The organism is Streptomyces sp. Tek67B01, assembly GCF_055231995.1.
The window spans coordinates 169,991-284,609 of sequence record NZ_JBUYUY010000001.1; the positions used below are offsets into that span (position 1 = coordinate 169,991).

93 protein-coding genes, 1 tRNA gene and 17 pseudogenes (2 of these 111 cut by a window edge) are annotated in these 114,619 nt (G+C 69.3%); 64 read left to right on the top strand and 47 right to left on the bottom strand.

What is annotated here, in order from left to right; translation table 11 throughout:
- The 3 genes from ACV7NM_RS00895 to ACV7NM_RS00905 form a co-directional block, all read left to right on the top strand.
- Window positions 1-881: the 3' portion of a sigma-70 family RNA polymerase sigma factor gene (locus ACV7NM_RS00895; RefSeq protein ID WP_463408379.1), read on the top strand. Its footprint begins 664 nt before the window's first position; the window shows 881 of its 1,545 coding nt (coding positions 665-1,545); its start codon lies off the left edge, out of view; the stop codon is at window positions 879-881.
- Window positions 882-1,490: 609 nt separating this feature from the next.
- Window positions 1,491-3,866, top strand: a complete 2,376-nt coding sequence (locus ACV7NM_RS00900; RefSeq protein WP_463408380.1) for a non-reducing end alpha-L-arabinofuranosidase family hydrolase — start codon at window positions 1,491-1,493, stop codon at window positions 3,864-3,866.
- 40 nt (window positions 3,867-3,906) lie between these two features.
- Window positions 3,907-6,531, top strand: a complete 2,625-nt coding sequence (locus ACV7NM_RS00905; protein ID WP_463408381.1) for an RICIN domain-containing protein — start codon at window positions 3,907-3,909, stop codon at window positions 6,529-6,531.
- 746 nt (window positions 6,532-7,277) lie between these two features.
- Here ACV7NM_RS00905 and ACV7NM_RS00910 read toward each other — a convergent pair.
- From ACV7NM_RS00910 to ACV7NM_RS00920, 3 genes and pseudogenes are all read right to left on the bottom strand, one after another.
- Window positions 7,278-8,483, bottom strand: coding sequence for a cytochrome P450 (locus ACV7NM_RS00910; protein WP_463408382.1), 1,206 nt, complete (start codon window positions 8,481-8,483; stop codon window positions 7,278-7,280).
- Window positions 8,483-9,004, bottom strand: a complete 522-nt coding sequence (locus ACV7NM_RS00915) for a cupin domain-containing protein (protein WP_463413799.1) — start codon at window positions 9,002-9,004, stop codon at window positions 8,483-8,485. Before ACV7NM_RS00915 ends, ACV7NM_RS00910 begins: the two co-directional genes overlap by 1 nt.
- Before the next feature lie 164 nt (window positions 9,005-9,168).
- Window positions 9,169-9,399 (bottom strand): annotated as a pseudogene (locus tag ACV7NM_RS00920) (type III polyketide synthase); the annotation flags it as partial.
- A 460-nt stretch (window positions 9,400-9,859) separates the two neighbouring features.
- On the opposite strand from ACV7NM_RS00920, the gene ACV7NM_RS00925 reads away from it, so the two are divergent.
- The 9 genes and pseudogenes from ACV7NM_RS00925 (at window position 9,860) to ACV7NM_RS00965 (ending at window position 16,689) form a co-directional block, all read left to right on the top strand.
- Complete coding sequence (locus ACV7NM_RS00925) at window positions 9,860-10,228, top strand: hypothetical protein (RefSeq protein ID WP_463408383.1); 369 nt, start codon at window positions 9,860-9,862, stop codon at window positions 10,226-10,228.
- 231 nt (window positions 10,229-10,459) lie between these two features.
- Window positions 10,460-10,762: a chaplin gene (locus tag ACV7NM_RS00930; RefSeq protein ID WP_463408384.1), complete on the top strand. Its 303-nt coding sequence runs from the start codon at window positions 10,460-10,462 to the stop codon at window positions 10,760-10,762.
- A gap of 156 nt (window positions 10,763-10,918) precedes the next feature.
- Window positions 10,919-11,083: a hypothetical protein gene (locus ACV7NM_RS00935; protein WP_463408385.1), complete on the top strand. Its 165-nt coding sequence runs from the start codon at window positions 10,919-10,921 to the stop codon at window positions 11,081-11,083.
- Between the two features lie 80 nt (window positions 11,084-11,163).
- A pseudogene (locus ACV7NM_RS00940) lies at window positions 11,164-12,221 on the top strand (IS110 family RNA-guided transposase); the annotation flags it as partial.
- A gap of 113 nt (window positions 12,222-12,334) precedes the next feature.
- Window positions 12,335-12,564: pseudogene (locus tag ACV7NM_RS00945) on the top strand (transposase); the annotation flags it as partial.
- Between the two features lie 321 nt (window positions 12,565-12,885).
- Window positions 12,886-13,425, top strand: a complete 540-nt coding sequence (locus ACV7NM_RS00950; protein ID WP_463408386.1) for a WXG100 family type VII secretion target — start codon at window positions 12,886-12,888, stop codon at window positions 13,423-13,425.
- Complete coding sequence (locus tag ACV7NM_RS00955; protein WP_463408387.1) at window positions 13,425-14,564, top strand: hypothetical protein; 1,140 nt, start codon at window positions 13,425-13,427, stop codon at window positions 14,562-14,564. The genes ACV7NM_RS00950 and ACV7NM_RS00955 overlap by 1 nt, the downstream gene beginning before the upstream one ends.
- A 31-nt stretch (window positions 14,565-14,595) precedes the next feature.
- Window positions 14,596-15,060 (top strand): hypothetical protein, encoded by a 465-nt coding sequence (locus ACV7NM_RS00960; protein ID WP_463408388.1) that lies wholly within the window; start codon window positions 14,596-14,598, stop codon window positions 15,058-15,060.
- A gap of 1,476 nt (window positions 15,061-16,536) precedes the next feature.
- Entirely contained in the window at window positions 16,537-16,689 is a 153-nt protein-coding gene (locus ACV7NM_RS00965; RefSeq protein WP_463408389.1) for a hypothetical protein, read from the top strand.
- A 570-nt stretch (window positions 16,690-17,259) separates the two neighbouring features.
- On the opposite strand, the gene ACV7NM_RS00970 is transcribed toward ACV7NM_RS00965, so the two are convergent.
- On the bottom strand, window positions 17,260-18,768 hold the full coding sequence (locus ACV7NM_RS00970) for a DUF4246 domain-containing protein (RefSeq protein WP_463408390.1): 1,509 nt from the start codon (window positions 18,766-18,768) through the stop codon (window positions 17,260-17,262).
- 607 nt (window positions 18,769-19,375) lie between these two features.
- Between ACV7NM_RS00970 and ACV7NM_RS00975 the strand changes: the two genes are divergently transcribed.
- The 8 genes from ACV7NM_RS00975 to ACV7NM_RS01010 all read left to right on the top strand — a co-directional run bounded on the left by ACV7NM_RS00975 (window position 19,376) and on the right by ACV7NM_RS01010 (window position 30,148).
- Complete coding sequence (locus ACV7NM_RS00975) at window positions 19,376-20,287, top strand: ADP-ribosylglycohydrolase family protein (RefSeq protein WP_463408391.1); 912 nt, start codon at window positions 19,376-19,378, stop codon at window positions 20,285-20,287.
- A gap of 368 nt (window positions 20,288-20,655) precedes the next feature.
- The gene (locus tag ACV7NM_RS00980; RefSeq protein ID WP_463408392.1) at window positions 20,656-21,318 is read left to right on the top strand and encodes a deoxynucleoside kinase; all 663 of its coding nucleotides are present in this window, start codon (window positions 20,656-20,658) and stop codon (window positions 21,316-21,318) included.
- Between the two features lie 2,103 nt (window positions 21,319-23,421).
- On the top strand, window positions 23,422-24,108 hold the full coding sequence (locus tag ACV7NM_RS00985; RefSeq protein WP_463408393.1) for a 2OG-Fe dioxygenase family protein: 687 nt from the start codon (window positions 23,422-23,424) through the stop codon (window positions 24,106-24,108).
- A gap of 5 nt (window positions 24,109-24,113) precedes the next feature.
- A complete protein-coding gene (locus ACV7NM_RS00990) occupies window positions 24,114-24,947 on the top strand; it encodes a class I SAM-dependent methyltransferase (protein WP_463408394.1) in 834 nt (277 codons plus the stop codon).
- Window positions 24,944-26,356, top strand: a complete 1,413-nt coding sequence (locus ACV7NM_RS00995) for a diaminopimelate decarboxylase family protein (protein WP_463408395.1) — start codon at window positions 24,944-24,946, stop codon at window positions 26,354-26,356. The genes ACV7NM_RS00990 and ACV7NM_RS00995 overlap by 4 nt, the downstream gene beginning before the upstream one ends.
- Entirely contained in the window at window positions 26,353-27,681 is a 1,329-nt protein-coding gene (locus ACV7NM_RS01000) for an MFS transporter (protein ID WP_463408396.1), read from the top strand. Before ACV7NM_RS00995 ends, ACV7NM_RS01000 begins: the two co-directional genes overlap by 4 nt.
- Complete coding sequence (locus ACV7NM_RS01005) at window positions 27,678-28,976, top strand: ATP-grasp domain-containing protein (RefSeq protein WP_463408397.1); 1,299 nt, start codon at window positions 27,678-27,680, stop codon at window positions 28,974-28,976. Before ACV7NM_RS01000 ends, ACV7NM_RS01005 begins: the two co-directional genes overlap by 4 nt.
- Entirely contained in the window at window positions 28,976-30,148 is a 1,173-nt protein-coding gene (locus ACV7NM_RS01010) for a GNAT family N-acetyltransferase (protein WP_463408398.1), read from the top strand. The genes ACV7NM_RS01005 and ACV7NM_RS01010 overlap by 1 nt, the downstream gene beginning before the upstream one ends.
- A 609-nt stretch (window positions 30,149-30,757) precedes the next feature.
- On the opposite strand, the pseudogene ACV7NM_RS01015 reads toward ACV7NM_RS01010, so the two are convergent.
- A pseudogene (locus ACV7NM_RS01015) lies at window positions 30,758-31,042 on the bottom strand (DUF6891 domain-containing protein); the annotation flags it as partial.
- A 1,207-nt stretch (window positions 31,043-32,249) separates the two neighbouring features.
- Between ACV7NM_RS01015 and ACV7NM_RS01020 the strand changes: the two are divergent.
- From ACV7NM_RS01020 to ACV7NM_RS01035, 4 genes are all read left to right on the top strand, one after another.
- Entirely contained in the window at window positions 32,250-33,479 is a 1,230-nt protein-coding gene (locus tag ACV7NM_RS01020) for a serine hydrolase domain-containing protein (protein WP_463413800.1), read from the top strand.
- 250 nt (window positions 33,480-33,729) lie between these two features.
- Window positions 33,730-33,933: a hypothetical protein gene (locus ACV7NM_RS01025; protein ID WP_463408399.1), complete on the top strand. Its 204-nt coding sequence runs from the start codon at window positions 33,730-33,732 to the stop codon at window positions 33,931-33,933.
- A gap of 204 nt (window positions 33,934-34,137) precedes the next feature.
- Window positions 34,138-34,398: a hypothetical protein gene (locus tag ACV7NM_RS01030; protein WP_463408400.1), complete on the top strand. Its 261-nt coding sequence runs from the start codon at window positions 34,138-34,140 to the stop codon at window positions 34,396-34,398.
- Between the two features lie 249 nt (window positions 34,399-34,647).
- Window positions 34,648-35,148 (top strand): GNAT family N-acetyltransferase, encoded by a 501-nt coding sequence (locus tag ACV7NM_RS01035; protein WP_463408401.1) that lies wholly within the window; start codon window positions 34,648-34,650, stop codon window positions 35,146-35,148.
- Between the two features lie 625 nt (window positions 35,149-35,773).
- Here ACV7NM_RS01035 and ACV7NM_RS01040 read toward each other — a convergent pair.
- Window positions 35,774-36,112 carry a MerR family transcriptional regulator gene (locus ACV7NM_RS01040; RefSeq protein WP_463408402.1) on the bottom strand — a complete coding sequence of 113 codons (339 nt, stop codon included), beginning with the start codon at window positions 36,110-36,112 and terminating at the stop codon, window positions 35,774-35,776.
- Window positions 36,113-38,297: 2,185 nt separating this feature from the next.
- Here ACV7NM_RS01040 and ACV7NM_RS01045 point away from each other — a divergent pair.
- Together ACV7NM_RS01045 and ACV7NM_RS01050 are read left to right on the top strand one after the other, a co-directional pair.
- A tRNA-Met gene (locus ACV7NM_RS01045) sits at window positions 38,298-38,371 on the top strand.
- Window positions 38,372-39,078: 707 nt separating this feature from the next.
- Window positions 39,079-39,210: a hypothetical protein gene (locus ACV7NM_RS01050; RefSeq protein ID WP_463408403.1), complete on the top strand. Its 132-nt coding sequence runs from the start codon at window positions 39,079-39,081 to the stop codon at window positions 39,208-39,210.
- A 423-nt stretch (window positions 39,211-39,633) separates the two neighbouring features.
- Here ACV7NM_RS01050 and ACV7NM_RS01055 read toward each other — a convergent pair whose 3' ends face one another.
- Together ACV7NM_RS01055 and ACV7NM_RS01060 are read right to left on the bottom strand one after the other, a co-directional pair.
- Window positions 39,634-39,816 carry a hypothetical protein gene (locus ACV7NM_RS01055; RefSeq protein WP_463408404.1) on the bottom strand — a complete coding sequence of 61 codons (183 nt, stop codon included), beginning with the start codon at window positions 39,814-39,816 and terminating at the stop codon, window positions 39,634-39,636.
- A 268-nt stretch (window positions 39,817-40,084) separates the two neighbouring features.
- A pseudogene (locus ACV7NM_RS01060) lies at window positions 40,085-40,683 on the bottom strand (sensor histidine kinase); the annotation flags it as partial.
- A 250-nt stretch (window positions 40,684-40,933) separates the two neighbouring features.
- Here ACV7NM_RS01060 and ACV7NM_RS01065 point away from each other — a divergent pair.
- Window positions 40,934-41,350: a 3'-5' exonuclease gene (locus ACV7NM_RS01065; protein ID WP_463408405.1), complete on the top strand. Its 417-nt coding sequence runs from the start codon at window positions 40,934-40,936 to the stop codon at window positions 41,348-41,350.
- A 205-nt stretch (window positions 41,351-41,555) separates the two neighbouring features.
- The gene (locus tag ACV7NM_RS01070) at window positions 41,556-42,074 is read left to right on the top strand and encodes a hypothetical protein (RefSeq protein ID WP_463408406.1); all 519 of its coding nucleotides are present in this window, start codon (window positions 41,556-41,558) and stop codon (window positions 42,072-42,074) included.
- A gap of 493 nt (window positions 42,075-42,567) precedes the next feature.
- On the opposite strand, the gene ACV7NM_RS01075 is transcribed toward ACV7NM_RS01070, so the two are convergent.
- From ACV7NM_RS01075 to ACV7NM_RS01090, 4 genes are all read right to left on the bottom strand, one after another.
- Window positions 42,568-43,608: a vWA domain-containing protein gene (locus ACV7NM_RS01075; protein ID WP_463408407.1), complete on the bottom strand. Its 1,041-nt coding sequence runs from the start codon at window positions 43,606-43,608 to the stop codon at window positions 42,568-42,570.
- Window positions 43,609-43,992: 384 nt separating this feature from the next.
- Window positions 43,993-44,811, bottom strand: coding sequence for a LysR substrate-binding domain-containing protein (locus ACV7NM_RS01080; protein WP_463408408.1), 819 nt, complete (start codon window positions 44,809-44,811; stop codon window positions 43,993-43,995).
- Window positions 44,812-44,961: 150 nt separating this feature from the next.
- Window positions 44,962-45,804 carry a hypothetical protein gene (locus tag ACV7NM_RS01085; RefSeq protein ID WP_463408409.1) on the bottom strand — a complete coding sequence of 281 codons (843 nt, stop codon included), beginning with the start codon at window positions 45,802-45,804 and terminating at the stop codon, window positions 44,962-44,964.
- 702 nt (window positions 45,805-46,506) lie between these two features.
- Window positions 46,507-47,448, bottom strand: a complete 942-nt coding sequence (locus tag ACV7NM_RS01090) for a helix-turn-helix domain-containing protein (RefSeq protein ID WP_463408410.1) — start codon at window positions 47,446-47,448, stop codon at window positions 46,507-46,509.
- A 416-nt stretch (window positions 47,449-47,864) separates the two neighbouring features.
- Here ACV7NM_RS01090 and ACV7NM_RS01095 point away from each other — a divergent pair, with 416 nt between their 5' ends.
- A complete protein-coding gene (locus tag ACV7NM_RS01095; RefSeq protein ID WP_463408411.1) occupies window positions 47,865-49,184 on the top strand; it encodes an MFS transporter in 1,320 nt (439 codons plus the stop codon).
- Window positions 49,185-49,653: 469 nt separating this feature from the next.
- On the opposite strand, the gene ACV7NM_RS01100 is transcribed toward ACV7NM_RS01095, so the two are convergent.
- Both ACV7NM_RS01100 and ACV7NM_RS01105 read right to left on the bottom strand, forming a co-directional pair.
- The gene (locus ACV7NM_RS01100; protein WP_463408412.1) at window positions 49,654-50,646 is read right to left on the bottom strand and encodes an NADP-dependent oxidoreductase; all 993 of its coding nucleotides are present in this window, start codon (window positions 50,644-50,646) and stop codon (window positions 49,654-49,656) included.
- A gap of 38 nt (window positions 50,647-50,684) precedes the next feature.
- Window positions 50,685-51,194: an Asp23/Gls24 family envelope stress response protein gene (locus tag ACV7NM_RS01105; RefSeq protein WP_463408413.1), complete on the bottom strand. Its 510-nt coding sequence runs from the start codon at window positions 51,192-51,194 to the stop codon at window positions 50,685-50,687.
- A gap of 457 nt (window positions 51,195-51,651) precedes the next feature.
- On the opposite strand from ACV7NM_RS01105, the gene ACV7NM_RS01110 reads away from it, so the two are divergent.
- From ACV7NM_RS01110 to ACV7NM_RS01130, 5 genes are all read left to right on the top strand, one after another.
- Entirely contained in the window at window positions 51,652-52,134 is a 483-nt protein-coding gene (locus ACV7NM_RS01110) for an Asp23/Gls24 family envelope stress response protein (protein WP_463408414.1), read from the top strand.
- A gap of 30 nt (window positions 52,135-52,164) precedes the next feature.
- Window positions 52,165-52,344: a hypothetical protein gene (locus ACV7NM_RS01115; protein WP_463408415.1), complete on the top strand. Its 180-nt coding sequence runs from the start codon at window positions 52,165-52,167 to the stop codon at window positions 52,342-52,344.
- Window positions 52,341-52,745: an Asp23/Gls24 family envelope stress response protein gene (locus tag ACV7NM_RS01120; RefSeq protein ID WP_463408416.1), complete on the top strand. Its 405-nt coding sequence runs from the start codon at window positions 52,341-52,343 to the stop codon at window positions 52,743-52,745. The genes ACV7NM_RS01115 and ACV7NM_RS01120 overlap by 4 nt, the downstream gene beginning before the upstream one ends.
- A 272-nt stretch (window positions 52,746-53,017) precedes the next feature.
- Window positions 53,018-53,428 carry a DUF6286 domain-containing protein gene (locus tag ACV7NM_RS01125; protein ID WP_463408417.1) on the top strand — a complete coding sequence of 137 codons (411 nt, stop codon included), beginning with the start codon at window positions 53,018-53,020 and terminating at the stop codon, window positions 53,426-53,428.
- A gap of 50 nt (window positions 53,429-53,478) precedes the next feature.
- A complete protein-coding gene (locus tag ACV7NM_RS01130) occupies window positions 53,479-54,081 on the top strand; it encodes an Asp23/Gls24 family envelope stress response protein (RefSeq protein WP_463408418.1) in 603 nt (200 codons plus the stop codon).
- Between the two features lie 318 nt (window positions 54,082-54,399).
- On the opposite strand, the gene ACV7NM_RS01135 is transcribed toward ACV7NM_RS01130, so the two are convergent.
- Entirely contained in the window at window positions 54,400-55,158 is a 759-nt protein-coding gene (locus ACV7NM_RS01135) for an alpha/beta fold hydrolase (RefSeq protein ID WP_463408419.1), read from the bottom strand.
- A gap of 101 nt (window positions 55,159-55,259) precedes the next feature.
- Between ACV7NM_RS01135 and ACV7NM_RS01140 the strand changes: the two genes are divergently transcribed.
- A complete protein-coding gene (locus ACV7NM_RS01140) occupies window positions 55,260-55,679 on the top strand; it encodes a MarR family winged helix-turn-helix transcriptional regulator (protein WP_463408420.1) in 420 nt (139 codons plus the stop codon).
- Window positions 55,680-55,852: 173 nt separating this feature from the next.
- On the top strand, window positions 55,853-56,563 hold the full coding sequence (locus ACV7NM_RS01145; RefSeq protein WP_463408421.1) for a hypothetical protein: 711 nt from the start codon (window positions 55,853-55,855) through the stop codon (window positions 56,561-56,563).
- A gap of 70 nt (window positions 56,564-56,633) precedes the next feature.
- On the opposite strand, the pseudogene ACV7NM_RS01150 reads toward ACV7NM_RS01145, so the two are convergent.
- The 4 genes and pseudogenes from ACV7NM_RS01150 to ACV7NM_RS01165 form a co-directional block, all read right to left on the bottom strand.
- Window positions 56,634-57,164 (bottom strand): annotated as a pseudogene (locus ACV7NM_RS01150) (hypothetical protein); the annotation flags it as partial.
- A gap of 1,299 nt (window positions 57,165-58,463) precedes the next feature.
- Window positions 58,464-58,787, bottom strand: a pseudogene (locus ACV7NM_RS01155) (RNA polymerase subunit sigma-70); the annotation flags it as partial.
- A 42-nt stretch (window positions 58,788-58,829) separates the two neighbouring features.
- Complete coding sequence (locus tag ACV7NM_RS01160; RefSeq protein ID WP_463408422.1) at window positions 58,830-59,465, bottom strand: VOC family protein; 636 nt, start codon at window positions 59,463-59,465, stop codon at window positions 58,830-58,832.
- A gap of 215 nt (window positions 59,466-59,680) precedes the next feature.
- Window positions 59,681-60,256: a TetR/AcrR family transcriptional regulator gene (locus ACV7NM_RS01165; RefSeq protein WP_463408423.1), complete on the bottom strand. Its 576-nt coding sequence runs from the start codon at window positions 60,254-60,256 to the stop codon at window positions 59,681-59,683.
- 70 nt (window positions 60,257-60,326) lie between these two features.
- On the opposite strand from ACV7NM_RS01165, the gene ACV7NM_RS01170 reads away from it, so the two are divergent.
- Complete coding sequence (locus tag ACV7NM_RS01170; RefSeq protein WP_463408424.1) at window positions 60,327-61,220, top strand: NADP-dependent oxidoreductase; 894 nt, start codon at window positions 60,327-60,329, stop codon at window positions 61,218-61,220.
- Between the two features lie 27 nt (window positions 61,221-61,247).
- Here the strand turns inward: ACV7NM_RS01170 and ACV7NM_RS01175 are convergent.
- A pseudogene (locus tag ACV7NM_RS01175) lies at window positions 61,248-61,370 on the bottom strand (winged helix-turn-helix transcriptional regulator); the annotation flags it as partial.
- A gap of 45 nt (window positions 61,371-61,415) precedes the next feature.
- Between ACV7NM_RS01175 and ACV7NM_RS01180 the strand changes: the two are divergent.
- Window positions 61,416-61,584, top strand: a pseudogene (locus tag ACV7NM_RS01180) (alpha/beta hydrolase); the annotation flags it as partial.
- A 216-nt stretch (window positions 61,585-61,800) separates the two neighbouring features.
- Here ACV7NM_RS01180 and ACV7NM_RS01185 read toward each other — a convergent pair.
- Window positions 61,801-62,844 carry a saccharopine dehydrogenase family protein gene (locus ACV7NM_RS01185; RefSeq protein WP_463408425.1) on the bottom strand — a complete coding sequence of 348 codons (1,044 nt, stop codon included), beginning with the start codon at window positions 62,842-62,844 and terminating at the stop codon, window positions 61,801-61,803.
- Between the two features lie 127 nt (window positions 62,845-62,971).
- Between ACV7NM_RS01185 and ACV7NM_RS01190 the strand changes: the two genes are divergently transcribed.
- Window positions 62,972-63,907 carry a helix-turn-helix domain-containing protein gene (locus tag ACV7NM_RS01190; protein WP_463408426.1) on the top strand — a complete coding sequence of 312 codons (936 nt, stop codon included), beginning with the start codon at window positions 62,972-62,974 and terminating at the stop codon, window positions 63,905-63,907.
- Between the two features lie 6 nt (window positions 63,908-63,913).
- Here ACV7NM_RS01190 and ACV7NM_RS01195 read toward each other — a convergent pair.
- Together ACV7NM_RS01195 and ACV7NM_RS01200 are read right to left on the bottom strand one after the other, a co-directional pair.
- Window positions 63,914-64,129: pseudogene (locus tag ACV7NM_RS01195) on the bottom strand (transposase); the annotation flags it as partial.
- Window positions 64,130-64,184: 55 nt separating this feature from the next.
- Window positions 64,185-65,165 (bottom strand): ArsR/SmtB family transcription factor, encoded by a 981-nt coding sequence (locus ACV7NM_RS01200; RefSeq protein ID WP_463408427.1) that lies wholly within the window; start codon window positions 65,163-65,165, stop codon window positions 64,185-64,187.
- Between the two features lie 115 nt (window positions 65,166-65,280).
- Here ACV7NM_RS01200 and ACV7NM_RS01205 point away from each other — a divergent pair, with 115 nt between their 5' ends.
- Window positions 65,281-65,871, top strand: a complete 591-nt coding sequence (locus ACV7NM_RS01205; RefSeq protein WP_463408428.1) for a ricin-type beta-trefoil lectin domain protein — start codon at window positions 65,281-65,283, stop codon at window positions 65,869-65,871.
- A gap of 77 nt (window positions 65,872-65,948) precedes the next feature.
- On the top strand, window positions 65,949-66,515 hold the full coding sequence (locus ACV7NM_RS01210) for an RICIN domain-containing protein (protein ID WP_463408429.1): 567 nt from the start codon (window positions 65,949-65,951) through the stop codon (window positions 66,513-66,515).
- Window positions 66,516-66,628: 113 nt separating this feature from the next.
- On the opposite strand, the pseudogene ACV7NM_RS01215 reads toward ACV7NM_RS01210, so the two are convergent.
- The 3 genes and pseudogenes from ACV7NM_RS01215 to ACV7NM_RS01225 form a co-directional block, all read right to left on the bottom strand.
- A pseudogene (locus ACV7NM_RS01215) lies at window positions 66,629-66,766 on the bottom strand (transposase); the annotation flags it as partial.
- 110 nt (window positions 66,767-66,876) lie between these two features.
- Entirely contained in the window at window positions 66,877-67,086 is a 210-nt protein-coding gene (locus tag ACV7NM_RS01220; RefSeq protein WP_463414153.1) for a hypothetical protein, read from the bottom strand.
- A gap of 27 nt (window positions 67,087-67,113) precedes the next feature.
- Window positions 67,114-67,295: pseudogene (locus ACV7NM_RS01225) on the bottom strand (hypothetical protein); the annotation flags it as partial.
- Here ACV7NM_RS01225 and ACV7NM_RS01230 point away from each other — a divergent pair.
- Window positions 67,237-67,569: an ArsR/SmtB family transcription factor gene (locus ACV7NM_RS01230; protein ID WP_463408430.1), complete on the top strand. Its 333-nt coding sequence runs from the start codon at window positions 67,237-67,239 to the stop codon at window positions 67,567-67,569. The pseudogene ACV7NM_RS01225 and the gene ACV7NM_RS01230 overlap by 59 nt on opposite strands.
- Before the next feature lie 355 nt (window positions 67,570-67,924).
- On the opposite strand, the gene ACV7NM_RS01235 is transcribed toward ACV7NM_RS01230, so the two are convergent.
- A complete protein-coding gene (locus tag ACV7NM_RS01235) occupies window positions 67,925-68,758 on the bottom strand; it encodes a ZIP family metal transporter (RefSeq protein ID WP_463408431.1) in 834 nt (277 codons plus the stop codon).
- A gap of 1,003 nt (window positions 68,759-69,761) precedes the next feature.
- On the opposite strand from ACV7NM_RS01235, the pseudogene ACV7NM_RS01240 reads away from it, so the two are divergent.
- Window positions 69,762-70,037, top strand: a pseudogene (locus tag ACV7NM_RS01240) (transposase); the annotation flags it as partial.
- Window positions 70,038-70,430: 393 nt separating this feature from the next.
- Here ACV7NM_RS01240 and ACV7NM_RS01245 read toward each other — a convergent pair.
- Together ACV7NM_RS01245 and ACV7NM_RS01250 are read right to left on the bottom strand one after the other, a co-directional pair.
- A complete protein-coding gene (locus ACV7NM_RS01245; protein WP_463408432.1) occupies window positions 70,431-70,706 on the bottom strand; it encodes an early set domain-containing protein in 276 nt (91 codons plus the stop codon).
- 729 nt (window positions 70,707-71,435) lie between these two features.
- Complete coding sequence (locus tag ACV7NM_RS01250) at window positions 71,436-72,107, bottom strand: nitroreductase family protein (RefSeq protein ID WP_463408433.1); 672 nt, start codon at window positions 72,105-72,107, stop codon at window positions 71,436-71,438.
- Window positions 72,108-72,175: 68 nt separating this feature from the next.
- Between ACV7NM_RS01250 and ACV7NM_RS01255 the strand changes: the two genes are divergently transcribed.
- The 3 genes from ACV7NM_RS01255 (at window position 72,176) to ACV7NM_RS01265 (ending at window position 74,231) form a co-directional block, all read left to right on the top strand.
- Window positions 72,176-72,577, top strand: coding sequence for a winged helix-turn-helix transcriptional regulator (locus ACV7NM_RS01255; RefSeq protein ID WP_463408434.1), 402 nt, complete (start codon window positions 72,176-72,178; stop codon window positions 72,575-72,577).
- The gene (locus ACV7NM_RS01260) at window positions 72,574-72,711 is read left to right on the top strand and encodes a hypothetical protein (RefSeq protein ID WP_463408435.1); all 138 of its coding nucleotides are present in this window, start codon (window positions 72,574-72,576) and stop codon (window positions 72,709-72,711) included. Before ACV7NM_RS01255 ends, ACV7NM_RS01260 begins: the two co-directional genes overlap by 4 nt.
- Window positions 72,712-73,178: 467 nt before the next feature.
- On the top strand, window positions 73,179-74,231 hold the full coding sequence (locus ACV7NM_RS01265) for a hypothetical protein (RefSeq protein WP_463408436.1): 1,053 nt from the start codon (window positions 73,179-73,181) through the stop codon (window positions 74,229-74,231).
- Between the two features lie 1,268 nt (window positions 74,232-75,499).
- Here ACV7NM_RS01265 and ACV7NM_RS01270 read toward each other — a convergent pair.
- Together ACV7NM_RS01270 and ACV7NM_RS01275 are read right to left on the bottom strand one after the other, a co-directional pair.
- Complete coding sequence (locus ACV7NM_RS01270) at window positions 75,500-78,082, bottom strand: D-alanyl-D-alanine carboxypeptidase family protein (protein ID WP_463408437.1); 2,583 nt, start codon at window positions 78,080-78,082, stop codon at window positions 75,500-75,502.
- 527 nt (window positions 78,083-78,609) lie between these two features.
- Window positions 78,610-78,849 carry a hypothetical protein gene (locus ACV7NM_RS01275; RefSeq protein ID WP_463408438.1) on the bottom strand — a complete coding sequence of 80 codons (240 nt, stop codon included), beginning with the start codon at window positions 78,847-78,849 and terminating at the stop codon, window positions 78,610-78,612.
- A 553-nt stretch (window positions 78,850-79,402) separates the two neighbouring features.
- Here ACV7NM_RS01275 and ACV7NM_RS01280 point away from each other — a divergent pair.
- Window positions 79,403-79,753: a hypothetical protein gene (locus ACV7NM_RS01280; RefSeq protein ID WP_463408439.1), complete on the top strand. Its 351-nt coding sequence runs from the start codon at window positions 79,403-79,405 to the stop codon at window positions 79,751-79,753.
- A gap of 137 nt (window positions 79,754-79,890) precedes the next feature.
- Here the strand turns inward: ACV7NM_RS01280 and ACV7NM_RS01285 are convergent.
- Window positions 79,891-80,282: pseudogene (locus tag ACV7NM_RS01285) on the bottom strand (transposase); the annotation flags it as partial.
- Window positions 80,283-80,329: 47 nt separating this feature from the next.
- On the opposite strand from ACV7NM_RS01285, the pseudogene ACV7NM_RS01290 reads away from it, so the two are divergent.
- Both ACV7NM_RS01290 and ACV7NM_RS01295 read left to right on the top strand, forming a co-directional pair.
- Window positions 80,330-80,446, top strand: a pseudogene (locus ACV7NM_RS01290) (transposase); the annotation flags it as partial.
- Window positions 80,447-80,969: 523 nt separating this feature from the next.
- The gene (locus ACV7NM_RS01295) at window positions 80,970-82,412 is read left to right on the top strand and encodes a hypothetical protein (RefSeq protein ID WP_463408440.1); all 1,443 of its coding nucleotides are present in this window, start codon (window positions 80,970-80,972) and stop codon (window positions 82,410-82,412) included.
- Window positions 82,413-82,924: 512 nt separating this feature from the next.
- Here ACV7NM_RS01295 and ACV7NM_RS01300 read toward each other — a convergent pair.
- Window positions 82,925-84,178: a tetratricopeptide repeat protein gene (locus ACV7NM_RS01300; RefSeq protein WP_463408441.1), complete on the bottom strand. Its 1,254-nt coding sequence runs from the start codon at window positions 84,176-84,178 to the stop codon at window positions 82,925-82,927.
- 865 nt (window positions 84,179-85,043) lie between these two features.
- Here ACV7NM_RS01300 and ACV7NM_RS01305 point away from each other — a divergent pair.
- Window positions 85,044-85,343 (top strand): annotated as a pseudogene (locus tag ACV7NM_RS01305) (PAS domain-containing protein); the annotation flags it as partial.
- Window positions 85,344-85,465: 122 nt separating this feature from the next.
- On the top strand, window positions 85,466-85,636 hold the full coding sequence (locus tag ACV7NM_RS01310) for a hypothetical protein (RefSeq protein WP_463408442.1): 171 nt from the start codon (window positions 85,466-85,468) through the stop codon (window positions 85,634-85,636).
- Window positions 85,637-85,758: 122 nt separating this feature from the next.
- Here ACV7NM_RS01310 and ACV7NM_RS01315 read toward each other — a convergent pair whose 3' ends face one another.
- From ACV7NM_RS01315 to ACV7NM_RS01325, 3 genes are all read right to left on the bottom strand, one after another.
- Window positions 85,759-85,911, bottom strand: a complete 153-nt coding sequence (locus tag ACV7NM_RS01315) for a hypothetical protein (RefSeq protein ID WP_463408443.1) — start codon at window positions 85,909-85,911, stop codon at window positions 85,759-85,761.
- Window positions 85,912-86,257: 346 nt separating this feature from the next.
- Window positions 86,258-86,560, bottom strand: a complete 303-nt coding sequence (locus tag ACV7NM_RS01320; protein ID WP_463408444.1) for a chaplin — start codon at window positions 86,558-86,560, stop codon at window positions 86,258-86,260.
- A 62-nt stretch (window positions 86,561-86,622) separates the two neighbouring features.
- On the bottom strand, window positions 86,623-87,159 hold the full coding sequence (locus ACV7NM_RS01325; protein ID WP_463408445.1) for a hypothetical protein: 537 nt from the start codon (window positions 87,157-87,159) through the stop codon (window positions 86,623-86,625).
- A gap of 1,001 nt (window positions 87,160-88,160) precedes the next feature.
- Here ACV7NM_RS01325 and ACV7NM_RS01330 point away from each other — a divergent pair.
- The 3 genes from ACV7NM_RS01330 (at window position 88,161) to ACV7NM_RS01340 (ending at window position 91,775) form a co-directional block, all read left to right on the top strand.
- A complete protein-coding gene (locus ACV7NM_RS01330) occupies window positions 88,161-88,772 on the top strand; it encodes a hypothetical protein (protein WP_463408446.1) in 612 nt (203 codons plus the stop codon).
- Window positions 88,773-89,139: 367 nt separating this feature from the next.
- On the top strand, window positions 89,140-90,240 hold the full coding sequence (locus ACV7NM_RS01335) for an alpha/beta hydrolase (RefSeq protein ID WP_463408447.1): 1,101 nt from the start codon (window positions 89,140-89,142) through the stop codon (window positions 90,238-90,240).
- A gap of 458 nt (window positions 90,241-90,698) precedes the next feature.
- Window positions 90,699-91,775: an AI-2E family transporter gene (locus ACV7NM_RS01340; RefSeq protein ID WP_463408448.1), complete on the top strand. Its 1,077-nt coding sequence runs from the start codon at window positions 90,699-90,701 to the stop codon at window positions 91,773-91,775.
- 263 nt (window positions 91,776-92,038) lie between these two features.
- Here ACV7NM_RS01340 and ACV7NM_RS01345 read toward each other — a convergent pair whose 3' ends face one another.
- The 4 genes from ACV7NM_RS01345 to ACV7NM_RS01360 form a co-directional block, all read right to left on the bottom strand.
- Window positions 92,039-92,197, bottom strand: a complete 159-nt coding sequence (locus ACV7NM_RS01345; RefSeq protein WP_463408449.1) for a hypothetical protein — start codon at window positions 92,195-92,197, stop codon at window positions 92,039-92,041.
- Window positions 92,198-93,366: 1,169 nt separating this feature from the next.
- Window positions 93,367-94,566: an SMI1/KNR4 family protein gene (locus tag ACV7NM_RS01350; protein ID WP_463408450.1), complete on the bottom strand. Its 1,200-nt coding sequence runs from the start codon at window positions 94,564-94,566 to the stop codon at window positions 93,367-93,369.
- Between the two features lie 854 nt (window positions 94,567-95,420).
- On the bottom strand, window positions 95,421-95,702 hold the full coding sequence (locus ACV7NM_RS01355) for a hypothetical protein (RefSeq protein ID WP_463408451.1): 282 nt from the start codon (window positions 95,700-95,702) through the stop codon (window positions 95,421-95,423).
- 106 nt (window positions 95,703-95,808) lie between these two features.
- Entirely contained in the window at window positions 95,809-96,609 is an 801-nt protein-coding gene (locus ACV7NM_RS01360; protein WP_463408452.1) for a contact-dependent growth inhibition system immunity protein, read from the bottom strand.
- A 188-nt stretch (window positions 96,610-96,797) separates the two neighbouring features.
- Here ACV7NM_RS01360 and ACV7NM_RS01365 point away from each other — a divergent pair, with 188 nt between their 5' ends.
- Together ACV7NM_RS01365 and ACV7NM_RS01370 are read left to right on the top strand one after the other, a co-directional pair.
- On the top strand, window positions 96,798-97,076 hold the full coding sequence (locus tag ACV7NM_RS01365) for a hypothetical protein (RefSeq protein ID WP_463408453.1): 279 nt from the start codon (window positions 96,798-96,800) through the stop codon (window positions 97,074-97,076).
- A 254-nt stretch (window positions 97,077-97,330) separates the two neighbouring features.
- Window positions 97,331-98,029, top strand: coding sequence for a class I SAM-dependent methyltransferase (locus ACV7NM_RS01370; protein ID WP_463408454.1), 699 nt, complete (start codon window positions 97,331-97,333; stop codon window positions 98,027-98,029).
- Window positions 98,030-98,454: 425 nt separating this feature from the next.
- Here the strand turns inward: ACV7NM_RS01370 and ACV7NM_RS01375 are convergent, their stop codons facing one another.
- Both ACV7NM_RS01375 and ACV7NM_RS01380 read right to left on the bottom strand, forming a co-directional pair.
- Window positions 98,455-98,952 carry a helix-turn-helix domain-containing protein gene (locus ACV7NM_RS01375; protein ID WP_463408455.1) on the bottom strand — a complete coding sequence of 166 codons (498 nt, stop codon included), beginning with the start codon at window positions 98,950-98,952 and terminating at the stop codon, window positions 98,455-98,457.
- A gap of 606 nt (window positions 98,953-99,558) precedes the next feature.
- Entirely contained in the window at window positions 99,559-99,840 is a 282-nt protein-coding gene (locus ACV7NM_RS01380; protein ID WP_463408456.1) for a hypothetical protein, read from the bottom strand.
- Window positions 99,841-100,011: 171 nt separating this feature from the next.
- Here ACV7NM_RS01380 and ACV7NM_RS01385 point away from each other — a divergent pair, with 171 nt between their 5' ends.
- Window positions 100,012-100,341, top strand: a complete 330-nt coding sequence (locus ACV7NM_RS01385; RefSeq protein ID WP_463408457.1) for a hypothetical protein — start codon at window positions 100,012-100,014, stop codon at window positions 100,339-100,341.
- 1,006 nt (window positions 100,342-101,347) lie between these two features.
- Here the strand turns inward: ACV7NM_RS01385 and ACV7NM_RS01390 are convergent.
- The 4 genes from ACV7NM_RS01390 to ACV7NM_RS01405 form a co-directional block, all read right to left on the bottom strand.
- Complete coding sequence (locus ACV7NM_RS01390; RefSeq protein WP_463408458.1) at window positions 101,348-101,566, bottom strand: dienelactone hydrolase family protein; 219 nt, start codon at window positions 101,564-101,566, stop codon at window positions 101,348-101,350.
- A 110-nt stretch (window positions 101,567-101,676) separates the two neighbouring features.
- Complete coding sequence (locus ACV7NM_RS01395; protein WP_463408459.1) at window positions 101,677-102,855, bottom strand: MBL fold metallo-hydrolase; 1,179 nt, start codon at window positions 102,853-102,855, stop codon at window positions 101,677-101,679.
- A gap of 206 nt (window positions 102,856-103,061) precedes the next feature.
- The gene (locus ACV7NM_RS01400) at window positions 103,062-104,048 is read right to left on the bottom strand and encodes a hypothetical protein (RefSeq protein ID WP_463408460.1); all 987 of its coding nucleotides are present in this window, start codon (window positions 104,046-104,048) and stop codon (window positions 103,062-103,064) included.
- 456 nt (window positions 104,049-104,504) lie between these two features.
- A complete protein-coding gene (locus tag ACV7NM_RS01405) occupies window positions 104,505-105,998 on the bottom strand; it encodes a hypothetical protein (protein WP_463408461.1) in 1,494 nt (497 codons plus the stop codon).
- Window positions 105,999-106,698: 700 nt separating this feature from the next.
- Here ACV7NM_RS01405 and ACV7NM_RS01410 point away from each other — a divergent pair.
- From ACV7NM_RS01410 to ACV7NM_RS01430, 5 genes are all read left to right on the top strand, one after another.
- Window positions 106,699-107,055: a transglycosylase family protein gene (locus ACV7NM_RS01410; protein ID WP_463408462.1), complete on the top strand. Its 357-nt coding sequence runs from the start codon at window positions 106,699-106,701 to the stop codon at window positions 107,053-107,055.
- A gap of 1,287 nt (window positions 107,056-108,342) precedes the next feature.
- On the top strand, window positions 108,343-109,194 hold the full coding sequence (locus ACV7NM_RS01415) for a papain-like cysteine protease family protein (protein WP_463408463.1): 852 nt from the start codon (window positions 108,343-108,345) through the stop codon (window positions 109,192-109,194).
- Window positions 109,195-109,217: 23 nt separating this feature from the next.
- Window positions 109,218-110,147 (top strand): hypothetical protein, encoded by a 930-nt coding sequence (locus tag ACV7NM_RS01420; RefSeq protein WP_463408464.1) that lies wholly within the window; start codon window positions 109,218-109,220, stop codon window positions 110,145-110,147.
- A 522-nt stretch (window positions 110,148-110,669) separates the two neighbouring features.
- The gene (locus ACV7NM_RS01425) at window positions 110,670-111,065 is read left to right on the top strand and encodes a DUF4232 domain-containing protein (RefSeq protein ID WP_463408465.1); all 396 of its coding nucleotides are present in this window, start codon (window positions 110,670-110,672) and stop codon (window positions 111,063-111,065) included.
- Between the two features lie 738 nt (window positions 111,066-111,803).
- Complete coding sequence (locus ACV7NM_RS01430; protein ID WP_463408466.1) at window positions 111,804-112,688, top strand: thermonuclease family protein; 885 nt, start codon at window positions 111,804-111,806, stop codon at window positions 112,686-112,688.
- Between the two features lie 115 nt (window positions 112,689-112,803).
- Here ACV7NM_RS01430 and ACV7NM_RS01435 read toward each other — a convergent pair.
- Window positions 112,804-113,064: pseudogene (locus ACV7NM_RS01435) on the bottom strand (carbohydrate ABC transporter permease); the annotation flags it as partial.
- Window positions 113,065-113,639: 575 nt separating this feature from the next.
- On the opposite strand from ACV7NM_RS01435, the gene ACV7NM_RS01440 reads away from it, so the two are divergent.
- Together ACV7NM_RS01440 and ACV7NM_RS01445 are read left to right on the top strand one after the other, a co-directional pair.
- Window positions 113,640-114,281 (top strand): RlpA-like double-psi beta-barrel domain-containing protein, encoded by a 642-nt coding sequence (locus ACV7NM_RS01440; RefSeq protein ID WP_463408467.1) that lies wholly within the window; start codon window positions 113,640-113,642, stop codon window positions 114,279-114,281.
- Window positions 114,282-114,434: 153 nt separating this feature from the next.
- A protein-coding gene (locus tag ACV7NM_RS01445) for a hypothetical protein (RefSeq protein ID WP_463408468.1) crosses the window boundary here: on the top strand, window positions 114,435-114,619 show its 5' portion. It continues 178 nt past the right edge of the window; the window shows 185 of its 363 coding nt (coding positions 1-185); the start codon lies at window positions 114,435-114,437; its stop codon lies off the right edge, out of view.

A 114,619-nucleotide genomic window follows, 5' to 3' on the forward strand; every position in this document is an offset into this window, starting at 1 on the left:
ACACCCGTGACTGCCCCGTCTGCATGGCGACGACGACAGAACAGGTGCCTGCCGAACTGCTGCCCCTCGCCCTCACGACGCTGGCCGTCCCGACCGGACTCATTGCCGCGTTGGCCGCCAAGGGCCTGCTGTCGGGTACGGCCGCGAGTTCTGCCGGGCTCGCCATGGCACCCGCCGCCGTCGGCACGGCGACGGGTGGAGGCACTCTGCACAGCTCGTTGATCGGCAAAATGCACGCGGTGGCCGCTCATCCGGTGGTGAGCCTCGCCACCTGCGCGGTGCTCGTCGCCGGGACCGCCACCTACGCGACCTGGCCCGAACCGGAGCATCGGGTGCCCGGCGTCACCGCCGCCCCCACGTTCGGCAATCCCACGCCGGTCCCGTCGCGCACCACCACGTCGTCGGCCGGACCCTCCCCGGTGAGTCCGTCCGCCGTCGCAGGCACTGTTCCGCTGGGCGCTCAGTCGCTGGAGTCCGTGGACGAACCCGGCCTGTACCTCACGTATGCCGACGACTTCGCGACGCTCGGCCGCCTCTCCGCGTCCAGCAGCGCGCAGACACGGCAGCGTGTCACCTTCACGGTCATCCGGGGGCTGGCCGACACAGGATGCGTCACCTTCCGGGCAGCCGACGGCCGCTATCTACGCCATCGTGACCTGCGCCTACAGCTGAGCACCAACGACGGCAGCGAACTGTTCCGTGAAGACGCCACCTTCTGTCCGCGCCCCGCGGCGGCCACCGGGTCGGTAACCCTGCACGCGCACAACTATCCCGGATCGGTCCTCCGCCACCGCGACGGCGGCATCTGGCTCGATGGCTCGGACGGCACGCGGGCCTTCGCCGGCCAGGCTTCCTTCATCGTGCGCACGGGCCGGGGTTGAGCACCGCTCCTTGAGCATTCCGCACCGAACCGCGCAGTGACAGCCGGCGACCCCGCGCCAGGATCCAGCACCAGGGCGTTCTAGACCCGGCAGTGAGCGCCGGGCCGGGCCGAGCCCGGCTTCGATCTGCATTCATCGACGGCCGCCTCGCCGTGACCGGCTTGAAGGACCGATCGCCGCAACCGCCGCCGGTACCACTCCAAAGCCCTTCACTGATGATCAGGGCGGACACCCCTTCCACGGGCGCGACCAGACCGTAGGGCTTGTCATAACACTTTCTGCCTGCGAGATGCCTCACTGAGCAATCGTCCGGACAGCGCGAGATTTCCGTTACGAGAACGCGAGTTCGGAAGCCTCCATTTCATGGGGTGTCCTTCCCTCCGCTCACCTTGATGAGCCGGCGTGGCAGGTCCCCCGACTTCCACCGTCGACGCATCTCCTGAAGAAAGCCCGTCCAATGACGCGACACACCCACTCACCCCGGCCGTCCGGTACGCGGGAGCGGCCCTACGTCCTGCACCGCACCCATCCCGCAGGGGATCAGGCCGTACCGGCCGATGCGCGCACGATCACGGCACCCAAGGTGACCCGCGAACCCCGAGGAGAATCATGAAGGGCATGCACCGACTCGGCCGGCGGCGCCGGAACTTGACGATAGGACTGTCGGCCGCGGCGCTGGTGGCCGGTGTCGTGACGCTTCTCCCCAGCTCTGCCGGAGCCACAACACCCCTGGGTACGCAGGCGGCGCCTTCGGGCAGGTACTTCGGCACCGCTGTGGCCGCCGGCAGGCTGGGCGACTCGACGTACGCCGCGATAGCGGACCGGGAGTTCAACATGATCACCCCGGAGAACGAGATGAAGTGGGACGCCATCGAACCGTCCCGCGGCAACTTCAACTTCGGCCCCGCCGACCGGATCGTCAACCATGCGATGGCACACGGTCAGCGCATGCGCGGCCACACCACGGTCTGGCACTCGCAGCTCCCGTCCTGGGTCAGCTCCATCGGCGATGCGAACACGCTGCGCAACGTGATGAACAACCACATCACCACCGAGATGACCCACTACAAGGGCAAGATCTACGCCTGGGACGTGGTCAACGAGGCGTTCGCCGACGGCTCCACCCAACACCGCAGCTCGGTGTTCCAGAACGTGCTGGGCAACGGCTTCATCGAGGAAGCGTTCCGCACCGCCCGCGCGGCCGATTCCTCGGCCAAGCTCTGCTACAACGACTACAACATCGAGAACTGGTCGGACGCCAAGACCCAGGGCGTCTACAGCATGGTCAAGGACTTCAAGTCCCGCGGCGTGCCCATCGACTGCGTCGGGTTCCAGAGCCACTTCGGCACCGGCGGGCCGCCGTCCAGCTTCCAGACCACCTTGTCCAACTTCGCCGCCCTGGGCGTTGACGTCCAGATCACCGAGCTGGACATCGCCCAGGCGTCGTCAACGCACTACGCCAACACCGTCAAGGCCTGCCTGGCCGTCGCTCGGTGTACCGGCATCACTGTATGGGGCATCCGCGACAGCGACTCCTGGCGCAGCGGCGAAAGCCCCCTGCTGTTCGACAACAACGGCAACCCCAAGGCCGCCTATACCGCCGTCGTGAACACCCTCAAGGCCGCCCCCGGTGCCACCGGCGGGGCCGGTACCGCGGCAATCAAGGGCGTCGCCTCCGGTCGTTGTATCGACATCAACGACTCCACCACCGTCAACGGCACGCAGGCGCAGCTGTGGGACTGCAACGGGCAGACGAACCAGCGCTGGACCTACACCTCCGGCAAGCAGCTGATGATCTACGGCAACAAGTGCCTGAGCGCCATGGCCGACGGCACCGGCAACGGCACCGCGGTGGTCATCTGGGACTGCAACGGCGGCCCCGGCCAGCAGTGGAACATCAACACCAACGGCACGATCACCGGAGCCCAGTCCGGGCTGTGCCTCGATGCCGTCGGCGCGGCCACCGCCAACCGCACCAAGATCCAGCTGCACTCCTGCTGGTCCGGCGGCAACCAGAAGTGGACCGGCCTGTCCGGCACGTCGGCCCCGACAACGCCCGCGCCGGCGGGCGGCACGTGTGCTCTTCCGTCGAGGTACCGATGGACATCGACGGGTGCGCTGGCGCAGCCGGCGAACGGATGGGCCTCGCTGAAGGACTTCACCACCGTGACGTACAACGGCAAGCACCTGGTCTACGGGTCGAACTTCTCGGGATCGTCGTACGGCTCGATGATGTTCACTCCCTTCTCCAACTGGTCGGACATGGCGTCGGCCGGCCAGACCGGCATGAAGCAGGCCGCGGTGGCTCCCACGCTGTTCTACTTCGCGCCCAAGAGGATCTGGGTGCTGGCATACCAGTGGGGTCCGTGGCCCTTCATCTACCGGACGTCGAGCGACCCGACGAACCCCAACGGCTGGTCCGCGCCGCAGCCGCTGTTCACCGGAAGCATCCCCCGCACCGACTCCCCCACCGGCCCGATCGACCAGACCCTGATCGCAGATGAGAAGAACATGTACCTGTTCTTCGCCGGTGACAACGGCAAGATCTACCGGGCGAGCATGCCGATCGGGAACTTTCCGGGCAACTTCGGCTCCTCGTACACGACGATCATGAGCGACACCCCGGACAACCTGTTCGAGGCGCCGCAGGTCTACAAGATCCAGGGCCAGAACCAGTACCTCATGATCGTCGAGGCGAAGGGTGCGAACCAGGCCCGCTACTTCCGCTCGTTCACGGCCTCCAACCTGAGCGGTTCGTGGACCCCACAGGCCGGCAGCGAGAGCAACCCCTTCGCGGGCAAGGCCAACAGCGGTGCCACCTGGACCAACGACATCAGCCACGGTGACCTGGTCCGCAACAACCCCGACCAGACCATGACCATCGACCCCTGCAACCTGCAATTCCTCTACCAGGGCAAGTCCCCCGCGGGCGGCCCCTACGACCAGCTGCCGTACCGGCCGGGTGTCCTCACCCTGCAGCGCTGACCCACCCGATCCACGGGGACATGCAAGGAGAACCCTCCCTATGAAGAACCCCACGAACGACGGACGCCGCGGGCGACACCGCCGTCGCTGGACCGCGACCGGACTGCTGCTCGGTGTGCCCGCCGTCCTCGTGCCGTATCTCCTGTTCATACAGGAGGACTCGCAAGCCGCGACGGTCGACGGCGATGCCTACTACCGGCTGATCTCCGTACGCAGCGGCAAGGCGCTGGACGTCAACGCCTTCTCCACCGCCGACGGCACCCGCATCCAGCAGTGGACCGACCAGAACACCGCCAACCAGCAGTGGAAGCTGCGCTCCACCGGGGACGGCTACTACGAGCTGGTGAACCGCAACAGCGGGAAAGTGCTGGGCATAGCAGGTGATTCGATCGCCCAAGGGGCCGCCGCCGAGCAGCAGACCGACAGTTCCTCCACCTCCCAGCAATGGCGGATCGACGAGATGAGCGGTTCCGACGCCGTCATCCTCACCTCCCGCAGGAGCGGTCAGGTCCTGGACGTCTCCGGAGGCTCCACGGCCGACGCCGGGGCAGTCATCCAGTACCACGGCACTCGCAGCACCAACCAGCAGTGGAAGCTAGTGAGAACGGCCGGGACCCAGGCATCCGGGGCCGGACCGTACGCGTGGAAGAACGCCCAGGTGGTGGGCGGCGGTTACGTCACCGGGCTGGTGTTCAACCCGCGGGAGAAGGGTCTGCTGTACGCGCGCACCGACATGGGCGGCGCCTACCGCTGGGACAGCGCGGCCGAACAATGGATCCCGCTGACCGACTGGCTCGGCGAGAAGGACTGGAACCTGCTGGGCATCGACGCACTGGCCACCGACCCCGTCGACCCGGGCCGGCTGTACCTCGCGACGGGTACCTACACCAACGACTGGGCCGGCAATGGCGCGATCCTGCGCTCCAATGACCGGGGCCGCACCTTCCAGCGCTCCGACCTGCCGTTCAAACTGGGAGGCAACGAGGACGGCCGAGGGGCGGGCGAACGACTGGCGATCAACCCCGCGGACAACGGCACCCTGCTCCTGGGCACCCGCAAGAACGGCCTGTGGCGCAGCACCGACCACGGCGCGACATGGAGCCAGGTTCCCTCCTTCCCCGTCAAGGGCGGGGCGAGCAGCGGCGCGGGCATCTCCTTCGTGACGTACGGCCCGGCCGGCAGCAAGACGATCTACGTCGGCGTCGCCGACACGTCCACCTCCCTGTACCGCTCCACCGACGGCGGCAGCACCTGGCAGGCCGTCTCCGGGCAACCCACCGGCCAGATGCCGCAGCACGGCGTGCTCTCCGGTGACGGCTCGCTGTACCTGACGTACACCACCGCCCTCGGACCCAACGGCGTGACGGCGGGCTCGGTGTGGAAGCACACGCCTGCCGACGGGGCGTGGAAGAACGTCTCCCCGTCCCAGGGCAACTACGGGTTCTCCGGCCTGGCCGTCGACCCACAGAAGCCCTCCACGGTGATGGTCACCACCCTCGACCGCTGGTGGCCGCAGGACGAGATCTACCGGACCACCGACGGCGGCACGACCTGGAAGGCTCAGGCCGCGAAATCGGAGCGGGACGCCTCCGGCGCTCCCTACGTCGGTACCGGCATCGGCCACTGGATGACCGCCCTGGCCATCGATCCCTTCAACTCCGGGCACATGCTGTATGGCACCGGCAGCGGCATCTGGCGCAGCAAGGACGCCTCCGCCACCGACAGCGGCGGTACCAGCCACTGGGCGGTGGGGGCGCGGGGGCTGGAGGAGACCGCGCTGGCGGACGCGATCGCCCCACCCGGCGGTGCCACTCTCATCACCTCCATGGGTGACCAGGGCGGTTTCCGCCACGACTCCCTGACCAAGGAGCCCACCGGGCAACTGAAGAACCCGCTGTTGACCAACAGCACCGACATCGATTTCGCCCAGTCCAACCCCGCGGTGATGGTCCGCGTCGGCCGTGGCGCCGAGAAGGACGGCGCCTACTCCACCGACGGCGGCAGTACCTGGAACGCCTTCGCGTCGGAGCCGGCGGGCAGCGCCGACAGCGGCCATGTGGCGCTCTCGGCGGACGGCTCCGCCATCGTCTGGACCGAGGCCGGTCAGGTCCCGTACCGCTCGACCGACAAGGGGGCGAGCTGGTCGAGGGTCGGCGGCCTGGGCACCGACGCCGTGGCCGTCGCCGACCGCTCCTCGGCCAAGACCTTCTACTCACTCGCCGGCGGCACTCTCTACGCCAGCACCGACGGCGGCGCGACCTTCACCGCCCGAGCCACCAACCTGCCCACAGGCCGGCTCACTGCCGTCCCCGGCATCGCCGGGGACCTGTGGATCGCCGGCAGTGCCAAGGGGCTGCTGCACTCCACCGACGGCGGCCGCACCTTCACCACGCTCACCACGGTGCAGTCCGCCTCCGCCCTCGGCTTCGGCAAGGCTGCACCCGGTGCCTCCTACCAGGCCTTGTACATGATCGGTACCGTCAAGAACGTCACCGGCGTCTTCCGCTCCACCGACAAGGGCGCCACCTGGCTCCGCGTCAACGACGACGCGCACCAGTGGGGCGGCATCGGAGGCGTCGGCGTCATCACCGGCGACCCCGACACCTTCGGCCGCGTCTACATCGGCACCAACGGACGCGGCCTCCAATACGGCGACCCGTCCTGACCCGAGCGCCCGAGCGGGGCCGCAGGCACACAACCGCCTGCGGCCCCGCCATGGCTGCGGAACATCGCTTCGTCCTGCACGAACTCCTGGCTCCGGGCTGTCGGGACGATGCGGCGCACGACCGGTATCGCCTCGGCGGCCTGGGCGAACAGCGGTTCCGCCGGCGGACGCAACAAGGCCCCGCCACTCCCCCGAATCCCGAGCCCAGAGCCAGGGCCCAGGGCACCTGCGCAACCTGCGCCGACGAGGGCGTCGGACGGCCCTCGGTACCTTCGCAGCTTCACCCGCGCCGCTCATTCACGGCGCTTATGGACGGTGGCGTCGTGCCGGTGAGGCCGACGCTTGTGGGGCTACCCGGGGCGCCTCAGGCTGCGGGGCCCATGTCGCCCTCATCGGGACTGCGTGGACGAGTTCGACACGCCGGGAAGATCACGGTTTGGCCCCCTGAAGAGCGACACCTGGGGAGAATCAAAGAGCGCCATCACCATTCTTCTAGCACGTGCAGCACCGCTTCCAGGCAGGCTGTCCCTTGTCATTCAATCGAGGCGCTTTGACAGCGAACCCAGCCGAATCGACTTCCCTGATAGTGAATCCAGTCGTGAGGGGTGATAACGCTGGGGGCGTTGTGTGTCGGTATCGGCTGGGACGGACGGGGTGGGCACGAACCGACCACTGGCCTGCGCACGGTACGGCCAGCCGGCCGCTGCCGGAGCGCCGGTCTGCGGCCCCGGCTCCGTCTCGTGGGCCTACCAGGTCACCGGCAGTCCCACCGGCCCGCGGATGAGCACGTCCTTCTGCCAGACCACTTCGCCGGGATCGACGGCCAGCCGCAGGTCCGGCAGCCGCTCGACCAGCGTGGTCAGGAGCAGCTCCGCCTCCAGCCGGGCCAGCAACGGTGCCACGCAGTGGTGGGGACCGTAGCCGAAGGCCAGGTGGGGCCGGCCCTGGCGATCGATGTCAATGCGGCCCGGCTCGGGGTAGCACGACTCGTCCCAGTTGGCCGCCACGTACGAGACGTACACGGCCTCGCCCCGGCGGATCCGGACCCCGCCCACTTCGACGTCCTCGGTGGCGACGCGTGGCTGTCCCACTCCGTGCTTGTGCGGAATCCAGCGCAGCAGCTCCTCCACGGCCGCCGGCACGGCTCGCGGGTCCGACCGTAGCCGGCTCATCAGGCTGTCGTCGGTCAGGAGTACGTACATCATGTTCGAGGTGTGATTGCGGACGGCGTGCCAGCCGTTCAGCCCCATCAGCACCGCCAGGGCGAGCATTTCCTCTTCCTCGATCCGGCCACTCGCGACCGCGGCTGCCAACGTGTTCGTGAGATCGGCCTGCGGCCGGGCCCGGCGCTCCCGGTCCAGCTCGCGGAACAAGGCGCGGGCGGCCTCCTTGGCCTGACGGGCCCCCTCAACGCCAGCCTCGTCCGTCGCCCTCGTCAGCACGGTGTCCGCCCAGACGCGCAGCCGCGGCCGGTCGGCCTCCGGCACGCCCAGCACCGCTCCGATGACGTGCAGGGGGAACGGCGAGGTCACCTGCCGTAGGAGGTCCGCGGGCGGCCCCGACGCCACCATGCGGTCGATCAGGTCGTCGAGGACAGCCTGCGCGCGCGGACGCAGCCCCGCCATGCCCGAGCGGTTGAACGCCGAGGAGACCACGGAACGGACCCGGCTGTGGTCGGGGGGATCCACGAAGCTGACCGCCCGGTCCAGCGGCACGAGGTACCTGTTCATGCTCGGCAGCGGCCGGCCGACGATGTCCCGGCTGAACCGGGGATCGGAGGTGACGAACCGGACCACGTCGTGCCGCGTCGCCAGCCAGCACTCACCAGGAGTCCCGTGCAGCAGCCGGACCCGGACGACCGGCGCTTCCCGCAGTGCCTCGCGGAGGAACGGGTCGAAGTCCAGCGCCGCCAAGTCGACGGCCTCGTACACGGGGGGAGCGGTGTCCCGCATCACTGGCTCCTCTCCGGCCGGTCGTGGCGCAGCGGGGTGAGCTGCTCGATGTCGTAGCGGCGGCGCAGGGCCGCGATGGTGGTGTGGTCGGTGGGTCCGTCGGCGGACAGGATGTCCATGAGCTCCTCGAAATACCGCTCGTGGTCCGGCGGCGGGGACGACTGGAAGAACATCCTCGCCGGGGCTTCGGTGCGATTGGCGAACGCGTGCGGGCAGCCCGGCGGGACCACGATGACCGTACCGGGTGTGGCGCGGACGACGCGGTCCCCTTGTGTGGACCGCCACCCGCGCCAGCAGTCGGGAGTCCGCGCGCGCGGCTCGAAGGTGAGGACGTCGAGTTCCCCTTCGAGTACGTAGAAGAGCTCCTCGCTGCGGGTGTGGAGGTGCGCGCCGACGTCGAAGCCGGGCGGTACGACGACCTCGAAGCTCGATGCGCTGCGCGACTGTTCGCCGGTCACCTTGAACGTCACCTGCTGCGCGGCGGTGCGCAGCGTGCGGCCACCGCGGGGCGGCACGATCAGGCCGCCAGGTGGCCGCGGGGCCGTGGGGGATGTGGCGGATGTGGTCGTAGCGTCTGCTTCGGGAAGGGTCACGGCGTACGGCTCCAGCGGCCCAGTGTCATCTCGGCGGTGATGCCCGGCCCGAATCCGGCCAGCAGGCCGCGCTCCCGGTCGGCGGCGCCACCCTCGGCCTCTGCCGCGTAGCGCCGATTGCGCTCTTCGAAGCCCGGGTGTGCGAGCGTCTCTTCGACCGGTTGCACCAGGTGGCGGGTCCGTACCCCGGTGTTCTCGATCAGGCGCAGCGAGAGGCCTAGTTGGGGGTAGTCGGCATGGCGCGAGCGCACGAGCTCAAGCGTCTCCTCCATGGTGATGACGTACTCCGGAACTGACACGGCAGGCCGACATAACGTCGCCATGCAACACCCTCTTCCCCGCGGGCCAGCCAGAGTGCCCGGTCAGGCTTCACTCGCTGAGTAACGATCACCTTCGGTACGGGTCACAGCGGTTCGCAGCCGGCACCGGCCATCCAACTCAGTCGCCACAGGGCTGGGGGCGGGACGGACGACGCCACGCCGCCGTTTTGACAACGAAGTTAGTCGCCGCAGGTCAGCGCTCTTCGGCGGGCTGAGTTCGTTGGCAACGGACACAGGTTGCACCAGCTCGATGCAGCTCTATCGCGAGTTACTCACCCTCGGATACACCGGCGGCTACCGCAATGTGAAGTGCACCGTGAGGGCCATCCGGAAGGGCATCGCCGTCCCTGCCCGCGCGGTGACTCCCAGCACCCGCGACACCACCTCGTGGATCATGCGCCCCCCAGGAGACACTCGCCCCGTCCTGCGAATCCCGAGAACCACTCGCCGCAACGAGGACCCGATGATTGATGAGAACTCCCCCGTGTACGTGGCTCATTTCGCCCGCACCCCGTTCCAAGTGCTTGGCGGCAAGGGGTGGCAGAAGCGGGTCGCCTTCCGGGTTGACGGGGAAGGAGTGCTGCTCGGTAGAGCTCCCGCGCGGTACGACCGCCAACTCGCTTTCGTGCCGTGGAGCGACATCACCACGATAGTGGTGTGGTTTCAGCGCACGGCCGGACCCGGAATCCGCCACATCGGAGTACAGCGCAAGCCGGGGACCCCGCACTTGCCCGGCATGAACAGCCACCTCAGCCACGAGCAGGCCCAGAGGCTGGCTCCCCATGTCGACTACGAACTGTTTCTCGCCAGCCGCCCCATCAACTTCTGGTGACTCGATCCTGAACGCCTCCAGGCCCCGGTGGTCGCATTTGCACCGCACGTTCCCGTCCTCGTGTATTCGCAGCCGCACCTCTCGTAGTGGCGTCCGCGTCCCCATCCAAAGCACCTCCGGTTCGGCGGTCGGACGTTGCCGGGTCACTGGTTTGGCCCATTGCCCGTGACGGACGGGCGGCTGGGGCGGTTGTGGGGTGCATTGTCCAACTGAGAGATCAAGGAGATCTTGATGTCGCGTTTCACCAAGGCCATGGCCGTTACCGCCGCCGCCGGTGCTCTCCTGGCAGGCGGGGCCGGCATGGCCGCCGCCGACGCCGAGGCCGAGGGCGCTGCCATCGGCTCCCCGGGTGTCCTGTCCGGCAATGTCGTCCAGGTGCCCATCCACATCCCGGTCAACATCTGCGGCAACACCGTCAACGTCGTCGGCGCCCTCAACCCGGCCTTCGGCAACGTCTGCATCAACAAGAGCGACGGCGACAAGGACGACCGCTACAAGGCCGAGCACCACGACGACCACCACGACGGGTTCTGACAGCACCAGGTTCTGGATGTGGCGCTTTCATCAGGCCGCCACATCCAGCGTCGCGCAGCCGCCGCGTGTACCGCTTGTACAGATCGGCCTCCCCCGCATCCTCCGGGGGAGGCCGCTCCCATGACGGGATCCAGCACGGTGTAGCCGAACCTGTACGTGAACCCGGTCGCGCACAAGCACTGCAGCGGCGAGGAAGCCCACCGGCAGCAAGGGGCCATTCGTCGTATTGGCCGCATCCTCGGCAAGGTAAAGGTCGACGACTTCCCCGTCGACGTTGTCGACGGGGAAGTCGTCGAGGATGCCGAGATCGTTCAAGACTGACCCTCGATTGAGCAGGACTTCCCCAATCGGGAAAGTCCCGTGAATTTTGGCGATACCAACCCCCGCGTCCATGCGTCGACGGCACTGTCCTGGTGATCGTGGACCAGCCCGCGTCCATCGGCACCCTGCCCCCGACCGTCACCCGCGACGCGGGCTGCGAGGTCGCATACCTGCCCGGACTCGCGATGCGACGGATCGCCGACCTCTACCCGGGAGAGGCAATAAAGCCGACGCAGAGGACGCCGCGGTGATCGCGGACGCCGCCCGGACGATGCCCCACACCCTGCGGTCACTGGACCTGACCGACGAGATCACCGCCGAGCTCACAGTGCTGACCGGCTTCGACCAGGACCTCGCGGCCGAGGCGGCCCGCACCAGCAACCGGATACTCGGCCTGCTCACCCAGTTCCACCCGTCACTGGAACGCGTACTCGGCCCCCGGCTGGACCACCCGGCCGCCCCCTGGCTCCTCGAGCGCTACGGATCCCCGACCGCCCTGCGCAAGGCCGGCCGGCCGACGCAGGCTCGTCGAGCTGATCCGCCCCAAGGCTCAGCGGATGGCTCAGCGGCTGATCGACGACGTCTTCGACGCCCTCGACGAACAGACCGTCACCATTCCCGGAACCGGCACCCTCGACATCGTGATCCCGCCACTGGCCGCATCGCCCCCCGCGGTCCACGACCAACGCCCGGCACTCGAAGCCCAGATCAGCACCCTGCTGGAGGCGCACCCTCTTCACCAGGTCCTGACCTCGATGCCCGGAGTCGGAGTCAGGACCGCCGCAGCCATGCTGGTCACCGTCGGCGACGGCACCGGCTTCCCCAGCGCCGCCCACCTCGCCTCCTACGCCGGCCTCGCCCCCACGACAAAATCGTCCGGAACCTCAATCCACGGCGAACACGCGCCACGAGGCGGAAACCGGCAGCTCAAACGCGCGATGTTCCTCTCCGCCTTCGCCTGCATGAACGCCGACCCGGCCCCTCCCCCACCTACTGCGACCGGCAACGAGCACGAGGCAAAACCCACACCCAGGCACTCCTGCGACTCGCCCGCCAACGCATCAGCGTCCTGTTCGCCATGCTCCGAGACGGCACCTTCTACGAATCCCGAAATCCCACCATCACCCTCGCCGCATGACCACCCCAAACAACCCCATACCCGACACCACGTCCTTGACGAAGGACATCGAGACACCCCCCGCGCCCCGGGGCCGGACCACCCCGCGTCGGCGGGGAGCACACTTCCTGAACTGGCCTTTTCTAAGCGCCATGTTGCGGGCGGCAAAGATCCACTGGTCTCGGGCGGTGATCGACTCCAGCCATGTCGGGCCGCTCGGCGGCCCAGAAGCGCACCCAGCCCAGTCGGCCGTGCTCGGCCGGGCAGCAAGCACCACCTCATCGTCGACGGCCAGGACATCCCACTCGCCGTCTCGTTGACCGGCGGAAACCATAACGACCTCACCCAACTAATACCGCTGCTGAAGAAGATGCGAAGCGACCTCTGTTCGCTCATGCAGGCGAGTGGCCATGTCGTCGCGGGGCACTGGACGGCCTGTCAGTCGAAGTCACACGTACGGCATGAGCGCTTTGAGTCACACCCAGGCCGCTGGGGTTCCCGATCGGGCAAGGTCCCGACGGCTACCCGCCCACCGAGCCGGTGGGAGCACGGGCTCTCCGCCTGCCGCGTTCGGGGAAGACGTCTGGGCCATCCACGTCACGGCTCGCCATGAGGGCCGTTCCCACTGGCCCGGCACACCCGGTTAGGCTGCTGAGCGTACGCGCACCACCACGGGGGATTCCATATGAGTGACAACAAACTGCCCGAACCATCCCAGCTGCCGCTGACTCCGGACGAGCTGAAGAAACACAACTCCTCCTGGGCGGGCGGCGTGACCAAGGCCCCGCCCGCAGACAGCTACCACGACCCGCTCGTCCCCGTCCCCCTTCAGCAGACCCCGTTCCAGGAGCCATACCCGCTCCTCAAGCCTGCTCCCAAAGCCGGGCCACACCAGGACGGCGAGGTCCTGAAGATCGAGCCGTCCATCCTCACCAAAGCCGCCGGCAGCGCGGACGAGATCCACACCGCCTTCACCGAGCCCGCCGCCGCGCTCGAAGGACCCGCGCAGACGGCGATGTCAGCCACGGCGGGCTGGGAGACCGCCTTCGCCCTGCGCGCCGCCCACAAGCAGTGGGAGACGCAGGCCGGCACGGTGGCGGGCTGGCTCGCGCAGATCGCGGAGAGCCTCCGGGTCGGGGCACGGGACTACACGAAGACGAACCACGAGATCGAAGAGGCCTTCCGGGGGATCAAGCCCCGCAAGTCACTGCTGGAGGGGCTCTGATGGCCTCGTTCTACCGCGAGATCCTCGACACCGACCTCGGGCCGCTGCAGAAGCTCGCAGACCAGTGGCGCACCTCGCACGACGCGATAGGCAAGCTCGGCAAACGGGTCCACGACGAGATGCTCCAGCCGCTGCGGGACAAGGGCTACTGGGAGGGCGCGGCGGCCCCGTACGCCTGGCGGATGATCGACGACATCGAGCGTCAGCTGGACGACGCCACCAAGGTCGCGGCGGCCGTGATCGGTGTCCTCGACGCCGCGTTGGGCGAGCTGAAGAGCGTAAAAACCGAACTCGATGGCGCGGTCCGGCGCGCCGGCGAGCGGGGCCTGCACATCGACTCCAGCGGCGCCGTGTCGACATCCATGATCCACGGCGAGTGCAAGGTCATCGAGAAAGGGTCCGACGACGCGAAGGCGATTGAAACGGCCCAGCGGGAGCTCGTGGAGATCGTCAAGCGCGGCATAGCTGCCGACCAGAACCTGTCGTTCAGCCTGATGTCGGACGTCGGCCTCGGCGAGTGGTTCAACGCCAAGCCCCAGCACCAGAACATCGACTCCACCAACACGATCGGCTACGAGGAGTACAACGAGCTCAACCGCGCCATCCAGGGTAAGTCCCCATACCAGCTGCCCAACAGCGACGACCCTTACGACCTGGGCTTCGGATGGCTCCTCGGCGAGGGCCCGCGCGACCGGCAGTACCAGGCCGGGGACGAGATGACCGAGCTCATCCGCCAGAGCGAGAGCATGAAGAAGCTCCGGGCGGACACCCTCGACGAGTGGCGCAAGGAGGGCAACGCATCGGGCACGGTCCACTACTCGATCTCCGACGGCGGTAAGATCGGCGCGCTCCAGAAGCTGATCACGACGGACATCCCCGCCATCGTCACCGGGGACCCGAAGCACCTCGGCGAAGCCTTCACGGGCTCCTACTCCCTGGACTACGACGTGCGGGGGCAGGACCCCGACGGCTCCCTGGTCGTGCAATACAAGTTGAAGAACGCCACCAGTAACGAATCGTTCCTGCACTTCATCGGCTACTACGACTGGCTCAAGAGCACGAACCGGGACGAGGGCGTCCTCTCCACCATCCGCCAGGAGATCACCTGGACGGAACGCATCCCGGCCGGAGGGAAGTAACCCCATGATTCGCCCCCTGCGCGCGCTTAGGTTGGCTGCAGCCCTGTCCCTGCTGACACTCCAGTTCACCGGGTGCGGCACCTCCAGCGCGTTCGAGCGCTGCATCCCGCCCGAGGCCACGGCCGCGGGCGGCAGCGAACTCGCCGGCATCTACCGGGGCGAACACGACGCCGAAGGCGTCAGCCTCACGCTCTCGCTCACCCCCGGCACCAACGGCGGCACCCTGACGGTGGAGAACTGGCCCACCGGCGACTACTACCGTGCGGAGCTGGGCGCCACCTTCAAAGGCTCGGGTACCTGGAATATCGACACCCCCTCAAGCCCCAAGGAACATCCCCTGCTCCACCTCCACTTCACCGAACCGCACGACTGGATGTCGGGTGACACGGTCGACCGTCTGTCCGTCGCCATGGACTCCACCAGGACGGTCCTATACGAGAACTCCGACCCGGACACATGCCCGAATTTCCGCCTGAACATCACCAAGACGAACTGACGCCTTACGAGGACCTGGAGAACCCATCCACGAGCGCCGAGTCGGCCGGCATCTGGCGTACGAACTCCACACCCGGCCGGTAACATTCGCGATCGCACGGGGATTGGTACGTCGGCCGGAAGCTTCCCGCACGCGGCTCACCGTGCGGGCCAGCTCTCCGCGGTCGCACTCTCGGGCGGAGTGGGTCCGGTAGCCGGTCCGACACCCCCTCCGGTGGCCACGGCATCGACGCCGGCCACCATGTGGCCGAGGAAGCACCCGGCCCGCTCGCCGCCGCCCTGGGCGACTTCTTCACCTACTGACAGCCTCGGTGCGCCGCCGAAACGGCACGCGTCCCCCACAACCGAGGAATTGTCCAAGAAGCTTCATGGTCGACGACGGAGTCTGAGCACCACAGTCGGCGAAGGACGCCAACTGTGGTGCTCAGTGTGCGACACGAAGTCGCACCACGTAAGTAGGGACGGCCACGTGAAGGAGATATCGCCCGGCTGAACTTCGGGCCAGTGTCCAGGGCCCGCCCCCCGCGCTCCCATGCGTCGCTGGTAACGGCGGGGTGTGAAGCGGAGCGTTCAAGCCCAAAAGCGTCCCGGCCATCGGGATGCAACAGTGAGGGGAAGGCTGGACGGGCGAAAGTGAACCGAGCTCCAGGGCGTTGACCCCGCGCTGCCAGGGAACCGTGTGGAGCATGCGCAGCATGGAACCGGCAGCAGGTCTCCAACCAGCTCCGCTCCATGCCGCGGGAGTACTACGCCTCCGCGCTGGCCGCCTTCGAGTCCTGGCGCAACGGTCTGTGTCGGCCGGAGGCCCACGAGCTCCTCAAAGCTGCTCCGACAACCATACGCGCTCCGCCCCGTCGGGCTCGTCCGAGGAGATCAGCTTGCGCGTTCGGCTCCGCCCCACAGCTATCCTCGCCACAGCAGCAGCCATGCTCCTGGCAACTCTCGCCGCTGCCCCACCCGCCGCCCCGCGCTCCCTGCCGCCTTCGGAAGAAGGCCTCAGCGTCATGTCGGACGAGGAGTACGCAGCCGCGCACGGACAGGACCGCGCAGATGGGGTGTCGTGTCCCCTCACCAGAACCCCTACCGGCGCTTGCGGGCCCGGGGCCGTGGGGAAACCGGGCCAAGACGAGGACGCCAATCCCTACCGATGGCGGGTGAACAGCCTGTCCTTGGGGCGAGAACGACGTCGCCGCCGTTCCGGCGACTTGGATCGTCAGCCAACCGCGTCGTAGGTACTTGACTACTGGCGGGAGGGGGTTATTTCCGACTGTGCGCTACTGCCGTCCTTGGCTCTCTTCTGGGGCGAGGAGCACACGGCGCAGTGCGGTGCCAGTCACCGTCCGCTCTTGCCGAATCGCGCGATCGCCTCCAGGGCCGCGTCCTGCATCGCGGGACTGCCTGTGTGTCCGGAGTCATCGATCACTTTCAGCCCCAGCGCGGCGTCGAAGGCTATCGGTACACGCCCCGGGCATACGCGATGTACAGCCCTGGCACCTCGGTCACCGTCTACGACCCGGGCCGGGCCTACGAGGTCGCCGAAGAACTCCGCGCGCAACGAGCCGCCGGCCGGGCCGCCGACAGCACGGCAGCCCCCGGCCCGGCCGAGGACGACGCAACGGATTCCCGCTGACTCGGTCGGGCCGGTCCTGACCTGGCTCGGAGACTGCACTGACGTACTCATCCGCGGACCGGTCGATCTGCCAGTGGCCTACGACGCCGCCGCTGCCTACCGCGCGCCACGGTCGGCAACCCCTTACTGCACATTCGTGCCTCCAACGCGCGGTGGTGGACACTGACCGTGGACCACAGCTGGTGCCGGCTCATCCTTTGCAGCAGCGCGGCCCGGAGCACCGCCAGGCGCTCACCGTGCACGTGCTCCTCGTTCCGATTCTCGACGTACACCACGTCCGGCGTCACCCGCTCGTCACACAGCCCGACCACCATGATCTGATCCCGCGCCGACAGTACCGTCTGTAGCCGGACACCTCTGGGGCCGGCTCCCACCCGCCGCATGATGCGCACGAGGGCGCTGGGGCCCGTCTGCCACCGAAGATCGAGTACGCGGCCACGGGGCATGCCCCTGCCCGCCTCCTCGTCCCCATCCCCCAGGTGACTGCGACAGACCCGCACCGACGCTTGGTTCCGACTCTCGGGGCGACGCCCGACCGGGGCCTCATAACGGGGCCCCGTACCTGCCGGTTCAGTGCTCGCAGAGGGAGAACTCCCGTTCGTAGAGCTGCTCGTTGTGTTCGTCGACGAAAAATTTCCTTTCCTGCATGAGTTCTTCGCGGTACGCCTTGGCCCGCTCGAGCGTCATGGTCGAGGTGTCGGACCAGGGTTGCTGAGGCGGCACATCGGAGGTCGAGACGATCTGCTCCGCCGGGTCGACCAGGAAGAACGCGAGAATCTTCCGGTGCCCGGGACGGGTGGGGTCCGCGAGGCGAAACGCGTCCACGCGGTGCTGCAGGACGTTGGGGAACGCCAGGCAGCGGCCCGCCGGGGTCGGGACCGAGCCCAACACCTGGTTCAGCGCGTCTTCGTCCCGCAGGCCGTAGACCTCGCGCAGCCCGGCGTCGTCGTTCTGCGCGTAGTGCGGATCGTCGAGTGCGGCCCGGAAGCCCAGCCGGCTTTCCGTAATGTTCTCGCTGTCCCAGTAGTAGATGCCGGTCGAGACGATCCGCTCGTTCAGCATGCCCTCGACGTGCCAGGAACCGCCGGCGTACTCGGGCTTGTCCGGGGTGAGGTGGACAGTGGCGAGTTTTACGATGACCTGGAGCCGGCGGCCGCGGAGGTCGATCCGGGTGGATGCGTCGGGCAGTGCGGGCGGGGTGAAGTCCGGGGCGTCCGGGACGATCGGGCGGCGGTCCTCGAACCAGGCCTCGTAGGCGTCCGCCCAGGCGGCGCGGGCGTCCATGTAGGCCGCTTTGTCACTGTAGGACGACTGGACCGGATACTCCGGTTCCGAGTCGTACCAGCCGTAGGGGTCGGCCTCGATCCGAAGGGGCCGGGGGTGCCGCAGATCTGTGAGCACGTTCTCGAACAGAGTGCGCAGGCGCGCGAACACGTCCGGCAGGACGGAGGCCAGGGCATGATGTGTCTCGGGGTGGACGTTGTTGACATACGAGCGGAAGGCGACGGCTCCGTCCTCACTGACGTCGGCATCGGTGGGCAGCCACTGGAACCTCTCCGAGAACTCGTACTTCGCGTAGTGCTTCGTCGGGTTCTGCCAGGCCCGCTCGGGGCCTCCGCTCACGTCTCTGACCAGGCAGAACAGTGAGGGGTGCACGAGGTCCAACACCTGGCCGGCGGATCCGGGATGCCAGTCCCGCTCCGCTTCGGGGACCTCTTCCAGGACCCGGACCGCCTCACGCAACCGGGATCTGAGCTGCTCGTCGACGAGGAAGTCCGACTGCCAGACCCCATCGACCTCAGACACCTCGATGCCGGTCCGCCCGTCCCGCAGCGCGGCGTAGTACCGCAACTCGGCGAGCACGTAGCGCACTTGCGCTTCGGTCAGACCCTGCGCCACCGCCTCCCGCGTCCACTTGGCGGCGATGTCGGCGTCGTTCATCTTGTCGAACCACGCGGGCTGGGCGCGCAGCTGCGCGCTGCACTGCATCATCTGCAGTTCCCGCAGCGTCCGGGGCGTCACGAACGCCTGGGAACGGGAACTTTGGAAGGGCAGCGGGAAGGCGGACAGACCGGTCACTTCGTGTGGTCCTCACGGTCGATTTGCGGTGCCGGGAAGAATAGCCCGGCCCACTGACACCACAGTCGCGACCCCTGGGCCGGGACGACCGTGGGGTGTCCGGCCCCCGGACGGTGCGGGTCAAGCCTTGTCGCCGATGAGGGCATCCGGTCAGGAAGCAGAATGAGCTGCCACCACACCACTGGTTGTTCTGGCGTGGCGAGAGCACGACGAGACGCCGGCGTCGGTGGTGGAGGCCGTCTGCCACGTGATGGGACGTCTCATCAACGTGTTGAGGCAGCGCGCGGCTCCGGCAGCGACTGATGCGGGACGGACCGGACCGACTGGAGACCTGTACGCACTGCTGGCCCCCGCCATGGCCGCCCGGAGGTCGTCACCGTCTACCGGAGCTCAGGCAGTGGTCCTGCGCCCTTCGGGTAGTAGCCCTCTTCAAGCGGGAAAACGCCCACCGAAGAACGCCTCGGGCTCGCCTTCCGGAATTGCTGCTGTCGGTTCCCCATGCCGCTCTTCGTAACTCACCCGCGAAGCTCAGGGACCCTGCCTGGGTCGCAAGCCTCCGCTGCGAAAACGGAGCGCGGAAGCGCCCTCGCGCTGCGAAACTGACCCGATGATCACCGTGCCTGCTGCTGTGCTGGATTCGTTGTACGGGCTCGCGTTCGGCGATGCCTTCGGTGACCGCTGGTTCGGCATCCTGCGCCGGGACGGTACGGCGGCTCTGGAGGCGCGAACGCTGCCCCCGGAGCCGCTGTGGCGGTGGAGTGACGACACCGCCCAAGCGCTCGTTCTCGTGCGGGAACTGGTCGAGGGCGGCGGCACCGTCGACCAGGACCGCCTCGCCGTGCGCTTCGCGTCGGCCTACGCCGACGACACGCACCGCGGGTACGGGGCCTCCATGCACGACGTGCTCCGCCGGATCGGCGCGGGCGAGCCTTGGCAGCCGGTAGTCGCCGGACAGTTCGAAGGCCAAGGTTCCTGGGGCAACGGCGCAGCCATGCGGGCCGCCCCGCTCGGCGCCTGGCACTGCGCCGACCTCGATGCGGTCGCCGAGCAGGCCGCCCGTCAGGGCGCGGTCACACATCATCACCCCGAAGCGGTCACCGCAGCGGTCGCGGTCGCCGTTGGCGCGGCGCTGGCCACCCGCAGCCGGGGCGACCACACCCCGGCCAGGTCGGACTTCCTCCGGGCAGTCGCCGAACGACTCCCCGACAGCGATGTCCGCTCGGGAGTGAGGATCGCGGCCCGGATGCCGGAGCGCACCTCGGTCCGGCACGCCGCGGAGGTCCTCGGATCCGGTTACCGGGTGTCAGGGCCCGACACCGTCCCGTACGCCCTGTGGTGCGCGGCGGGGCACCTCGACGACCTGCACGAGGGCTTGTGGTGCACGGTCGCCGGGCGCGGCGACATCGACACCACCTGTGCCATTGTGGGCGGGGTGATCGCCGCGCGCACGGGCGTCGCCACGCTCCCCCCTGCCTGGCACGCAGCCTGTGAACCGCTGCCTCTCATCGTGACGGAGTAAGAACCCGCGGAGACCGTCGACTTCGGCGTCCCGAAACACGGCGGCAGCGGTGGCAAGGCGTCCCGGGAAAGCCCGAGGGCAGGTGCGGCGGGCGCCTGAAGGACGCCCGGCCGACCTGGGGCGAGCCGTCATCTATGCTTCAAGGCGGCCGCTGGGCGGTGACCCGTCGCTGTACGCGACACCTGCGGAGCGGTCAGTACGGCCGGTCGGGGACGGCGACCTTCGTCGGACCTGGTCCGGGCGGGGACCGGATGACGCCGATCATCGAGATCCTGGGGAATCGAGTGACCGCCCGCATGCGGCTCAGTGGTCTGGGGCGCCCGGGCCACCCGCCCGTCAGGACGAAGACCCCCAGGGAGAAGTGAGGTATGCCGGTGATCTGCGTCGGAGGCATGATCGGGATCGGCAAGACGAGTGTCGCAGAGCTGCTGGCAAAGGAGCTGGGCAGCGAGGTCTTCTACGAAAGCGTGGACGACAACCCGATCCTTCCGCTCTTCTACACGGCGAGCCCCGAGGAGATCCAGGCCAAGCGCTACCCCTTTCTCCTCCAGCTCTACTTCCTGCGGACGCGGTTCGCCTCGATCAAGGAGGCGTACAAACGGGGCGACAACGTCCTGGACCGGTCCATATACGAGGACTGGTACTTCGCCAAGGTCAACCACGACCTCGGCCGGATCAGCTCCCTCGAAATGCGGGTCTACGAGGGACTGCTCGACGAGATGATGCGTGAGATCGACGGCCTGCCCTACCGCAAGGCACCCGACCTCATGGTCTACCTCAAGGCCGACTTCGAGACGGTGCTGCACCGCATCGGTCTGCGCGGCCGCGGCTTCGAGCAGGACGAAAGCCTCGTCGAGTACTACCGGACCCTGTGGTCGGGCTACGACGACTGGGTCCACGATCACTACTCGGCCAGCGAAGTCCTCGTCATCGACATGAACCACACGGACGTCGTGCACAACCCCGATGATGCCGCCCGCGTGGCGCAAGAGGTCAAGAACGCCCTGGCGGCGGCGCGACACGCAGGCTGAGGCCGCTCCACCCGGTCGGCGCCACCGCCGTACCCACGCTTTTCCCCGGTCGTCACACTGCTGCTGCGGCCCGGATCGCCCGCGAGCCCGCCCGGCTCACGGGCGTTGGAGCGCCCGAAGGTCGGGCTCGTCCGCGCGCGCCCGCTGCTCCCGTAGTGCGGGTGTCGTCTCTCGTGCCGGGCCGCCGCCGGTCAAGTACCGCGTAGATGGTCGAGAGCGGCCTCCCGCCAGCCGGGCATCCGGGGTCGTGGTGCTCCCGCAGGGGACCGGACGGCATCGGCCTTGGGACGTTCCGAGGCTCTGATCGGCCGTCGTGAAGCGGTGCTGCGTCGGCTTCAGCACCTCGTATGGGTAGCCGAAGTGCTCCGTTCCCGCCGTTCTTGTGAGCACCAGAAGGTCTTCGAGTTCAGCCAACCCTGCGATCGGCCCGGCCTCTGGCCGAGCGCGTCACTTTGCCCCTACGCCTCTGTGTGCCGACTGTCGCCGCGCCACCCGACCTGCGCCCGGTAAGCCGGCCTCGCCGATGGGACCGCGGTCAACCCGGCCCCGCTCCTGACGGCGGCGAGATCGGAGTCCGTCGCCGTCAGCAATCCCCACCTCCGCCGCTTGCGGGCGGCCTGCGATGGCCGGTACCACGCATCGCATTTGCGGGAGCCCTGCGGCGGGGCAGACGGCCCGCATCCGGCCCGGTTGACCTGAAGACCAGTATCCACCCCGTCTGCCACGCAGCCACTTCATAACGCCCTGGTGAGTACGACGCGCATGGTCAGGTCTGACATTGCTTTGTGAATGCCGGGGACCAGCCGCTCCAGGCACCGCCAGCGACCTGTGCGCGCACTCGGACTTCGACCCTGACGCCGTCACATGCGCGATCCTTGCTTCCCGCTTCGAGCGGGCCGACGGTCACGCCTGCCCCGACAGGGGTACGGCTGCTACCCAGCTTCTTCCAGTCAAAGCCCGGAGTGCGCCAATACGCCTCGTAGGAGACGTTCACCGCCCGGCTTCCCGTGTTCCGCAGTGTGACGTACGCCGTCACCTTCCGGTAGGGAAGATCGCCCAGCCAGCCCCTCTCGGCACTGATGCAGCCGTTCACCGCTACGCGGCCAGTGGAGGTGCCCCCACCACAGGCCACCGACGTAGCGTGAGCGTCCGTCGATAAGGGCAGCACAGCCAAAGCAGCCGCACCCAGCACCGTTCCCATATGCCGCAATCGCATGACACGTTCCCTTCACCGAACCGCCCCCAACGAAAAGGACGATGACGCATCTCGGGTACGAAATGCGGCTTGCGCGGAGTTCTTCACTCCAAAGGGAACGAAGTCGTCCTGACCACCCCTCCGCTGCCGATTCCGAACCGACAGACCGCCCTCCCAGGCTCGGCGCCCTTCCCCGAGGATGTGGCGCCTTGGTCTGGTCGTCACGAATGCTTCGTCGCCTCGGCGAGGACTGTCAGCCGTGGATGCAAGACTCGGCTGCATGACCCTGTGCGACTACTTCGCCGCCACTGACGACCAGGCGGCCACCACCATGGCTCAGATACCTGGTGGCCCAGGCATCGCCGAGAAAGCCCAGGGTCGGCGCTCGCGGTTCCGCCCGGTGCAACCCCCGACAGGCGAGTAAGCCTGTAGCGGCGGGGTGGGTGGGCCTTCGGCAACCCTGGGCAAAGCCGCCCTGTCGGCGGCGGCTGGACGCCGGAGCCCATGGACGGGGGTGAGCACCCCGCGCCCTCTCCGCAAGCGCCCCGCCGTACCCGCCCTCAGATGGGCACAGCGGGACCTCGTCACGTTGTCCGGACCGTCCCTTCGGCCGCCCCCGTCGCACTGCCGCCGATGAGACGACATCTCGAAAGTCATCGACCAGACGATGGCTTCGACCATTTTCAGCCATCCCAGGAAGGGTCGACCGGCGCTCGAGATCACCCTGCATCCCTGCGTTAAAGCCGGTTGACCAGGGCCGACACACCGGGAATTCATCCGATGTTCTGACGTGATCCCCACCTTGTTCCGGCGAAGTCCGCCTGCTTAGCATCACCAAGATCACTTCATGGGCCACGCAGTCGGCCGCCCCAGGAACAGGACTGGGCGCACACAACGGGGAGTTCGGTATGAGCCTCAACGAGCAGGGTTTCACCATCATCGACACACCTCCGCTCGACGACTACGTACTCGGGGAGTTCGAAAAGCTGCCACTGGATCCGTACACCGGGTCGACCCAGCGCTACCGACGCTTCTCGCAGTTCCGCCTCGTCCACGACGGCGCGTGGAATCTCGAACTGCTGCCGCACCGCCACTTCGCGCAGCCGCGCCAGTACAACGATCTCGTCGGCGGCCGGCTGCGCACCCTGGAGCCGCTCACCACCGACCCGACGCCGCTGATCGCGGCGGGCGCGGAAGCGCTCGGGCTCGACCGGGACACCGACTGGCAGCTCAACATCCACCAGTGCCGCGTGGTGTCCACCCCCGACGTCGAGGGCGTCGCAGCGCCGGAGGGCCCGCACCGCGACGGCCACCACTACGGGATCGTCGCCGTCACGCGCCGCCACAACATATCCGGCGGCGAGACGCAGCTCATGCCCCTCGGCGGCGGCGAGCCCTTCTTCCGGACCACGCTCCAGGACGGCCAGGCGATCGCCTTCGACGATCGCCTGATGTTCCACCACGTCACCGACATCGAACACCTCACCGACGAAGGCGGTCACCGCGACGTCTGGCTGGTGGCGGTCAACCCGTGGGACGAACGCCGCTACGGCGAGGAGTACGAAGCCGCCGTCCTCGCCAGCGCGAAGGCGTGAACGCCATGTCGAACCCGCTCCTCGCCGTACCCTCCGCGGTTCCCATCCCCAGCGGTACCGCCGCCGTCTACGACCGGATCGGCATCGGCTACTCCTCCGTCCGCCGCCCCGACCCCCGGTGGGCCGAGCTGATCCATCGCGCACTCGGCGACGCGCGTACGGTGCTCAACGTGGGCGCCGGATGCGGGGCTTACGAGCCGACCGGCGTCAGGCTTGTCTCCGTGGAGCCGTCGCAGGAGATGAGGGCCCAGCGGCCGGCGGGCGCAGCCCCATGCGTCGCCGCGGGCGCCGAGCACTTGCCTTTCGACGACCAGAGCTTCGACGCCGTCATGGCCGTGCTGACGGTCCACCACTGGTCGGACCTGGAAGCGGGCATCGCTGAACTTCAGCGGGTCGCCAGGCGTTTCGTCATCGTCACGTACGACATGGACGTCCAGGGCGACTTCTGGTTCACCCGCGACTACGTGCCGGAGATCGCGGACGCCGAGCGGTCCCGCGTCCCTTCGATGGAGCGCCTCACCTCCCTGCTCGGACCGTGCGAGGTCACCGAACTCCCGGTGTGGCACGACTTCACGGACGGTTTCATGACCGCGTTCTGGCGCCGGCCCACCGCGTACCTCGACCCCGCGACCCGCCGGGCCTGCTCGGCGTTCGCTCTGACGGACCAGGTGGCCGTCGCGCGCGGCATCGCCCGACTGGAAGAGGACCTGGCTTCGGGCGCGTGGCAGAGCCGCTATGCGGACCTGCTGGAGCATGAAGCCATCGACACCGGCTTCCGCCTGGTGACCGGCCTCTCCCCGCACGCCGCGGACGCCGGGGCGACAGGGGCGTCCGCGTGAGCGCCGACCACGAGCGCCTCGCGGACCTCGCTGAGCGCCACGCCACGCCGTTCCACGTCCTCGACTGCGGCCGCCTCGACGAGGCCGTGGACCGGCTGGCCGGCGTGCTCGGCAGCCTCAGCCGCGAAACCCGCGTCTACTATTCGGTGAAGACGAACTACCTGCCGTTCATCCTGCGCCGGCTGGCCGCCCGCGGCATGGGCGCGGACGTGGTCTCCGGCTACGAGATGGACGCCGCGCTGGCCGCCGGGTTCGACCCGGCGGACATCGTATTCAACGGGCCGGTCAAGACTGAGGAGGAGCTCGCCGCCGCGGTCCGCCACGGCGTACGCGTCCACATCGACGGCGAACAGGAGATCGCGGTCCTGGAGCAGCTGGCGGCCGCCGCCGGGCATCCCGTGGAGGTGGGCATCCGGATCTCTCCCGGGGTCCCGGTCTCGACCTCCTGCGACCCCTCGTACCGGGCCCAGGCCACGGCCGCCGCCCTGCGCAACCGCTTCGGCTGGCCCGCGGGCTCGGCCGAACTGGCTCGCGTCGTCGCCCTGGTCGCCGACTCCCCCCATCTGACACTCGCCGCGGTGCACGCTCACCTGAGCAGCCAGATCGTCCACGAGGAGCTGATGCTCCGGGCCATCGGGCGAGTCCTGGGCGAGGCGGCGCAACTGCACCGCCGCTTCGGGCTGCGCGAGGTGAACATCGGCGGCGGATTCGGCGTACCGGGCATACGCCGGCCGCGCACCGGTCCGCTGTCGGCGCTGTGGGCCCAGCAGGGCGGCATCCCCGTGCAGGACGAGGAGCCTTTCCTGGACGTCGCGCGTCTGCTGCCTGCGATTGACGGGCTCATGGAGCGCGCGGGCCTCGGCGGCGTGACCCTCGCCTGCGAGCCGGGTCGCTGGCTGGTCTCCGACGCCATGAGCCTGGTGACCCGGGTGGTGTCACGCAAGGAGCTGCCGGAGGCACGCTGGCTGATCCTGGACGGCGGCAGCAATGTCGCCCCCTGGGCGGGGACCGGAGAGGTCCACCAACTGGAGCCGATCGGGCGGACGTACTCGTCCCGCACCAGCACCTGGTCGGTGTCCGGGCCCCTGTGCTACGAGAACGACATCCACGCGTCCGCGGTCGATCTGCCGGACGACACCGGGCCCGGGGACCTGCTGTGCCTGCGCGACACAGGTGCCTACTCCCTGGGGCGCAGCAACAACTTCATCCGCACACGGGCGGCCGTCGTCGCCGTCGACGGCGAGGAGGAGACGCTGGTCTGGCGCGCAGAGACCGGCAAGGACGTCTTCCTGCTGGCCGACCCGTCGGCCGACCCGGCCACGGATGCCGGCGCCGAACCGGCCACGGAACCCGCACCGGCGGAGCCGGCGACCGCCGCACCGGTGGCCCTCGCAGCAGGGACCACATGATGGTCAAGGGTTTCGCGGAGCTTCTGCGGCTCCCGGACGCGAGCGCGGCGGCGGCCCCCGCCGCGCTCGCGCGCCTGGCCGGCACGATGGTGCCGCTGTCGCTGCTCCTGACGACGGTCCACGCGGGGCACTCCCTCGCCGTCGCAGGCAGCGCCGGCGCCGGGTACGCGCTGGGCGCCGCCGTCGGCGGCCCCGTCGTCGGACGACTCATGGACCGGGCCGGCCCGAGCCGGGTGCTGCGCGTGACCGCGCCCCTCGCGGCGCTGCTGCTGACAGCGGTGGCGCTGTGGGCCGAGGCGGCGCCGGTGCCGGTGCTCCTCGGCGGGGCCTGCGCCGCGGGGCTGACCACCGCACCGGTGGGCGCCTCGATGCGGGCCCTGTGGCCCCACCTCACCGAGGATCCGACGCTGCGGCGGCGCGCCTACTCCTTCGAAGCGACCCTGAGCGAGCTGCTGTTCGTTCTCGGGCCGGCCGCGGTCACGCTGTTCGGCGCCCTCGTGGGCGCCGGAAGTGCCCTGCTGGTGACCGCGGTACTGCTGGGCGCCGGGGGCCTGGGGTACGGGCAGGCGTCCGCCGTACGCCGCCGTGCCGGCGCGGAAAGTCGTACCGGAGGCGACGACACCCCGGGCGGCACGAACGCCGGGTCCGCGGGAGCCACCCGCCGGGGACCCGGACGGGCCGCGGCCACATCGGTGCTGGTCGCTATCGCGCTGACGGCCGCGCTCTCCAGCGCGCTCGCCATCGCCGTCACGGCCACCCTCCGGGACCAGGGCTCGCCAGCCGAGTACGCGGGCACCCTCGTCGCCGTGCAGTCCGTGGGCAGCGTGCTGGGCGGCCTGATGTACGGCGCCCGCGCGTGGGGCGGAACCACCTACCGGCGCTACATGAGGCTGCTGGTCGTCCTGACCCTCGCGCTGGCCCTGCTGCCCCTCGTCCGCCCCGCTCACGCGGCCGGGCTCGACGCGACCTGGACGGCCGTACTGCTGGGCGGCCTGCTGCTGCTGAGCGGACTGCCGATGGCACCGGCCGGCGCCGAGGAATTCCAACTCATCGGTGACATGACTGCCCAGGAGAAGGCGACACAGGCCTTCGCGGGTGTCGGCAGCTTCATAGCGGTCGGTGGTGCGACCGGTTCCGCCGTGGCGGGCCTCGTGGCCGAACACCTCGGGGCGACGGCCACATTGGCGCTGCCCGCCGCCTTCACTCTGGGCGCCCTGGTGGTGAGCCTGGCAGCCCGCGGACCTATCCTCGCGGCTGTGGCGGTACCCGACCCGCCGAGTCCCGCCACACCCCCCACCGCCGAACATGGAGAACAGCTCGTATGACCTCCTCCTCCCACCCCGCCGGACCCGGCGTACTCGCCGTCGTCGAGAGCCAGCTGTCCAACTTCGGTTTGACCCCCCTGCGCGCCGCCAGTGAACTCGGCTTCCACACCGTGCTGGTGAGCAACGATCCCGACCGCTACCGCGTCGTGAGCCTCGCCGAGGAGGTCTTCGCCCGGCACATCGACGAGATCGTGCGCACGGACACCAACTCCGTCGACGCGGTCGTCGCCGCGCTGGAGCCGTTCCGCGCGGACGGCCGGCTGCGCGGTGTGCTGACGGTCACCGACTACAACATCCCGATCGTTGCCGAGGCGGCCGCCCGCCTCGGTCTGCCCGGGCTGAACCCGAAGGCGGCCGCGACCTGCCGGGACAAGCTCCTGATGCGGGAGGCCTGCGCGGCGGCGGGGGTAGCCGTCCCCGGCTTCCACCAGGCGGTGGGCGAGGAGGACGCGCTGGCCGCCGCCGGTCGCTTCGGGTACCCGTGCGTCGTCAAGCCGATGACGGAGTCCGCGAGCATCGGCGTGACCTTGTGCCGCACCCCCGACGAAGTCCTGGCCGCCTACCGTGAGATCAGCTCCAAGCCGACCGACTTCCGCGGCCAGCTCCGGCGTCCCGGAGCCCTGGTCGAGGAATACCTGCTCGGCTTCGAAGTGAGTGTCGAGTCCGTGCTGGTTGAAGGAGAGCGCGTCTTCCTCGGCGTCACCGACAAGGCGCTCGGACCTCACCCGCACTTCGTGGAGATGGGCGACACCTTCCCCTCAATGCTCTCCGCGCCCGTGCGCGAGGAGTGCGTCGACCTCGCCCGCCGTGCGCTGGAGGCCGTCGGCCACGACTTCGGAGCCGCGCACGTGGAGGTGAAGATGACCGCGAACGGCCCCTTCGTCGTCGAGGTCAACGGCCGCATGCCCGGAGCCGAGATCACCCAGCTGATTCGCGAGGCGACCGGCATCTACCTCCAGCGCGAGGTGATCCGGCTGCACGCGGCGCAGCGGGCCGACCTGACCGCCACCCGCAGCCGGGCGGCCGCGTCCCGCTACCTGGCCGCGCGCGGCACCGGCATCCTCACCTCCATCGGCGGAGCGGACCTGGCCCGCCGCGTCCCCGGTGTCGTCGACGTCGACCTGGAGGCGCATCCCGGCGACACCGTACGGCCCGCCGAGAGCAACCTCGACCTGCTGGGCTACGTCGTCGCGGTGGGCGACACCACCGGCGACGCGGTACGCCGGGCCGAAGCGGCCCTCGGCCAGCTGACGCCCGTGATCGACGGCTCCGGCGCGCCGGCTGGCCGCGCGTGATGACCCCGTCGACGACCCGTTCCGCGGCGCCCGACGTGGCGGTCGGCCGAGCCCTGGACGAGGCAGCCACGGAGCGGTGGGACGCCCTCCTCGGGCCGCGGGGCTTCTACGCCGCGAGCCCCTGGCTCCGGCACGCCCAGGCGACGGCCGACCCCTCGCCGTACTACTTCACCGCGTCACGGGACGGGCGGGCCGTGGGCGTTCTGCCCGGCTACCCGCTGCACCCCGGCACGCCGTTCGTCTTCTGCAGCCCCGGCCGCGTCGTCGACACCATCCACCGCGAGGCCACCGGAGAGGGCGCCCCCTGGGCCGCCGAGCTGCTGCCCGCCCTGGCCTGCGGCGGGCGCAACCCCTCGCACACCAAGGCGGGCCTGACCGGCGACCTCGGGCCGGACGAGCAGCACCAGGTACTGTCCGCACTGGTGGAAACCGCAGAAGAGGAAGCCAGGCAGACGGGACTGGAAGCCGTCTCGTTCCTGTACGTCGACGAGGACGACGCGCCGCTGCGCGCGGTCCTCGACGGACGAGGCTACGCCGCGCTGCCCGGCCAGACCGCGTACTCCCTCGCAGTCCCGGAGCAAGGCGGCTTCGACGCGTACCTGGCCCGCTTCGACGCCCGCCGTCGGGGCAAGCTGAACCGCGAGCTGCGCGCGTTGGACGACGCCGGCGTCAGCTACCGTACGCAGCCGCTCACCGAGCAGCTGATCGGGGAACTCGCCCCGCTGGAACTCGCCCTGTACGCCAAGTACGGCACGCCGGCCGACGCCGACGCGTTCAAGGCCGTACTGCGCAGCGTCGCCGCCAACGCCGCCTCCGCGGCCCGGGTCACCACGGCCCACGTCGAAGGGCAGCTCGCGGGGTTCGCGCTCACCTTCACCCACTGCGGCGAGCTGTACGCGCGGCAGGCCGGGTTCGACTACGCCGTGCAGGGCAGGATCCCGCTCTACTTCGGCCTCGTCTACTACGAGCTGCTGCGGCTCGCGCTACGCGAGGGGATCTCGCACATCCACTACTCCACGGGCTCGGACCGGGCGAAGCTCTCGCGCGGCTGCACCCCCCGCCGGCAGATCGCCTACGTCAAGGCCCGGCGTCCCGGGCTGCACGAACGGCTGGCATGGCTCGCCGAGCGGTGCGCCGGGCAGGGGGGAGCAGCGCCGGCCCTGACGCCGTAGGGCGCGCCCGACCGGCCGGCAGACCGAGCGGTAGGGCAGGCCCGGCCACGTGCTGCTCCCCATGTCAGCCGTTGGCGATTGATCGGTGGTCGCTCTGAAAGGGCTCCTTGCTCGCAGCGTTCAGGCCCAGGCCTTCGTAACTGGCGAGTTCGACTCGCGCTGACGGCCGACCGCCCCAGCCCATCGGGGGCCGGGGCGCTGGGCCCACGGGCGTGGCCGTTGAAGTGCAGGACTTCATCCTCGCCCCGGTGTTGGTGGGACCGTGAGCCGATACGCCGTCGACGACCACACACGGTCACCGGCAGGGAGGCTTCCACGAGGAACTGGGGACAGTTGAACAGGCGAGCCCACCAGTACTCCGTAGCAGTACCGACGGCGGGCCACACCTCCAGGATCGCGCTCACGACAGGGCGTCAGCCACGAGAGCGTTGACGCGGCTCCCGTACTCGCGGCGAGCCTTGTGCCCGGGGGAATCGTGCTCGTTGACGAAAACGATCTATGCGGCTACACCGCATGGATCTCCGGCGCGACCGCGTGGAGGCACGGACGATCGCGGAGCAGACTGCCGCTACTCGCCCTGCTCGCCCTTCCAGAAGACGGTGACGACGTTGACCGCTCCCTGGCCCAACCAGTCATCGCCTCGATCACGGCCTCAACACCTTCAACCATCACCTGGAAGTGCCGGTCGGCGCCACCGTCGCGGTACTCCAACGTGTAGCCTCCGCCGGACTCGTGCCAGACCTGGGCGAAGACGTCGGGCAAGTCGGGTATCCGCTGGACCACCGGGAAACGGTCCCCGTCCTCCCCGACGCGCCGGACCAACACAGCCAGTTCCTCATCGGACACACGAACGTACCGCTCCGCGTTCTCCGTCTTCACCATGATCTCGAGCATGCGCAGACTCTGACACACCCCCCTGACAGAAGACCTTCCGAGACCTACGACGCAGCACCGCGAAGCCGGATCCGCTCAGGTCTTGCCTTGCCTGGTTCAGAGAAGCCACGCCCCCACCTGCCGCTACGGGGTGGGCGCCAGCCCCCTGCGCGAGGCACGTAAGACCGCCCGGCGGGCGCAGTACGGGGGCCTGAACGGTGTCCATCCTGCCGCCGACCTCCCACGCCTGAAGACACTAAGCCATTTTGACGTGGCTGGTAGAGACTACTGATCAACGATGCCCGGAACCGTCCCCGTGTTGACGGCGACGTCGTCATCTACCTTTGGGTCCGCTCCGCCGCATTGGTTGAGGGGCTGCCGAGGGGAGGCCCAGGAGGTGGCGGTTGGCTGCGCCGGTGCCTGCTGTGGTGGCCCCGTCGGCGTGGGGACCGTGTTGCGGTTGGCACAGTTGGTACCGAAGGCGGGGAAAGGAAGTCGCCGATACCGCCGGCGGAGGCGGGAGCGCGCCGGGACCTGTGACCGATGACGGGCTGCAGGGGCCGATCGTGCCTGCTTCGGCCCCCGCGGCCGGCCAAGCAGCACGTCAACGCCGAACCCGACCCGTGGGGGTCTGGGCGTAGACGGTGGGGGCGTGTAGATCACGGTCCAGAGGATCACGCCGCTAGGTGTGTTGTCAGGACAGCTTGGTGACGCGGCTCGCGGGTGCACGACACAGCACTGCCGGTGCCTACGTGGTGTGACCAGCGGTCACCGGCGGACGGTCCCCGCCCGGCCGGGCGCGACGTCGTCGCCGTCGCCGTCGGCGGAGCCTCAGTCCCACTCGGCGACCCCGGTGTCGGTCTCGCGGTAGCGGGCGATGACGTCCCGGTCGACGGTGCCGTCGACGTCGGTGAACCAGACCTCCCCGCCACTCCGGGTGGCGTTCCCGCACCCACCGGACCCGCGCCGAGTAGCCCGCCCCTCACCTGGCCTGACAGGTGCAGTGGGAGCCGTACCGGGCGCCCGCCGACGCACACCCGGGGGCTTTCCCCACCTTGCAACCGGTGGGCAGCGGGCTACTCGGCGCGGGTCCGGCTCGTCGAGACTCGGTCGCAACGCACCAGCTGTCGCCCGCCGACCCCAGAGGAGTACTTCCGTGTCCCAGCGTGTGCATGTAGTGGACGGTCTGCATCCTTTCGAACGGGAGGAGCTCCAAGGGCGGGAAGGGATGGCTGCCGCCCGGGCCGCCGACGCGTCGGGCGGGCGCCCGAGAAGCGCCGTGCGCAGGGCGCGGAGACTGCGGTTCGGAGCCGCCAGTCTGCTGGCGGCGGTCATGGCGACCGGTCTCGCGACGTCCGCCCCGGCAGCACGCGCCACGGAGGCCGAAGGTGGTCACCGCGCCGCTCAAGAGGCCCTCGACGGGATGGTGCAGGACGGGCCGCCCGGTGGTATCGCGGTCGTTGAGGACCGGAACGGAACCTGGGCGGGCCGTGCCGGCACCGCCGACCTGCGGCCGGGGAGGTCACCTCGGGTCGAGGACCGGTTCCGCGCGGGCTCCATCACCAAGACCTTCGTGGCCACGGTGATGCTCCAACTGGAAGCCGAAGGGAGACTGAGTCTGGACGACACCGTGGACCACTGGCTCCCGGGGCTGGTCGAGGGACACGGACACGACGGCCGGCAAATCACCCTGCGTCAACTCCTCAACCACACCAGCGGTGTGTACAGCTACACCGAGGACGAGGATTTCAAGCGGCGTGAGTTCGGCACCGCCTTCCTCCGCCACCGCTACGACACCTGGACGCCGGAGCGGCTCGTTCGGCTCGCCATGACCCATCAGCGCAGCTTCACGCCCGGCGACGGGTGGGGATACTCCGACACCAACTACATCCTGGCGGGCCTGGTGATCCGGAAGGTCACGGGCTTCTCGTATGCTGACGAGATCGAACGGCGCATCCTGCGTCCCCTGCACCTGGACTCCACCGTCTTGCCGGGAACGCGGTCTCCTCTGCCCGGGCCCGCAGGCAGGGCCTACTCGAAACTGACCGGGGAACTCGCAGGCCCGGGCGAGCCGGGCGGCAAGACCTACGACGTCACCGAACTCAACCCGTCCCTGGCGGGCGCTGCCGGTGAGATCGTCACCACCGCGCCCGATCTCAACCGGTTCTACCGGGCGCTGCTCTCCGGAAAGCTCCTGGAACCCCGCCAGTTGACGGAGATGACCACCACCGTGCCGGTCCCCCGGGCGCCGGGCTTCTCCTACGGCCTGGGCCTCATGAGGCTGCAGCTGTCCTGCGGTGTCGAGGTGTGGGGTCACAACGGCGGGATTCAGGGCTCGATATCGCAGGCCCTGACTACCGCGGACGGCGGCCACGCCATGGCGCTCAATTTCAACGGGGACTGGAACGTGCATGAGCAGCGGGTCGTCGACGCAGAATTTTGCCACGCGCGACCGTAGTCCATCGCCCGCCGGCGGCTTCGATCCAGGAGAGCGCCGACTCGTCGCGCCCGCGTCGCGGAGCTATCGGCGGAGCCTCTGCTGGTCTATCAACCGGATCTTGGGGATGAGTTCCGGGCAAGTGTCCGAATTTCAGGTGGTACGTGTGGGGGACGGAAGGTCACTCTCGGGAATGATCCGGTCCGACCGGCCCGTCCAACAAAGTGAAGACGCAGGCCATTTTATCCGACGAAGGAACAGGACCACGCGTATGAAACGTCTCGCACCGCTGCTCGCCACCTCCGGACTCCTGACCGCCGCCCTTCCCGGGCTGGTGGCGCCATCGGCCTCCGCCGCCGCGGTCCCCGCCTACCTGCGACAGACGCCGGCCTGGCACCGCTGCAGCCTCGATCGGCCGGAGCACGAGTGCCGCGAGAGCGGCCGGCATTGCCGCACGAAGCGGCAAGGTTCTTGAAGTACGCATCAGGTGTCATCTTCCTACTGTTCGGATGATCCGGGACGGCAGCCCCGTCATGGCGGGGGTCTCGCCGGACCGCCATCGCCGACGCCGTCCGCTTGGAGTGCGACGCGGAAGCCTCCGACTCACCGATCTGCTGCTACGTCACCCCGGAAGTGATCCGGTCCAGGTGGCGGGTCCTGCCGCCCCCAGGAGATCGCGATGATCGTCCTGGCCGTGCTGCGCCACTATCAGCACCTGGCCTGCACGACCGGCGGGAACAACGTGTCCGAGTCCACCGTCCGCCGCCGGCGCGGCGGGCTGATCACCCTGCACACCGCGCAGCCCCCGCGCTTGGATCGCGCCCTGAAGAAGATCGCCAAGAAGGGCTGGGAGGTCGTCCTGATCGACGGCACCCTCGTCGCCACCCAACGCCGCGCCGGAAAGGCTGACGGTCCTTCGATGGCCAGGTTTCAAGTATGATCCCAAACTCGTCGCTGAGGCTCTGACGGTCGCGTCCTCCGTGCTCGACGCCGAGGGGCTGTGGGAGGGGTCGATGGACGACGTACAACTCCACTTCATGGTCCATGACCTGGTGCTCGCTGCGGAGCGGCAGTGACGGTTGCACGGATTCCCAGGCAGCTGGTGCCGGCGGCTGGGCATTGAACGGCAAGTTCAGGGCCCTTATCGAAGGTGTTCACGTCCCTACGTGCGTCATGTGATGCTGACGTCATGACTGATCAACGCGGGGTTGCCGTTGTCCGCTGGCCGGATCAGGCTCCTTTCGCTCAGGATGGGTTGACCGAGCTGCTGGCGGCCTACCACTTGCAGACGCAGGCCGAGAAGGGTGAGGCGGTCGCCGGTGTTGATGGGTTGCCGGACCGCTACCGGGCAGAGGTCACGGATCCGCAGGCCGCGTTTGTTGACGATGTCGTGCTGCTGGCGTTGAGCGGGGACACCGTGGTGGGCTGCCTGGTGCTGGCCACCCCCATCAACGGATACTCCGAGGCCAAGAGGCTTTGGACGGATACGGCGTTCCGAGGGCGAGGCATCGCGTCCAGCCTGGTCAACGCCGCGCTGGCGCACGCTGCGGAGAACGGCGTCAGCACGGTGCGCCTCTCCGTGTGGGTGTGGCGCTCAGGTGCGATAACCCTGTACGAACGGCTCGGCTTCACAGTCACCGAGTCGTGGGACGAGCGGGACCAACTGGTCTGCATGGAACGCGCCGTATGAGTGATCACAACCACTCATCGATGGCTGCGACGAGGACGGTCCCCTCGTTAGCGGGCCGCAAGCTTGCCATTTCCGGGCGCGGGGGCCCGTAATCCGGCCCCGCGACCGCCTACGCCTCTACGACCGCGCGCAGACCCTCGCCTACCGATGGCCGCCACCTGCCACCCCCTGCCCGAACCGGGCCAGCACCCCGATGACCCCTAGAAGCCTCATGAAGATCTTGGGTTCTGACCCTGCCGTGTCAGCGGCAGGGCCAGACTCGTCATTGTGGCGATGGGTGAGTGGTGGCCCGCGCGGCGGCGAAGCGCACCCAGATCGGGGGCACCGCCGTGCGCGGCGGGGCCTCCGAGTCCCCCGCCTGCCCGGAGGGCTGTGCACATGCTGGTGACGTCGCCACACGGGAGGTCGACACCGCGGCCGGGCGAGAGACGGGGACACGGGTCCAGGGCCGTGCGGACCAAGCGTCCGCCCGTGGCTGAGCAGCCCAGACGCATGCGCTGCCCCGGAGCTCGGGACCTCCGGGGCAGCGCATGCATTCCATCCTCGGCAAGCCGGAGCAGAATCGGTTCCGCGACACGGCCGGCACACCTGGGAGCGATGCGGGACCGAACGTCGACCGCTGTCGTCAGGCTGCGGCCGGTGGGGTCGGGGATCCGGTGGTGCGCCGGTATTCGGCGTTGACGCGTTGGGCTTCTTCGAGCTGGTCTTCGAGGATGACGATGCGGCAGGCCGCCTCGATGGGGGTGCCCTGGTCTACGAGCTCGCGGGCTCGGGCGGCGATGCGGAGCTGGTAGCGGGAGTAGCGGCGGTGGCCGCCCGGGGAGCGCAAGGGGGTGATGAGACGGTGTTCACCGATGGCGCGGAGGAAGCCCTGGGTGGTGCCGAGCATGTCGGCTGCCCGGCCCATGGTGTAGGCGGGGTAGTCGTCGTCATCGAGACGACGGTGGGAATCGTCTGCTGTCATCGCACCTCTCTGTGGAACACGCTGGAGGGGCCCGGGTGCCGTACCGGCACCCGGGCCCCGAAGGAACTACTCACACCATCTGCCGGCCCTCATACTGCGCCGGCCCTCTGTTTCCGCACGGCCGGCCTGAACGCTGCCGAGGATGCGGGGATCGCGGATGCGTGACCGGAGACCACCTCACTATCGATGTCCTGCGGTACCCGAACTCAATGCTTCCGTCCGGGCGATCCTGATGGCGCCTGGCTCCTCCGTTCTTTCCCTCTGAATCACTCACTTACCAAAACGGGAACTGCATACTGCCGATACTGCGAACTGCTGTAACGCGGGTACTGCCGTACTACTGGTGGTGCGGATACTGCTCTTACTGCTCTTACTGCTCTTACTGCTGTACTGCGAACTGCTTGTACTGCTGGTGTTGCGTACTGCCGGTGGCCTCACACAGCGCCACCTCTTCGGCAGCCAGCCCCGTCGCCCATCCTGCGTCCGCTCTGGCTTAGAACCCCACTGCCGAACCTCCCGGTGCGCGCGCCCGCAGCCCGACGCCTTCACCGAGGTACCACTCACATACTTCACTGCTGGTACTGCTCATGGCGGCCCCTGATCACCGCGGGCCACCCGGTCCGGTCGTCAGTCCCGTCGCCGTCATACGACTGCTCTGGCTTCGACACTCCACCACCGCACCGTCCTGCGAACTGCAACTACTGGTACTGCGTGTACTGCTGCCCGGCAGTTCATCTCTGCCGGGCCCTTCTGATCTCGGCTACGAGAGAAACCATAACCACCGAAGCGTCCAATGTCTACTCCGGCCGGCACAGATTTCTGCCTGTTCGAAAGTGAGGTAGACGCACTCGAACACAACAGGGGCAGGCGGTGACCGGACACGACGACGATGCCGGCTCCTGGTATACCGAGGTCCGCGAGAAGTTCCGCCGGCCGCCCGGGCACCGCCTCGGCGGAGCGGACCTCGGGCTACCACGGGGCCTGCCGGGCTGACCCGGCAGGAGTTATGGGGTGCCTGTGCCCCACCGGGGGAAGGGCACGAGGCGACCCCGGTGCCGAGATTCCTGACGGTGCAGAAGGCGTTGACGTCGGCCTGGCCGGAGCCGCGGAAGAAGCTTCCGCCGCAGCCGACGCGGCTGGATCCGTACAAGCCCCTTGACCGACGAGATACTGCGGGCCTACCTGGATGCGCCGAGCAGCAGACCGCGGCTGAGCGCTGAGCGGTGAACCATCCGATCCTCAGTTCTCCATGAAACGCCGGCGCCAATATCCGCACTGAACGGGGTTGCCGGCATGAGGCGAGAGCTCAGGGACACGGCCCTGCGGTCGAACTCCATGTCCAACCTGGCGACGAGCCTGCCGAGGTCTGCCCGAGCACCACGGGGGAGCCACAGCAGCACGTCCTCCAGCCGGTCTCGCGCGACCAGAGGGTCACAGCAGTCGCAGCCCATCACCGGATCTGGCAGAACACGCCCTGGTTGCCCCAGATACCGCCGACACTCCGTCAGGGCAGCGGCCACAGCCCCCGGCCACAGATGCCCCTCCTCCGACTTCCGGATCGCTACGCGAGTGACAGCAGACACACCGCGGATCCGGCGAACCGGGATCCCTCGTCTGGGCCGCCAACGCTCCGCGCGCAGCCCCCTCGGACGCCTACGCGGCATCGGCCTTTCGGATCACCATGCCGTCATCCTGCCACGGTCTGCGTGCCTCGCAGGCAATCACTGCGAGCCCGCGCCGCTTCACGTGCTCTTGCTTCGCAGCACCACAACCCGTCGCTCACTGCCAGGCCGGCAAGGAGAGTGCGCCCCCGTCTGCCCGACGAATGCACCGAGCCGCGTCGAGATCGCCCGTCAGGCGGGGATCACACCGCCGAGGAGCAGGGCCGTCGGGGGCATGTCCGCCCGCCTCGGCTCAACAGGCCCACCAGGACCAGATGCGTGGAAACCATTCATGCGCGCAGTCTGCCGCCAGCCACTGACACCGAATAGAGGCGGAGGATCGGCGTTCTGCAGGAGCCCACCGATCAAAGGGTGGTGGTAGCGATATCCGTTGCTCGCGGCCAGCTCCCCGTTCCAACCCGCCCAGCCCCGAGGAAAGACGCCGGCTTTGGCCAGCCCTTATGCTCCCGGCCCAACGGCTGGTCACAGGCACCTGCCGCGTCCCGTAGGGTAGGGATCACCGACGCGGGGTGGAGCAGCTCGGTAGCTCGCTGGGCTCATAACCCAGAGGTCGCAGGTTCAAATCCTGTCCCCGCTACGAGAAGACCGGCCTCCTCGACGCACACGCGTCGAGGAGGCCGGTTGCGTTTACCCGCCATGCGTGTACATGGATGAGGGGCGCGAGTGGGGCGGCGGTGCGGGCGCCTGCGCCTGCGCCTGCGCCTGCGGGTCAGGCGGCCGTAGACGACGGTGGTCGCCGGGCAGTCTTCGGCCAGACCGAGTAGGGCTTGGCGCCCGGTTGGGCTCGCACGACCCTTCCGGGATCGTGTTCACGGCGCCGGCCGCGATGGTCGGCATGGAGCGCGAGTACATCCGCGACCGCACCCTGGAGGGCCACGAGTCCGCTCGCAAGCGTGGCAGGACGATCGCTGGCGCGGGCGTCACCGACGAGTCGATGCTGTCCATGGCCCTCAACGTGCGCGAGCAGGAGATGAGCCTGCGCGACATGGCAAACGCCTCGTCATCACCACCGGCACGAAGAAGGTCCAGCACCCCTCACCCGCCACCGTCATGCACATGCTGCGCGAGCACGACGAGCATAAAACCGCGACGCAAACCGCCGGCTGACTCGCGGCCCAGCCCTTGACGCTGATTCCGTGAGATGAATGACCACCTCGTGCCCGACTTGGCTTGTGCGCCCACCAACTACCAGTACGGCCCGTGGGATGGGCGTCGCGCAAGAAGCCAATGGGGCCACGGCGGGGGTCGAACACACCCCGGCGGGCCGGGCGGAGACGGCGCGGCATGATCCTCAGCCCCAGCGCGGTCGTGGTCGCCTGGCCGGATACCTCGCGATCCAAAGCCGTCGCCACCTTCGTCCAAGCCGCCCACGATGTCGCCACCCACCACCCTGACCACATGACCGCACTGGCCTGACCGCCGTACTCACCCTCTGGTCGCGCCGACCACGCGCTTCTTCCCTCGCCCCGATACCAGACAGCAACCGGCGCGAAGAACGGCCGGCCCCCACCCGTCACCGTCATGCGCAGGCCGCGGGAATTCGACCGACAGGCAGCGATGCCGCTAACCGCTACCCTCAGTCACGGCAGCTGCCAACGATCTTGAACCGTCCGGATGCACGCCCAGAACAAGTTGCACCAGGCAGACGAGCCGTCCCGCCGGCCGTCGTGTCAGGGGCCACTCCCCCTGCGGGTCTCCCCCAGCCGCAGGGCTCGCCGGTCGGGCCCCGGTACCACCGGAAGGCGGGGCGGGTTCGCTGCGGACAGGCACCTCGTGGACACCCTGCTGATCCTCATGCAGTCCACGACGCAGGCCCCATAGAGTCCGGTACCCGGGGATTCAGACCCCGGCGGTGGCTGCGGGCCGCTCGCCGACCACGACCAGGAAAGCGTCCCGTTCCAGGTCCATCACCACCCGCGCCGCTTCACCGCGTGCGCACCGCTCGGCCGCGGCTTCCTCGGCGGGCCAGCTGCCTCGCGGCCCGCCGGCGGGGAAATGCGCGACCACCCTAGCGCTCGTCATGTTCAGCACCTCCAGCGTCGAAGACCTTGTCGAGCGGGTGCCCCGACGCAGGGCGGACATGCGCGTCCTGGCAGCCTCGGGAGCCGCCGGGGTCCGCCGGGGTCCGCCGGGGTCCGCCGATTCAGGGGATCAGTCGGAGGGCAGCGTGACCTTCCCCGGCCGCAGCCAATGCGACCGGACTCCGCCTCGACGTAAGCCGGCAGGAGCTCGCGAACGAACGTGGACTCGTGCTGCTCCAACCCCCCGGTGCGGGTTCCGTGACGGACGGTCATTGGCCCCGGGTCGGCCCCGCGAAGGTCAGCCGGAACAGGGCGCCGCCCCCGGGCGCGGCCTCCACCGCCAGTTCGGCCGCGTGGGCCAGTGCGATCTGCCGTGCCATCGCCAGGCCGAGTCCCGATCCCGGCAGGGCCCGCGCCGCGCCCGCCCGGTAGAACCGGTCGAAGACGTACGGCAGATCCTTCTGGGCGATGCCCGGCCCGTGATCCCGTACCGTCACCTCCGCACGACCGCCTTGAACCGTCAGCTCCACCTCCACCGGAGCGCCCGGTGGGCTGTACTTCGCGGCGTTGTCCAGCAGGTTGGCCACCAGTCGGCTGAGCCTCGCCGGCACCCCCGGTACGACCGCCTCGACGGTGTGCACCATGAACGGTACGCATGGCCAGTGCTCCCGCGCCACCTGCGCGCAGTGCTCCACCAGTGCGCCCAGCCGTACCTGTTCGACCAGCGGCTGGGGTTCCTCGTCCCGGGCCAGCTCGATGAGGTCATGACCAAGCCTGTCACTTGCCGCAGCTGTCGTCCCAGCGCAAGCGAGGCCCGCTCCCGCTGCTCCTGCGTCAACCGGTCGCCTTGGGCCAGCAGTTCGGCGTTAGGCACTGTAGTGAACCGTTTCGCCGACCCTGCATTCCCGCCGGCACACAGCAGCACTCGGATGCCACAAGCAGTCACCAGACAGCCCTGCGACCTGGGCAGCGAGGATCCCGGAAGGACGGCACGGTGCTGCAGGGGCTCGCGCCACAACGGGTCGTATACGTGGGCCCGGTCAACACCCGCGCACCGCCGCCGGCCCCCAGAATCGAAGGAGACCTCTTCCCTCGGCTATCGCGAGGAAAGAGGTGTCATGGTGAGGCCGCCGGCGCCGATCACCGAGGGCGCCCGGCACGTTCACGGCATCTCCGACGAGGACGTGGCGAACGCGAGGCCCTTCGAGAAGGTCCTCCCCCGTCTGCGGAAGGTCACCAAGGACCGGATCATCTGTGCCTACAACTCCGAGTTGGACCGGTCCGTGATTTTGGGCGACATCCGGCGGGCCGAGAAGAAGCCCCTGCACCTGGAGGCCTACGACGCCTGGTTCTGCCTTATGGAGGCATACGCCTCATGGCTCGGCTCGAACAGGTGGATGCGGCTCGGCGGTGGGCACCGCGCGGCCGTGGACTGCCTCGCGTTACTTGAACGACTTGAGGAGATGGCAAAAGGCCGTGGGTTCGGGTTGTCCGAAGGTGGCTCGGAGCCAAACTCGCGGGTGGTACGGCCATAGCGGTAGCTGACCGGGCCCGGGTTCATCCGGGCCTGTCGAACCGGTGACGTATTGGCCACGTCGTCAGTGCATGGTCGGGCGAGGCCGGTTTTCGATCGAGGCAGTACGCGCCATGGATCAGGCGTGCAAGCGGGACTTCCACTCTTTTAGGCGATTTAAGGCATAACCCTCATCGAGGGCAATGTCAGGCGGTAACCATGAGGACATGACTCTTCTCGGAGGAAGACGGCTCCTGGCCGTTGCGTGCAGCATTCCGCTGACAGGTCTCTTCGCACTGGCAAGCAGTGCCGTCCCAGCACAAGCCAATGCCCGTCTCGCGGCAGAGGGGTGCAGCGCGAAGACCGACAACCGCAGTCCGAATAACTGGACGGCGGCTGATTGGAGGATCTGTATCGGCGACTACGGTGGGGCACACGGCGAGATCGACATCAGGTGCTACGCCGGCCAGACCATCGGCTGGAATGCAAGCGCGTGCACGGTCTCAGGAGACTTCGAGATCCGCAAGGGGCAGGAAGTCGTAATGTCCGGCCCGTTCTCCGTCGGTTCCTCAGTGAACGGGGTGGTCACCGCAGCTCCGTTCCGCTTCTACTGTCAGGGTCAGGGCGAGTACACCTTCATCACCACAGGAGTCCAAGCGACGCTTCGCGACAGCTGGGGTGCCCCCAGGCAGGGGTACGAATCCGTGAACATCGCGGATGCGACAGCCACTGTCACGATGTGCTGAGCCGAGTGCCATCACTTTTCCTCTCACGCAGCGAAAAGCCCCGGCCATCCTTTGGCCAGGGCTTTTCGCTGTTTCGGTATGCACCGCCTGGGATTCGCAACTTTGATCTCCGTATGCGGTCATGGTGCGGGCGTGGACTCCGGAGGAGCCCGCGCTCTGCCCGGTGTGCGAGGCGTCCTCGGGGAATCAGCACCAAAACGAAGCGGATGGCCCGCCAGATACACGGACGAGCAGGCTGCGGTTACCCGACGCGGGATCCGGCCCGGCCCACAGGGGGAAAGCCCGTCCCGGTCCACGGTGGTGTCGGCGCCGACCTGCGCCACCGACTCCGAGCGGAGCAAGGCGACGCGCCTGCGCATTCACCAAGGTCGCCTGCACGTCCTCGCACCCCCTGGTCCGAGCCCCGAGCTGGGGCGCTGCGGGCATGCCTGCGTAGCCGCGCCCTGGCATGTCCCGCAATTCACCCGCGCACCGCACCATGGCGTTCGACGCATCAGGTCATGATCAGAAGGCGGGTGTTTGGCACCAGCTTCCTGTTCACGCTCGTGCTCTGCACGAAGATCGTGAAGTCGTCGTTGTGATCCGGCTTGACGCGCACCTCCGCGTCCGGAAGCCCGAGCAGGGCGCGTGCCTCCGGCCCCGTGTAGAGCTTGTCCGACTTCTTCTCCAGCACCGCGACCTGCTTCCGTGCCTGGATCTTCTCCGACTTGCTCAACTGATAGAAAGCGCAGCCAGTGCGGTAGCCGTGGCCGGATTCGACGACCCGTTCCCGAATTGCCGCGTCGCGTTCGACAGGGACGAGCTGGTATTGGGACGGATCCACCGCCTGGAGACCGGCCGCCTTGATGGTGTCGCTGTTCACCGCGTCCCCACCCGCACGGAAGACGGCCCGCGATCCCCGGATTCCCTGGGTCCGGCCCACCATGAACTTCTCGGTCGCATCCTTGATCACCTGCCCGGCTTCCTGCAGGCCCTGGGTGCTCGTGGCGTCCCAGATGGCGATGTTGTCCTTGGGGAAGCCGTACTGCATGGCTTCGCGCTTACCCATCTGGTCTGGGACCAGGACCGCGAGCGTCCAGTTCTCCGCCTGTGTCTCGATCATCGAGGCGACGGCCTGTACCAGGTCCCGGGGGTTCTTGAAGGGGGCATCCGGGCAGCGGTGACTCGCGTTCTCCTGGCCGTCGGTCAGGACGAAGGTCAGGAAGCTGTGGTCGCCGTAGAGTTGGGCGGTCTGTGCCAGCTCATGCTGCGACTTCAGCGTGGCGGACACCAGAGCGGTCATACCGCCGGTCCGGTAGACCTCCTGAAGGGACGGCATGCGCAGCACGTCCTTGTCGTAGACGACGCACTCCACCTGGCTCGAGAACACGTACACAGTGACGCGGGTTTCTTGGTCAAGCTCCTGTGAGCGGCGGGCTAGGTAGGCAATCTGCTGGTCAGCGACTTCGACGACCTTGCGACTCAGGTGAGACATGGACGAGCTGGCGTCCAGGACGAGCGCGACATGATTGATGTAGTTCTGGTTGCCGGACATGGCGAACCCCCCGTTTGCGTTCTCCGATTCGGTAATCCGATCCTCGCAGCCACCACTGACAATCGATCCGGACGGCACATGGGGGTCCGCACGGCCATGGCCCCTCCGTTGATGTCAGCCGCTCTCACCGAGCAGGTCCGCGCCGTGGTGGGCGCGCCCGCGGCAATGGCCCCGGGCGTCGGTCGGTCAGAGCATGGGCGGCGTGACCCTGAACGCGGTATCCAACCGGGGATCCGGCCACGACGACCGGCGTTCCGCCGACGCCCCCCAGACCACCCGGCCCGATGGGTAAACGACCTCGACCAGGGACCGGCGCCGCCGCACAGGCTCGCCCCCGCCCCTGGGCCGACTCGCCAGTCGCGGGACCCGCCCGGGAAGCCGACTTCAAGACGGAGTGGCCTCGAACGCACACTGCCGCTCCCGCACCTCACCGGCCCGCCCGCCCGCCCGCCCGGGGGATTCGATGCGGCCCACGAACTCCTCGACGAACACCGCCAAGTGAGGTGGGAGTTCACCGGTCCGGGTGGCGTAGAACCAGGTGCGGGTCAGCGGCTTCGCGTCGAACTGCACCAGGGCGAGGCCGTGTGAGGCCACGTACGGGGCGGCCACCCAGTTGGGCAGAACCGTCACGCCTTGGCCGCCCGCCACCATCTCGATGACCAGGTCGGTCGCCGCGGCCATCGTGATGATCCGGCCGGGTCGGGCGCCGGCGGGGATCGGCAGTGGCAACGACGGGATGCGCTTTTGATCGTAGGAGTCGTAGAGGACGAGGTCGGCCCCGTCGAAGTCGCGGGCGGTCAGGTGCCGGCGCCCGGCCCAAGGGTGGCCGTTGGGCACCACGGCCGGCATCTCGTCGTCGAAGAGCCAGGTCAACGACACCCGGTTCATCTGTACCTCGGGGTTGGCGACGAGCGCGACGTCGACCAGGCGGCGAGGAGCCCCGGGACGGGCGCGTCGTCGGCGACGGTCTCGATGCTCATCCCGTGGCCGCCGGTGCAGTCCGACGTGCGCGCCGTCAGGGCGGAGCCAGTCGAAGAGCCGCTCCTCCAAGGAGCCACAGAGAGGGACGGCTCCATGGGCGGTCCGCCCGCGCAACTGGCGGGACCGCGCACCGCGATGCGCACGGACGCCTCGCGCATGCCCACGGAAGAGCTCCGGCGTCTGCGAGGGACGGATACGGGCCCAGCTCCCGGCGGAGGGCACGGAGAAGGGACCGTACCGGCGGGGTTCGAGGGTGGCCAGCGGGGAATGCCGGGAGTCACCGGGTCACGGATCAGCACAACGGCCGCCGCAACGGCTCCCGTCATAGCCGCTGCGGCCGCCACGAACACGTCCGTGAGGGCCGGTCGCCCGCTACGGTCTTTCGAAGGCTTGGAGCACGCCGCCGATCGAGAAGCACAGGGCGCCGGTGAGCGTCCCCAGGTTGGCGATGTCGGCGTTGACCAGGCTTCCGGTGGCGGGACGGGTGAATGCGGCCAGCGCCGAGACCATGAAGAGGACCGACCCGAGCTGGTTCACCGCGACGACCCACCAGCCGAGGCTGCGCGAGCGGACGCAGGGCCGGCGGCGATGGCAGATCTCCAGGAACGCGAGATGCCCCGACAACAGGAAGAGCAGGCACCCGACCACGTCGGGGGTCCAGATCAGCCGGTTGGTCTGTTGGACGGTCAGTCCCTGGAGGAAGGAGTTGAGCAGGTTGACTCCGAAGACGAGCGTCCCGACGAACAGGACGAACGTGCTGAGCCAGTCCGAGCGCATCGGCTCGTATCCCCACCACCTCCAACGAGCGGTGGCCAGTGGACCTCCGCCCGGCGTGTGGCGGGGCGCGTTCAGCACCTGCAACAGCGAGGTGTAGCCGCCGGTGTTGAAGAACAGGCCGCCCACGAAGTAGATCGAGGCGCTCTCCAGCGCGTCCGCCGAACCGAACTGGTCCACGGCCGCACCCAGGGCGAAGAGAGAACCGCCGATGACGAACGCTCCCGAGGCGATGCCGTTGAGCCTGCGGAGGCGGCCGAGGGCCTCGGCGCCGGCACGACGGGACGTGCGGGCCGCATCCCCCGGGCCCCGTACCGACAGCACCCCGCGCCTGCGCGCGAGGCGCGAGTCCCACACCACCGTTTCCCCTCCGGGGCGGTGCCACGTCAGCCGGGTGGTGAAGGGTCCTGCGCCTTCGGCGCGCTGCTCGGTCTGTCCCACGGCCCGAGCCTAGTCCGGCGTGCGGTGCCCGCCGGTCAGTGAAACGAACCGGCCCGCCGTGAGGCTCCGCCTTCTGGGCCTCTCCCCCCTGGTGGCCGCTACCGCCGGCGCGGCGGCGGGCCAACTCGTCGGGTAACCAAGGACAGCGGCCTGGTGTCCGGCGAAGGTGCGCGAGCCGCGCCATTCGTGCAGGGGCGTCACCGTAGCCGACGGCTTGCCGGAGCCCGGCACGGCGAATTCGGCCTCGGACTCTGCCTCGCCTCCGGCGGCCGCCCCGGCCGCCCAGGACAGGGGCCACGCCCTGACCACCCGAGTGCCCCGATCCGGCGCGCAGGACGCCGACGCTCGACGGCTGAGTACGGCCGCCGCCGCTGCCGTGGGCACCGAACGCAGAGCTCGTGGCCGGAACAGCATTACGGCTGCTGCCTTCGGGCAGCGCGGGTCCGGTTGGGCGGTGGCGAGGGGCCTCAGGGAACGGTGGAGCGGCGAACCGACATCGCAACCCAAGCACGGCCAGCCCGGAGGGCAGGGCAGCAACCGACTACCCCACACCTTCGCGGTGACCGCACCCGGTGGAGGCCGACGACGCCGACGAGCGGCTCCTCGCAATGCCGCGCCGACCCGTCCTGCCCTCCGACGCCCCTCGTAGAGGGCCGATGTCTCCTCCGGAGGCGAGCGGTGGCGGTGGCGGTGGCGGCCAGGTCAGTTGACGGAAGCGCGGGCCGCGGGAAGAACGCTGTCGAGGCACGCCTCGGCGGCCGGCTCTGCCTGCTTCACGGGGGCCGGCTCCGATCGCGTATCCGCTGAGTCAAGACGGAACATGGCCGTCTCGTCCGGGGTGCCGGGGGCCGCCTGGTAGACCACCATGCGCTGACCACCCGTCCTGGCCAGTTGCATGACCTCGTAGGTCAGGGTCATCGGGCCGACCTTCGGATGCCGGAAGGACTTCTGCCCGCCGCCGCGTTCGCAGACATCGTACCGCTCCCAGAGGCGCGCGAAGTCCGTTGACTTCAGAACCAGTTCACCGACCAGCGCGGTCAGCTCGGGGTCGTCCGGATCGGCTCCGGCCACCGCCCGCAGGTGCGCCACCGAGAGTGCGACCGTCTCCTCCCACGGCTCGTAGAGCGTCCGGCCGACCGGGTGGAGGAAGAGGTAGCGGGTCAGGTTGCGCTGTTCCTGCGGCCAGTCCCAGAGTCCGGGCAGCAGTCGCCGGCCGGGCGCGTTCCCCGCCAGAATGCGGTTGTAGCGGCTCACCACGTAGGCGGGGAGCGGACGCAGCGACTCCAGCATCCGCAGCACCGAGGCACGGACGGTGTGATCGGAGGAGGCGGGCAGTTCACCGATCCGGCCGGAGGCCAGCTCCACGAGCTCGTGGAGGCGCTCGTACGCGTCCCCGCGCAGGCGCAGGGCGCGGCCGAGGGCGTCCACGACGGTGGGAGAAGGGTTGGTCTCCCGGCCGCGCTCGAGGCGGATGTAGTAGTCGACGCTCACCCCGGCCAGCGCGGCCAGTTCTTCCCTGCGGAGACCGGGGGTACGGCGCAGTCCCGCACCGACTGGGAGGCCGACGTCCTCCGGACGAATCTGTGCCCTGCGTGCCTTCAGATATCTGCCGAGTTCGGTGCCCCGCACGTCTGCTGCTGCCATTCGACCCATTGTGGCAGGTGGACCGGGGAGGTGGGGGGTCCTGTCAGGACCTGGAACGCCGCACCCCGGGAACAACCCGGTCTGCCAGGTACCCGGGCGAGGGCGGAGAGTTGGCACCGCAGCGGGCGGCCCGGCCGCCGGGGCCCAGGGAGTGCAAGGCACAGGACCGCGGCCCCGGCAGGCCGACGCCGTCCGCCCTTTCCCCAAAGTCTTCCCTGCCGTCAAGTCATCGAGTCACAGCGGAGTTCGCCATGCGGTCCGGTCCCGTCCTTCCCACGCCCCCGTCCACCGCGCCCGTCCGGGACCACGGTCGGCGGTCATCGGCGTCCACGCTCAGGCGGCGCCCGCACCACCCGTCCCGACCGGCGGCGCCACCCGCCGACGCGCCCACCGCCCCGCGACGCAGCGGCGTCGCGTTGGTCGCTTCGCTACTCGGCTTCACGGTGATCACCATCGACGTCTCTGCCGTGAACATCGCCCTGCCCGCGATCGGCACGTCCCTCAGGGGCGGGATGACCGGACTGCAGTGGGTGGTCGACGCGTACACCCTCATGTTCGCGGCCCTGATGCTGTCCGCCGGCGCCCTCGCCGACCGGGCCGGCGCCCGCCGCGCCTACGCCTGGGGCGTGGCCCTGTTCACCCTCGCGTCCTTCGGCTGTGCGCTGGCGCCGGGCATCGGCGTGCTGATCGGCGCGCGCGTGGCGCAGGGCGCCGCCGCCGCGGTCGTGATGCCCGCCTCGCTGGCTCTGGTCCGGCAGGCGTACGAGGACGCCCGGGAGCGTGCCCGCGCCATCGCGTTGTGGACCGTCGGTGGCTCGGTGGCCATGGCCGCGGGTCCTGTGTTGGGCGGTCTGCTCACCGAGTCGGCCGGCTGGCGGGCGGTCTTCCTGCTCAATCTCCCGGTGGGCGCGGTGATCCTGGGCCTTCTGGTCCGGTTGCCCCGCTCCGCGCGTCGGCCCGCCGCGGTGGACGGCGGCGGCCAGCTCACCGCCGTGCTGGCCCTGGCCGGGTTGGCCTTCGCGGTGATCGAGGGCGGCCACCTGGGCTGGACCAGCGGACCCGTGCTTGCCGCAGCCGCGGTCGCCGTCGCCTCGGGGTGCGCCTTCCGCATGGTGGAGGCCCGGCATCATCAGCCCATGGTCCCGCTGGGGATGCTGAGGGACCGCAGGGTGGGCGTCCCGCTCGCGGTCGGTTTCGCCGTCAATGCCGCCTTCTACGGCGGGATCTTCCTGCTGGGGCTGTACTACCAGCAGCTGCGCGGGATGTCGGGCATCGAGGCCGGGCTGATGTTCGTCCCGATGTCCGCGGTGGTGACGGCGACCAACCTGGTGTCGCCGCGGCTGGCGGAGCGAACCGGGCGCCGGCCGGTGATCGTCGCCGGCCAGTTGATCTTCACCGTGGCGATGCTGGCCATGCTCCCGCTGGGCGCCCACACCCCTGTGTGGCTGGTACTGGTCCTGCTGGTGCCGCTGAGCGTCGGCGGAGCGCTCACGGTGCCCGCGTTGACCGCACTGTTGATGGACGCCGTCCCGGGAGAACGCGCGGGGACCGCGTCCGGGCTGCTCAACTCGTTCCGTCAGACCGGCGGCGCGCTCGCGGTCGCCCTCTTCGGGGGTCTGCTCTCCGCACCCGGCGAAGGGTTCTCCCTCCCGGGCATGCGCATCGGCCTCCTCACCGTCGCAGTCCTCCTCGTCACCACCGCCGCTCTGTCCCGCCTCCTCCTCCCCCGTCGCTGAACTCCCTCGTCCGGATCTCTCAGGCCACCTGCGGAGCCACGGTTGCACGAAGCGACCTCGTTGCCCCGCCCCCTGCAACCGTCAACCGCCTGGGGGTGGGGGCGTCGCAACACCGCCGCCGGGCCGTCAGGAGCACCGTGCCGGCGAGAGCTCGTGCCCGGTTGTTCCGAGGACGTGTCAGCAACAGGCCGACCTGCTGGTGATGCGCCTCCGGCGGGCAGCGCGAGGGTGATGGACGGCCCCATGGCCCCGCCGGCGGGCGTGGGGTGCGGCGACGGCTCGGACGGTGTCCGTCAGAGTTTCGCCTCGGCCGGGTCGGCGTCGACACCGACGGTGCGCCCAACCACGTCGCGGTCACACGGGGCTCCGCGGCGTGCCAACGTGCGGAACGCGAGCTTGCCCCCATCGGCGACCTCCGTCCCGCATCCGGCCTCCCGGGCGGAACCGGTCGGAAGCACCGCGCCGGCGATCAGGGGATGCGCGGCGACCGGCTGGGAGCGGTGCGCGCTTCGATGACGAGCTTTCCGCGCACGTGTCCGCCAGTGGAGGTAGCATAGGCCTGGTCCATGGCAGTCAGCGGGTAGGTGGTCGTCTCCGCTACGCGCAGGGCTCCGGTGGAGGCGAGCCGGGCCACTTCGGCCATGTCCTCGTCCGTGGCCCGGTAGTTGAAGTTGACGGCGCGTACGCCCGCCTCGGCGAGTGCGTCGGGGTCGGCGGCGAAGACGGTGCTGGCGAGACGCCCGCCCTCGCGCAGCAGTTGGGCGATCCTCCCGGCCACCACCTCGCGGCTTTCGACCAGGTCCAGCACGGCGTCAATGCCTTCGGGATGCGTGGAACGTACCGCGTCGGCGACGTCCGTGGTGTGGTAGTCGACGACCTCTGCCGCGCCGAGCTGTCGGGCGTAGTCGCGGTCCTCGCCCGCGGCGACCGCGATCACGTGGACGCCGCGGGCGGCGGCCAACTGCGTCGCGTACGAGCCGACCCCGCCGGTCGCACCCACCAGCAGGAGCGTCTCGCCTTCCCGCAGGCCGAACCAGCGGATAAGGGCAAGGGCGGTCCCCCCGGTCATCGGAAGCGCCGCTGCCGCGACCGGGTCCAGCCCCTCGGGGCGGACGGCGAGGGCGGCGATGTCGGGCGATGCGGTCATGTACTGGGCGAAGGAACCGTACGGGTGCGCGGCCGCCGTGCCGGGACGGCGCATTCCGAACACCTCCTGTCCCACCTCGAACCCCGCCCCCTCACCGACGGCACTCACGCGGCCAGCGACATCGAAGCCGAGGGTGAGCGGGAACGGGAACTCCGCGCCCTGGCCGGCGAAGGCTCCTCCCGCCAGCTTCCAGTCGATCGGGTTAACCGATGCGGCACGGACCTCGATCTGCACCTCTCCCGGACCCGGCTCGGGCACCGGCAGGTCCCTCAGGGTGGGGGTCTGACCGAAGGAGTCGATCGCGAAGGCGTGCATGGCGCTCCTTTCCGGCGTTCACGACGGTCGCCGCTCGCTCAGCTCGGCCCGTTCGCCGCGGGCTGTCGGCAGGGCTCCAGTACGGCGTTGATTTCCACGTCGACGGTGGTGACGGTGAGGCCGAGGATGTGCTCGGCGGCGTGCAGGACGGCTTGGCGTACTGCTTCGGCTCGTTCCGGCAGTGGTTTGTCGAGCATGGCCGCGACGGTGACGGCGACGACGTGGCCGGCGTGGCCACCTTTGGAGGTGGTGAGTCGACAGCCGGCGGTACGGGCGCCGGGAACGGTGTCGGCCGCCCGGTGCAGCTCTCTCTCGGCGGCGCTCTCGGCGGTGCGCGGATTGCGGCGGAGGTCATTGAACAGGAGCGCGGTGCCAAGCCTCATCTCGGCGCGGACCGCGTTGATGACCCGGTTGGTCAGATTGCGCCCGCCGGGTTGTTCCTCGGCGCGCAGGGAGCGAGTGGCGCGGTCCAGGGCTGTCAGTCCCTCGATTGCTTCACGGCAGTAGGGACAGCGGCTGCTGTGCGGGTCTGCTGGGCCGCCGGGCATGCGGACCTGTTCCCAGGTGCGGCTCAGGGAGCGTCCGCAGGGTAGGAACTGAGCGCCGGCAAGGAGCACGACGCCGGTGCGCGAAGGTGCGCCTTCGTGTGGGTCGGCCGGGGTCGGATGCGGGTCGTCTAGCGCCATGGGCGCATCGCCTCGCCCGCCCGCGCCGCTAGTACGGTGTCACGCAAGTCGCCCACAGCGGTCTGGCCTGGGGAAACGTCGTCGGTTCTCGGTGACGCCGGCTGCGGTGGGAGAGCGTCGGCACGTGAGGGGGAAAGGCTGGTCCGGTTGCGCATCCGCCGCTCGCTTTCTGCCGAAGACGGTCGTCGCGGCATGCGTACGCACTCTTCGATGATATGCGGTCTGCCTCGTACGAGCGGCGTGAGGAATGTCCGCGGCATGCGTCAAAAGGGTGAGGCGTCCAATCGGCGCCCGGATGGACACCACTGGGGAGGTTCCCATGTCGGACACCATCGACCCCGCGGGCGGGACCGCGGGCACCTCGCGCCCGGCCGACAGCGCACTGACGGGGCAGGCCGGTGCTGACACCGCGCCCGAGACGCGGGGCCGGACGACCATCGCCGACAGCGTGGTCGAAAAGATCGCGGGTATGGCCACGCGCGAGGTGCCGGGCATCCACAGCCTCGGCTCCGGCATGTCCCGCACGCTCGGGGCGGTCACGGACAAGGTTCCAGGCGGCCGTCCCAGCGTGAGCCGCGGCGTGAAGGTCGAGGTAGGCGAGCGACAGGCCGCCGTCGATCTCGACGTCGTCGTGGAGTACGGCGTCGCCATCGTGGACATCGCAGCCGATGTCCGTGCAAGTGTCATCACGGCTGTGGAACGCATGACCGGCCTTGAAGTCGTCGAGGTGAACATCGCCGTCGACGACGTCCACCTGCCCGATGAAGAGAACGACGAGGAAACCGCCGGTCGCGTGCGGTGACCCCCTCGGCCGAAAGTTCAGGTGAGTGAGATGAACGCAGCAACCGTGGGCCTGTTTGCCGGTATGGCCTTGGGCTACGCCGCCTATTTCGGCGGATTCTGGGCGTTCCTGCTCGTGGCGTTCCTCGGCCTACTGGGCCTGATCGTCGGCCGCATGCTGCAGGGTGACCTCGAACTGTCCGACTTCACCCGCTCCCGGGGCCGGCAGTGACCACGCAGTCCGACCCCGCCCACGCCGGGGCGGCGGCCCCCACCCGGCCGGCGGTACTGCCGCCGGCGGAGCGTGGCGCCACGGTCATCCCGGAGAAGGTGGTGGCCCGCATCGCGGCCCGCGCCGCGAAGGAGGCGCTGGCCACGCACTCGGGCACCTCGGCCGCCCACGCGGACCTGGCCACTCCGCACGCCTCCGCGACAGTACGCAGCGGCTCCGCACGACTCAGGCTGACCGTGGACCTGCCGTACCCGACGGATCTCGGCACCACCTCCCGCCAAGTGCAGGACTACATCAGCGAGCGGGTGGCGCACCTCACCGGTATGCGCGTCACAGAAGTCACCCTGGCCATCGAACACCTGGTGGCCGCCGACGACCGCGAACACCGGCGCGTGCAGTGAACCGGACCGCATTGCCCGGGGGAAGGAGAGTCGGCTATGGAACGCGACAAAGAATCGGCGACGGCGACGGGGCAGCCCGCCGCTACCGACGAGGTCACCGCCCGCACCGTGGAGCAACCGGCCCCCCGGCCTCCGGCCGAGAACTGGCCCACGCCCCGCCCCTGGTCCGCCCGCCGGATACCCGCCGCGCTCACGGCCCTGCTGATCGGGGCCGCGGCAGCCACCCTCCTGTTCGACGTCATCAAGGTCCGCGCCGGCCGGACCGCCGCGGCTTGGCGACACGCCTTGCCTACGAACTGGCCAATCGACCACTGGATGACGTCTGGATACGGGTCGGTGCCGCCGTCGTGGCCCTCCTCGGTCTCTGGATGCTCGTCATGGCACTCACCCACGGTCTGCGCCACAAGCTGCCCTTGAAGACCCCCGACGCGCGGACGCACGCCGTGCTGGACCGCGAATCCGCAGAGGTCCTGCTTCGGGATGCCGCGATGCACGTCCCCGGTGTCAGTGCCGTCAGGGTCCGGATCCACCACAAGCGCGTCGGGATGCGCGCGGACGTGCGGTACCGGGACCCCGCCGACGTAAAGGCCGATCTCTTGGCCGCCCTGCCGGCGGAAGTCGACCGGCTGGCCCTCGCACGTCGCACCCGGCTCGCCGTGAAGGTGCGTTCACGCCGCAAGTAGCGCGCATCTGCGCATGCCTGCCACGGAGCGAGAGACAGGGATGGAATCCCATGAAGAGGAAGTCCGCGATCAACCGAGTCCTGCTGGCGTTGGCAGGCATCGTCCTGCTCGGCACCGGCCTTCTGATACTGACAGGCAGCTTCGACCTCTACCGGCGCACGGACGTGACGCCGCCCGACGGCTGGCCCCTGTCCGCTCCGCACGGTGTCCTGCTCAAGGCGGCCGACCGCACGCGCTGGGTGAACGAGGGATGGTGGTGGCCGTCGGTCATCGCCTTCCTGGTCATCGTCACCCTGCTCGCCCTGTGGTGGCTGCTGTCGCAACTGCGCCGAACGCGTCCCAGCGCCATTCCCGTCGGCGCGGACCCGGCCCTGGACGGAGTGGAACTGCGCGAGGGCGCCCTCGGCGACGCACTGACAGCCGACGCCCGGCACCTGCCCGGCGTCCAACAGGCGCGTGCGCGGATGACCGGCTCGTCCCGCCGTCCCGAAGCACACTTCGACCTCGCCCTCACCCGCGACACCGATCCCGGCTCGATCCTGCAGGCACTGTGCAACGGACCGCTGGCCCGCGCCCGCCGGTCCACCGGCCGGGCCCTGCAGGCAGAGGCGAGGCTACGGGTCGTGCCGCACAAGGCCCAACGCGCCGTATAGGGCTCATGCGGCGCGGCTCCCGAAGGCACCGCTTGCCGTGCCGGCATGCAGGCCGAGGCCGGGGCCGAAGACCGCGGGACTCGGCGGGACTTCGGGGCCGGAGTAGTTCTCGCGCAGCAGGCGAGGCCCTGGGCAGCCGCATATCCAAGGCGGCGCCGTGCAGCGACGGAAGCCATCAGCGTCGCGATGTTCGTCGACCGCGCACAGCGGGTTCTCGGTGAAGGCAGCCACACCGACCAGGAACAGCCGGCGCCCAGGGTGCGGGCGTAGCCGCCGATCAACCATCGCGGTCGGACGGAATCGGCACCGTGGGACTTCTCAGGGCGTGGTGAACTCCGCGACGGCTTCGAGCACCGCCTCCGGCGTCTCCAACTGCGGGAGGTGTCCCGTGTCGGAGAGCGGCCGGAAGACGGCGCCGGGGATGGCGGCTGCGTACGCCTGGCCGTAGCCCAGCGGGGCGATGCGGTCGGCGGCGCCCCACGCGACAAGCGTGGGTACACGGGTCGCCGCGAGCCGACCGGCCAGCGTCGGGTCGGTCATCTCCCGGCCCGCGTACGCCGACAGCGTCTCGCGGTTGGCGGCCATCATGGCGCGCTGGGCCTCCGTGAACCGGTCTGCCGCGGCGAGCGGGGAACGGGCCGGGTCATGGAAGGAGAGCTCGGCCACCTCGTCGGGGCGGAGCGCGAAGAAGTCGGCGAGCGGGTGGCTCGGCACGGTGATCCCTACGCCGTTGAGGATGACGGAGGCGACGATCCGCCCCTCGTCCAGCAGGCCCATCTCGGCGGCGATCCAGCCGCCGATCGAGTTGCCCACCACGGTGATCCCTGTCAGCGCGCGCGTTGTCAGCAGCGCGGTGTACGCGGCGGCCAGCGCTCGGATGTCGTCCAAGGCGGCGGGGCGCGGGGTGTCGTCGAAGCCGGGATGGGTGGGGAGCAGTACCCGGGCGGAGTGACGCTCTGCCAGTAGTGCGGCGAACGGTCGCATGGAGGCGGGCCCGGCGCCGCCGTGCAGCAGCAGGACGGGACGGCCGGAACCGATCTCCTCGAGGGTGAACGGGACGGTGGTGGTGGCGTTCATGGAGTCTCCCCTGGGGTGGCTGCGGCCGACCGCAGCCTTCATCAACATGTTTATATAAGCAACCTTAGATCACCAGCCTGGGTTTGCGCTAGCCTGAATCCGTGACTTGGACCCCTCAGCAGGTCGCGCTCGCGGTGAAGCGCCTCCAGAACCGCCACCACCGCGCGCTGACCGCCGCACTCGCCCCGCTCGGCGTCTCCCTGGCGCAGTGGGACACCCTCCGCCACCTGCACGCTCACCCGGGCGCCTCGCTGCACGACCTGGCTCAGCTCACCTTCCAGACCGACCAGGCCTTCGGCACCCTGGCCGCCCGGATGGCGGCCCGGGGCCTCATCGAACGTGTTCCTGGCCCCGGACGGGCGATCCGGCACGCCCTCACCCCGCACGGCGAAGAGGTCCGACAGGAGGGCGATCGCCGGGTCGCCGCCGAGGTGAAGCGCTCACTCGCCCCCCTCGAACAGGCCCAACTCGACCAGCTCGGCGCGCTGCTGGAGCAGGTACTCGCGGCCGGGGAGGGATGAGGACCGGCCCCGCGAAGCCGGCTCCCGCTCGGCACCCGTAACGGCAAGATCGTGTTAAGAGTGCCATGGTTCGGACATCTCATCCGCTCCGCAGTATGGGCTGGGTGACGACCGGCCCCGCGCGGACCAGGCCCCGGGCAAATCGACCACCTCAGTGACGGCACAATGCGTTCATGAGTCACGACTACAGACCCGGTGACGTGTTGTTGTTGGAATGCCCGTTCACGGAAACAGCCGTCACCGGGGTCACGCGCTACCACGTGTCCGTGCGGTGCCCGTGGCTCGAAGTGGACCCGCAGGCTGAGCACATCAGGTGGAACGGCCAGAGGGCGCTTCCAACACCCGCGGCCCGTGAGGGGGAGATCTTCCGAACGGAACCGGCGGAGACCGCACTGAAGCCGGGCGATACCTGCCTGGTGGGTATTCCCGCGACCGTGGTGCACGTCCAGGCGGTCCACCGCTTCGATCCGCCCATGGTCACCGGCATGCTGCCCCGGCCCGCGTCCTACCTCGAGGTGCTGCAGCAAGGTGAGACGTACGATCCCTCCCTTGAGGAGCAGGGCTACACCATCGATCCGGCCGGCGGCGAACCGATACGCATCGAGCTGTTCTTCCGTCCGTACGCCTTCCTCGAACTGGGTGATGAGGTTGCTGACCGGAACGGGCGTGCTTGGCGGTTCGATGCCGCCTGGGACTGGCACCCCTTCCACAGTGAGCACTCGGGTACTCCGACTTGGCCGCTGACGTTGCTCTTCCGCCATGGTGAGCCGACACCGAAAGAAGCCGAAGAAGTCGCCCGGGCAACAACGGTCGGCAGTCACGCGGACGAACTGGAGCGGTGGAGCGGACTCACTCACGCGCGACCTGCTACCCAGCAGCAGTAGCCTCGCGGGACTCTGCTTGCTGGGCTGCGACAGGACGCTCGAGAACAGGATCCAGGCAGGTGAGCGCCCGTCAACCTCCCGGGTACGGCGGTACGGAGGGCAGCGGGGCGTGCGACCGGCGGACGGGGGTGCCGTCGGGACCGTTGGCGAGCCATCGCCTAGGGGCACCAGTTCGTACGGGTTGCTCACCTCGACGGAAATCTCGCCGCTGAGCGAGCCAGTGCGCACGTCGATCAGGTGGTAACGGAACCACTCCTCCTCGTCCTGGTCCTCACCGCCCAGTATGACGACGGCCAGGTCTGGGGTCAGGTAGCCGCCGCTCCATTCCACGACCCGGTGGGGTGGCTGTGGAAGGCGACATCCGCCTGCCCGTGGTCGACGGTCATGAACTGCTGTCCGTCCGACGCCAGGTCGATCAGGCAGCGGTCCCACCACGGGTACGTCACGAACTTCACCTCACTGGGTGCACGTGGTGGCCAGCGCCATGCCCGACTGTCTCCAGTTCCCGGCGGACAAGGACCGCCCCGCTATCTGCGTCGTGCACGACCCACTGGCCTGCGCCCCCACGTCCCGCCATCTCGTCCGGCCGGTAGACCCATATGGCGCTTTGGCCCACCGCCGTCTCGACGTCCTATCGGCTCTCATCCGCGACCACCGCGCGTTCACCACCGAGCCGCCCCAACCCGATCTCACCTCGGCATACCGCCCTTGCGACCGTGCGCTTCATAGGACCTCTTGGCCACACCTGGTCTTCCCAGGCCGGGCGGTCGCGATCAATGAGCCCAGGGGAGTCGGAGGGCCTCAAGTTCCGTGTCGTTCAGGAGAGCCTCGACGAGCGGGGCCGGCCCCGCCACCTTGGTGGCCCAGAGGTCGTAGTCCGTGCAGAGAACCCAGGACCGGTCTTGGGCCCACAGGTTGGAGGGGGTCCAACCGCCCTCCTCCGGGTGGTCGTACAGAGCCTTGGCATCGGCGAGCGTGCCGGCCCCAACGTGCAGGTTGTCGAAGTCCTCAGCCCCCTGGAACAGCGGGTTGTAGTAGGCCAGGCAGCGGGTCCCCGCACCCTGCGGGCTGTGTTCGGTGAGGATGTCGACCAGGCGGTTCCAATCGGTCCCGGTCCAGGCTGCCCTCGGACGGCCCGGCGATGCCCACTGGCCGGCCGTTGGGCTCCCGGAGCGAGGGGAAGGAGCAGTAGCAGGGCAGCCGCCCCTCGGGCGCTACAGGATCACCGGTCCGCCGCTACAGCTCCGCCCAGCGCAGCCGATACCATCGGGGGCCGCGGGGCTCCCCCGACGTCCCCCCGCACACGTCCGCGGGGTCGAGGCCCGGGATGATCTCGGGCCCGCCGCCATTCAGCACGGCTCGTTGATGTGCGACATAGGACATGTCGGTGGGCTTGAGTTCGTATTCGTACATGGAGTGGAGAACCCAGGCTGCGTCGGGCAGTGCCGGCGGCATGAAGCCGGTGAGCCCGTCATCGTCGGCCAGCTCTCGCAGCCAATCAGTCTCTCCAGCTGCGGAGTCTCGTTCATCCGTTCAGGATCTCACCCGCCGCCGCGGCGAGCGCCGGAACCGCTTCCCGGCTTGCACCACGTTCCCGGCGTCCTTGACAAACCTGATCGGCAATCAGTCACACCAGCTGGTGACAAGCAGCCTGCCTATGTGACTACTACCGAGCTTCGGCTCATCCTCGAAGCCCGTCACCGGGCGCCCCCGTCGAAAGCAGCAGTCGAACTCCATGTGGTCGGCGTCCGTGACTCCACGGGCAGCCTCTGCGCGCGGCCGCCGCCGCACTTGAGGAGGAGTGGGGTCCGGCGGCCGGCGCGGCGGCGCGTCGGTCAGACCGCCGACGCGGGACCGCCCGGGCTGTACCTACGAGCGGAGTCCTGGTCAGCCGACCTGGTCACCATGCGGCGATGGCCGGCGCGTCGAGTTCGTGCCGCCGCCAGACTTCGTTGAGGCGCGCGAGCCGGACCGCTGCACCGATGCCGTGCAGGGACGCGACCTTGCCGTCACGGACCTCGAACGCCATGGCACCCACCAGCCGGTCGTCGACAACGGCGAGGACGGCCGGGGAGCCGTTGACCAGTGCGAAATGGAACGCGGGTGCGCCGCCTGCCAGCCGCCGCTTCGCCGGCGTCGGCTTGAAGCCGGCCCGCACGTGGGAGGCGACCTGCTCGGGCGTCTTGTACCGCAACAGCCGCTTGGCCGGCCCGGCACCGTCCGTGGACGTCCAGCCGGCCGATATGGCGGGGCAGTCGGGCCGTGGTCAGATGGTGACCGGGCCGTGGGCGGTGGCGAACTCGACCGAGACCAGGCCCGGTTCCTCATCCTCGACCCAGGTGACGTCGATCTGGTCGAGGGGGTGATCGGCCGGTTCGCCGAGGAATTCGGCGATGGAGGCGGCGTCGCCGGCGATGGAGACTCCGTGGATGGTGGTCGAGGTGCGCGGGTCGGCGCTCGGGCGTTCCTCGATGGGGACCAGCCACTGAAGGAAATAGGGTAGTTGCGGGTCCTCCAGCAGTTCCAGCAGGCCGATCTGCTTCCACCGCAGGTCGAACCCGTCGGGGCGGACGCGGTGGCCGTCGGCCGAGGTGCGGCCAAGGCGCGCCTCGACCGGGGCGATGTCGTCGACGGAGACCACCCAACCGAGCCAGCCGCCGCCCTCGGCGGCGCGGCGCGCGACCGCTTGGCTGAAGGGTGCGCGGTCGGCGGCGGGGTGGTCGAGTGTGGTGACGACCTCGACGTAAGTGCCGCCGCTCAGCGGGAGAATGAAATTGCGGGTGCCGAATCGCGGGTGCACGCCCCCGTCGATGAACCCGGCGCCGAGGGCCGATCCGAGCCACTGGACGGTCGAGACGAAGCTGTCGCGGGCCACCGCATAGGACACGTGATCAAGTCGCACTGCGGCATCATCACCCGATAACCCGCACAAATCCCGACGCCACGCCCGCCACCCCGGCCACGTCCCCCGTGGATTCAGCCGTGGAGCGGAACGATCGACTTCATCCCAGCGGGGCAGCGGGCTGCCGCAGCGGGGCTGAGCCCCGCATCGCTCTCCAGCGCCGCACCTGTCGAGTAGCCAGAATCCGGCGGTGTCCTGCGGCCGGCGCGCCCGAGTCAGGGCGCGGTGGCTTCCCAAGCCGCCTCGATCATCCGGAAGACCTCGTCCACCGTGGCCTCGGGATCGTCCGCCCCACAGGCCAGCGCGTAGGCGTCGATGGCGAACCGCGCGGTCGCCCTGCAGGCCGTCGCACTCCGGGACAGGCGGGGGTCGGCGGCCATCGCCGCTGCCAGCGCTTGCGCGTGACGCAGACTCATCGACTCCTCGTACTCCCGCAGGGCGGATGAACCCTGGATCATGCGGCGGACTGGGGCACTGCCCTCCGCCGTGCAGTGGCGTACCAGGGCCCGGACTTCGCGCTGCAGCGCCGGGATGAGCGGCTCGTGCGGCGCCCGGTCGGTCACCGCCCGCGTGAGGCGCTGCTCGAAGTCCTGGTCACGTTCGAACACCAGGGCTTCCTTCGAGACGAAGTGGGCGAAGACGGTGGTGACGGCCACGTCCGCCTCGGCCGCGACGTCACGGATGCCCACGGCGTCGTACCCGCGGTCCAGGAAGAGGCGCAGTGCGGTGTCAGCGATTTTCTGGCGGGTCGCGGCCTTCTTGCGTTCACGGCGTCCGGACGGCTCGATCATGCCCTGACACTACCAGGTATGAATCCCTGACCGTTGTGAAACCATAACGGTTAGGGTTACTGTCGAGCGCATGAGGAAAATCAGCTTCGCCGAGTTCGGCGGTCCCGAGGTCCTGCAACTGGTGGAAGCCGAGGAGCCCCACGCGGGTCCCGGCCGGATACGCATCGCTGTGCGGGCGGCGGGTGTCAACCCCGTCGACTGGAGGATTCGGGAGGGCCAGGTACTTGGAGCCCATCCGGTCGAACTGCCCGCCGGGGTCGGCCTGGACGCCGCCGGAGTGGTGGATGAGGTCGGCGAGGGCGTGGAGGGGATCGAGGTCGGTGACCGCGTGTTCGGCGAAGGCGCCGAAACCTACGCCGAGTTCGCCGTGCTGACGGCCTGGGCCCGGATGCCCGAGGGGCTGGCCTTCGAGGAGGCGGCCGGGTACCCGTCGGTAGTGGAGACCGCCCTGCGCATCATCGGCGAGGTCGGCGTGCAGCCCAGGCAGAACCTGCTGGTCAGCGGTGCGTCCGGCGGTGTCGGCTCGGCGGTGCTACAGATCGCCCGTGCGCGCGGCATCCAGGTGATCGGCACGGCCGGGGCTGCGAACCAGGACTACCTGCGCGCCATGGGCGCCCTCGCCACGACGTACGACGAGGGCTGGGTCGCACGGGTTCGGCAACTGGGCCGTGTCGACGCGGCCCTGGACCTGGCCGGCTCTGGCGTCATCGGTGAACTCGTCGAGTTGACCGGGGACCCGCGCAAGGTCGTTTCCATCGCCGACCTCGATGCGCCACGGCTGGGCGTCCGTTTCTCCGGCGTGGCCGGGAGCGTAGCGGACGCGCTCGCCGAGGCCGTCGACCTCATTACCCGCGGCAGGCTCCACATCCCCGTCGAAAAGTCGTACTCGCTCACCCAGGCGGCAGCTGCGCACACCGACAGCCGCGCCGGCCACACCCGGGGGCGCCGGGTCTTGGTCATCTGAGCCGCGGGACGCCCGGCGCCCGGTCGTCTTGACGACCATGAACGTCCACTTCGTGCCGATGCGGTCCAACAACTGCCGCGTCGGGCAGTGGGGATCGAACAGATCGCCGCGTGCCCCGCGACCGGTGGCCCGGGCTCCTCGGATGGTCACCTCGTTGCGTGGTCACCAATGGTAACCACTCGGAGAGGCGCCGTCATGCCCGTCACCACCGCGCCCGCGCACCACCTGCGCCGCATCGCGACGCACGGGGGTGCAGCTCAACGTCGCAATCGCCGGGGAGGGGCCTGCGGTTCTCCTGCTGCACGGCTTCCCCCACACCTGGGAGCTCTGGAGCGGCATCATGGGCCGAATGGCCGGGCAGTACCTTCGGCTCCAGCAGCTTCCTCGCCTCGCCGTGTCCCCTCTTGGTGAGCAGCCATACCTGTCGCTGTCTTCCTGGATCGACTCGATCCTCACCAGGTCGTGGTCTGACAAATCCAGGAGGAGGGTTACGCCCGACCAGCTGTGGAAGCTGACCCGCCAGGACAACCAGCACGACAAGCTCGCACGGGACCTCCGGCACCACCGACGTCCAGTGTGGTCAGGCGATCTGCTTTGGCCGGCTCAGGTCGAGTGCGATGTGCGGGGCGAGCGCATGCAGGAAGTTGGGGGCGTCGAAGATCTCGCCGGCGGAGGCGACGCCAGTGGTCTGGATGCGGCCGGTCAGGACACGCTCAAGTGCCTCGGCGACAAGGGGCGCGGTGACAGCGTAGATGTCCTGGCCGCCGGCCGTGGCCCGGCGTTCGGCGCCGCCCGAGCGCACGACGGCGTCGACGAGGAAGGTCTGGTCCGAGCGCCCGCTCTCGTCGGCGGGGCTCGGGGCCGGTGTGTGGGGGGCGGCGATGTCGCGGACCGCCTCGGCGGTCATGTAGGTGGTCACGTCAGGGATGGACAGGTGCTGGGGGACGGTGACGACGTCCGCCATCGTGAACTCCCCGATGACCTGCCGGGGACCCATCGGAGCCGGGAAGGTCCACTCGAGGGTGGGCGCCTGGTCAGTGCGGTGCTCCCATCGTCCGCCTCGGTAACGCAGCCGGTGGTCGCCGCGCCGCTCGCGCGACACCGCGCCCGAGAGCCGGGTGCCGGCGGTGGGGTGCCAGCTGCTGAGCGCGTAGGCGATGTGAGCCTCGTCGGCTTCGGTCCAGTCGCCCATCGCCGCAGTGACCAGCAGGTCACCAAGACCGCCGAAGAAGGCCATGGCCGGAACGATCACCGCTCCCGCGTCCCGGGCCCGCTCGCGGTAGTGGGCGAAGGTGTCGAGATTCGCCTCGAGCTCTGCGGCCACGTCCAGGTACGGGATCCCCGTGCGCAGCGCGGACTCGATGACGGGGCCGGTGGTCGAGGCGAAAGGTCCGGCGCAGTTGATGACCGCCACCGTTCCCGCCAGAGCCCGGTCCAGCGAAGCCGGGTCCTCGACCGACGCCACCCGGGCCTCAAACCCGTGCTCGCCGGCCAGCTTCTCCAAAGCCTGCGCGTTGCGCCCCGACGCCACCGGGACGAACCCACGCGCGGCCAGCTCCGCGACCACGAACCGCCCCGTGTGACCGTACGCACCGAAGACCGCCACCAGCTGGCCTGACCCCATGAGACTGCTCCCTTGCACTCGAATGCCCGCTGCGATGCCGATCCGCTGCGGCCTGACACGCCCATCCTGTCCTCGCGGCAGCACCTGCACGAGCGTCGGAAACGACATGCCACGTACAGTTTCGGACATGCCCACCGTCGCACTGGCCATCACCGATGGCATGCTCCACTACGAACTGTCCGTGGCCATGGAGATCTTCGGCTCCGACCTCACCCACATCGTCGACCCCTGGTACACGTTCTCCCTCTGCGGGAACGACCCCGTTCGTGTCGACCGCTTCCGCCTTGAACCCGATCACGGACTCGACCACCTCACGCACGCGGACACGGTGATCGTCCCCGGCTGGGCCGACACGGACCGCGAACCGCCCCGCGAACTGGTCGAGGCGGTGCGCGCCGCCCATGCGGCCGGTGCCCGCGTAGCCTCACTGTGCACGGGCGCCTTCGTTCTGGGCGCGGCAGGACTGCTCGACGGCCGGCGCGCCACCACTCACTGGGCTCACACCCGGGAATTGGCTCGGCGCCACCCAGCGGCCACCGTCGATCCGGACGTCCTCTACGTCGACAACGGCGACGTCCTCACCTCCGCGGGCAAGGCCGCCGCCATGGACCTGTGCCTGCACCTCGTCCGCCTCGACCATGGCTCGGCCAACGCCAACAAGATCGCCCGGCGTCTGGTCATCCCACCCCACCGCGACGGCGGGCAGGCCCAGTTCATCGCCACTCCCCTGCCCGCCCCCGGCAACCACCCCCTGAGCGAACTCTTCCCCTGGGCATTGGAGCGACTGGACCAACCACTCACCGTGGAGGACCTGGCCCGACAGGCCCGCATGAGCTCACGCCACCTCAGCCGGCACTTCAAACACCTCACCGGCACCACACCCCTGAAGTGGCTCCACACCCAACGCATCCGCCACGCCCAGGAACTGCTGGAGACCACCAACACCACGGTGGACACCATCGCCGCGGCCACCGGCATGGGCACCGCAACCACCCTGCGCCGCCACTTCCACCGCAGCGTCGGAGTTCCACCCGACACCTACCGCCGCACCTTCCGCCCCTAAGAACTCCTATCGCAACGATTTCAGGCGTCGCCGACAGATGAGTGCGCATTCGAGGGTGAGGACGGCTTCGTGGATGTCGTTGCGGATCTCCCAGCGGATCCGCAGGCGACGGAACCAGTGGAGGTGGGCGAAGGCCCGCTCGACGAGCCACCGTTGAGTGCCCAGGCCCGAGCCGTGCTCGGTGCCGCGTCTGGCGATCCGCGGTGTCACGCCCCTCCCTCGCCCGGGTGCGGCCCGCTCCCCGCCCCTCGCGGGCGGGGGGGCGCGGTTGGTACGCCTACACCGCTCCTCCGAGTCGCTGGTAGAGGACGTGCCGGGACCGTCGGGCACGGGTGACGAGCCCGGCCCGGTGGAGGATTTGCAGGTGGTAGGAGACGGTGGCCGGACTCAGGTAGAGCCGCTGGGCGATCTCCGTCGTGGAACGCGGTTGGCTCAGTTCGGCCAGGAGCTTTCGCCGCATCGCCCCGATCAGTGGGTGGTCCTGGGCGGGTGGAAGACAGTCGATCTGTGCGGCGGGGTAGACGATGAGCGGAGTGCGCGGCGCAGGTGTCCCGGGCGGTTCCCCGGCGCAGAAGAGGGCCCGGTCGACGAAGACGCTCGGCGTGAGGATCACCGCTTCCGCGTCCAGCGTCAGCCGGTGGATGCTGTCCGTGCGGAGGTGGACGAGCAGTTCGCCGCCGCGCCATTCCAGGTTCGGGGCCAGTCGGTTGAGGGCCTCGGCGAGCCCGTACTGGGTGATCTCGGAGGCCCGGGCGGTGACGTCGGCTTCCAGTCGGGCCCGGATGGCCGGCCACGAGGGCTTCAGTGCCGCGTTCCAGAACCGCGCCATCTCGTCGGCGAGTCGGCGGGCGAAGTGGTCCTCCCCGCGGTCGAGGGCCTGCAGGAGCTGCCGCGGCACAGGGTGGCCGGAACCGGGGTCCCAGGCGTGGCCTTTGACGGCCCCGGCCAGCTCATAGCGGATCCGTTCCCGCGGGGTCGTCGCGATCTGGTGCAGCGCGGTGTCGATGTCGGTCAGGAAGGCCGGGGGTTCCGGCCGCAGGAAGTCCGGGGCGTAACCGAGGGGGCCTCCCCCGCCGACCACGGCCAGCAGCCCGAGCCGGTGCCGGGTCAGCGCGTCCGTGGCCCTGGTCCGCCAGGGCGGGGTCAGGGTGCCTGGGCTGAAGCCGACGAGGCGGAGCAGGTCCTTGGCCGAGCCCATCGGTGAGACCGCGAACCTCACGCCCCCCAGCCCCCGGGCTCCCAGGCGGATCCGGATCACACGCGTTCCCCCTTCGCCAGTCCCTTCGAAAGAAATCGAATCATTCGACCGGTCAATCGGGGTGGCCTTTCCTGGATTCACCGTACAGACCGGCCCCGAAAGGAATCCAAGATCCATGATCGTTCACAAGAAGCTGGCCGCCATCGCGACTGCCGTGACAGCCCTCACCGTCGGTGCCTCAGGCGCGGCATCCGCCCAGGCCGCCGAGCCCGCCGCCCACCACGTGGCCTGGGAGCAGGGCCAGGCGCCCGGCGCCCGGGCGGGCTCCCTCACCGCGGGCATCTACGTCCGGATCTACAGCCTGTACCGGGCGACCCCGGGCCAGTGCCTGGACGCCGACGCCACCGCCGGCGGGAACGGCACCAAGGTCCAGGTGTGGGGGTGCAACGGCACCACCCAGCAGGAGTGGCTGCTGTCCACCGACGGCAGCCTGCGGAGCGTGCGGTTCCCGGGCATGTGCCTGGACGCCGACACCAACGGCGGCGGCACCAACGGCACCCGGGTGCAGCTGTGGCAGTGCAATGGCACCACCCAGCAGCAGTGGTACCACCCCTCCGGTGACCTGGCCATCTACAACGTCCGCTTCAACAACGGCAACAACACCGTGCTGGACCGCGACACCAACGTCCCCGGCAACGGCGCCCGGGCCCAGCTGTGGGGCAAGAACTTCCAGTCCCAGCAGTGGTGGGACATCCGGACCGCGTGACGCCTCCGACGCCGTCGGCGCCGGCGCCGGTGCCCGGTGCCCGGTGAACAGCACGTCTCGACAAGGAGGGAACACGCATGAACGCAGCGGCACGTACCCGGAGGAAGTTCAGGGCGGGGGCCGTGGGGCTCGCCGCCGCGATCGCGTTCGCGGCGGGGATGACGCCGGCCTCGGCGTCGGCACCGACCGCGATCGCGTCCCCCTCGCTCAAGGACGGGGAGATCGTGGAGCTCTGGAACTACAACAGCCAGCACTGCCTGTCGGTCGGCGCCGGGAGCACGGCGGGCGGAGCCGGGATCATCCAGTGGTCCTGTCACGGCGGCGCCGAGCAGTACTGGGGCCTCTACCCCATGCCGAACTCCGGCGGCGGCTACGAGGTCGTGAACAAGAACAGCGGCAAGTGCCTGGCCGATCCGGCGAGTTCGCCGAACGCCGGCGTCCAACTGATCCAGTACGGCTGCGACGAGGGGGCGGAGCAGACCTGGTACTTCGACCGGAACCCGGACACGGGCTTCGCCCAGATGTGGAACCGGGCGAGCGGCCTGTGCGCCGCGGTCGGCGCCTCTAGCACGACGCCGGGCGCCCCGGTCGTCCAGTGGTCCTGCTACGGCGGCGCCGAGCAGCGGTGGACGACCTCCGCCTGACCGCCGACCGGCCGGCCACAGGCGGCCGTTGACCGCCGTCTCGCGGCTTCTTCCTCACGAAGCCCCGAGACGACTGCCTGGGTCGGCCCCTCGCCCTCCCCGGGCGAGGGGCCGACCCAGGCCTCCTGCCGGCGGCCGAGCCGCCGCCAGCAGGTCTGGCCGGAGCCGAAGCCCAGCTCCAGCTGCAGCCAGGTCATGCCGGTGTACAGCACGAACAGGATCCCCTGCAGGCGCAGCCGGTCGTCCACCGGACATCCCGGTGCCTGCGGACCATGTCCGCAACCGACGAGCTCTGCGGTGAAGGCGACGCGTAGGACAACCTCCCGGCAGAGGGCTGAAGCCAGGCTGGGACTTCTCGCATTCAGGCGCGGTGCAGGGGGACGACGTCCGAGACGTCGTCCCCCTGCTGCTGCCCGGGGGCAGCGACGGCGCAGTGGACGTGGCCAGCTCGCGTCGGAGCCTTGGCGGCGGCGCCGCAGCAGCAGCCACGGCAGACGGTGACGGTGCACCGGGTGTCGCAGGCCGCCCCGGAGGGGGTGGTTGTTCGGTCGCGTCGGGTGCGCTTGCTCACTTGGTGTCCTTGGAGAGGGGGTTCAGTCCAGGCGCGTTCGCGCAGCAGGCGCAGGCCGTTGAGGTCGACGATGACGGTGGAGCCTTCGTGGCCGGCGACGCCGAGTGGCAGGGGGGAGTGCCGATCAGGTCCCAGGCCACGAGGACGGTGATGAAGCTCCCGGCGATGACGAGGTTCTGGATCACCAGGCGGCGGGACCTGCGTGCCAGGTACATCCTGGCACGCCTCCAGGAAGGAGCCTGCTCGGTGAGCGACCTCGCCGAAGCGGTCGGAATGGAAGCCTCCGCCTGCTCTCACCAGCTGCGGCTGCTGCGCAACCTCGGACTGGTCACCGGAGAACGACACGGCCGCTCGATCATCTACGCCCTCTACGACAACCACGTCGCCGAACTCCTCGACCAGGCCCTCTACCACGTGGAACACCTGCGCATGGGCGTCCGCGACTCCCCCGCGGCCCTACCCGAACCCGCAAGCGCCGACTGAGATCCATCGACCGCCCGAGGGCCGGCAAGCAAGTCGAAGACGCGCGCCGAGCACGCCGTTTCGCCACACACCCGCGGCTGGGGTAGGCGGGCGTCGGGGGGGGGGGACCCAGCCACATCGGCCGACAGGCCCACTCCAGCTGTCGATCAGACGGCCGCTGCGCCGCTGGGCGCGGCCCACAGGCGGAACCCCCGCGCGTGGGGGGCTCCGCGTTGCCGAAGCCGCGTCGCACGAGTTTCACAACAGCGCCCGTCGGTCGACGCGTGCCGCAGCGCCGGCCACCTCAGCGCGGCTGGCGCCGTGGCCGGCCGCCTGGGTGGTGCCGCAAGCTGCCGGCCGTGGCATGGGCAGGGCGTCAGGCCCCTGCGGCGGTGACGATAGCGTCGGTGGCGAAGCCGAGGAGCAGGCCGGCCAGGATGCCCCAGGTCGTGAGTTCCTTCAGTGCGGCCTTGCGGGCGACGGCCAGGAGTTCGATGACGACGTACAGGATGGAGCCGGCGGCAAGCCCCAGGAAGGATATGGACAGCGTGTCGTTGACGAGGTGCTGTCCGACCAGGGTGCCCGCGAAGGTGGGACCGCCTCCGATCAGGCCGAGCAGGCCGAGTGTGGTCCAGGAGGGTCGTTCACCCTCGGCGGCCAGCGGGGCGACGATGCCGAAGCCCTCCGTGGCGTTGTGCAGGCCGAAGCCGACGATCAGCAAAACCGCCAGGGAGATCTCACCCCGGGCAGCCGAGTTGCCGATGGCGAGGCCCTCGGCGAAGTTGTGCAGTCCGATGCCGGTGGCGATCATCAAGGCCAGTTCGCCGGCGTGGGAACGGGCTCGGGGAGCCAGTTCCGCGGTGCTCGCCGCCCCCGGGCCGGCGGGCAAGTCGCCGCCCGTGCGGCGGCGGCGAGCGGTGGCCCAGCGGTCGTAGTAGACGAGGCCGGCCAGGCCGGCCGTGAGCCCGGCCGCCAAGACCAGGCCGCCGATCAGGGCCGTGCCCCAGTGGTGCTCGCTCAACGCCCCGTCGACCGGCTCCCAGGCGTGGGCCAGCACGTCCCAGACGAGGAAGATCAAGATTCCGACGGCCACCGCGTTCAGCACGGCTTTCAGCCGAGGGGCCGGCTTGCGCAGGCGACCGATCGGCAGGCCCAGGTAGATGGTGAAGCCGGCGATCGCGCCGAGCAGGGCGATCTGAGAACTGGACACGAAGTCTCCCGGGGGACGCGGGGCGGCGGACAACGCGAGACAGTAGGACAAGTAAGGCTGACCTAACAACCTTCGAGTCGTCAGGTCTCGGAGTCGTATCGACCGGATGACACTTGCGACGCCCAAACGCCCAAGGAAGGCACCAATCGCCCTACCGGACGAGCTTCCGCACCACGCAGCCCCTCTTCCCTGCCTGACCGCAAAGCCTCGACGCAGGCGCCCGGCGCGCTCCGCCCCGTTGGCCGCGACCGCCGTCGCACCCCCGACCCATGTGGCCCGACAGGCCGCAAGCGACTCCGGCAGCGACGAGGCACTTGGGCTGCACACCGCTGCGCTCTTCGTCCACCTCGCCTCACTCGTCCTGGGCTTCGGCGCCGTGCTCTCCGCCGATTTCCACGCCGTGCTGTGGGCCGTCGGGCGCTGCACCCTCACCGAGGTGCTCGGTGCCACTCCGGGCTGTACGTGCCCATCTGGGCCGGGCTCGGCGGGCTCGTCGCCAGCGGGATGCTGCTCCACCCCGACCTCGGCTCCCCGCTCACTCTCACCAAACTCGCGCTCGTCCTAGAGGCGGCCTCTTCGCCGCCGCGCGCTACTTACACGCACTCGGGAGTCTGCACCGCAGCTGCACTGCCGGTCCACCACCGCGCCCGCTTTGAAGACTCCACACGGTGCGAAGACATGTCGCTGGAAACCGGAGGGGAACCAGCGCCGTTCTCGCCCTCTATCCGAGATTCAGGGGTCGCCGCAGGTATACCCAGGTGCGTTGCAGCACTTGAGCCTCCGCTGCACGGGCTCCGCGTCGAGGCAGCTGCGGCGGCCGAAGCCCACGGCCACCGAAGGACCACCGCGTTTGCCGACCCGGTTCCCGGCCCGGGCATGGGCGGAGCGTGTTTGGCCGGACGGGGGCCCCGCCGCGGAAGCTCGGGGCATCCGGGGAAGGGGCGGCCTCCCAGCCTTCAACGAGCCGGAGCAGAACCGGTTCCGCGAGGCTGCCCCCCTTCCCTTGGGATATGGGCTTACGGCCGCCGGTACGTGCCTGGCCCGCGGGGATGCTCGTTGCACTGGCAGGAACGAAGTCGCTGACCTTGATGACCGCGAATGGGAAGCCGTGCGCCCCCTGCCTCCCCATAGCGGCCCTGGCGGGCCGGACTACCCGGCCATCGTCAACGGCATCCTGTGGCAACAGCAAGGCGGGCGCCGCCGGCACGACCTGCCCACCCGCTACGACCCCTGGCACCGCTGCGCCGAACGCCTACGCCTGTGGGCAACCAACGGCACCTGGCAGAACATCCTCACCGCCCTCGCCACCGGCCGGCCGGCGGCCCGCGACATCGGCCACGCTGCAAGTACCGAAAAACGCGGGCAAAGGCAGCGCCGACGACCGGAACACCCCCTGGCTCCGATGAAGCCGGCGCACCCGACAGGGAACGGCGGCATGTGTCCGGAAGAGCCGGAGCCGACACGTCCCGGGTCGGGCCACCGGCTCCGGCACCACGGCAGACAGGATGCCGGCTCGACCGATCGAACGGCGCGGCCGGGATGCACCACATGGACTTCGGACGGCAGGCGCGCAACGACACGCCCCGGACAACCGACGTGTAGTGCATCTTTCTGCCCATTGATCAACCAAGTAGATGGCGACCTGCACCCACGTGTGGTCTGTCCGACGAGGTCAGGTGTGGACCAGGCAGTTGCGACCGTCGTGGCTGTCAGGGCGTTCGTCATCAAACCAGTGGCCTTCCGCCGCGAGATAGCGGAAGGAGTGGACACTGTCCACCGGCAGGGTGACAGTGACCGCGCGCATGCCATCGTCCCGGGGAAAGAGGGTGTCGAAGCAGGGCTGCCAGTCGTTGAAATCGCCGACTACGCTGACCGGGCCCGGCGGGGTGGCGTGCGGCAAGACGAAAGTAACCTCGGTGCGGTTCTTGAACTTCTTGAGTTCGAGCATCGGGACTCCTTCACGAGGGATGGTTGTCCTACCATCCGCCGACGGCGGCCGGAAGTACCGGAGGCGGCCGCGGTCACGTGCAGGCTTCACCCAGTCGGTGGGGCTCAGCACACCGCCCTACCCGGCGTCTTCCAAGGCAGGGCCGACGTAGTACCTGACTCAAGGCGTGGACCACCAGTCTGCGCGAAAACCGCCCGGCCGCCCCATAGGGGCCGGGCGGCCTCGGTCGGCGCTCAGCCGGGGGCGGTGGCGTCGTCTCGGCGGTCCATGGCTTCCAGGGCGGCGGGCGCCACCACCTGGACTCGGCGCGGCATGCCCTCGTTCGCACAAGGCCGGTGGCCACATCGGCTGGCTCTGAAGACTCACGCGGCCGATCTGCGCAAGGACGTCCTGAAGTCGGCGGACGGCATCATCCGCCTCCCTGTATTTTCTCGGAGCTCGGCAGGACAGTGCCGAAGGTGCCACCACCGTCAGCAGGCAGGGCACGCCGGCGCAGGGCCGGGTCGAGTGCATGCAGAGCACCGGAGAGGAACCTGGCCAGGCGGCCGGGGGTACGCGCGAGGGAGATAGCGGTGGTCCCTCGAACACCTGCGGGAGACGCTCGCCGTCCTCGGCCCCCTCCAACTCAAGCGGCGTCGGCGACCACAACTTCTCGGTGATCCGCCGCCCGTCCGGCTCCACGCGAGGTCCGACCGGCGGACATCACCAGGCCCTCCGCCTCCAAGGCTCCTACTCCTGGCCTACGGCTCTCTCCTTCGCGGTGTGCCGTTCGTAGAAGACGTTGCGCCCCAGGGCACGCCGACCGGGATGGCGTCGTTCTTCCGCCGGGTAGCCGATGGACATGAGCAGGGCGATGGCCAGGTCGTCCCGGTCTTCGAGCCCGATCACCTTCTTCACCTTGGCCTCGTCCCAGCCGTTCATCGGCGATGTGGCCAGGCCCATCTCCGTCGCGGCGAGCATCACGAAGGAGGCTGCGATCATGGCGTCCTTCACCGCGTACTCCCGCAGCAGACCACGCTCGTCGAGATCTTCCTGAAACGCCGTTGAGGCGGCGGAGAACATAGCGGTGAACTCGTCGTTCCAGGCGCCATTGCGGGCTGCCTGGTCATACACGTCGCTGTGATCGTCACGCCAGGACCGAGGCTCGGCGATGAAGACCAGGACCACCGGGGCTTCCCGCGGCTGGGGTTGGCCGCCGGTGGCCCAGGTCAGTCCGTCTCGGCCTTCGTCGTCGCTGACCACGACGATCGACCGGTCCTGCAGATTCCAGCTGGTGGGCGCCTCGACGGCGAGCTCGAGCAGCGAGGTGAGGTCGGCCTGCGGGATCGGATCGGGCCGGTAGTGGCGCACGGTGCGGCGGGTGCGGATCGCGTCCGCGACGGAAAGTGTGTGACTCGTCATGCCACTAACAATTGGAGAGTCACTCTCCATACGGAAGAGGGCACTAATTAGTGCGTTACTCTCCCGGCATGAAGACCGTGGTGGAGTCCTCCGGACTGCCGGCCGACACCTACTCCGCGAAGTGCCCCACTCGCCAGGTCCTCGACCACATCGCCGGCAAGTGGACGATCCTGGTCGTGGACGCCCTCCTCGAAGGCACCATGCGCTACACCGACTTGAGTCGACGCATCCAGGGCGTCTCGCAGAAGATGCTCACCCAGACTCTGCGCAGCCTTGAGGCCGACGGCTTCATCACCCGCACGGCGCACCCGACCATCCCGCCCAGGGTCGAGTACGACCTGACGGCGCTGGGGCAGAGCCTCGCCGGGCCGATCACCGCGCTCCGGCAATGGACAGAGACCCATATCAACGAGATCGAACGGGCTCGTGCCCGAGTCACCGCAGAAACGGCAGGCACCCCGACCCCGTGACGCGCACGGTGCGCCGGGTGGAACTACGACGAGCGGCCGAGACAGCACCCGGCGGGGAGGGGGAGCTGGTGGTCCACTACAGCGGCGGCCGCTTCGTCCTCTCCGATCCCGACACCGGGGAGGATTCGGCGTGAAGGAGTTCCAGGCCCGGTTGGAGAGCCGGCAGGCCATGCGGGCCTGGCTGCTGTGACAGCAGCGGCAGGTCGAGGACACGATCCGTGCTCGGCCACGAGGTCGTTGACCGTGCTCCTGCGGTGAAGGGATCGGCGAGAGGCGGCCACATCGGTCGGCCGGGCGAGTTCGAACAGCTGCTCGCGCCGTGTACACCGGCTGGTGCCGCTCGATGTCGACTGCCTTTCGCCGGTCTCGGTGTGAGGCTCCTGGCGGCCAGCGCATCGAGGCCGCGGCGTCCTGGTTGACTTTCGTTGTGCCTGATGACAGGCAAAGGCGCGTGTTCGGCAAGTGGCTCAGGCCGCAAGACATGGAGCAGTCGGACGGGCTGATCGAGGACGATGAGTTTCGAGCGACTGGATCACGAGGTGATGCGCCAGCACCTGAGGCAAGATCAGGTGATCGTTCTGTGTGCCGAGGGGAGCAACTGATGAGGCGTCTGATGCCGCTGGTCACTGCCGTGGTGGTACTTGGGGTGGTCGGATGTGAAAGCACGCCGGCCACGAAGCACTCGGGGGCGGCAACCGCCGCCGAGGGAACCAAGGGTTCCTCGGCCGCTGTGAAGCCGTTGACCGCGGACGAGGCCCGCCGTCTGGCCGAGGAAGTCGACAAGCGTGTCGAGCAAAAGGGCCAAGACCCGGAGGTGATCAAGGGGTACGCAGAAGGGCCGTGGTTGGACCAACTGCTCGCCGCCGCCGAGAACAGCAAGAAGTACGGGACCAGCACGCCGCCCGGGCCCACCAACTCCCCCGAGGTCGCACCCGCTGTCCATGCCTGGGCGGGCGCCGGTACGGGTACCGGCGACCGGTGGATGCTGGCCGCGAGCGAGGTGAGCAGCCACACGGTCGGTGCCTCGCAGAAGTCGGTCGAGTTGCGCTGGTCCCTCCACCACGAGGGCAAGGACGGCACTTGGCGTGCGGCCTTCAGGGCCTTCGCGCCGACCGTCAGCGCACTGCCCGCGCCCGCCGTCGGACCGGACGGCCAGGCCGTCACCGGCGGTGACTTCTCGAAGCTGGCTGTGGATCCGGCAGAGGTCTGCGGCCGTTACTACGACTACCGGAGCGGTAAGGACGGTACGGACGCCTCGGACCCGGGATGGGCTGCGGACATCGACGCTGCACGTATGGAGATCACCGAGGGGCGCAAGGGGCTGCCCGAGCGGCTCAACAACCCGAAGTCCCTCACGACGCAGCAGGAGCCCACGCGCACTCCGTACGGGCCTGTGTGGCGGACTGCGGACGGGGGTGCGCTGGTGGCGTGCCTGTCGGTGAATACGCTCACCGTCGACATGGGACCCGGCCGCTACCAGACGTTCACCTCCAGCGGATGGACCGGGACGACCGGCATTCGCTGGAGCAGGTACACCCAAACCCAGCTGAGCATGACGATGCTCAAGATCCCAGCCGGACCGGGTGAGGTGTCCATCGGCGCCGAGGCATCCTGGCCCTACACGTTCGATGGCACCCGCTACAACGGCAGTTGAGCCGAGTAAGGGTCCGATCCTCGGCATCCTCTCCCACCGGTGTGAAATCCCAGCGGGACGAACCCCGTCGACACCGTCTGGAAGCTCCGAGCGCCGGGGGATCCCCTGGGCCGAGCTACACCCAGTACGAGGGACCTACGAGGTCTACCGGCACGCCGCTCTCGACTGCGAACCCTTGACCGGCGACTTGAATTCGCTGCCACGGCCGCTCGACAGCGACGAAGAGGACTTCGGACTCCTCCTGGCAACCAGCAACGATCCCCTCGCCGCACTGGTTCGGTGGAGGACTTCGGTTGGCGGACCGTGGATGATGAAGCGGCCGGCGAAGGGGGCGAGGGTTGCCTGGATGCGCTCCAGGTGGACGCTGACGTCGGGGTGGTTCCGGCGGCTGCGGAGACGAGCGAAGCCGTAAGCAGGCACCACGGGGCTCCTTCGTTCCAGGGGATGACCTCGACCGTAGCCGTAGCCGTAGCCGTAGGCGGTTGGGCGGTGCCATAACCCCCGAGGTAATTGCCACCCGGGGAAGGGGACACCCCAAGGCCGCCGGCCGCCTTGAGGTCTGCCTGTCACGGAATGTGTGCCAGAACGCGAAGTTGTGAATCTCTGGAGGCGGTGGCCACGCTGTTCTTCGCGTCGCGCTCCCTCAGCACCAGGAAGAGCAGTTCGGCGCCGAGAGTGTGTTGAGCGCCGCGTTGACCCTTGGGCAGCACAAGTTCGACCACTCACCCCCGCAAGCGACCCAGTCGTCCCCCGAGTGTTCTGTGATGTGGCGAAGGCGAGGAGGGTTGTGGGCACGAACAGAGCCAGAACACCGAGGGACCAGTACGCACGTGGAGCGAGCACGGAATCGCGGCGGAGCGGCCTTTTGGCCAGCCACCAAAGCAGGGCGTACAGCCCGGTGACGGGGATGACGATCAGCAGCCGGCCCAGCATGCCGTCGTTCTCCGTCGGTTCCCGTACGGTCAGACCGAGCTCAGCGAGTGGCCAGTTCAGCGCGAGGTACCACAGCAGCCAGATCGGCACCACGCCCGGGAGCCCGAGCAGACCGTTCACCAGCAGCGGTACCGACCAGTGCTTCGCCATGCGTGCCCCATTCGTCCGCGCCACTCGTCACGAGCCGCGTGCGACACGTCGCAGCGCACGTACACGCGAACACGAGAGAAAGGTTTAAGACAGCTCCCCACCGCGCCTACTCTGCATGAGCAGCAGTGCGGCCGACTGCGGCGCTCTGTGGGGCCCGTCCTACGAATTCCGGGCGCGGCCTTCGGTCAGCGCAGGCGGGTGACCCGGGTCGTGAAGGAAGGTTCGGCCAGCTGGGTTCCGAGCGCCACGGGAACGTTCTTCGCGCCCTCCCCGACACCGACCGTCAGGACGCCGACCTCGGTTCCCGCCTTCGCGGCGTGCGGGGTCCCTGAAGCGCCCGGCCGCAGGGCCAGCTGCAACTGCTGGCCCGGTACGCCGATCACGTTCAGATCCTTCGTGGCCACCAGCGGGGTACGGCCGCCGAGGCCGTCGTCCACGTAGCCGACCGTCTGGCCCTTGCGGACGACCGGCGCCGAGTCGAGCGCCTGCCGCACCGACTCGATGATCTTCTCGCTGTTGGCCAGGACGAGCTTCAGGCTGTTCTCCCCGTTGTGGTCCGGGCCGTCCGCGTGCTGGTCCATGAGCGTGCCGAGGATCAGCGGGGTCTCGTCGCCGACCGACTTGGACGCCGCCCACATCAGCGTGCCGCCCGCGGGGGTGCTCGACCCGGTCTTGATGCCGCGGACGCGGAGGCCGTTGCCCGAGAGCAGAGTGTTGCTGTTGATGAGCGTCTCGGACAGCCCCTTGATCTCGGCGCTCGGCAGGACGACCACGGCGCGGAACGCCTCGTCCTTCATCACGGCCTCGGCCAGCTTCAGCTGGTCGGCGGCGGTGCTGACGGTTCCGGCGTCCAGACCGCTGGGGTCGGTGTACGTGGTGTTCTGCATGCCGAGTTCCCGGGCGGCGGCGTTCATCTTCCCGACGAACGCCGCCTCGGAGTCGGTGCCGGTGTCCCAGCGCGCCAACAGCCGGGCCACGTTGTTGGCCGACTTGATCATGAGCATCTTCAACATGTCCTGCTGGCTGAACTTCGCCCCGACGACGAAGCCCTCGATCCGGGACTCGTCGTCGGAGGTGCCGTCCGCGACGGCCTTCGCGTCGACCTCGATCTGGGGGCCTGCCTCGGTCTTGCGGAGCGGGTGGTTCTTGAGGATGACGTAGGCCGTCATGACCTTGGCGACGCTGGCGGTGGGGACGGGCTTCTGCTCGCCGAAGGCACCGATGTCGCCGGAGCCGGGCACGCGTACGGCACCCTGGCCCTTGGCGGGCCACGGTACGGAGAACTGCCCGTCGAGGGTGTGCGTCCGCTCGGCCGCGACGATCCGGGGGGCGGGCAGCGGGCGCAGCAGCTGCCCGCCGATGGCGGCGCCGGCGAGGAGCAGGAGTATCGGGGTCCAGATCTTCACGCGCCGGACGACGGTGCGGCGCGGGGTCTCGGGCGGAGGTGGGTTGTTGGTGAGCTCGGCCAGCAGATCCAGAGGGGGTCGCGGCGGGACCGGCACCTCGCGGGTGCGCTCGACGACGGGGTGCGGCGCGGGCCCCTCCGGGGCGGGAACGGGGGCGGCGTCGGGCGTCGCGGCCGGGTCCGCGGTCCCCGCCGGCGTACGGGCAGGCCCCCCGGGCCGAGCCGAAGCCCGGCCGGTCCCCGGGCCCGCAGCTGGGCCCGGGGCGGGGGTCGCGGTCCGACCCGAGGTCGTGCCTGGGGTCGAGCCCGGAGTCGGGGCCGGGGTCTCGGGCGGGGTGGTGCCTGGAGTCGGAGTCCGGCCCGGGGTCGGGGCCGGGGTCGGGGTCCGGCCCGAGGCCGGGGTCGGGGTCGGGATCGGGATCTCGGGCGGGGTGGTGGGTGTGGCCGAGGTCCGGCCCGGGGTGCGGTTCGGCGGTACGACGCGCGTCCAAGGCGCCTTCTCCGTCGGGGCGTCGAGGTCCTTCAGGGCCACGAACTGGCTGGTCCGCTCGGCGTCGGCTTCGTCCTCCCGAGCAAGCCGGTCTTCCCGGCCCGCATCGTCGTCCGGACCGGCTGCCTCTGCGGACTCCTCGGCCGCCTCGTCATGCTCGTCGACTTCGCCCGCGCCATCCGCGCCGACCGCAGGCTCGGGCGCGGCAAGGCGTACGTCCCCGCCGCCGACCTCAGCCTCGGGCGAGTCCCCGCCGCCGGCTACCGCGTCGGACTTGGTCACGTCCCCGCCCGCGGCCGCGGCCCGGGAGTCAAACACATTCCCACTGGTGCCCTCGGCATCCGCCTCGGGTGCAGGCCCGCCGGCCGCAGGTTCGAACGCGGGTGCATCCCCGTCCGAGACCGCCGCCCTCTTGGTCTCGGGTACGGCCTCGCCGATGGCTGCCGCGGAAGGCGCGGATGCTGCCCCGTCGTTGACCTCGGCACCGGACGCCGGTACGTCCCCCTCCGCGGCCGCCGCCTTGGGTACGGCCCCGCCCGTGGCAATCGCGTCGGGCTGTGCCGCCGCAGCCCCGGGCGCGGTCTCGCCGGCCTCCGGCTCGGCTTCTGACCTCGCCGCCGATTCGGCCAGAGCTCCGTCAACGGACCCGATCCTCGTGGCGGCCTCGAGCCCGGTCCCGGCTTCCGCCTCGGCGTCCGTGGAGGCCTCCGACTCGGCTTCTGCCGTCGCCAGGGTTGCGCCCGGCTTGCCCTCCGCGAGCTTGGTCCTCCACTCGGCAGCAACCTCGGCGTCTTCGTCCGCCTCCACCTCCGCCACAGTCCCGCCCCGCTTGCCCTCCGCGAGCACGGTGTCGGGTGCGTCAGCCTCAGCCACGGGTTCACCCCGCGAGCCCTCCTTGGGCTCGGCGTCCCGGGCGTCGTCAGCCGACGGCTTATCCGGGTCCGTCGCCGCGTCCGGCGTGGGCCGGGTGGTGTCGCTCGGGGGTTCGGGAGGCGTGTTCTGCGTTCCAGGGAGCTCGGTCCCTTCCGTCTCCGGAGACTTCGGAGTGTCCGGGGAACCGCCCGCCACCGCTACCGCCTTCATTCCTGCCCCGCCTTGTCACTCGCCCCGGCCAACCCGGCCGGTTCTTGCCGATTCCGTCAGGCGGGGCCCCGCAGAGACCCCGCTGACCGGCTAGATGTACGAGGTTCCCAGTTCGTTCCCGCGACCTGATCTTGTGACAGTACGGTCATACTCCGGCCGGGCCGAACGGGCCCGTCCGGTTCAGACCGGCGGTGGAGTGCGGCCGGTCGCGGGATCGCCGCCGTGCCGGGCGTGGTCGGCGAGGGCCTGGTGGGTCAGGTGGAGCCCGGCGCGCAGGACGGCGTCGTGCCGGGCGTGGTCGGCGAGGGCCTGGTGGGTCAGGTGGAGCCCGGCGCGCAGGACGGCGTCGTGCCGGGCGGGATAAGCCCCGCGGGGGGCGAGGTCGAGGGCGCGGGCCGGTCGAGGTCCGCCGTGAACTCCTCGCCCCGCAGGGCGGCGCCGAGGGCGGAGGCGGTCGCCCGGACGAGCGGCGCGAGGGCGCGCAGGGCAGGGTCGGGGGCGTCGGCCGCTCCGGCACCGGGCGCGGGCACGCCGAACGCACCGGATCCGCCAGACACGCCGGATGCACCGGATCCGGATGAGCCGGATGCGCCCGACGAGCGGGAGGGTCCGTAGTTCCTCACTGAAGTACCGGAAGGTCAGGGCGGTCCGGCGCGAGCACCAGTCGTCCGTCGAGTCCGTCCGGCGGCAGCCGCACCGGCCGGCGGCCCGGCACCGGCCGCCTGCCCGCCGCCCGTTCGAACGCGTCCCGCCCGAACTGCGGCCCCAGCCATACCCGCGCTGCCCGGGCAGCGCCGCAGGCACCTGCGCCGCCAGGCCCCGCTCCAGCCGGCCCGCGGCCGCGCCGAGCAGTTCCCGTATGTCGGCCGGTAGCCGTCCAGCCCGGCCGCGGCCGACCGGTACGGGTCATACTGGCCGGTGGTCAGCACACGACGCCGCGGAGGGTTATCCCTCGACGGCCAGGCCGTCACCGACGAAGCGCGCCTGCGCCGCATCATCGCCCGCCACGACCCCCACGGTCACATAATTGCCCCGGGGTGTCGTCCCTGAGATCCGACACCGGCCGCGTGCCGTGGGAACCTGGACGGGTGGCTGTTCGTCCTCTTGGGCATGCCTCACGTTCTCATTCTTGGAATCGACCCGCGTGCAGTGCCCGGTATGGACGGAGACGCCCTTCGAGCGGCTCTTGACCAGGAACTGGCCCGTTTCGGCGAACACGCCATCGATGCGTGCATGACGCTGATCGTGCTGGATGAGTCGGCTGAGCCGACGATCGTTGCAGCACTGTCCGAGCACGACTGGGACGTCGTCGTCATCGGGGGTGGGATCCGCAAGCCGGAGCCGCTTCTGCCACTCTTTGAGCAGGTCGTGAATATGGTCCGGCGTCATGCGCCGAAGGCTGCGATCGCGTTCAACACGAGCGGCGGCGACAGCGTCGAAGCAGCCAAGCGGTGGCTGTGAGTCAGAAGTTGCTGTCAGGTTTCGGCGGCGGTGGGAGAGTTGTGCTCAGGGGCCGCGATCCGTGCCCGGTGACCTCATAATGGCACTGCTGACCGTCAGTGCCGAGACGATCAGTCGCGTTGAGCCTCGCGGGAGGCCGGCTGTCCGCTCCAGCGGGAGTTCCGACGGGTGATGCGCCTGGTCATAAGGGTGATTGCAGCTCAGGTGACGAGCGATTCCGAGTGCTGGATGAACCGTTCGTAGTCACGCGCGTGCCGGCGTGCGTGCATGACCCAGGCGTGTGAGCGTTCGACAACCCAGCGCCGGGGAGAACGACGAACCCGGGGACGTTCTTCGGGCGGCTGACAGTCTTGATCGTCAAGTTCAGGTAGGTCTTCGCCCAGGTCACGAGCTGTCCCGCGTAGGCGGAGTCGGCCCAGACGATGGTGATTTCCGGGTGCATCAGCCGCAGCCGGAACAGCACTTCCTCGGCCGCGTTGCGGTCGGTCATGTCGGCCGGGGTGACCATGACGAACAGCGGCAGGCCCTTTGCCCACCTCGCGGCGGATCCGCTTGCGGAAGGCACCCGGAGCGGTTGCCACCGTCATCGACTCCCAGTCGATCAAGGCTGCCGAGACCGTCGGCAAGGACTCCCGCGGCTACGACGCCGGCAAGAAGATCAACGGGCGCAGGCGGCACCTGGTCGTGGACACCTGTTTGCCTCGGACAGTAACCACCTCGCACCCGCACCCGTCCTGTCACCTCAAGCCGAGGCAGCGAGCACCGGAGCGAAGCGGAGGGCGCAGCCGACCCGTGGGGCCCGCAGGTAGGCGCGGCGAGCAATGAAGCCGTTCTAGCGCCGGCTACGGCGCCGCTGGTTGGCGCGTTTTCGGGCAGCGCGCCTCGTTTGTGACTCTTCCGTGACGTCGGCCGGATCACCTCGGTGATGATTCCGGTGAGGGCGTGGCCGTTACTGACATCGGCGCTTCAGGGTGACGATTTGGCCGGTCTGGATTGACGGTCGGTCACCTGTCCTAGTTCGCCTGCGCAGCTGCGTGGATATCGCGGCCTGAGCTGCACCGACTACCTCCGCCTACTCGGCGACGACGGGACGGAGCTGGCCGACCTCGTACCGGACCCTGGTGGACTGCCGGACGAGCAGAGCCTGCCGCTGCCGAACGTCTGGGACCTCGCGCTGGAGCGCGCCGACGCCCTGGCACCGGTCGGGACGGCGCGGGTGCTGCTGGAGCTGGCGGCGCCGCTGGCTTTCGACGGCATCCCGGCTGCGGTGCTGACCTCTGCTTTCAGGTACCTCGACCAGGAGCGGACCGCTCGCCCGGCCGAGGGCGCGGAGCCGGACGGGAGTGCCGCCGAGACGCTCGCGCTGCTGCACCGGTGGAGCCTGCTCGACTACGACCCGACGGACCAGGACCGGTCCGTGCGGGTCCACCCGGTGGTGCAGCGAGCCGTCCGCGAGGGCGTGCCCGCGAGCCGGGCCGCGGAGCTGGTCGACCGGGCCGCCAACCTGCTCCTCGTCGCGTCCCGGAAGTCGGCGGACGAGGCGAACTCGACGTCGTTCTTCCTGGTACCTCCGCGTGAGCAGGCGCCACACCTGGGTTCGCGCGTCCTCGACTTCTCGCCGGACGTGCTACGTTCGAATGTCGAGGCGCTGATGCGCAATGCCCCGGTCCTGCTGCTGGGCTCCGGCGAGCCCGAGCTCCGGCACGGCTGGAGTACCGGTGCGGGGCTGCACGACCTCGTGTTCCGGGTGGGCGACGCGCTGGCGGACGACGGCCGGCCACAGGCCGCGCTGGGCTACTTCGTAGCGCTGCTGCCGACGACGGCCGACCGGCTGGGAGCCCGGCACGGGTCCGTGACGAAGTCGCGCGGCCGGATTGCGTGGCTGCGGGCGGAGTCCGGCGACCTCGCCACCGCGATCACGGAGTACCGGCGGATGATCGACGATCAGCTGGTTTTGCTGAAGCCGGAGTTCGAACTGGTCCCCTCCCAACGGGTCCGCCTCGTCGAGGAGGTCAACGAGCTGCGCTACCGCTTGGCCCACTGGCTCGAAGAGGCAGGCGACCTGCCGGGCGTCGCAAGCATCTATCGCGACATGCTCGCCGATGCTCGCTACACCGCGGCCGTCGACGGACGCACGGGGCCGCCCGACTTCAATCTGCGCCGCACCGCCGCCGAGTGGCAGGGAAAGGCGGGGGACACGGCCGGGGCAGTGGTCGTGTATCGCCAGCTCGTTAACGAGCAGTTCCGCATGTACGGGCCGGAGCACCCGCGCACCTTCGACACCCGCTTCCGCTTCGGCCACTGGCTGGGCGAGTCGGGCGACACGCGAGGGGCCATGACCGTCCTGACCGACCTCCTCAACGACCAGCTCCGCCTGGAGTCGCGCGAGATCGCCCCGGGTTGTCGGGACACCTGGTCCAACCCGTACGCGGTAGCCACCGACACCGACCGGTCCGAAATCTTCCGCACCCGCGCGGCCCTCGCCCACTGGCGCGGCCACTCCGGCGACCCTCGCGGCGCAGTTGCCCTCCTCTCCGACCTGCTGAACGAGCAACTGCGCGCACTCCGCCCAGACCACCCCGACCTCGCGACCACTCAGCAGGCACTAACGTACTGGCAGGAACACTCCCGGGGCAGGGGGTGGCTACGAGGGAGGTAGACCTAGGCCGATGCGGCGGCCTATCAGAGGGATCGCGGCCCACGCGATCCAGGTGCTCGATGGACGAAACGTCCGTAGTCCCCGCGCAGCCGGGCGTGCATCAGTCGGGTCAGGCTTCACAGGCGCCGAGGGGCGCCGCGGGCGCCGAAGTGCAAGCCGGACTCACCCGGGGTGACACCACCGTCCGATGGAGCGGCCCCGCCGGGAACGGCGAGAAGCCCAATGAGCTGGTCACCACTGGTTGTTCTGGCGTGGCGAGAGCACGACGAAACGCGGGTGTTTGGTGATGGAGGCCGCCTGCCACGTGATGGGACGTCTCATAGACGTGTTACGGCAGCGCGCGGCGCCGGCAGCGACTGATGCGGGACGGACCGGATCGACTGGAGCAGGACTTAGCGGACCCCCCAACCGGCCGCGGTTCCTTGTAAGGAACCGCGGCCGGGCCGGTGTACCGCTCCGAGATGGAGTATGGCTTCGGCGTCCGCGGCTGCTGACTGCGCACGCCCGCCTCACTACCGGTCGTCGGAGAGCACCGGGTCTTGCGCCTTGCGGCGGCGTCCCCAGCGCTTGTTCGCCATCTGGAGGTCGGCCTGCGCCGAGGAAGACTCGTCCACTGTGAGCGCGAGGACCTCCGTCTTCGCGGGCGGCTCCGGGGACGTGGAGGCAGCGGTAGCCGTGGGCGCCGATACGGCCGAGGATCCCGATGGGATATCCGCGATGAGCGGTACCAGACGTTCGCCGCGAACCTTGGCGTCACTACTGGCATCACCCCTGGCGTCGCTCTGGCCCTTGGCCTCGCTGTGGTTCTTGCCCTTGCGTCCCCGCCACAGCCCCCGGGACTGGAGGGCGGTGCCGAGGTTGTTCAGGACCCGGCCCTCGTCGTCGCTCATCTCGGCGAACCGGGCGGCGGCCTGTTGGTGTGCGTCGATGGCCTCGTCGAACCGGCGCACCTGCTGCAAAGCCATGCCCAAATTGTTCAGGGCCCGGCCCTCGCCCTCGTGGTCGCCGAGTTCCGTGAACCGGGCGGCGGCCTGTTGGTGCGCGTCGATGGCTTCCTCGAACCGCCGCACCTGCTGCAAAGCCGTACCCAGGTTGTTCAGGGCCCGGCCCTCACCGTCATGGTCACCCAACTCGGCGAACCGGGCGGCGGCCTGTTGGTGCGCGTCGATGGCTTCCTCGAACCGCCGCACCTGCTGCAAAGCCGTACCCAGGTTGTTCAGAGCCCGGCCCCCACCGTCATGGTCACCCAACTCGGCGAACCGGGCGGCGGCCTGTTGGTGCGCGTCGATGGCTTCCTCGAACCGGCGCACCTGCTGCGAAGCCGTGCCCAGGTTGTTCAGAGCCTGCCCCTCACGGTGATGGTCGCCCAGCTCGGTGAACCGGGCGGCGGCCTGTTGGTGCGCGTCGATGGCCTCGTCGAACCGGCGCACCTGCTGCAAAGCCGTGCCCAGGTTGTTCAGAGCCTGCCCCTCACGGTGATGGTCGCCCAGCTCGGTGAACCGGGCGGCGGCCTGTTGGTGCGCGTCGATGGCCTCGTCGAACCGCTGCACCTGCTGCAAAGCCGTGCCGACGTTGTTCAGAGCCTGCCCTTCGGCATGGCGCTCGCCCAGCTCGCGGCATGTGACGAGGTCCTGCTGGTGGGCCTCGATGGCCTCGTCGAACCGCTGCACCTGCTGCAGGGCGACGCCGAGGCTGTTCAGCGCCCGGCTCTCGCCATGACGTTCGCCCAGTTCGCGGCAAATTATCAGATCCTGCTGGTAGCTCATGGTGCCTCCCAGGAGTCGCGCCGTTCTTGACGGCACTCTCAGCAACCAGCCAAACGCGGACGACCGCAACCGGTTGCGGGCCGGTGGCACCCAACCGAATGGCGCTTTCGCCTGTCTGGCGGACGCGGCCTGCCACAACTACCCGGGGCTCCTCGCCGGCGCCGCGTCCGGGCAACGGCGATCATGGCGCGCCGGGTGGGCGGCCGGGCGCCCGGACTGTCTTCGCCCCGTTCCGGTCACAGTGCACCTCACTCACCGCCATCCCGGCTCCGCCTCCTAAACACTCGGGCTCTCCGCAGATTCACCGGGGGCAGCAGGCCTGCATCCCGCTCAACCAAACTGCACAATCCCAGGTCAGAAGGCGTAACCGCTGCGCGGTTCACCGACCGGCGACACCTGCAAAGCGCGTCACGGCACGCCGCCCCATATCCCGCGGCTCATCGGGATCGTCCACGGCTGTGCTCCTTTCCCCGGGGGCCGATGACCCTAGCGTCGTAGGGGCCAGGAGTCGGCAGGGTCGTCGAGCCAGACCCGGTGGCGTTCTGGACCGAGCATCAGCCCGAACCTGCCCGGCCCCGGACCGTCGTTCCCAACCCATCAGCGGTCGGCTTCCTTCGTCCCACAGTCGGCGTCCCGTACTGGTAGAAGGTGAATGGTCGCCCCGGCCGCCGTGGTCGACAGCGGCGCTGGGAAGCCCATCCGCGGTCGCGATCCACAGCTGATCCGCCCCGCCGTTCACCGACGGGGACCGATAGGCCGTCCGCCCTCTCCGGCGGCATCCCCTGGAGCTGCAACGGCCGCTACACGGCACGGTCACTCCTATCGTGGGTAACAGAGTGACGGCCGCTACCGAGACGGGCAGCACATGAGCAAACCGCAAATCGACTACGCGGCGGTGTTCCGCGCCCTGCCTGGCATGGTGGCCCTGCTCACCCCTGATCTGGTGTACGCCGACGCCAACGAAGACTTCCTGCGCCTGGTCGGGCGCACCCGCGAGCAGTTGTTGGGCCGCTACATCTTCGATGTCTTCCCCGACAATCCCGACGAACCGGCCGCAGCCGGAATGCGGGAGACCCGGGAGTCGATGTTGCGGGTGGTGGCCTCCGGAGATCGGGACACCATGGCGCTGTCGCGTTACGACATCGAGGACGCCAGGTATAGGGGGCCGTGCCGCCCTCGGCGCTGTTCTTCAGCTCGACCGTCGGGGTGCCGATGACGCCGTTCTGGGCGGAGACCGCGGAGACGGTGATGTTGCCGGGCTGGGGGGCGGAGGTGACCAGGGCCAGCTTGAACTTGGTCAGGGCCTCGATCACGGGTTGGAAGATGGTGAACTTCTCACCACTGCCCGAGGTGCAGGTGGCGTTGCCGCCGCCGGATTGGAGGCCGACGGCCTTGCCGCCGGCCGCAGTGACGTACGGGCCGCCGGAGTCGCCGCCGGCCGAGCAGGCGCTGGAATAGGACAGGCCGTTGATCGTGACGTTGCCGTAGTTCACCGTCTGGTCGACCTTGGTGACCGCGCCGCACTGCATTCCGGTGGTCTGGCCGGAGCGGCAGATCGCAGTGTCGACGACGGCCTCGGCCTATCCGGTGACGGTAATGGCGGCGTCGCCCGCGACGGTCGGGGCGAGGCGTACCCATACGGGTGCCGTCCTGCCGTCGGCAGGCTGGCTGACGTCGTTGGTGCAGTGACCTGTCGTCAGGAACGTCTTGCTGCCGCAAAAGTCACGGGACATCCCGATTGGGGAAGTCCTGCTCGATCGAGGGGTCAATCTTGAACGATCTCGGCACCCTCGACTCCCCGTCGACAACGTCGACGCGGCCTCAGCCTTCACTCTGCCGAGGATGTGGCCAATGCGACGAATGGCCCTTTTGCTGCCGCTGGGCTTCCTCGCCGCTGCGGACCTTGCGCGCGACCGGGTTCACGTACAGGTTCGGCTACACCGTGCTGGATCCCGTCATGGGAGCGGCCTCCCCCGGAGGATGCGGGGGAGGCCGATCTGTACAAGCGGTATACGCGGCGGCTGCGCGACGCTGGGTGTGGCGGCGTGGTGAGAGCGCCACATCCAGAACCTGGTGCTGTCAGAACCCGTCGTGGTGGTCGTCGTGGTGCTCGGCCTTGTAGTGGTCGTCCTTGTCGCCGTCGCTCTTGTTGATGCAGACGTTGCCGAAGGCCGGGTTGAGGGCGCCGACGACGTTGACGGAGTTGCCGCAGATGTTGACCGGGATGTGGATGGGCACCTGGACGACATTGCCGGACAGGACACCCGGGGAGCCGATGGCAGCGCCCTCGGCCTCGGCGTCGGCGGCGGCCATGCCGGCCCCGCCTGCCAGGAGAGCACCGGCGGCGGCGGTAACGGCCATGGCCTTGGTGAAACGCGACATCAAGATCTCCTTGATCTCTCAGTTGGACAATGCACCCCACAACCGCCCCAGCCGCCCGTCCGTCACGGGCAATGGGCCAAACCAGTGACCCGGCAACGTCCGACCGCCGAACCGGAGGTGGTTTGGATGGGGACGCGGACGCCACTACGAGAGGTGCGGTGCGAATACACGAGGAGGGGAACGTGCGGTGCAAATGCGTCCACCGCGGCCTGGAGGCGTTCAGGATCGAGCCACCAGAAGTTGATGGGGCGGCTGGCGAGAAACAGTTCGTAGTCGACATGGGGAGCCAGCCTCTGGGCCTGCTCGTGGCTGAGGTGGCTGTTCATGCCGGGCAAGTGCGGGGTCCCCGGCTTGCGCTGTACTCCGATGTGGCGGATTCCGGGTCCGGCCGTGCGCTGAAACCACACCACTATCGTGGTGATGTCGCTCCACGGCACGAAAGCGAGTTGGCGGTCGTACCGCGCGGGAGCTCCACCGAGCAGCACTCCTTCCCCGTCAACCCGGAAGGCGACCCGCTTCTGCCACCCCTTGCCGCCAAGCACTTGGAACGGGGTGCGGGCGAAATGAGCCACGTACACGGGGGAGTTCTCATCAATCATCAGGTCCTCGTTGCGGCGAGTGATTCTCCGGATTCGTATGGTTCTGTCTCGGCATCTTCAGCCAGGCACGTCCACACCTGGTGCGCCAGGACCAGCCAGCCGAGACCAGAGACCTGCGAAAGCAGCCCCCGAACCTGGGACATGACCGCCGGGCATACACAGGGCATCTGCGGTCTATGCGCCGCAGGCGAGCCGGCTAGAGCGCCGACTGGCCTTCGCACTGGCAGTCCTGCGACAGAGCTAACACCGCGCCCGCCGTATTCATTGAGCAGCCGAATCCTCAAATCAGGTCGTATGAGCTGTACGACGCCGCGGAGGCCGGAGCGCGGGTGTGCAGCACACGCCCGCAACCGGCGGAGGCGGGGAGCGCCATCTCTCGACTGACCAACCGACGGGTGACGGTCGCCCCGGCGTACCCCATGCGTCAGGGCAGCCGGCCGGCGCGCGGCGGCCGCCGGGCCCGCCGGCACGCATGGGGCTGCTCTTTCCGTGGCGAGCCGGGTGCGTGAGCTGGGCGTTTACCGTCGTCTCACCGTGAGGCGGGCGGTCTGGCGAGAGTCCGACATCGGCGCCCCCGAAGGCACCTAACAGCTCAAAGCCCGGATCACCACCCACAAGATCTCCGCGGGGATACCCGGCTCGGCACGTACTCCGCCGGTCCACCTCGCCGGCCGTATGGTCGGCGGACACGGCACCGGCATCACCTACACCTCTGCGCCATGCTGATCCCCGGATGGCTCCCTCTGGCCGCCGGGGCCGTCATGGCCAGCCAGGCCGGCCGGTGCTCCCCCACCCGCCTCGTTCGAAGTCGTCCACCTCGTCTCCGCGCACGCCCTGTGGCAGGACCAGGCGATTGTGATCGGACATGGCTCGTCGAAGCCCGGGGACGCCGGGAACGAGACGCACCGGCCGGCTGCTTCCGACCGGGCAAAGTCAGTCAGCAAGGCCCGGGGCGAGATGGTCCTATGGTGGGGACGACTCCACGACGCGGGAGGGACCTGATGGCGAAGGACGCTGAGCAGCACGGCTCCGGCGAGCGGGACGACCGTCGTCCTGGCCTGCTGAGACGCTGGCGGGAGACGGTCGACGAGCGCACCGGTCCCACCCAGCGCTCCCTCCTTGCCACCTGGCTCGCCTTCGGGGCCACGTTCGGCGCCACCCGCCTGATCACCCACGGCATCCGCAGCGGACGCCTGCCCTGGGGAAATGTCTCGGCCGGCGGCACCCATCTGCACCATTACAACCTCGGAATCGTCACGCTGGCCGGCGTGGGGCTGGTGGCCGTCCGGGGGGACGCGCCCCTCGTAGGACACCCTGGCGTCGGGGCGGCCTACGGCGCCGGGGCAGCGCTCATCGTGGACGAATTCGCCCTTCTCCTGGATCTCCAAGATGTCTACTGGACCAAGCAGGGCCGGATCAGCGTGGACGTAGCGGTCGGCATCATGTCCGCCCTGGGTCTCTATCTCACCGCTGTCCCCTTCTGGAACGAGCTGACCAAGGTCACCCACCGACATGTTCTGACAACGCCACGCCGGTTAGCCGGGTTCTCACGTCTCGCGAGAAGCGGAGCAGTGCGTCGGCACGTTACCGACAACGGCATCAAGTGGCGCTGATTCGGGCGGCCTCCCGGGTGGTCGTCGCCGAGGTATTCCCCAAGGGTCTCGGCACCGGCACCGGCGTCGGCCGCAGCCCGGACCTCGACCTCGGCGACCCCGGACTCGACGCGTCGGCCCGGCCGCCCGGCCGGGACCGTCGAGGACCTCCCTACCGGAGCGGAACACGCGGCGGCCCAAGCGTTGACGGGTTCCTGACGGAAGCCCGAGCCCTCGCATCAGCCTGCTGACCCACGGGGCAAATCCTTTGCTTGCCCACACTGCGGAACCTCTCGCTTCGCATGGCTGTCTACATGGGTGTAACAGTCACTCAGGCCCGATGCGGCATCCCGATGCGGCATGCAGCGACCCGGAGCGAGTTCCTTCGATGACACACACCTCGCCGACCACCCGCCAGTCCCGGCCCCGCAGGCCCTCCCGCGGCAAACGCTGGGGGCTCATCGCGGCGTGCACGGCCGTACTCGGTGCGGTTGCCTGGCCCACGCTGAGCTACTTCGACGTCTTCTCGGACAACGGTGACTCGATCACCTTCGGCGGCGCGGCGTCCCCCGGTGGCGGGAGCCGGCAGTCGGCCGGCTCCAAGGCCCTCATGGCCACCGGGCCTGCCGCCGACTTCAGGATCTCCGGTACGGTCCCCGAGGACGGCAGCAAGATTGCTGTCACGACCTATCGGGGCAAGAAGTCCGGCTTCACGGGCAAGGTCTGGGTCTGGGCGCCGAAGGAGTACGCGGATCCGAAGTACGCGACGAGCGGCTTCCCGGTACTGATCGCGCTGCCCGGCGGCGCGGGCTACCCGAGCAACTACTGGATGGGTACGGACCTCAAGCTCGAATCGTCGATCTCCAAGTGGTCGCAGGAAGGCAAGAGCCTGCCCTTCGTCATCGCCATGCCGGTACTCAACCCCGAGAACCACGACAAGGACCCCAAAGATCCGCAGTCGGGCCTCTACTGGGACGGCAGCGACATCCCCGGCCAGCCCAAGATGGGGACCTGGCTCACCGAGGACGTCCCAGACCTGATCAAGGAAAACTTCCGCACGATCAAGTCGCGTGACGGTTGGGCCTTCATGGGCTCCTCCACCGGCGGCTCCGCGGGCCTGAAAGCCGTGCTGCAGAAACCGGAGAAGTTCAAGGCCGTCATCGCCTCCGGTCCCGACATCGTCCCCGACTCCCGCCTGTGGGCCGGCCACCAGAAGGAAAAGGCGGACAACGACTCCAACGTGCTCGCCCAGCGGCTCATCGCCAAGGGCAGCCCCGACGTGTACCTGGGGATCCAGGTCGGTTCCAGGGAGCCGGTCAAGCCCCCGATCGACATGTTCATCGCGAAATTCGGCAACAAAGGCCCGGTCAAGACCAAGTACGACGTAATTCGGGGTGGCGAACACAACGCCGCCACTTACGTCCCGAACATGGAAAGCAGCGGCCTGATCCAGTGGATCAGTGAGCACATGCAGAGCCCCACCGAGTGACGCGGAACCCCCCGCCAGGCCTTGGGCCACCGCCCTGGAACCAGCACGCCATTCACAGCGCCCATCACATCCACGGCATCCTCCCGGCCTCGAAGTCACCCAGCACGCCGGCATCAACTGCCACTGACTGCACATCAGTGAGCGTTCGCGCTACGGACCGTACGAACCCTGCGTTCGGCGCCGATGAGCGAAGCCGGGACGGACGCGAGCGCCCTCGTGGTGTGCTGCTCGACACCACGGACACCGCGGTTTCCCCCGACCCGGAGCGGACGTCTTCCGACCACCGTGCTGAACCGGGAGCCAGTACGGTCCCCGGCAGGATCAAGAAGCCGCACAGCGGGCAAACGCCCTACCACCACGTCCGCGGTGAGCACCAGGGCACCCACACCCCGGACCGTAGACCCAGACCCCGGCCGGCAGCAGCGTGTGCCGAGGGACTTCGCAAGGGAGAACAAGCGATGGCAGCTGAGATCACAGAGCGCCACCAGCCGGACCGAGAGGGGCGGCGGCGTCGGCGGTCACGGGTCGCCGTGGGCTTCGGTCTCGGGCTTGGCGCGACAGTGGCGTGGCTGGCCGTTCAGACCGTGTTGAAAGTCAGCTCCATGCTCACGCTGTTGCTCCTTGCCGTGTTCATCGCGATCAGTTTGGAACCGATGGTTGTCGCGCTCACCAGGCGAGGGCTTCGGCGGGGTTGGGCCGTCGCGATCGTCCTGAGCGGGTTCGTCGCGATTCTCGGAGGGTTTCTGGCGCTGGTCATCCCGCCCGTGGCCAATGAGGTCAGCGCACTGGTCAACGCGGTGCCCGGCTGGCTCCAACAAGTGCACAACCACCAGTCGACCATCGGCCGGTTCGAGGACCGCTACCACTTGGTGGAGAAGGCCAGGCAGCAGTTCAGCTCCGGTGGCGGTGCATCCGGCTTGGCCGGCGGGCTGCTAGGGGCCGGCCAGGTCGTCCTGAGCACCGTCACATCGACGGTGATCGTCACTACGGTGTCGCTGTACTGCATGGCGGGCCTGCCTACGATCAAACGTTTCTGCTACCGCTTCGTCGCCAGGAGCCGACGCGATCGGGTGGAAGGCGTGGCAGAGGAGATCATGAGCCGTATCGGGCGATTCATGCTCGGAAACCTGGCCACCTCCGCCATCGCGGGAATCGCGACGTTCATCTGGTGCCTGGCCACGGGCGTTCCGTACGCCGCGGCGCTGGGTGTCTTCGTAGCGTTGATGGACCTGATCCCCATTGTGGGCTCGACTTTGGCCGGCATCGTCGTCAGCCTCGTCGCCCTGTCGGTATCCCTGCCCATCGCCGCGGCAACCGCCGCCTTCTACATCGCCTTTCGTCTCGCCGAGGACTACCTCATCGTCCCCCGCGCCATGAAGTTCGCCGTCGACGTCCATCCCCTCGTCACCGTCCTTGCCGTCCTTGTCGGCGGAGCCCTCCTCGGCATCATCGGCGCCTTGGTCGCCATCCCCGCAGCCGTCGCCGTGGGGTTGATTCTCGACGAATACGTCTTTCCCAAGACGGACGCCGCCTGAGCCACCGCCGCGAAGCTCCGGGGGTGCCTGAGCCGAGTCAGGACGCTCAACCTTTCGGACGGGTTCGTCCTCCCATTCCGGTGGGGGCGCGGGACGTTGGGGGTGGCCGGCAGCCCGCTGCCACTTCGTGGCCTCAGTCGCCCCGGCACCCGGCACCCGGCACGACGACTCGACAGTCGTCCGTGGCACGCACTGCCCGAACATCTGGGCTGACCGTCTGTCCGGCGTCATGACGGGGGAAGCGGTCCGGGCGCCCGCTCCCATTACAGCCCGGGCGGCCTCTGGTAGAGGCACATGTTCCCGCCCCCGGCCAGCTTCCAGGCCGCCCGCTTCCATGTCGAGCTGATCCGGGGCGCCTGCCGCCACGCCGGCTTCGGCGCGAAGAGCCCGCACGCCTGGAGCCCGAGGAGGCTTCCCACCACGGTGAGACAGTACGCCGGATTCAGTCGGCTTCTGAGACTGCCGTCCGGTCCCGCGTCCCACTTCTGTCCCGCACGTAGCGCGCGGTGATGCCGTGGTCGCTGTGATCGACGCGGCCGTCCGTGCCCTCGCGACGCGCCAGAGGGATCCAAGGTGAGGACGTTCTCCGCCCGGCTCTGCCGGATGAGGGCGTCCTCGGGCGCACCGGCACCACGTGGGGAATCCCGCGCGAGACTCCTCAGCGCGCCGGCTGTCGCCCTGGCCCTCCTGGGCCCCTCCTCGCCGCGGCGCCGGCGGGCGTCGCGACCCGAGTCAGCGCCGCGGCGACCGACGCCTCCACCTTCACCAACACGGACGGCACCCTCAACGCGACGGGCACCGGCGACAAAAACCAGCCGAACGCCGCGAACGAGATCACTCGCTGATTTGAGTGTGTGCCGCTCCCGAGTCGTAGCGGTCGAGAAACGCGTTCGCCGGGAGGTCGAGCGCATGGAGTTTGGAGACACCTCCGTACCCGCGCCCACCTCCTCATCGCCGTCGGAGATCCGGTATGCCTGCACCATGTCGAGGACTTCGAGGCCGCGCTCCCCGGCGTACTCGGCCGACTCCCGCTCGGCCAGTTCGATGGCTTCGCCCAGGGACCGTGCCCGGAACAGCACGACACGCTCCTCGTAGGGACGGTTTTCGAAGGTCAGCCATCGATAGAAGGTTCTGGCGCTGTACCACGCCTTCGGCTCTTGCCTCATTGCGGTCCGTCATCCCCTCACAACAAACCCTGATCGTCGCAAAGACAGATCCACTGCCGCAACAGGCCCTACTTGGTGAGGTTCAGCAGAGGTGGTCGCATGAGGAGGGGAAGATCGGGCTGATCCTGGAACAGATTCGCAGAATCAGGATCTGAGCCCCCCGGGGAGCCGGGGCATTGGCGTCGTCGACGGCGGTCCCGTGCCCGGGAGCGTTTGGTCGATCTCGCGGTGGCCGGCGACCCGGGGCTGCTGCATGAGACGCCCTGCGGAGCTGGAAGAGCGACATCATCTTGACGGTCGTCACACAGACGCAAATCGGTGCGATGACGGAGTTGGCAAGCAGGCGCCGGTCGGAAGCCGCTGGCTGCTGCCGGTTGAACCACTACAGCACGCAACGGGCAACCCAGTGATCGTCGGCTGAGGGCTCACCAGTAGGCACTGTCGTCCCAGGGCAGGAATTCCGCGAACTCCACCGGGTCGTCGTCTTCGTCCAGGGTGGCGAAACCATGCGTGACCAGCGTGCCGCGTTGCCAGTCGAGGAGGGTGTCGATCAGGCCGCCCTTCAGTGGCGGGCCCTGGTCCGCGTGGCGGGGCCAGACGATCAGCGGCCAGGTGTCGGGATCCCCGCCCTCGGTGAGCCAGCCCAGGTAGTCGCCGTCGATGGAGTTGGCGAAGGGAAGGAAGCCGCCGGTCTCGGGCCAGGTGGCCAGCGGGTACCACTCGGCGTGGCCGTCCTTGAGTTGCCGGTAGGCGTCGACGGTGTCCCGGACGTGTGTGAGGAAACGCCGCTCGCCGGTCCGGAGCGGGGTGTGGAAACGCAGCCATCCGCTCCAGATTCCGGCGCCGTACTCGTCCATCAGCCGCACGTACTCACCGGGCAGCCGTGTGCCCAACTCGGCGAACAACCCCTCCCAGGAGCCGCCTCCGAGGTAGGGCCGCTCGGGCGGCGGCGACAGCAGCCGCAGCGCGTCCAGCCCGGCGCCGGTCTCCAACGCGACCCGGCGCTCGGCCTCGGTGAGCCGGGGCGGGACCGGCGCGGGCGGGGTCCATGCCTCGGCGTCGGGAAGGAACGCGGTCCGCGCGACGGTGCCCGGAAGCGGGCCCAGTAGCGGGCCGGGAGGAGAAGGGAGCTCCCAGGTGTCGCGGACGGTGTGCCGCAGATAGCCGCTCAGCGTCAGGTCGTACCGGTGCCAGGGAAGCAGGCCACTGCCCGGCACCGCCCCCGAGTGCCGCACGACCACCGTCCACTCGTCGGGGTCCTCGGAGGCCGAGGTGTCCCAGAACAGCACGTCGCTGCCCCGCGTGCAGCCCCAGGCCAACAAGCCGCCGGGGGCGGGGTGGACCAGGGGCCGCTCGGCCTCGGGCAGCTCCCGCGCCTCGATCCGCGCCTCTCGGTGCGTCTCGTGCAGCCACTCGCCGTAATCGAAGCGGTCCCGCTGCAGGCACGGCACGTGGACCCAGACGTACTCACCGAAGTCCAGCGGCCCGTACCGCTCGGCAAGCCGCTTGTAGTCGGCCGGCAGCCGCAGTCCGAGCCAATTCTCGACGGCCGCCCAGGCGATGGGCACGAGAGCCGGCGGGCGCTCGGTCGAGGGGGTGAGGAACGTGCCTATATCCGATGTCAACTGACGTCCTTCCAGCGTGCGCCATGTGCCCGGCGGATTCTTCCGTCTCCGCGGGCCGGGCGGAAATCGGGCGGCCAAGGGACGTGCCGCGTAGCGCCGACCGCGTGTGGATCGCGACGAGGCCTGGACGACGTCCGGGAGCCGGTACCCCCGGGGCGTGCCGAACGCTGCCTTTACACCCCCGAGGCCCCCTGACCGGTCGGCCGCCACCGGTGACGTTGCTCCTAGAGCCGTCCCCGCAGGCGTGGGAGGAGACGTGGGCGGCGCACCAGCGGGGAGACCTGCACGCGGCCACCGCTGGGACCAGCCAGATGGAGGCCCTGCTGGAGGGAGCAGTATGGGCCCCGCCGTCTACACGATCTCTTTGCTCATCGCCCGAGCCCAGACTCCGGGCACGGGCTGTGCACCGAGTCCCCCCGTTATGGTTTTCGCGGTCCTGCAAGGGGGCCACCGGCCTCCGGGCCCGGCATGACTGTGTCCCCTCTGTCGAACGCCACCGCCTGGCTTGGTCCAATGCCGGCCAGTTCGCGGGCGGCAGGTCTGCATAACGTGGAGGCGCGAGCACGGCGCCAATCCCCGGGGCCGCCACGGGCAACCACCCAGGGAGGGTGCAATGTTACGGAGCTACAAGCAGGGCGTGCAGCCGGCGCGGTCTTCGGACCCACCCGCGTCCCTCCCTGGGTCGGGCGCGGTGATCAGTGGCCCGCGACAGGCGTCAGTCCCGGGACGGCGCCTCAGGAGGAGGCACCGTAGCGGGTGGCGACCGCAGCGGCGCGGCAGGGAGGTGCGCAGCCAATGCGGGGCCAGGGCTTCCGCGTGCGCGGCGTGGTGCCACAGTGCCCATTCGGCGTGCTCTAGTCCCGGAAGACCAGGTCCAGCCGCAGCCGGCCGTCGGTGTCGGCCTCGTCGGCGCGGACGGCGAGGGGGGTGCCCGCCAGGTCCACCCGTACCAGCACGGTGACTTGGTCGCCGCCGGTGCGAAACCGCGCGTTGCGTTCCTGCCAGGCCCGGCCCAGATCGACCTCGTGCAATCGCTGCGCGGGTTCGTCGAGTTCCTCGGCGGCCAGAACCCGGGACAGCCGGTAGGTGCGGGGCGTGGGAGGCCAGGGCCGCGCGGATATGCACCACGTCGTCATGGGGGTTCAGGGCCACGTGACCGGCGGAGGGTTCGGGCAGTGCACCATGGAAGGAAGTGCCTCGAATCGCACACGGCAACTGCTTCCACACTGAGCGTTCTTACCCTCACCGCCTGCACGAGCGGCCCCGCCGGAACCCGCCCTGGTCCGGACCATCTCGCACAATGAGCCTCACCCCGGGCTCGCGTACGGTTGGCTTTGTCCACCCGAACGGGTTCTGGCTCAGGTTCTGTGGTCTGGCCGCGTTCAGGGACTGTGGGTGGGTGCGACAGTCAGTGAGGTTGCCCGAAAATGGCTGTGCGCAGGGCATCCCGCTTGCCGTGTCGCTGACGCCGGGCTGCTCGTCATTCAGGGGCCCAGCCAGTCTCTCGGCGACGAGAGCCAGCCGGCCACTCGGCGTGTAGGGGGCGGGAGGATCGATTTCCGTGCCGAGTTCGGTGATGGCGGCCGCGTAGTCAACTTCCTCCAGACGGCGGGCGAGCAGTTCGCGCACCTCACCGATGAGGCGGGCCACGAGGGTCGCGTCGACCGAGCCGGCGTAGTCGTCGACCGCAGCGTCGTGGTTGTCGAATTCGTCGTGCATGTCCTGCGAGAACCAGCCGCCAAGGAACTGGCCGAGCTCTGGGAAGTGGGCGTGCCACTCCCAGTGCGTCTCGGGCAGCGCTACGGGGGGTGGGACGCGGAGCGGCGGGCGGCCGTCGCTGCCCTCCTCGATGCTCCGCTTGATGTGGTCGGCGAGCAGCAGCAGCCACTGTTGAATGGCGCCCTCGCGCAGACCGATGTCCGACACGGGGTAGAACTCGCCGAGACGGTGACGCAGTCGGCCGGGTGGGTTCTGGGCGTAGGAGCGCAGCTGTTGCTCAGCGAGCGAGAGGGCCCAGGGTCGGGTGTGCCAGGTGTGGCGCATGTAGGCGGTAAGGGCCTGTCCGGGCCGGTTTGGCGGGCCTCGCCGTCCCAACTCAGGAGGACTTTCTCGACCCGCCCGTACAGCAGGTCCAGCTGCTCGTTGAGCGTCTTCATCTGCCTGTTTCATAGGTTCGTCCGCCTGAGGAGGGGTGTTCTGACGAACATCCAGCAGATCTGGCCACGAGCACCGTGGAACTGCTGGAACCCGTGGTGGAGGTCAAGGCGATCGTGCCCGAGGACGGTGTCTGCCCGGTGCTCGGTGACCCCGCGGCCCGGCGCGGCCGGATCTCGGGCTCCGTGTCCGGTGGGCTGGGGACGGTCCAGGTCACGGCGGTCGTGCCGCCGGCCGAGTTGTTCGGCTATGCGACTCGGCTGCACGGGCGGACCCGGGGCTGCGGCACCTTCACCACCCCGCCCGCGGCCCTCGCGCCGGTTCCGCCTTCGGTCGCCACCGCGGTGCTGACCTGATAACCGGAGGCCTCCCGCTCCGTCCCGTGGTGCCGGGGCGGGGCGGGGACGTGTACCGGCCTCCGTGGCCGGATCGAGGGCTCGTGGGGCGGGACGGGTGCGGCCATGATGGCCCGATGGACAGACGGGTGGACTTACGACCGGCCGAACGCGAAGCGCCGCCGGAGCACTGTGGCCGCCCCGGCGTCCCCGGGTCATCGGGCCATTCCGGGCTGCCCGGCCTTCCCCGGGAGGGGCCCGGTGAGGCGTACGCCGTGTCGGCCGAGTTCTACGACCTGTTGCACGCCCGTGCCTACCACCGGCACGCACTCGCCCTCGCCGCTCCGGCAGCCGCCGCGCGGCTCGGGATCGTCGAGGTCGGCGCGGGGACGGGCCTGGTCACCGGAGTGCTGATCGGCGCTTCGAACGTACCCGTCCACGCGGTGGAGCCCTCGCCCGCGATGCGGACCGTACTGCTCTCCCGACTGCACCCCCCGGTGGGCGGTTCCGCCGGGGAGCGGGTGACGGTGCACGCCTGCTCCGCCCTCGACCTGTCGCTGGACGGGTCGGCCGACCTGGCCGTCTGCCTGCGGTTGGTGCCCTGTCTACCGCCCGTCGAGCGCCGCGCGCTGTGGCGGGTGCTGGCGGGACTGCTGGTGCCGGGCGGTCTGCTGTTCCTGGACCGGCCGCCGTCGGGTCTTCCCGCGCAGCCGGTGCGGCGCGGGCTGGGGCAGGTCCGGCTGGGCATGGACACCTACCACGGGCTCCTCACCCAGTGCGCCGAGGACGGCCGCATCCGCTACGACTACTCCTATCTGGTGTGCCGCCAGGGGCGGGTCTTGCGCCACGCCCGGGAATCCTTCCTCCTGTGGCCGCTGCCGAGGCGGGAACTGGGCCGGGAGCTCGCGGCGGCCGGCCTCGTACTGGAGGAGGACCTGACGCCGGACGTGCTTCGAGCCCGCCGCGGTGCCTGACGGCGCGTGCCCCGGTACGGGCCTGATCCGAAGCCGCTGCCACATGGCGGAGCCGAGAGGCAGGCGCAGGACCGCCCGACGGGCCGCCGTCGCACGGCCGCCTGGACACGATCGCCGCGCGATCGCGCGCGCCGGGGTTCCGGCCGCTCATTGTTCGAACGGGCCGTCACCGCGACCAGCGAGGGCAGCTGTCCCTGGTCGTTCGCGTAGCCGCGAAAGCCGTTCTGCACGCTCCTGCCGGCACCGGGCCGTGATTGCGAGCAGAATCGGAATCGCCTTGTGCCACATCCATCGTGTGCCCCTCCAGCTCACGATCGTCGAACGGAGCCGGTGGGGGCGGTCAGGTGTGCTCCGGCCGGCCCCGACCCTGCTCTCGAACGTAGCGGCGCGACGACGCGTTTGGCTTGGACGAATGCGACCTCGTCCTAGAGGGCGAAGGCCTCGTCCACCGGGCGGGTGGCCGTCGCCATCCGGCCGGGGGTGAGGCCGGCCAGGGCTCGGAACTCGCGGGTGAGGTGGGCCTGGTCGGTGAAGCCGCACTCGGCGGCAATTCCGGCGAGGTCCACGGGGCCGCGGGCAAGCAGCTCCGCGGCGCGGCGGACCGGAGGACTCGGGCCGAGGTCTTCGGCGTGAGCCCGACCTGTTCGGTGAAACGGCGAACCAGGTAACTGCGGCGCCCCCCCCACTTCGTCGGCGAGCCGGGCGATGGGAACCGCACCGGCCGAACCAGAGAGCAGACACCACGCGTGCTCGACCTCGGGTGCGGGCTCCGGGCCGCGCCCGAGCCGGGCCAGCAGCACGGCGCCAAGCAGGTCGAACCTGGCGGCCCAGCCACGGGCGGCCACCGGACGCTCCACCAATACACCGGCCTCGGGGCCCAGGACATCGTCCAGCTCGACCACGAGGTTGGTCAACTCGCGCATGGGGAGGGCGAGCAGCCGGTAGGCACCAAGGGGGGGAACTCCAGGCGCATCACCTCCTGCCGGCCAAAATGTGCGCACCACGCGGGCCGGTCCTCCATGCCAACCGCCACCGAACCGATCCGGCCGGTGCCCGAGCCTGGCATTCCGAGGCGGCGGATCTGGCTGAACGGCTCGGCCAGGCCGAGCGTCAGTATGACGTGGCCGGTCGGAACCATCCGGACCTGGTAGGGCGGGGCCAGGTGGGAGTAGCCGGTGCTGCCGCACAGATGGGGCTGTAGTCCGGGGTGTAAGGGGCGGGTTACCCGTCGCAGACCGCCGGCACCGGAGACCGCAACCTCACGATCCACTCCGCCACCAGGTCCGACCTCACGGTCCACCAGACATCCCCTTCGCCCGGGACCCGCCAGACGGGGCGCATCCCCTCGCCCGAAAGTTCGTCGGTCACGAAGGTCTACGCTCGCCGGCCCGCTCGCACCAACGATATACAGAGCGCGTCGGAGCGTCATAGAGGTTGTGCTCAGGGGGGCAGGCTTGGTGGTTAGCCCGCCGCGCGAGCGGCCCAGGCCCTCACCTGCCGCACCGCCTCCACCTCCGACCGAGCCCGGCTCATGGCCACGTGTCGTCGAAGACCACTGACACCCCGCGGTTCCCGCGATGTCGCCAAGCACGCCTCACAGGCGGCGGTAGAGCCGCCGGACGACACCAGCGTCGGGAGGCTTCGAGCGTCTGGTCGGTCGTCACGACGCGATGTTCCGTTGGCTTCAGCACTTCATAGAGGTGGCCGAAGTGCTCCGTCTCCGCCATCTCGACGAGCACCGCCAGAAGCGATGCGAGGCACCCCGTCTCCTGCTGCTCCCGCAGGTAGCCGCGTCCCTCGTTGTAAAGCACGGTCCGGGCGCAGGTCGTCCGCATCCCACAGGAGACGGAGTGACGGAGTCTCGACTCGGCTGGTGTGCTCCCTTGCCGGATGCGCCGTCCGTGCCGGAGAGTCCCCGTAGGACCGGCCCCGCCGGTCGCGGCAAGGGACCGGGTGCGGATCGGCCAGTCGAGGGAGCAACCATGCAGGGCGGTACGGTCGCGGTGGTTGGCCGAAGCATCGCCGGATGTGCGTTCGCGTCAGCGGCGGCACGCGCCGGGGCGGACGAGGTGGTGGTGCTGGAGCGCACCCGCGGGCGGCTCGCCGACAGGGGGCTCGGGCTGTGCGTCCACGACGAGCGGGCCGCCGAACTCGCGGCGACCGGCGCCCTGCCCCCGGGCATCGCCACCCACCGACTGACCCGACGCCGGTGGGTGGTCCGACACCGCCGCCGGACCGGCCGGGCGCCTGTTCTGGGAGCAGCCGTTCCCCTTCCACTCGCCATGACCGCCCCTGAGCCGCCCCGTGGGTGATCACGTGACGCCCGGAGCCTCGGGAAGGTGGCCGCGCTCGGGACGCTCTGCCGCATGCCGTCATCACTCGGGGGGGCCTGGAGGTCGTGGCGCAGCACCCTGGAGGACCGCGGGGAGGGGTTGCAGCACGCGTCCGGGACCGTCGTGGGGGTGGTGGAGACGGTGCGCGACCCGTCGAGGGTGCGTCGCCGCGAAAGCCGATGAGGCCGTGTCGGCGACCCCGTTTTGGGCAGGCGCGGGTGCATGACTCTCCTTCTGCTGTTCCTGCTGCCGCTCGGACTGGCCCTCGTATTGCTGGCGACCGGCGAACCGCACAGGCACGGCCGGCACCGTCACACCCGCTGATTTCCCGCTCATTAGGACCCCAGCCGGCCGGGATGGTGGTCCTGTATGCCCTTCGGGCCCCCCGCTCCCTTGACCAACGTCCTACGAAGGCCGCAGCCGCCGTGTTCCCGACGTGCCGGGGAGACTCCACTGCCAGGGCACACGGCGCGGTGGGCCTGTGCGCGGTGATCGCGGCCCAGGTCGCCGGGCTCAGCCCGCTCCGCGGTGTCAGCCTCCCGCAGACAGTCGCAGACGCATGCGGCAAGACTGGTCGAGCGCGGTCGGACGGTGCAGGTCCTGGCACGGTACGAGCCGGTCATCCCCCGGAAGCGGCCGCAAGAACCGAAGGGGCGCACTGCCATGTCGCGGCCGCATGAGCACGAAAGAGCCCCGACCAGCCAGGGGGGAGAGGCTGGCCGGGGCCGGGCCCCGACTCGGCGGGGGGGATGCCGGGCAGGGCGTACGAGGGGTGCAGGCCCGGCGAGGGCGCTGCGGTTGTGCCGGGTGTGTGTTCGATGCTGCGCGAGCGCGGCCACCTGGCTCTGTCCACGCTACTCCCCCAACGGCAAGTCGAGGCGTGCCGCCGCACCCGTGTACGTGCGCGGCGGCGTGCGGGAGCGTCTCGGTCGGTACCCTCGCGCGCCCGGGTCGCCCACGTCAGCGAGTCGTCGGTCGCTCGGGGTCAGCGTCTGCTCCGGGACGCCGCGGATGTCGGCTGCTGGCCGCCGATGTGTACACACACCCAGCCTGAGGCGGGCCACTGGGCGAGTCTGGTGGCGAAGAGCGCGCGCACCCGGGTCCAGGAGGCCTCGGCCGCGGCCTTGTCGTACACAGCGCGCCCGCGTCCGGGGAGGAGGAAAGCGTGCTGCACTTCGGGGTAGACGACCGTCTCGTGGCGCACCCGGCCGCTGCCCGGGCATCACCGATCCGGCCGCGCTACGAGAGAGTGGCGGCGGCTGCGCGGCCCCGGCCGCCCTCGTCATCGGCGCGCCCGCCACCTCCGGGGGCTGCTCACCCGCCTGCCGAACACCAAGGCGGACGCGGCCGCGACCGACACCGCGCGGCCCGGCGACCGGTCGGGGCTGCCCTGAGCTCGGCAACGAGGTCCCGAGGTCCCGGTGGAGCATCACGCCGCCGCCGGTAGTCCAAGGACCGTGCCGGTCTCCGGTTCCGCGGAGAAGCTCGCGTAGTAGCCGTATCGCTCGCACAGCTCCGGATCAGCCCATCGGGCGGTGCGCTGCGTGCGGTAGTTGAACCACAGGTCGGGCCGTCCGGTGCGGTCAGTACGACGCGGGCGAGTGCCTCGTCATCGGGATGGTGGTAGGTGTCGCCGTTGGTGGACACGAGGTAGTGCCGGGCGGGGGCGGCTTCGAGCAGTGTCCGGGTCACGTTCCGCCGGCTACCGTGGTGCGGGAGTTTGAAGGCGTCCACGTCCAGGGTCCGCAGGCCGCGGTGGGCGGCCACCCCTTTCAGGCCGTCCCCGAGCACGGTGCCGAACGCGTCCGCCCCGAGCACGGCGCGGGCGCCACGGTGTTCGATCAGCAGCGCGATGCTGCTCCCGTTCGGAGCTGTCGTGTCGTCGGCGGTCTGCTGGGCGGCAACGGCGGCCAGATCGCCGAGGGGCTCCCGGATGTCGGGCCTTACGTCGCTCAGCCAGCCGCACCGGGCCTGGTCGATGGTTTCGAACCACGCGCGCTCCAGGATGGCCAGGCGCTCGTAGGTCGGTGAGAGCACGGTGATCTGCGGCCCGTCCTGGACCGGCACCTCGATGAACCCGAACTCGTCCCCGGTGTCGATGGGACCGCCGCCGAATGCCCGGTTCCACGGCAGTACGGGACCGACGGATTCCCCGAGCAGCGCCGCCACCAGGCTCTGCCCCTCGGCGACGCTGCGCTGCTCCACGCGGCCCTCCGAGGGCAGGTGCGGAGGGCCGTTGAACCAGTAGTCACCGACGTCTTCGGCGTACTCGCTCCGCAGGAACGGGAGCATGCCGCCTATGTGGTCACTGTCGATGTGGGTCACCACGGCGACATCGAGGTGCCGCTCGTCGGGTTCGAACCGGCTCAGTCTCTTTTCGAGCCGGGGCCAGGTGCCCGGAGGGCCGCCGTCGACGAGCATGCGCCAAGGCGGCCCGCTCCCCCGCGCCTTGACCCAGCGTGAGATGGGCCGCAGGGCAAGGCGGGTGAACATTCGGTGATTCGGTGTCCCGCCGGGGCATGGTCGGGGGATAACGCCGAGGAAGACAGGCAGTCGTCAGGGCTGCCCCACGCGCGACGAGGGTGGGACATGACGCTCACCGGCACCCGGAATCCGGAGAACCCACAACTGGCCGGTGGCCGGCCACAGCGACCTGATCGGCAGGCGAGGGCCAGGCAAGGGCGTTCCGCCGTCGCCTGTCAGGACGCACTGTCCCCGGTCCCGGCTACGGACGTCGGCGCAACCACCTGGCCTCGGCTGGTGGCAGCACGGTCCCGGTCACAGCCAAGCTCGTACGGCATGTCGGAGGTCAGACTGGCCTTCACGAAGATGATCGTCCCCTTTGTGTCGACCGGTGTGCCGGGCGAGAACTCGACCGGCTCGGGATAGTCGATCGTGCCGCGCACCACGCTGGTGGCGGAGAACCGGGCGTTCAGCGCGGCCATCGGCGTCAAGGGCGGGAGGGGTGCGGCGCTGCCGGGTACCAGGTCCAGCAGGTTCTGCCCCTCTTCCTTGAAGGTGATCTTCACTCCGAGGTCTTCGTAGGCGAGCGTGACTGCCTGCGCGAGGGTGGTGGCCAGCGGCGGCGTGTCCCCTGAGGAGTCGATGACGTAGATCGTCCGGCAGCGGAGCCGGAGCGGTTCGACCAGACCGAGATTGTCGAAGTGCCCGCCGTCCGTACACAGCAGCAAGGGAGTGGTATCCGAGTACCAGCCCACCAGTTCCTGGAGTTGGTACCGCAGCCGCCGTACCCGTGGCAGCCGCGGCATGATCCGGCAGGGCCCGTACTTCGCCAGTTCCGCGAGGTAGAGCGGGTTGGGGATCCAGGTGCCCAGCCGCACGTTGGACAGGGCGAGCAACCGCTCCATGAACATCGTCTGAGTGCCCATCGCGGAGGCGAAGGCCGCTCCTGACACGGCGACAGCGGACTGCACGGTCAGGTCGCGTCCGATCAGTGCGAGGGCCGTGTTTTGCAGGGTGTCGGTGCGGACCCAGCCAGTGTCGGGGCCACTGCAGTAGTCGGAGTCGAAGGCGAATGGCACGGCGGGGCGCCCGGGGGCGGTGCGGTTGCGCAGCGAGATGGCAGCCGCGGCGGCGAAGATGACCTGGGGGAAGCCCTGCACCCGCTGCGCGTAGGGGTCCAGCGGGGTCGGCTCGTGGTTGTAGTCGTACGGCAGGGCGCCCACCGAGCCGTCCTTCAACACCGCGCGCCGGACGGCGAAGGCACCTGCCAGGCGTTGTCGGTAAGGGGTGCAGGCTGAAGGTGGTCTGGTCGATCACGAGCGACAGCTCGATCAGGGCGATCGGGATTCCGGCCTTCCACCAGGTGTCCCAACTATCGGCGTAAACGGCGGCCCAGGACATGAGGGCGAGGTAGAAGAACGCGACCAGGAGCAGCACCAGCCAGCACACCAGCATTTTCACCCAGCCGGCGCCGACCTGAACCACGAGGGACGGACCACCCTTGCCGAACAGGCCCGGCTTGTCCCCGTCCGGCTTCAGCTCCTTCACCGTCTTGTGGACGACGGTGAACCAGGTGCCGACCGCAGTCGCCGCCGCCGTGAGCGCGGCGAGCAGCGACAGCCCCCTGCCGTCGTTGTACACCACCCCCTGCTCGTGCGCGAGCCAGGCGAAGAACCAGATCACCGCCGGAAGGACGATGGAGATGACGGCGACGCCAAGGCCATTGCCACGATCGTGTTCACGATGCCGCGCAGCCAGGCGGGGCGGGACTTCATGTCCCGCGCCCCTACGAAGGCGGCTCCCACGGACAGCAGACCTGCCAGGCCGAACAGGGCGAGAACGGGGTGCCAGGCGTGCGGATACAACTCGAAGGACGGCAGGAACACCTCTGGGGGCCCGGGACACTTCGAGACGTCCGGAACTTCACACGCCGGTGACGGCTTCGCCTGCGGCATGAAGCGGTGCAGGTCGGTCAGCGGAAGGTGCGAGTAGAACGCGTTCAGGAACTGTCCTGCCACGGCGAAGACCAGCGCCAACATGCCGAAGGAAACGGCCATACCCCGCAGCACTGCCCCCGCGGCGTGCATCCTCTCCTTGGGCGTGTCGGCCAGGTACTTGGCGTGGCGGCGGATGTGGTCCTCCTCCGGGCTGCCCGGCGCGAACGCGTCGGCGGGCTCCGCAAGGCCTGGCCGCACCGAAGGGTTCCCGTCCGCGTCCTTGAGCCGGGCATCGGTCAGGGCCAGCTGGAGGGCTCCGGCTGTGTAACCGCCTCCGGACACCGACACCGGATAGTCCGCCTTGAGCAGTTGCCCGCGTAGCGCCAGCAGTGCGCCCAGGGTGATCGAGGCCGACCGGATACCGCCGCCGGAAACGCAGAAGCCGAGCTCCGCAGGTTTTCGACCTGGCGGCTGGTACGCACGCGTGCGCCAACGGGTGACCGTGTTGTCGTCGGGGTCCTGAGACTGGGCCTGGTGTGGTTGTGCCGGGTCGGGGGCGGTCCACTCGGGCAGGGGCTCCCAGTCGTGGGGCGCGGCGGGCGGAAGGATCACGTCGGGGTGGCTCCGCTGGCTCTCCGTCTCGCCGGCGGGCCGATTGGTGTGGGCGACGACGGGACGGGGAGGGTTCTGACCCGCGCTCTCCAAGAAGGAGGGGTCCTGCACAGGACGGCAGTAGAGGGTGACGACGACCAGCGCGGCCGCTGCCACCAGCGGGGTGACGAGCGCCCACTTCACTTGGGCGAAGTAGGTCGCCCACTGCAGGTCCCGCTCCAGATCACGCTCCGCGGCCGTCCGCAAGACGCCGACCCAGGGCAGTAAAGGACCGTCCGGGGCGGCCTTGATCCGGTCCAAGGCCTTCCAGAGGAAGATGTTCTCCACGCAGTCCGCCGCCAGCGCGACAGGGGTGAGAATGAGCGCGCGTCGGGCCCACAGGCGGGTGGACTTCCGGTAGAGGAGCAGGTGCCCAAGTCCGAAGGCCCCTGCGAGGGCCGCTCCGTATCCGGGAATGAACCAGCGCCAGTCCAGCACGAGGCCGTCCTGGAAGAGCTTGGACCCGCCTCCGTCCTTCACGATGGCGCGGGCCGTATCTGCCGTCGCCGCGAACTGCAGCAGCAGTTCACCGTCCGCCGAAGGCCTGGCCCGGAACGGCGGATCGGCCCCGTACCAGAGGATCACGAAGAGACCGGCGGCAAGCCCGAACAGACACTCCGGACTGAGCGAGAAATGATAAAAGATACCGGTCAAACATGGTTTACCAGGGCCTTCACCACCTAAATGGAGCACATCCTGCCCGGCATCGCGAAGCGTTACTGGACTATGACAATTGCCAACCACTCAGCAGAGGTTCCGCATGCAAAAGCTGAGGTCCAACGCGTCGGCCGCAGAGACACGGCGGTCAAGTGGACGTTCGGAAGGCCCACTGGCGCCGATCGGCAACGGGCGCCTCACATCGGCAGCTGGTACCCGGGGCTGATCTGCGGGGCCCGGGTGGTCGCCTCGCTGCCGATCCGGCGGGCCGCCCTACCACAAACGCAGCGCCGTCCATCACCCCCACCCGACCACCGCGCCGACCCGTCCCCCGCCACTGCGGCCGCACACTCTCCCTGCCGCTCGCCGACCGGCCGCCCCCGGAGCTCCGATACCCCCCTCCCGTCGACGGGCGCCACCCGCTTCGCCGGTCCCCGCGAAGAGGTCGGCATAACCGAATCACGAGTGAGGTCTCCAGTTGTGCCCGGGAGTGCTCACTCGGCGGCCTCGCCTGCGTGAAACAAGCCGAGATCGGCAGGCAGACGTGTGTGCTGCCGCCATGGCCTGACGGCCGTAAGCAGGCCGACCGGATCTGTGAGCCGGCCGTTCAGACCGTAAAGGAAGACTCATGTCTCATCTCCAAGTGACCCGGCGAACCGCAAGCGCCATCCTTGCCCTACTTTGCGCCGTGGTCCTGTACCAGGCAGCGCTGACCGATCCCAGCGCCCATGCGGCCATCCGCCCCTCCAAACCCCGCGTCAACTGGGATGCGATCGCCCAGTGCGAGTCAGGTGGCAATTGGCATGCCAACACCGGCAATGGCCACTACGGCGGCCTGCAGTTCACCCAATCGAGCTGGAAAGCCGCCGGTGGCCGGAAATACGCCACCCGAGCCGACCTGGCCACGAAGAAGGAGCAGATCACCACTGCCAAGAGGTTGGCTGCCATGCAGGGCATGGGGGCTTGGAGCTGCGCCCGCCGGTAGAAGGCACCAGGGCAACCTCGGCCACGAGCGCGATGTCACGGGCACGCCCGCTTGACGCCCCGTCTCCGGAGCAGGCAGCGGAATTCGTCGACATCGTGACGACGGTCGGCGTACAGACGACGGCCTTGCGGCGGGCCGTGCCCGATGCCCCCGGATCCCGCCTGCACCGGGCCACCGACATGTTGCCGGGCACGGACGGATCCGAACGGGTGCGAGCAGATGCAGACCAAGGCCAGTTGTGCGGCCGGGCGCACCCTACCGGCTGGACGCGTCGTTCGTTCCCCTGGGTGCGGTACGGGAGGAAAGCCGCGGCCGGCCGGTGCACCTCGGCAGCGAGCACTCGGCCGACCGGCCCGGCCGCTACGACGCGAAGTCGTCCGTCTTCTCATGTCGCCGGAGACAGTGAGAGCGGCCCGCGCCATCCCTTTCCGCGTGGTCGGCGGGACGCTTCGGGTCCGCCGCGGTCGTCTCCGCCTTCGGTCCTATTGCATGCATACGCGGGGCGCGATTCCGCGTGACCGAAATGATTGACAGTCACATCGCCTGCACTCTGGGCTATTTCATTATTTGACGGTGCGTCTAATAAAAGGTTGCAGATTATCAAGCTTGAGTAAAGTCCCTGCATCCGAAAGTTCACCGAGATGGCCTGGACCAACATCAACGCATCCCTCAACTGCGCTAGCGCTTACACAATTTGACGTTCCATCACTTGCCACGGCCGATGGTTGAATCAGCGACATCTTCGGACATAGAGCAACGGCGTTGAAATCTGCCCCTGCCGCTCTGGCAGGATTCCCGCACCCAATCCACTGAAGGAAGCGGTGTGGTTATGTCTGCGTGTAGAAGCGTGTTAGGCCCGGGGGGCAACTCTCTTGCGCCGGCGGGCCGCAGGCGCCTTCGCAGGAAGCGGACCGCAGCACCCGCTCTCGCCTCCCCGGGTGACGTCGCATCCGCGTCCCAGCCCAAACCTGGCGGGCTGCCCCAAGCTGTGGCATGGATTCTTCGACTCCGCCGACCAGCATGCTCAACGACGGTCGCCGCTCACCGGGCGGCGGGCACCGGTCGGCGGGCGGATTCGGGCGAGCTACGCACCGGCCGCCACGTGCAGCCGACGCTCAGCTGCACCCACGGCCCGGAGGCGCCGCCGAAGGGCGCCGCGCCGCTCGTTGCTCAGCCATCAGAGTGTCGCCGAATCGAGGCGCAGCCGTGTCCGTCGGCGCCCGTCGCACAGTCCGGAGGGCCGGGCTGCCCTGCAAGCGAGTTCCCGAACTTTTCGGATCAAGGAGCATGATGCACAAACGTCGCACGTCCCGCCGTAAGAAGGCGCTCATAGCCGCGATCACCGCCACCCTCTCCGGCGGTCTGCTGTTCGGCTTCGGTGCCCTCGCACAGGCCGATGCGGTGAGCGGCACGGTCATCGGCGGGCAGGGGAACTTCAGCACCGTCAACCATAGGGTGAAGCCGTCCCTGTCGGCCCAGGTCAACGGCTCCTCGAGGGTGGGTGCCAGGGTCCAGATGTCCTGCCGGACCACCGGCGACGCCGTGGAAAACAACCCACGGTGGATCTATACCGGCTCCTACTACATCGCCGATGCGTTCATCCAGGAGAACACCACCGGCTTGCCGGTCTGTGGTTCGAACCCGAAGCCCACCCCCACGACGGCGAAGTCGCTCAAGATCGACATGCAGAAACAGGTCAGGACGCAGTGGTGCTGGGACGCTTCCGGCGTGACCATCGCCGAATACTGGGGCCGCACCGTCAGCCAGGAACAGTTCTGCCAACTCGCCTCCCAGGCCTCCTGGGTGGACTGCAACAACAGGCCCGCAACCCTGGAAGACATGGCCAACGGCCTGGCCAGGCTGGGGCTGGGCAACAGTGGCCGCAGCCTGTACCGCAACGCCTCGTTCAGTGAGTCGGCCGCCGAGATCGCCGCAGGCCGGCCGTTCGCCGTCCGGATCGGCTGGCGCAGTGGCGGCGGCCACATGAACGTCATCTACGGCTACGACAGTGCCAGCAACATGATCGCGGTCGGTGACCCGTGGCAGACCACCCAGACCTATACCTGGTGGAACCACTCCACGTACGTCAACAACGCCTCATTCCAGTGGACCCATTCCCGCATCGGCATTCAGGGCTGAGGAGAAGACCGACCATGCAGACCATGCGACGCACCAGGCGCGCGGCCGTCCGAGCCGCCGCCCTCGCCACGACCGCTGTCGCCGCCATTCTGTGCGGAAACGTTTCCGCACAGGCTGCGGACGGCGACGGCATCGCGGGCTACCAATCCGCCCAGCAGACCCTCCGGAGCGACCAGCTCCGGGACACCGTCTCCCGCTTCCTGGTCTCGGCCCGGCCGCCCGGCAGTGCCGCCGCCGCGGACGGCGGCGTCGCCGGCACCCCCCGGAGCGCACCCTCCGCAGTCGCCGCGCCGCCCAGGTTCGACCTCAAGAACCCGGTGCCGATGTTCGAAATCAGCCCCGAGTTCGTGGCCGGCAAGACCCAGGCGACTCCGCAGACCGCGCTGCGGCTCTCCTATCTCGCCTCCCGCGTGACCGCCTCCGACGGCCACCAGGCAGCCGTACTGCTCGCGCCTCAGGGAAACACCGCCGGGATGGGCAACGGAGGGCAGAACGTCGGTGCCGAGGGCTGGCAGCTGGCCGGCATCCGGGACGGGGACGCAGAGGTCAGCCTTGCCGAACGCGGCACCCCGCAGGCCCGCACCTTCACCGAACCCCAGATCCACGCCTGGTACCGGCTCACCCCCGAAGGACTGATCGAACCCCTCAACGAGGAGGCGACCACCGGTCTGGGCGGCAAGCGCTCCCTCACCCTTGCCGCATACCAGAAGCTGGTCACCGCCCGATACGGTGACAAGCTGCCCGGCTCCGAGTACGACCGGAAGGGGTTGGCCGGCGGGTACGGCGGTTTGGTCGAGGACCAACCGACTCAGCCGGTGGCCGCGTCCGGGAGACCGTTGGCCGAGGCGTCCTGGCAGTCGGCGGCCGGGGCCGCGACCCTGGCGGCGGCCGTCGGCGGGGTGGTGTACGCGCGTCGTCGACGGACGGCCGCCACGACGGCCGCCACACGCTGACCCGTGCGGATACATCCGGCCGCAGGCCACCGGGGCATGTGGGCACGTTCGGGCCGCACCATCCGCACTCACCGCAGGTCGGAGAGCGTGGACGACCTTGCCTTGCCGTAGGAGGTCGCAGCCGGTGCGCGGACGACCTCCGGTCCGGCGCTTGACCCGTTCAAGCACGGATTCAGCCGTGTCGCCAGGGGTGATCGGCCGGGCCGGCGGTCGGTGTCCGCCTTCGCCGGCGGGGTACATCTCGCCAGTCAGGCCGCCCCTGGAGCGCTCAACTCCGTCGTCGGGTCGTTTTGTTGGGTAGCGATCCGCAGTTCGGGACCCGGGCCCTGCGTCCTGTGCTCCCACCACAGGTACGACCGCCGATAAGCCGCAGGCACCCGGAGCGGTAAAATGGCGTCGTCAGGCCCACAGGGTCCAGCCGCAGGAGTACCGCTCAACCGGTCGTCCACGAGAGTGCTGGACACACCCCAATCGTCGCGCCGGAAACGGGCAGTCGCCCTCGCCGACAGAGGAGTTGGCGTTATGAGCAACGTAGTGATTCGGGCAACGACCATCGCTGCCGCTGCCGTTCTGGCAACCACCGGGGCCTCGGTCGGCGCCACTCAGGCATCAGCCCTGCCGAGTACCCCTACCTGCCATGTAGCCGACCTGAACCTTACCGTCGGTGAGCCGGATGGCGCCGCCGGGTCTCTCTACTACCCGATCCTGTTCACCAACACCTCAACCCACACGTGTACGTTGCGCGGATACCCCGGCGTCAGCGTCGTGGACGTCCGGCATCATCAGATCGGCACCTCGGCGATCCGCACCGGCGAGCCGGTGAACACGGTGTCCGTCTCCCCCGGCGATACCGTGACCGCAGTCTTCCGCACCAACAGCCGGGGCGTGGTCGTAGAGGACCGGGCGCGGCCGTCGTGAAGTTGCTGCTTGCCGGCGCCGGCGCGGGGTTCGTGTTGGCCGGGCTGGCCCCTGCGGATGTCGACGTGAACCAGCACGTCATAGGGGCCCTGCTCATCATGGGAACCGGCAACATCGGTCTTGTCTCGCCGGATTCGCCCTGGCAGCCACCATTTCCGGCCCATGGCGCTGGGCGACCGTCCTGCTGGGCATCACGGCGATCACGGCCTTCGGACTGTTTCTCTCCGGCCACTACCTCGGCCTGGGCATGGGAGGGATGGAACGCGTCGCAGCCTTTCCCCTCCTGGTCTGGACACTGGCCATCAGCGTGCGTGGTCTCATCCGGCGGGCAGGCCGTACGCATGATCCGATGCCTGCAGGGCGTGTCCCGCAAGTACTTCGCGGCTGATGTACGGGTGCCCCGCATATCCCCGCAGACGCCCCCGGTGGCGTAGCGGGCGCGCGGCGCCGCCTGCGTCTCGGCGCCGCCTGCGCCGCCCATCCGGCCAGGCGGCGCCACCCCCGCCTGGCCCGAAGTCTCCACGTCGCCACACATTCGCGGCCCCTATCTGCGGCAGGCCCTGGTGTCCACCAAGACCTATGACGAGGCGGCGTTGCCCATGCTGTTCCTGTGGCGGCGGATGCACCGGCAACCCGTCGCCCACCCCCCTGACCTATACCCAAAGTGACGGATAATCACGTAAAGTAGCGATGCCGTGCACCGATCTCGTCCGAGCGCCTGCGGGAGTCGCCTTGTCCATGCTGCTGATCAGAGGTTCGTTCAAGATGACGGACCGCGCCAGGCCGGACGGCGACACGCTCCCGTTCGTGGCGGACAACGTGGCCGACTGGAAGCTCGTACCCGGCTGCGAACCGATCGTGCCGAAGGCCGACGGCCGCGTCAGCATCAGGCTGGAAGCCATCGACGCACTGGAGACTCACTACGGACAGAAGCCTCACGAGGAGCACCAGCCGCGCGACCTGGCCCACCAGGCGGCCGACAAGCTGTTGACCCTCGTCGGCTTCGAATCCGTCATTCGCAACCAGGAGGACGAGACCGTCGTCACCGTGCCCGAGAGCGTGCCCGGCTGGATCCTCACCCGGGGCAGCGACGTCCACGGCCGGTGCGTGGCGTTCGCCGGCAAGACCACCCCACCCGTGTACAGCGGCTACGAGACCAACATCGACGACGATCTGCTGAAGAAGACCGCCAACTACCAGTTGCTCAAGCTCGGTCTGGTCTACCCGACCTACTACTCCGGCCTTCCCTCCTACTTGCGTGAGGTGCTCACCGACGCCTCGGTACAGGCGCGGGCGGCCGGGGTGGGCCTGTGGGCCGCCGGTATCGACAAGACCATCGACGGGGCGACGGTCACCGCGATGTCCTCGATCACTGACGACCACACCGGGCAGGTGCTCCTGCCGAAGTTGTTCCGTCGGCTGAAGGACTACCTGGACTTCACGCCGGACCATCCGTCGCTGGACCGCTTCCGGGCGTACCTGGCCGGCGGGGCGGACGAGTTCCGTCTCCTGCCCGACACAAAGAAGCTCTTCAGCGGTCTGCACCACATCGTCGAGGTCACCGCCGACAACACCGTGAGGATGACCCACCCGGCCACAGAGATCATCTTCACCGAGAAGTGAACCGCGACCGGTGCCCTGCCTGTTGGGGCCGCAGCCTGGTCGCCTCGCCAGGCGGGAGCACCGCGCCGTCACGCACCGTCCTGACCCGCCCGGGGCGCCCGCCCCCAGTCGGGCGTCATTTCACCGAGCCGGCCATCACGCCTTGCACGAAGTGCCGCTGGAAGGCGAAGGCGATCGACGGGCCCCCGAGGAACAGGAACGCACCCGGTGCGAGGACGCCGATGTTGCTGCCGAACTGCCGCATCCGGTACTGGAGGGCGACCGTGAGGGGCTGGGACTCACTGTCCGCGAAGAGCAGCGCCACGAGCATGTCGTTCCAGACCCACAGGAACCGGAAGATGGCCAGGTTCACTATTGTCTTGGCCACGGGCAGCAACCCGATCCGCACGGGTTCACCGAGGACAGCAGCTCGCCGGTCCGCGGATGGCGGCCCGTGAGGCCTATCGCGGAGAACGCATAGTCGTGGATACGCAGCGCCACTTGGTCGCGGTGGAGGACGTCAAGGACATCGAGGATGTGCCCGGTGCCGCGCACGAGGCGGAACATCTCGGAGATGTGCTGCAGCCATCGCCACGAACTCAATCACCGTCCGCGCAAGACCTACGGCTACCGCACTCCGGCAGAGGTCTACGCCGACCTTCTGACAGCGTACCGAGCGAAGCAGCACACCTTCACGCTGCCTGTGGTTTCTCGACTGTGCGTCGGTCAAGAACGTCGGTGTGAGCTCCGCACTGCGTCGCTCCGCGGTGATTTCGGTGGTGACCTGCTTCTTTGCACGTGTTCTATGAGTCACGAGCTGTCACGGCATGCCACGGAGGGCCCAAAACTCCTCACGGGTGGATTTTTGTAAGGCCTTGACAAGACTGCCCTCGCTCGTGATGTCGGCCCGTATCAAGGACAGGGGGCCAGCATCCATCGGATCGAGGAGTTCCTATGTCCCGGAAGCGGACCATGAGTTACAAGAAGAAGATCACGCTCTCTGTCGTCGCCGGAGCCGTGGTGACCGGAGGGTTCGTCGCCACGATGGCACCCGGCAATGCCGCAGTCCCCGACGTCGTGTGTCCGGGGTCGACGGTGACGTTGTCGGGTGAGGCGGGAGCGCCGGCGGCGAGCAGCGCGACCTTCCCAGTGGGTACGAAGCTGAAAGTGACGAACCTCGACAACGGTCACGCGACAACGGTCACGGTGAACGGCCCGTCGGGCAGCTGTGCCCTACTGAACAACGCGGCCTTCGACAAGGTACGGGAGCCCGGCAAGAATCTGATCCGACGGGCGCGCATCGAGCGCGTCGCTGGTGGCGCTGGTACGGCGGGTTCGGCGGGTGTTCAGGTCCCCCCGGCCACTGGGGAGGTGGTGTGTCCGGGGTCGACGGTGACGTTGTCGGGTGAGGCGGGAGCGCCGGCGGCGAGCAGCGCGACCTTCCCGGTAGGCACGAAGCTGAAAGTGACGAACCTCGACAACGGTCACGCGACAACGGTCACGGTGAACGGCCCGTCGGGCAGCTGTGCCCTACTGAACAACGCGGCCTTCGACAAGGTACGGGAGCCCGGCAAGAATCTGATCCGACGGGCGCGCATCGAACGTGTGCGCTGAGTGACCTGAGCGACCAGAGCCGAAATAGGGACACTGATGTTGTGGCGGGGCACCGGCACGCCGTCCTCGCCACAACGTCGGTTCCCTCGTGGGTCCACGACCAGCACGGTCGGGTCGATCTCCTCGTGCATCGGCCACGCCAGCCTCGCCCGCATGGTGGCCCCAGTCCCGCAGGCTGGAGGTCACGAAGTGAGCCAGGGCCTGGCGGTTGCCATCGGCCGCGTCGTCATCACCTACGACGCGGTCTCCACCGCCATCGCGGGCATCCGCAACGACGCCGTGGGCGGCGTGAAGATGCCGTCCCTCTCCGAGGTCGCCGACAGCTGGCTGCGGCTGCA

Coding starts and splice junctions, on each gene's coding strand:
- ACV7NM_RS01130 (WP_463408418.1), top strand. CDS start 53,479: ATGAAGAGGAAGTCCGCGATCAACCGAGTCCTGCTGGCGTTGGCAGGC.
- ACV7NM_RS01135 (WP_463408419.1), bottom strand. CDS start 55,158: ATGAACGCCACCACCACCGTCCCGTTCACCCTCGAGGAGATCGGTTCC.
- ACV7NM_RS01430 (WP_463408466.1), top strand. CDS start 111,804: ATGCTGCTGATCAGAGGTTCGTTCAAGATGACGGACCGCGCCAGGCCG.
- ACV7NM_RS01385 (WP_463408457.1), top strand. CDS start 100,012: ATGCAGGGCGGTACGGTCGCGGTGGTTGGCCGAAGCATCGCCGGATGT.
- ACV7NM_RS01065 (WP_463408405.1), top strand. CDS start 40,934: ATGGTGAGGCCGCCGGCGCCGATCACCGAGGGCGCCCGGCACGTTCAC.
- ACV7NM_RS01145 (WP_463408421.1), top strand. CDS start 55,853: ATGAGTCACGACTACAGACCCGGTGACGTGTTGTTGTTGGAATGCCCG.
- ACV7NM_RS00955 (WP_463408387.1), top strand. CDS start 13,425: ATGGCCTCGTTCTACCGCGAGATCCTCGACACCGACCTCGGGCCGCTG.
- ACV7NM_RS01030 (WP_463408400.1), top strand. CDS start 34,138: ATGATCGTCCTGGCCGTGCTGCGCCACTATCAGCACCTGGCCTGCACG.
- ACV7NM_RS01325 (WP_463408445.1), bottom strand. CDS start 87,159: ATGATTGATGAGAACTCCCCCGTGTACGTGGCTCATTTCGCCCGCACC.
- ACV7NM_RS01185 (WP_463408425.1), bottom strand. CDS start 62,844: ATGGGGTCAGGCCAGCTGGTGGCGGTCTTCGGTGCGTACGGTCACACG.
- ACV7NM_RS01300 (WP_463408441.1), bottom strand. CDS start 84,178: ATGAGCTACCAGCAGGATCTGATAATTTGCCGCGAACTGGGCGAACGT.
- ACV7NM_RS01035 (WP_463408401.1), top strand. CDS start 34,648: ATGACTGATCAACGCGGGGTTGCCGTTGTCCGCTGGCCGGATCAGGCT.
- ACV7NM_RS01075 (WP_463408407.1), bottom strand. CDS start 43,608: ATGTCCGGCAACCAGAACTACATCAATCATGTCGCGCTCGTCCTGGAC.
- ACV7NM_RS01375 (WP_463408455.1), bottom strand. CDS start 98,952: ATGCGCGAGTTGACCAACCTCGTGGTCGAGCTGGACGATGTCCTGGGC.
- ACV7NM_RS01025 (WP_463408399.1), top strand. CDS start 33,730: ATGAAACGTCTCGCACCGCTGCTCGCCACCTCCGGACTCCTGACCGCC.
- ACV7NM_RS01170 (WP_463408424.1), top strand. CDS start 60,327: ATGAGGAAAATCAGCTTCGCCGAGTTCGGCGGTCCCGAGGTCCTGCAA.
- ACV7NM_RS00925 (WP_463408383.1), top strand. CDS start 9,860: ATGATTGATGAGAACTCCCCCGTGTACGTGGCTCATTTCGCCCGCACC.
- ACV7NM_RS01005 (WP_463408397.1), top strand. CDS start 27,678: ATGACCTCCTCCTCCCACCCCGCCGGACCCGGCGTACTCGCCGTCGTC.
- ACV7NM_RS01010 (WP_463408398.1), top strand. CDS start 28,976: ATGACCCCGTCGACGACCCGTTCCGCGGCGCCCGACGTGGCGGTCGGC.
- ACV7NM_RS01230 (WP_463408430.1), top strand. CDS start 67,237: ATGAAGCTCCCGGCGATGACGAGGTTCTGGATCACCAGGCGGCGGGAC.
- ACV7NM_RS01255 (WP_463408434.1), top strand. CDS start 72,176: ATGAAGACCGTGGTGGAGTCCTCCGGACTGCCGGCCGACACCTACTCC.
- ACV7NM_RS00910 (WP_463408382.1), bottom strand. CDS start 8,483: ATGCGGGACACCGCTCCCCCCGTGTACGAGGCCGTCGACTTGGCGGCG.
- ACV7NM_RS01210 (WP_463408429.1), top strand. CDS start 65,949: ATGAACGCAGCGGCACGTACCCGGAGGAAGTTCAGGGCGGGGGCCGTG.
- ACV7NM_RS01420 (WP_463408464.1), top strand. CDS start 109,218: ATGCGACGCACCAGGCGCGCGGCCGTCCGAGCCGCCGCCCTCGCCACG.
- ACV7NM_RS01250 (WP_463408433.1), bottom strand. CDS start 72,107: ATGACGAGTCACACACTTTCCGTCGCGGACGCGATCCGCACCCGCCGC.
- ACV7NM_RS00930 (WP_463408384.1), top strand. CDS start 10,460: ATGTCGCGTTTCACCAAGGCCATGGCCGTTACCGCCGCCGCCGGTGCT.
- ACV7NM_RS01115 (WP_463408415.1), top strand. CDS start 52,165: ATGAACGCAGCAACCGTGGGCCTGTTTGCCGGTATGGCCTTGGGCTAC.
- ACV7NM_RS01245 (WP_463408432.1), bottom strand. CDS start 70,706: ATGCTCGAACTCAAGAAGTTCAAGAACCGCACCGAGGTTACTTTCGTC.
- ACV7NM_RS00975 (WP_463408391.1), top strand. CDS start 19,376: ATGATCACCGTGCCTGCTGCTGTGCTGGATTCGTTGTACGGGCTCGCG.
- ACV7NM_RS01340 (WP_463408448.1), top strand. CDS start 90,699: ATGGCAGCTGAGATCACAGAGCGCCACCAGCCGGACCGAGAGGGGCGG.
- ACV7NM_RS00985 (WP_463408393.1), top strand. CDS start 23,422: ATGAGCCTCAACGAGCAGGGTTTCACCATCATCGACACACCTCCGCTC.
- ACV7NM_RS00900 (WP_463408380.1), top strand. CDS start 1,491: ATGAAGGGCATGCACCGACTCGGCCGGCGGCGCCGGAACTTGACGATA.
- ACV7NM_RS01205 (WP_463408428.1), top strand. CDS start 65,281: ATGATCGTTCACAAGAAGCTGGCCGCCATCGCGACTGCCGTGACAGCC.
- ACV7NM_RS01395 (WP_463408459.1), bottom strand. CDS start 102,855: ATGTTCACCCGCCTTGCCCTGCGGCCCATCTCACGCTGGGTCAAGGCG.
- ACV7NM_RS00905 (WP_463408381.1), top strand. CDS start 3,907: ATGAAGAACCCCACGAACGACGGACGCCGCGGGCGACACCGCCGTCGC.
- ACV7NM_RS01440 (WP_463408467.1), top strand. CDS start 113,640: ATGAGTTACAAGAAGAAGATCACGCTCTCTGTCGTCGCCGGAGCCGTG.
- ACV7NM_RS01000 (WP_463408396.1), top strand. CDS start 26,353: ATGATGGTCAAGGGTTTCGCGGAGCTTCTGCGGCTCCCGGACGCGAGC.
- ACV7NM_RS01360 (WP_463408452.1), bottom strand. CDS start 96,609: ATGCGCCACACCTGGCACACCCGACCCTGGGCCCTCTCGCTCGCTGAG.
- ACV7NM_RS01265 (WP_463408436.1), top strand. CDS start 73,179: ATGAGGCGTCTGATGCCGCTGGTCACTGCCGTGGTGGTACTTGGGGTG.
- ACV7NM_RS01355 (WP_463408451.1), bottom strand. CDS start 95,702: ATGACGACGTGGTGCATATCCGCGCGGCCCTGGCCTCCCACGCCCCGC.
- ACV7NM_RS01320 (WP_463408444.1), bottom strand. CDS start 86,560: ATGTCGCGTTTCACCAAGGCCATGGCCGTTACCGCCGCCGCCGGTGCT.
- ACV7NM_RS01165 (WP_463408423.1), bottom strand. CDS start 60,256: ATGATCGAGCCGTCCGGACGCCGTGAACGCAAGAAGGCCGCGACCCGC.
- ACV7NM_RS00965 (WP_463408389.1), top strand. CDS start 16,537: ATGTACAGCCCTGGCACCTCGGTCACCGTCTACGACCCGGGCCGGGCC.
- ACV7NM_RS01410 (WP_463408462.1), top strand. CDS start 106,699: ATGTCTCATCTCCAAGTGACCCGGCGAACCGCAAGCGCCATCCTTGCC.
- ACV7NM_RS01040 (WP_463408402.1), bottom strand. CDS start 36,112: ATGACAGCAGACGATTCCCACCGTCGTCTCGATGACGACGACTACCCC.
- ACV7NM_RS01415 (WP_463408463.1), top strand. CDS start 108,343: ATGATGCACAAACGTCGCACGTCCCGCCGTAAGAAGGCGCTCATAGCC.
- ACV7NM_RS01100 (WP_463408412.1), bottom strand. CDS start 50,646: ATGCACGCCTTCGCGATCGACTCCTTCGGTCAGACCCCCACCCTGAGG.
- ACV7NM_RS00950 (WP_463408386.1), top strand. CDS start 12,886: ATGAGTGACAACAAACTGCCCGAACCATCCCAGCTGCCGCTGACTCCG.
- ACV7NM_RS01315 (WP_463408443.1), bottom strand. CDS start 85,911: ATGTCCCGTGACTTTTGCGGCAGCAAGACGTTCCTGACGACAGGTCAC.
- ACV7NM_RS01110 (WP_463408414.1), top strand. CDS start 51,652: ATGTCGGACACCATCGACCCCGCGGGCGGGACCGCGGGCACCTCGCGC.
- ACV7NM_RS01330 (WP_463408446.1), top strand. CDS start 88,161: ATGGCGAAGGACGCTGAGCAGCACGGCTCCGGCGAGCGGGACGACCGT.
- ACV7NM_RS01090 (WP_463408410.1), bottom strand. CDS start 47,448: ATGGCAGCAGCAGACGTGCGGGGCACCGAACTCGGCAGATATCTGAAG.
- ACV7NM_RS01105 (WP_463408413.1), bottom strand. CDS start 51,194: ATGCCCGGCGGCCCAGCAGACCCGCACAGCAGCCGCTGTCCCTACTGC.
- ACV7NM_RS01020 (WP_463413800.1), top strand. CDS start 32,250: ATGGCTGCCGCCCGGGCCGCCGACGCGTCGGGCGGGCGCCCGAGAAGC.
- ACV7NM_RS01050 (WP_463408403.1), top strand. CDS start 39,079: ATGATCCTCAGCCCCAGCGCGGTCGTGGTCGCCTGGCCGGATACCTCG.
- ACV7NM_RS01055 (WP_463408404.1), bottom strand. CDS start 39,816: ATGACGAGCGCTAGGGTGGTCGCGCATTTCCCCGCCGGCGGGCCGCGA.
- ACV7NM_RS01280 (WP_463408439.1), top strand. CDS start 79,403: ATGCCTCACGTTCTCATTCTTGGAATCGACCCGCGTGCAGTGCCCGGT.
- ACV7NM_RS01190 (WP_463408426.1), top strand. CDS start 62,972: ATGCCCACCGTCGCACTGGCCATCACCGATGGCATGCTCCACTACGAA.
- ACV7NM_RS01425 (WP_463408465.1), top strand. CDS start 110,670: ATGAGCAACGTAGTGATTCGGGCAACGACCATCGCTGCCGCTGCCGTT.
- ACV7NM_RS01335 (WP_463408447.1), top strand. CDS start 89,140: ATGACACACACCTCGCCGACCACCCGCCAGTCCCGGCCCCGCAGGCCC.
- ACV7NM_RS01070 (WP_463408406.1), top strand. CDS start 41,556: ATGACTCTTCTCGGAGGAAGACGGCTCCTGGCCGTTGCGTGCAGCATT.
- ACV7NM_RS00980 (WP_463408392.1), top strand. CDS start 20,656: ATGCCGGTGATCTGCGTCGGAGGCATGATCGGGATCGGCAAGACGAGT.
- ACV7NM_RS00990 (WP_463408394.1), top strand. CDS start 24,114: ATGTCGAACCCGCTCCTCGCCGTACCCTCCGCGGTTCCCATCCCCAGC.